The sequence below is a fragment of the Streptomyces sp. NRRL F-6676 genome, from assembly GCF_000725625.1.
In the GTDB taxonomy this organism is placed as follows: domain Bacteria; phylum Actinomycetota; class Actinomycetes; order Streptomycetales; family Streptomycetaceae; genus Streptomyces.
This window is the reverse complement of sequence record NZ_JOHS01000029.1, coordinates 57,672-141,967: the sequence shown is the minus strand read 5'-3', so window position 1 is coordinate 141,967 and position 84,296 is coordinate 57,672. Positions and strand designations below refer to the sequence as shown.

The window sequence follows — 84,296 nt, the reverse complement described above, 5'->3', positions numbered from 1 at the left end:
CCACCCCCACCCCCGCCCCCGACGTCCTGTCCGACCGGGCCCGCTCGCTGCTCGTCCCCGTCGCCGATCCCGGCCCCCGCACCGCCCCGCAGCCCAACGTCGCCCCGGTGCTGCCGGGCGTCCCCGTGGCCGACCGCCCCGAGGTGCGCGCTCCCGGGCACGCCCCCGGCGCGCAGGGCGGACCGCCCTGCCCCTGGTGCTCCACGCCCAACCACCCGGACCGCCACTACTGCGTCCGCTGCGCCATGCCCCTGGCCGGGGACGGCCACACGGCCCCGCTCCACCGCCCGTGGTGGCGCCGGATCACGGACTTCCGCAATCGCGAGGCGCCGTGGGCGGGCGATCGCCCGCGGCTGCGCCGCACCTTCGACCGGGTCCTGACCTGGGTGGTGGCCGCACTCGTACTGACCGGGCTGATCTTCGCCTGCTTCCAGATCCCCAAGGGCGTCCAGGCCACCCGCGACCACTTCGCCAAGCGCGCCCCGGTCTCGCCGGACGGCGTCCGCGCCTCCCGTTCGTACCCGGGCCACAAGCCGGAGCTCGTCTTCGACAAGCTCAGCAACACCTGGTGGGGCCCGGGTGTGGTGGAGTCCGGCCAGGGCCAGTGGGTGGAGGCGCGCTTCACGCAGCCCACGCGGCTGCTCGACCTGCTCATCACCTCGGGCGTCTCCACCCACGCCGACCAGCTCAACCAGTCCGCCCTGCCGCACCTCGTCGAGGCCCGGATCACCACGTCCGACGGGCGCACGACCACCCGGACGCTCAACCTCGACCAGGCGGCCGGCGCCCAGCGCCGCGCCTTCCGCGCCCGGGACGTCGTCGCCGTCCGCTTCACCATCGAGTCGTCGTACGCGTTCTCCAGCAAGAAGCAGGTGGCGCTGGCCGAGATCGAGTTCTTCGGCCCGTCGAACGCGAGCCGCTCCTGAGGAGGCCGGGGGCCGGGAACACCGGCCCCCGGCTCAGCCCGCCGGCTTGGTGACGTTCCCGGCGCCCGGGGTCGCCGGGATGACCGTGGCCGGGGGCGTGAAGTTCGGCGGCGGCGTCAGCGGCTGCACGGCCGTGCCCGGCTGGGCGGGCGGCGGGGTGAGCTGGTCCTGGGAGAGCTTCGGCGGCGTCGTCTCCTGGAAGAGCACCTGGTTGAAGTTGACCAGCCCCGTCGCCTCGAGAATCGTGATGTGGTCCAGGACGGTGATGTTGGCCTGGTTGGCGAGCTGACGGACCAGCGTGTTCTCGGTGTTGGCACGGATCTTGGCGATGGTCGAGAAGATCTGCCCGTGGGTGACCCGCAGGATGTTGGCGAGGTCGGAGTCGAACTGCTTGCCCTTGTCGGACTTGAGCGTCGCCACGAAGCCCTGCTGCTGCGGGCTGGCCTGGTTGGGCAGCGCGATGTTCAGCTGCTGGGCGACCCTGCGGTCGGCCTCGTCGAGGGTGGCGTGCCCGTTGACCAGATGCTGGCCGGCGGTCCGTACGGCCTCGGTGGTGCCCTTCTGAAGGGCGAGTTCACCGGCGGGCAGCTCCCACAGCCCGGCCGCGCGCACCTTCACCACGAAGTCCCGGTCGGCCTCGGTCAGCGGTCCGCTGGGGGGGTTGGCGATCACGCGGCTCGACTGGGAGGCCGTCGTCTGGAACCCCAGCATGGTGGGGTAGGCGATCGCCGCCATGGTGAGGGCGAGGGCGCCTCCGACGAAGAGGGTTCCCGCCGCGCTACGTGAAATGCCCATGGCACCTCTCCTGCTCGCGTCATCGCTCCACCGCGGGCGGAGCCGGACGCCCAGAGATACGGACGGGTCGCACGCAAGCGCCTAAAGGGAAGGCAAAATCCCCAGCACCGCCACGTGTCACGCGTCACAGCCCCCCTCACCGGCCCGGAGCGGCTACAGCGGGGGCTGGGCCGGGGCCGGGCCCAGGGTGGTGGTGCCGGGGGCGGTGCGGTGGCCGAGGCCGGTGCGGTACGCGTCCAGGGCGGCCTCGACGCGGTTGGTGCGGCGCAGCAGGTCGCCCAGCAGACGGCACAGGTCGGCCAGGTCGCCGGCGGCGCCCGCGCGTTCCAGCAGGCTCAGCGCCCGCACATAGTGTTCCTCGGCGGTGTCGGTGTCACGGGCGTCCTCCGCGATGATGCCGAGCAGCCGGTGCGCGGCGGCCGCGTGCACGGCGCCGCGCTCGGGGGAGAGGCCGCCGAGGACGCCGTGCAGCAGCTCCGACGCCTCCTCGGAGCGCTCCCGCCGGTGCAGGACGTCCGCCAGTTCCACCGCGACCTGGCTGCTGTAGAGCGCGGCCCGCTTCTCCGACAGCATCGCGAGCGCCTCCCGCAGCTCGCTCTCCGCCCGCTCCAGCCTGCCGTCCTGCGCGTACAGATATCCGCGCATCCAGTGGCAGTTGGCCAGCTCCGTGCGGATCTGGAGCTGGCGGTAGAGCTCGGCGGCCTTGGCGAGCGAGGTGTCGGCCTCGGCGATACGGCCCTCGGCGATCAGCGTGCGGGCCACCGAGCGGTGCATCCGGGCGAGCAGCGCCGGGTCCTCCACCTGCGGGGCGAGCGCGAGCGCGAACTCGGCGGCCTGGGCGGCCCGCGCGTGCGTGCCCATGTCCATGTACGGCCCGATCGCGCTCGCGTACAGCAGCAGCAGCGCGTCCGGATCGTGCAGCCCCGACCGGTTCAGCTCGTCGAGAGTCGTCTCCAGCAGATAGCAGGCGTACCGCAGTTCACCCGCCAGATAGTGGGCGACCGCCCGGCCGCGCACCGCCGGGACCCGGGCCGGCAGCGGCGCCCCCGCGTCCGCCAGACACCGCTCGGACCGCTCGAAGAACTCACGCGCCTCGGTGACGTCACCGGTGTCCATGGCGCACTCGCCGAGCCCGAGCAGCGCGGCGGCCTGCTCGGCGGGGAGCGCGTGCTCCTCCGCCTCGGCGAGCAGCGCGGCGTACCGCTCGGCCGCCACCGACGCCTCCCCGGTGGCCAGCGCCCGCTGCGCGTCGGTCAGCCGCAGCCGCAGATCGGTGGCCAGATGGGGCGGGCGCCCGGTGGCCAGCTCCTCGAAGGCCACGCCCAGCCGCTCCGCGATGTGCCGCAGCGCCGGGTCCGAGGCGCGCACCCGGCCGGCCTCCAGGGTGGAGATGTACGCGGGGGTGTACGCGGGCTCCGCGAGCTGCCGCTGGGTCAGCCCCCGGGCCGTGCGCAGCCGCTGCACCCGACGGCCGATCACCTCCGGCCGGTCACGGTCCTCCTGCTCTCCCGCCGCATGTTCCGCCACAGCCCCAACTCCCCCTGGATCCCTTGTGGTCAGGCTCCCACAGGCTCTACGTTAAGCGCCGTATTAAACACGCTTAACGCGGCACTGTCATGCGGCCGGCGCCGGCGCCGCCGCCCGGTCGCCGCCCGCCGTTCGCCCGTCGACCTTGCGAGGTTCCCCATGACCCGAGGCACGTCCGCGCGATACGTCAGAGGACTCGGCGCCGCGCTCATCGCCGTGACCGCCCTGCTCCTGGCCGCCAACGCGGGCCCGGCCCGCGCGGGCGACGACGGCACGACGACGGTGCGGCAGGTGGACGGCACGGGGGCGTCGGGAGTGTCGGGGGTCTCGGCCCCGGGCCGGTGACCGCCGCCGGGCGGTGATTCCGCCCGTATTCCTGGCCCTTCGGCCACCGGGTGCGCGATGATGCGCCGGTGGTGAACTCGGGGGAGGGGCGGGGGGTTTCGCGCCGGGGTCTGGTCGTGGGGTGGGTGGCGCTGGTCGCCGTCGGGGCGACGGCGCTGTTCATGAACGGGCTCCGGCCGTCGGCGTCGTGGGGCACGGTCGTCGCGTTGGTGGCGCTCAGCGGGGCGCTGGCGTCCGCGCCCGCCCTGTTGCAGGCCTTGTTCGTCAGGGGGAGGCCCACCCCGGGCCTCTTGCGCCGGCGCCTTCCGGACCAGTCGGCCGCCCTGCTGCTCGCCCAGGTCCGCGCCATCGAGTCCGACGCGCTGCGGCGGCTGGACGGGGTGCTCTCGCCACGGCTGACCGTCGTCGGCCCGTCCGCCCGGCCGGACGCCCCCTCCGGGACGGCGGTGTACTGGAGCCTGGCGGAGCTGCACAGGGACCGGCGCCGCAGGCGGACGGTCCTCATGGGGCCGCCCGGCTCGGGGAAGACCACGGCGGCCCACCGGTTCGTCCTGGACCGGGCCGAGAACCACCAGGACGGCGAGCCCGTGCCGGTCCTGGCCGACCTCTCCACCTGGGACCCGGCCGCCACCGGCGTGCAGGAGTGGTTCGTCTCCGCGCTCGCGGGGCGCTACCGCCTGGAGGAGAGCGACGTACGGCCCCTGGTGACCGGGGGGCGGGTCCTGCCCGTCCTCGACGGGTTCGACGCGATTCCCGAGCCGCAGCGCGAGACGGCCGCGACCCAGCTGCGGGGGTGGCTGTCCCGGTCCACGGGCCACGTCGTGACCTCCCGTGGGGAGGCGCCCGAAGTGATGCGGCAACGGACCATCGGGTCGGCGGTGGAGCTGGGTCCGCTCCCGGCCTCTGCGGTCGCGAGCCACCTCACCGCCGTGGGCGGGGACCGCTGGGCCCCCGTCGCCCGGGCCCTGGAGGCACACCCCGACGGCCCCCTGGCCCACGCCCTGTCCTCCCCCTGGCTGCTCTCCCTCGCGGTCAGCGGCTACGCGGACCCGAGCCCCCGCGACCCCGAGGAACTGACCGGCGACCGCTTCCCCGACGAGGACGCGATCCGGCAGCGCGTCCTCGACACCGCCGACCCGACCGCGACCATCGAGGGTCACAGCGGCAGCAACCGGCGGCAGCGCCTGGAACTCCTCACCGACGCGATGGGCGGCGAGGAGGACGGGCTGCTGCTGTGGTGGCGGATGGCGAAGAAGTACGGTTCGCGAAAGCTGTGGGCGGCGCTCGCGGTGGTGTTGGTGGGCGTTCCGCTGCTGTTGTCGTTCGTGGCCGAGCCCCGCGTCGGCGGACGGGTCGCCTGGACGCTGTTGCTTCTGGGCGCGCCCGCCTCGCTGTTCACCCCGCAGGTGCGCGGCACACCCGTACGGCTGGTGCGCCCCGGAATGCTCCATGTCGCGGCCACGGTGGTGGTGGTACTCGTGTGCGTCTGGAGCGCCCCGGTGACCGACCTGCCGGGTGCCCGGTTCCCGGTGCTGCCCTCGCCCTCCGGTCTCGTCCTCCTCCTCGCCTGCCTGTGCGCCGGATACGTCGTCACCGCCGCGCGCGCGGACACCGAACCCTCCGCGCACCGGACGGCGGGTGATCTCCGCGTCAACGGCCGGACTGCGTTCGCCAACGCCTGCGCGTCCACCGTTCTCCTCTGCCTTCCGGCCGCACTCACCACGGACCACGGCGGGTGGCAGGCGCTTCCGTGGCACGTCCGGATCGCCCTTCCCGCAGGCGTGTTCGCCGCCTTCCTCCTCGTGGGCAGCGCCTGGGGACGGTACCGGCTGACCCATCTCCGCTTCGTCCTCAGCGGGGACCTGCCGTTGGCCCTGGGCCGGTTCCTGACAACGGCGGAGACGCACGGTCTCCTGGTCCGCGCCGACGGCTACGGCCGGGGCTGCCACGCGTTCCGCAACGACCGGGTCCGCACCGCGCTGGCCACCGGAGGCGCGCACCGACTTCCCCACGTACGGGCCGTGCAGCTCGCGGCCACGGAGATCCGGGAGGAGACCGTCGCCCTGCCGGAGGCCGTCGCCTACCTGACCTACACGGCGGACGGCGACGCGGAGACGTACGAGCGCGAGGCGGAGCGGTTCGGATACCGCGTCGCCTCCGTCCTCGACAACGAACTGCGCGCGGTCGCGGACGCCGGCCGGTCCGCGTACGACCGCTACCGGCAGGCGCGGTGGCGGATGGCCATCTCACTGCGCGGCCCGCTGTGGGCGCTGCCGACCATCACCCGGTGGTACGGCACCGGTGTGGTGGCGACCGCGGCCGTGGCCCTCGCCGCCGGTGCCGGGGAGAGCCTGCTCAGCGACCCCAACGCGATCATGGGTCTCGTCGCGAGTGTCGCGTTGTTCGGCGTGGCTCAGGACAACGGGCGGTTGAGCCAGGGGCGCCTGCTGCCCCGCTGGAGACCGGACAATTCTTCCGGGGCCGCAGGCCCCCTCGCCCTGTCGCCCTGGGACCGCACGTTCTTCCTCATTCTCTTCAGCTTCGCGGTCTCGGGCGCGCTCTCCCCTCTGTTGGTGGCCCTCTTCCTGCCCCTCGTCCCCGACCACGCCCGCCCCTACCTCGCCTACACCGCCGGCACCCTCGCCCTCTTCCTCGCGCTCGCCTGGCTCTACGCCCGGCCGTACGTCGCCCGCACCCGCGCCGCCCACAGCGAGGACCCCGACGACTGGCCCGAGTCGTCGGAGCCCCGGTACCGGGACGCCGCGCGGCAGGCGCGGCAGGACTGGCTGACCGCCGTCGCGCGGGACGGGCTGATGCCGTTGCTGCGGGGGTCGCTGCGGGCCGGGGACGACACCGCCGCCGTGCCCGTGCTGCCCACCGTCGATCCCTCCCGGCTCACCGGGAGCCGCCGCTCCGACCAGTTCGTCGGCACCTCCGCCACCGCCGAGATCGACTACCACCTGCGCGAACTCGACAGCGCGAGCATCGGGATCAGCGGGCCGCGCGGTGCGGGCAAGTCGAGCCTGATGCAGCGGTTCTGCACACCGGGGCCCACCTCGGCCGCCGACGACCTGCTCGTCCTCGTCCCCGCGCCGACCTCGTACGACCCCCGCGAGTTCCTCGTCCACCTGTTCGCCGAGGTGTGCCGGGCGATCACCGGGGAGGCGCCCGGCGCCGACGGGCGGCCCGGCCCCGTCCCCGGCCGTCGCACCGCGCTGCTGCACCGGGCCGGCGCCGCCCTCACCACCCTCGCGGGTCTCGCCCTGGTCCTCGGCACGCTGTTCCGGCCGCAGCTGGCCTCCGCCGCCCACCGGGTCACCGGCCACCCGCACGCCCTGCTCGTCGCGGCCGGCGCGGTGCTCGTCGCGGTCGGGGTGGGCTGGTCGCTCACCCCGTTCACCGGGCCGGGCGGACCGCGCCGCCGTCGCGGTACTCCGCGCGGGGGCGCCGAAGCTTCGGCCGCCGCGCATCTGCGGCTGCTGCACTACCAGTTGACGTACCAGCACGGCCGTACCGCGCAGCTCGCCCTGCCCGGCGGGCTCCAGGTCTCCGACGCCGGGCAGACCCAGCACACCCGGCAGCTCCTCACCTACCCCGAACTGGTCGGGCGGTTCCGGGAGTTGCTCGACCAGGTGGCGCTGGAGCGGCGGGCGCTCGGCGGGCGGGTCGTCATCGGGATCGACGAGCTGGACAAGGTCGGCAGCGCGCAGGAGGCCGAACGCTTCCTCAACGACCTCAAGGCCGTCTTCGGCATCCGGGGTTGCCACTTCCTCGTCGCCGTATCCGAGGACGCGCTCACCGCCTTCGGCCGGCATCTGCTCGATGTGCGCACCGTCTTCGACAGCGCCTTCGACCGGGTCGTCGCCGTCCGCCCGCTCGACCTCGCGCAGGCCCGGGAACTGCTCGAACTGCGGGGCGTCTGGCTGCCCGACCCGTTCCTGTGGCTGTGCCAGATACTCTCCGGCGGGCTGCCCCGCGATCTGCTGCGCGCGGTGATGAGCCTGGCCACGCACCGCGCGCTCGACCGGCTCACCGGACTTCCCCGGCTGGCGGAGCGGATGATCGAGGACGATGCCCGGGCCGTGCTCTCCGCGCAGACCCGGCACGCGGCCGGCCTGGAGGACGCGACCGCCCCCGCCGTCGCCCGCTGGATCGCCGACGTGGCGCAGGGACCGGCGGAGGCGGACGACTGGGAGGCGGCGCTGGGCCGGGTGCCCGCCGTGCCGCCGGAGGAGTACGGGACGGCCCGTGTCGTCGCCCAGGTCCGCGCCTATCTCGCGCTCGGCGCGACCCTCCTGCGTACCTTCACCGGAACGGCCGTCACGGTGGCCCGCGGGCGGCCCGACGGCGCGGTGAACCACCTCACCGGCGCCCGCGCCGCCCTCGCCACCGAACCGGAGGCGTCCTGGGCCGCGGTGGTCCGCCACCGCGCCGGGAACCCGGCGCTGCCGGCGCTTCCCGAGCCGTAGCGGACACGGCAGCCGTAGCGGACACGGCAGCGGGCGGACGGCCCCCTCAGTCCCCCAACGCCCTGCGCAGGGCCGCGTCCAGCCGCCGGGCCAGGGTCGCGTCGCTCGGCGGGGAGTCGCCGAACAGGGGGCCGAGCTCCTTGGTGAACGTCTGGGTGAAGGCCCCGTACAGGGGGGTGCGGGGGCGTTGCACCGCGCTCTTCAGGGCGGGCAGGAGCGTGTCGCGGGCGTAGGCGGGGCGGCCGGCGCGGTCGCGGGGCATGCGGTCGGCGCCCTCCCCCGTCGGGGACGGGGTGGGCGTGGCGCCGGTGGCGTCGGCGAGGCGGCAGGTGACGTCGTCGTCGGTGTACGCCGACTCGCGCGTCGCCGCGAACCCCGCGTCCAGCAGGCAGCGTTCGCTCTCCTCGCTGGTGAGGAACGCGACCAGCTCCCGCGCCATCCGGGCCCGCGGCGAGGACGCCGTCACCGCCAGGTCCTGGCCGCCCAGCACCGCGTGCCCGGGCAGCCGCGTGACGCCCACCTGGTCGGCGTCGAACGACTGGTGCAGCGTGCGGTAGACATACGGCCAGTGGCGCAGGAACGCGGTGCGGCCCGCCGCGAAGTCGGCCAGCGAGGTGTCCTCGCGGGAGCGGACGGCGTTCCCGAGCGTGTACAGCTCGTCGGTGCGCTTGCCCAGTTCGACGATCCCGGCGGTCAGTTCGTCGACGGTGCCGTCGTACCGGCCCTCGCCGTCCGTGAGGGAGAAGTCCTTCGTGGCGCTGGCGAACGCCTCCAGCGCGTTCACCGTAAGGCCCTCGTAGGCGTCCAGCTGCGTCGTCCAGCCCTTCTCGTAGCCCTTGGGCGGCTTCTTGCCGACGGTCCGGACGAGGCCCTGCAACTGCTCCCAGGACAGATGCCGGTGATCCAGGTCGCGCCGCTGCACATTGGCCGCGCGCAGATAGTCGCGCCGGTAGTACAGCAGGCCGACGTCGCTGTTGAACGGCACCGCGTACACCTTCCCGGCCCAGCGGGCGGTGCCCGCCACCGAGGGGACGACGTCCTTCTCGATCATGTCCTCGGGCAGCGCCCGGATCAGCCGCGCGGCGGCGAACTCCGGCACCCACGTCACGTCCAGGTTGACCACGTCGTACTGGGCGCTGCCCGACTGCAACGCCCCGAGGAGCTGGCTGCGCTGGGCGTCGGCGGAGCCGGGGAGTTCGACGAGCCGGGCGCGGAAGCCGTCGTCCTGGTGGACGCGGTTCCAGGCCTCGATGAGCTGCTGCCGGACGCCGTCCCTGCCGGTCACGTCCCGGCCGCTGGCCACGACGATGTCGCCGGGCTCGTCGTGCGCGGTGTCGCTCGCGGTCCCGGGCCCGGGCCCGCCCCCGCCGGTGCAGCCGGCGAGGACGCCGAAAAGGAGCAGCGCCACAAGAGCGGCCACCTTACGTGTGCACGCTCCCCTCATCCGTCCTCCCCCGTCCCCGTCCGCGCGACCTCGTCCTTCAGGCCCGCGCCGACGTCCCCGCCGGCGTCCAGGCAGCGGCCGCCGCTCGCCTCGGAGATCCGGGCGTCGGGGCGCGCGGGGGCGCAGCCGCCGTTCGCCAGCGACACCATCGCCACCGGGACGCCGGCCGTGCGCGCCTTGTCCAGGAGCGTGTCGAGGCGGGCGCCGGTGAGCCGGTCGTCGTCCTCGTCGTCGGTGAGGTAGACGATCAGCTCGGGCCGGTCGTCGTCGGTGCCGCGGCCCGTCATGTCGTCGAGCGCGGCGCGCAGCGCGGCGTACGGGTCGGACTCCGCGTCGCGCACGGCGGCCTCGCGGTCCAGGGTGCGTTCCGCCGCGGCGCGCCGGTGCGGGCCGAAGGAGAGCAGCGTCCGGTACGGCTTCTCGGCGCCCGGTTCGGAGGCCACCCCCCACACCCCGTACTCGTCCTGGTCGCCGAGGCCGCCGAGGGACTGCTTCAGTATCCCGGGGCCGCCGCTCGGGCCCTGCCACTGCCCGCCCATGGAACCGGAGCTGTCCAGCAGGAACAGCACCCGGCCGGGGCCGTGCGCGCCGCGGTAGGAGGCGAGCGCGGACTCCATCGGCTCGCGGTCCGCCCCGCCGGGCAGCGCCCCGGGCTCGCGCAGCACGCCGTGCGCGGTCCGGCCGTCGTCGAGCAGCGCGTGGCCGCCGGCCGCGGCGCGGAACCCGGCGGCGCCGAACACGCGCTGCCCGCCGTCCGGTCGCTCCAGCCAGTGGTAGAAGTCCTCGACCGCCCCGGTGCGGCGCGGCTCGTCGCGGTCGGCGTCGTCCCAGTGGACGTGCACGAAGGCGGGCTCGACGCCGGGGACGTCCGAGGGGTACTCGGCCGTGCGCCCCACCCGTGTGGTGTGCGCGCAGCCGATGCCGCTGCGCAGCAGGAACTCGGGGACGAGCGCGGTGGTACGGCGGTCGACGGCGCCGCTCTCGGGCAGCGCGCACAGCAGGTCGGCGGCGGTGGACGAGGGCGGTCCCGCCTGGGCGACACGCTGCTCCCCGGCGGCCGCACCGTCCCCCGCCGGGCCGTACAGACCGATCGTGGAGAGCAGCGCCGCGTCGGTGAACTCCGGGTCGGGGCGGCGTACTTCGGCGTCCCGGTCGCGGTCGGTGAGGGCGGCCAGGAGGGCGGCGAGGGTACGGCCGGAACGCTCGCCCGCGGGGGCGGCCAGCCGGTCGGGCACGGCGAGGACGAGCGGGGAGTGGGCGAGCGTGCCGAGGGTGCGCAGGACGGCGGCGTACGAGTCGGTGTCCCGCTCGGCGGTGACGCGGGCGACGTCGGCGCGGGAGGCGGGGATCCACACGTCCGGCTGCGCGCCGATGTCGCGCTGCGGGTTGGTGTCCTCGTCGCGCGGGTCCCGCCAGTCCTCGGTCCGCTGCCGCAGCGCTGCGACGACATCGGCGGCGCCCGCGCTGTAGACGGTGATGCCGGTGCGACGGCAGCCGTCGGAGCCGGTGTTGGCGTCGGAGGTGAGGTAGGCGTCGGCCGCGTCCCGTACGGCCTGTTCGAGGTCGGGGTCGGTCAGCACGCGCAGTTCCAGGGGCGGTCCGCAGGAGGAGTCGCCGCCGGGGCCGAACAGGGCGTAGCCGCCGAGGGAGGTGGCGAGGACGGCGAGCGCGAGGGAGAGGACGGCGGCGATGCGGCGGGTGCGGTGGGGGTGGGGGCCGGGGCGGTCCGGGACCGGCTCCCGGGGGGCGCCGCCCGGAACCGGCTCGCGTAAGGGGCCTCCCGGGTCCTGCCGTGAGCCCCTGTCCAGGTCCCGCAGACCTCTGCCCAGGCCGGTCAGGGCGAGGGTCACCTGGCCGGTCCGCAGCAGGGCGGTGGCCAGTCGCCGCGGGAACGGCTCGCGGACGGGCGGCCGGGGAACGGGGAGGTGCGGCTCGGGGGCGGGGCCGGGGCCGGGGCCGGTGGTGTTCCGCTCCGGTGCGCCCGTGATCGGTACCGACGGGCCCCGTGCGGACCCCGCCACCAGCAGCACGTCCTCCTCACCCGCCGTCCTGCTCTGCGGGTCCCAGGGCTCCTCGCGGAGCGTGCGGTGGTGGGCGCTCAGATGGCTGTGGAGCGGCTCCCACAGGTCCTGGAAGGCCACCGGGTCGCCGCTGCCGAGCAGGTGGACCAGCTGCTCGGTGAACGGGGTCGGCGTCCTGTCCGGGCCCGCGTCGATGCGGTGGTTGGCCTGCACGCTCATCAGCAGCGAGATCCGCCGCTTGTCCGGCAGCGTCTCCCACACCCGGGCCGCGTTGCCGGCGAAGCAGCAGTCCAGGATCACGACCACGTGCCGCGCCCGGCTCGTCACGAGCTCCGTCAGCACACTGCTGAAGGCGTCCGCGCCCGGGAACACCGCGTGCTCACCCGCGACCACGCGGGCGTTGCGCAGTTGCAGGAACAGCTCGTTGCCCGCGCTCGGGATCGCCCCGTGCCCGGCGAAGTAGAACAGCAGCAGCCCCTCGGCGTCCCGCACCGCCGTGCGCAGGGCGTGCCCGAAGCGCTCCTGCGAGGGTGAGCGGGCGACGGTGATCTCCCCGTCCGCGAACACCCCGCCCCGGCGCAGCACGTCCCGCAGCCGCACCACGTTGTGCTCCACGGCCGGGAGATGGCCGGGCACGCCGTCGGGCTGCGGCTTCGTGTACTTGTACGCGGACACGCCGACCAGCAGCGCGCGGTTGGCGTGTCCGCGCGGGTCGAAGGGGTCCACGGGGCTACCCCTCGTCGGGGGTCACCGCGTCGACCCGGCCGTCGGGGGGATCGCCGCGTTCGACGTCGCGGCGGTTCTCCTGCCAGGCGCTGAACGCCCGTTCGACGGTGACCGTGACCCGGCGGACCAGTTCGCCGGAGGCGCCGCCGACGAAGGCGAGGAAGATCTCCATGCCGAGGCCCATGGGGCTGCCGCGCTCGACGGTCGCGCTGGTGTCCGAGCGCATCTGGATGACCAGCCTGCCCTCGCGTACCAGCGCCTCCAGTGGCTGTTCGCGTTCCAGCCAGCTCTTCAGTGCGTCGATGTCGCTGTCGTCGGCAGTGCCGGACAGCCGGACGCGGATCCCCCGGTCGGCCACGCCATCCCCCTCAGCCATGACTCACCATCATGGCACCGGGGGGTGACAGACGGGAGGGGCTTCACCCCTTCCGACCCCATTGGGGGGTGTCTCGGCTGCGGCGCCCCACCCGGCACGGGGCTCCGCCGGGTGGGCGCGAGCAACCACGACGCACCCGCAGGCTTCAGGTCATGTGCTGCACCGACGGGACGTCGTCCGCCCCGTCGAGCCGCTCCAGCTGCTCCAGCCGCTCCCGTACGTGCGCGAGCGCGCCCTCGCGGCGGCCCGGCACCCGCTCGCGCAACTCGGCGAGCCGCACCCCGAGTTCACGGGAGTGTTCCGCGTCCTCGATCCGCGCCCACTGATGGTGGGCGTGATCCACCGCGTTCTCGACCGCCGGCGCGTCCGGCGCCTGCCGGGCCCACAGCCGGGTCGTGGCCACCGCGAGCCAGGTACGGCAGCTCCGCACCGGGTCCCCGGCGAACATCGCGAGGTCCGCCCGTACCTCGGCCCAGTGCAACGCCTCCTCGGAGGCGGGCCCGTGCGCGCTCAGCGCCTCCTCCTCGTACCGCGCGGCCAGCGCCTCCGCCTCCTCGTGCCGTTCGGCCTGGACGGCCGCGGTGAGGGCGGCGTGCGGATCGGGCTCCGCCGATGCCGGTGCCGATGCCGATGCCGGTTCGGGCGCGGGGACCGGCACGGGCACGGGTACGGCCTCCGCACCCGGCGCCGGCCTCGGCTCGGGCACCGGAACCGCGGCCGCGCCCGGTGCCGGCACCGCCGCCCCGGCGCCCGCCCCCGCCCCCGCGTCCCACGTCAGGACGACGTCCCCGTACGCCCCCGTCTCCTCCGCCAGCCGCGCCAGCGCCTGCTGGTGGAGCTGGGGGAGCGGCGGCCGGTGGCCGCTGCGCAGCAGCGTGGCGACCGCCTTCATGTACGTCGGCGCCGCGACCGACCGGCGCGGCGGGGGCGGCGCCAGGCGCCCGTACAGGCTCACGCCCGGCCCGGCGGTGAGCGGTCGGGCCGCGAGGTGCTGCCAGGTCTCCGGGTCGGCGTGCAGGTCGACGACGAGCGACGTGGCGCCCGGCGGCCGCAGCCGCAGCTCCTCGGTGATCCACTGCCAGGGGAAGCCGGTGTAGCGCACGGTCGCCGGCGTGGAGCGGGCCAGCGCCACGTGCGGCAGATGCTGCCGCCGGTCGAGCTGGAGCTGGCCGGTGAGGAAGACGGTGAGCGGCGCGGGCGCGGCGGCGGCGGCCCGCAGCCGGGTCAGCACGGCCTGCGGTTCCAGCGGGTCGGCCAGCTCGACCACATTGGCGGTCTCCGTGCCGGACAGCACCGCCGGGGCGACCGCCGCGAGGACGGGGAGCACGGAGGCCGCGTCCACGAGGCGCCCCTTGCCCGCCGGTGAGGCCGCGAGGAGCAGCACGGTTCCGGGCATCGTTCCCTCCCCCATCGAATGCGTCCGAACGCACCTCGACGCACCCGGCACACCTGAACGCATCCGGATCCTTCCGCATGCGTCGGTCACGCAGGTGCGCGTACGTCCGTCCAGCACCGTAACCCGCCGGTGGTCCGAGCGGGGGCGTCGGGGGCGCGAACATCCGGTTCCGCGACCGCCGCCGGCCCACCCCGATCAGCCCATTCCCGCTCGCCGCGGACCCGCCGCTCCGCTTCGCTTGACCCGTGTCCCGCCGTTCCGCCCGCCGTCCGACCGCCGCCGTCCTCCTCGTCACCGCCTGCCTGCTCGCCCCCCTGGCCGTCCTCGCGGTCTGGGCCACCCACGGCATCGGGGACACCGCCCGCTACGCCGCCACCACCGCGCCGCTGGCCACCGACACCGAGGTGCGCGACGCCATCGCGGCGGCCGTCACGGACGACATCATGCGGGAGATCGACGTGGGCCCCCCGCTGCGCGCCCCCGTGCACGCCTACGTGCACGACGCCGTCCGCTCCTTCACCGGCACCGAGGCGTTCCGCTCCGCCTGGGGCACCGCCAACCTCGCCGCCCACGACGCCGTGCTGGACGCCCTGCGCGGCGACGGGGACCGGGACGTGCCCGTCACCCTCGACCTCGCGCCCGCGACCCGGCAGCTGAAGGAGCGACTGGTCGACGACCACGTGCCGTTCGCGGAGCGCATCCCCGTCGAACACACCCGTATCACCCTGCTCCCCGCCGACCGCCTGACCCTGTTCCGGAAGGGGTTCCACGTGCTCGAATTCGCCGGTTTCTGGCTGCCGCTGGCCACGCTGGTGTGCGCCGTCGCGGGCATCGTCGTCGCGGTGTCCCGGCGGCGCGCGGTGATCGCCGTCGGGCTCGGCACCGCGCTCGGCGCCGCGCTGCTGGCGCTCGCCGTCCTCGTCGGCCGGGTGCTGACCCTCTCCGGACTGCCGGACGACGTCTCACAGCCGGCCGCGGGCGCGGTCTACGACGCGCTCACCGACACCCTGCGCACGGTCTCCTGGGCCCTGGTCACCGCCGGTCTCGCCGTCGCCGCCGCGGCCTGGCTCACGGGCCGGTACGCGCGCCGTCGGCAGCCGCCCGCGACCCCCGCGCGGATCCCGGCGACCCCGCCGACCCGAGCCCGCGTCTGACCCGGCCCGCACCGGACCGGGCAGTGCGAGCCGCACCGCACTCCCGCCGCCGCGGGCCCCCGCCCCACCCGTCCGCGCCCGGGCGGACTTCCGTTGCCCCGGCCCCGATCCCGACCCTAGGGTCGCCCGCATGCCCCCCTTTCTCGCCTGCGAGGACACCGGGAACTCCACCGGTGCCCTCCCTCTCGTCCTGGTCCACGGCCACCCCTTCGACCGGAGCATGTGGGCGCCGCAGCTCGCCGCGTTCTCGGCCGGCCGCCGGGTGATCGCCCCCGATCTGCGCGGCTACGGCGCCTCCCCCGTGCCGGACGGCCCCGACGCCGTCACCCTCCTGTCCGTCTTCGCCGACGACATCGCCGCCCTCCTCGACGACCTCGGCGTCGACCGCTGCGTCCTCGGGGGCCTGTCGATGGGCGGCCAGATCGTCATGGAGTGCTGCGCCCGCTTCCCCGGCCGCATCGCCGGCCTGGTCCTCGCCGACACCTCCCCCGTCGCCGAGACCGACGCCGGCCGCGAGGCCCGTAACGCCATGGCCGACCGGCTGCTGCGCGAGGGCATGGGCGGGTACGCCGACGAGGTGCTGTACAAGATGGTCGCGCCGTACGCGGATCCCGAGGTCGCCGCGCACGTGCACCGCATGATGACGGCGACCGACCCGAGGGGCGCCGCGGCGGCCCTGCGCGGCCGGGCCCTGCGCCCCGACTACCGCGACCTGCTCGCCCGCCTCCCCATGCCGGCCCTCGTCGTGGTCGGCGCGGACGACGGGTTCACCCCGGTCCCGGACGCGGAGGCCATGCACGCCGCCCTGCCCTCCTCGACCCTGGAGGTGGTCGAGGGCGCCGCCCACCTCCCCAACCTGGAACGCCCGGACCTCTTCGACGCGGCCCTGGGACGGTTCCTGGCGACGCTGGACGCCTGACACCTCAGCCGACCGGCCGCACTTCCGCCAGAAGCTGCTCCGTCGCCTCCCACAACCGCCGCTCCCGTTCCCGGTCGTGGGCGACGGGGCGTACCTCCGTCACCTTGTCCTTCATCACGAAGGCACCGTCCCGCAGCCCGGCCCACCGGTCGTCGAGCACGACCGAGGCCAGCTTCGGTCCGGAGTTCTCCGGGGTCGACACCCCGGGCATCCTGCCCAGGCCGCGCCCCATCGCCTGGAAGGCGGCGGGCGCGCCCCGGCCCAGCGCGCTGCCGGGCATCCACCCCGGCTCGAACACCAGCACGTTCACGCCGGCCGCGGCACGGCGCTGGAGCTCGTGGGCGTAGTACAGGATCGCGAGCTTGGCGTCGGCGTAGGCGGTGCCGGACGCGGAGAAGCCGGGGTTCTTGTCGCCGGTCGCGGGACGGGCGAGTTCAAGGGGGTCGCGCCACTTCGCCTCGGGCACTCCCATCAGCTTGCGGTAGAGGTTCGCGCTGTAGACGTTCGAGCCGAGCAGGACGACCCGGGCCGGCGCGGCGAGCGAGCCGAGCAGATCGCCGATGAGCAGGGCGTGGGCCAGGTAGTTGACGGCGAACGTCAGCTCGTGACCGTCGGCGGTCGCGGTGCGGATGTCGGTCGACATGGTCCCGGCGTTGGCCACGAGCGCGCGCAGCGGCCGTACCGCCCCGGCGTCGAGCAGGGCGCGGGCGGCCGCCGCGGCGGCGCGTACGTCGGCGAGCCGGGCCAGGTCGCAGCCGATCTCGTGGACCCTCGCGCCGAGGGCGCGCGCCTCTTCGGCGATGCGGGTGAGGTCCGCGCCGGCGCGGCCCACCAGCAGCAGGTCGGGGCGGTCGGCCGCCGGGCGGCGGGCCATGGCGAGGACGGCGGACCGGCCCAGGCCCCGGGTCGGTCCGGTGAGCAGGACGGTTCCGGTGCCGATGCCGGATTCGGTGGTGGTCATGGGACCGACCCTCGGCCAACGGGCGGTGCTCAGCCAGCCGTCCCGTTGTCCTGGGTGTGCCAGGGCCAGGACAAGGGGGGACAACGGCGGGGCCCCTGGCGCACACTGGGACCATGGAGACGTGGGAGTTCGGCCGGACGGTACGCCGCTGGCGCGAACGCGTCACGCCGGAGAGCGCGGGTGTCCCGGTCGGCCGGCGCCGGCGGGCCCCCGGGCTGCGCCGCGAGGAGCTGTCCGCGCTCGCCGGGGTCTCGGCCGACTATCTGACCCGGCTCGAACAGGGCCGGGCGACCGCGCCCTCCGCCCAGGTGGTGGAGGCGCTCGCCCGGGCGCTGCGCCTGTCCGAACCGGAGCGGGACCTGCTGTACCGGCTGGCCGGGCACACCGTCCCCGGCCCCGAGGTCGTCCCCTCGCGGCTCGCGCCGAGCGTGCGCCGACTGCTCGACCGGCTGGCGCACACCCCGGTCGCCGTGCACGACGCGAGCTGGAACCTGCTCCTCGCCAACGGTCCGTACGACGCGCTGATGGGCGCCACGTCCGCCTGGCGCGGCCTCGAACGCAACGCCGTCTGGCGCAACCTCGCCGGGCCGGCCGGCCGGGTCGTGCACACCGCGCGGGAGCAGGCCGAACACGAGGCGCGGCTCGTCGCCGACCTGCGCCTGACCGCCCTGCGCTACCCGGGCGACCGGGCGCTGCGGCGGCTCGTCGGCGCGCTCGCCGAGGCCGCCCCGCGGTTCACCGAACTGTGGGACGCCGACGTCCCGCCGCCGCTGCCGAGCCCGTCCCGGCGCAAGCTCGTGGAGCATCCCGCGGCCGGCCGGATGACGCTCGACTGCGACACGCTCCTGGACGCCCTCGACGACCTGCGCATCACCGTCTACACCGCCGAACCCGGCACGCGGGACGCCGAACGCCTCGCGGTGGCGCTGGGCAGCGGCGCCCTGGTCGAGTAGGCCGACTTCTCGCACTCACGTACGAATACTGTCACCCGTTCGGCCCCGTACCGCGCGCATCCCTGCCCCTTCCGGGTGAAGCTGCCGGTGAAGGCACCCACCCGGTCGGCCGAGGCGACGCCGAGGACCGATCGGCCCAGGAGACGCCGACGAGACGAGGCCCCATGGTTCAGTACACCTCTTCCACCCCGCACCCGCGACGCTCCGCCTGGGCGACCGGCGGCACGGTCTTCGCCGGTGTGCTGATGATGGTCACCGGCATCCTCGGCGTGCTCAACGGCATCGCCGGGATCGCCACGAGCGACGTGTACACGCACGTCGGCGACTATGTGTACAAGTTCAGCCTGACCGGCTGGGGCTGGATCCACCTGGTCATCGGCGCGCTGCTGGCGCTGGCCGGCTGGGCCGTGCTCACCGGCGCCGAGTGGGGCCGCGCGGTCGGCATCGCTCTCGCGGCCCTCTACATGATCGAGTGGTTCCTCTTCCTGCCGTACGCCCCCGTCTGGGCCCTCATCTCCATCGCCCTGGGCGGCTTCGTGATCTGGTCCCTGGCCACCTCGGACCGGATCGGCGGCACCGGCACGGACGGGGACCGTACGACGACGTCGAAGACGCCCCGGTAGGACGGGACAGGACGGGGGCGCGGCCGGTCACCCCGCCGCGCCCCCGTCCCGGACGTCAGACGCCGACGTCCTCCCCGTCCGCGCGCCACACCGCGACGACCGCCGGGCGGACGATGCGGCCGGGGCCGTCGGGCCAGGTGCTGGCGGGCCGGTCCACCGTCGCCCCGTCGACCTCGCCGGGGTGCTGCACGGCCACCAGGACCCGGCGGTCCTGCACCAGCGGGCCGCAGGTCTCGGCGCCGGTCGGCACGGTCAGGAACTGCTTCAGCTCACCGCGCCGGTCACCCTGCACGGCGACGCCGAACAGTCCGTCGTGCGAGCCGAGCTGGTTGCCGTCGGTGGAGATCCACAGGTTGCCGTGCGGGTCGAAGGCGACGTTGTCCGGGCAGGAGATCGGGCTGACCCGGTCCTTGGGGAAGCCCGCGAAGTAGGTGGAGGGGTCCTCCGGGTCGCCCGCGACCAGGAACAGCGACCAGCCGAACGTGGTGGCGTCCGCGCGGTTGCGGCGCTCGGTGAGCTCCAGGACGTGCCCGTGCTTGTTGGCGTTGCGCGGGTTGGGCTCGTCGGCGGCGGCGTACCCGCTCTTGCCGCGGTTGGTGTTGTTGGTGAGCGCCACGTACACCTTGCCGGTGCGCGGGGAGGGCTCGATGTCCTCGGGGCGGTCCATCTTGGTGGCGCCCGCCTTGTCACCGGCGAGGCGCGTGAAGACGAAGACCTCCTCGGCCGTCATCCCCTCGACGTGCGAGACGGCGCCCTTCGCGGTGGCGGTGGCCAGCGGGATCCACTCGCCGCCGCCGTCGAACTCGCCGTCGGCGGGCAGCTTCCCGGTGCCGTCGATGTCGGCCGCGGGCGAGTCGCCGGTGAGGCGGGCGACGTAGAGGGTGCCCTCGTCGAGGAGGGTGAGGTTGTGCTCATGGGCGGCGCGGCTGTTGCCCTTGTGCATCCGCTTGCTGCCGACGAACTTGTAGAAGTAGTCGAACCGTTCGTCGTCGCCGGTGTAGACGACGGGCCGGCCGTCGTCGGTCATCCGCACGGTCGCCGCCTCGTGCTTGAAGCGGCCGAGCGCGGTGTGCTTGCGGGGCGTGGAGTCGGGGTCGTACGGGTCGAACTCGACGACGTAGCCGAAGCGGTGGACCTCGTTGGGCTCCTGGGCGATGTCGAACCGCTTGTCGAACCGTTCCCACTTGCGCTCGGTGGTGCCCGTGCCGATGCCGTAGCGGGTGTCGGTGGCGCGGGAGCCGTTCGCGAAGTACTGGTTGAAGTTCTCCTCGCCGTGCAGCGTGGTGCCCCACGGGGTGGTGCCGCCGGAGCAGTTGTTGAGGGTGCCGAGCACCTTGCGGCCGGTGCGGTCGACGGAGGTCTTCAGCAGGTCGGAGCCGGCGGCGGGGCCGGTGAGGCGGAACTCGGTGGTGGCGGTGACGCGCCGGTTGAGGTGGTGCCGGGGCACGGCGACGAGCCGTCCGGTCCGCCGGTCCCCCTCCACCACGACGGCGGAGAGACCGTGCGCGGCCCAGGCGACCTCGACCTGCTGCCGGGTCGGGTTCTCAGCGTCGTAGCCGCGGAACATCAGGATCTCGTCGGTGTACTCGTGGTTGGCGACGAGAAGCTGCCGGTTGTGCTCACCGGGGAGCGGGAGGAGAGCGAGGAAGTCGTTGTTGTAACCGAACTGCCCGGCCTGCGCCTTGGCGGTCTGGTTCTCCGGGTCGAAGGCGGGCGCCCCGCGCAGAATCGGTTCTCCCCAACGGATGACGACGTTCTGCCGGTAGTCGTCGGGGACGGTGACGGCGTCGGCGGTGTTCGGCGCGACGGCGTCGAAGCGCAGCCCGCGGGCGGCGCGGCGGCCGCCCTTCTTCGCGGCACCGTGGCCGCCGTGCGCGGCCGGGGCGGCGCTCGCCCCGGGGGCACCGGCGGTGACGCCGACCGCGCCCGTCGCCGCCACGACCGCGGTGACGGCGGCCCCGCGCAGCAGCGCGCGCCGGCGCACGGCACCGGCGATGACGTCGCCCACGTACTCGTTGTCGCTGGCGTTGGGCACCTCGTGGAAGCAGGCGTCACCGCAGCGGAACCGACAGGTCAGGGCGGACCGTCCGCCGGGATGCGAGCCGATGAGCGGCAGCAGCTTGGGCACTTTGCACTCCCCACACTTTCCCTTGGTGTCCGCGTGACGTTAGGGGCGGTGCGTGTGCGGGAGCGGGACGCTCGCCCGAACGGCCGGTGAACGCGTGGTGGCCGTACGGCGATGGAATGAACGGGCGGGCAGCCGTTCGGCGTTCCGGGGCAGCGTGCTGCGGCGGTGTTCGTACCCTGCCGAAGATCACCAGCCGTGACCGCTAACCTTACGTGTCCGTCCTGGCCAGGGATTGACGGGCTTCACCTCATGCGAAGGGTTGCGCTGATGGGACTTCTCACTCTTCTGCGGAATGCGTTCGGCCGCTCACGCAAGGGGCGCAAGGACGGGACGGAGAGCGTGGTGACGGCGGAGCCGGAGCGGCTCCCCGCGCAGGAGACGGCACCGGTGGCGGCCCCCGAGGAGCCGGCCCCGGCACCGAAGGTCCCGTCCCCGGCGACGGAACCGACGCCGGCGCCGAAGCCCGCGGCGCTCGTGCCGGACCCCCGCCAGGAGAGCGGCGAGAGCCACGACGAACACGACCTGGTGTCGGCGGCGTTCGACAACGTCACGGTCCCCAAACCGACGAGGCCGGCGGACGAGGCGGAGCCGACGGCTGCGGCAGAGCCGGAACCGGAACCGGAGCCGACGGTGTCGGCAGAGCCGGAACCGGAACCGACGGTGACGGCGGAGCCGGAACCGGTGGCGGCGGAGGAGCCGGCGGCGGCGGAGGCCCCGCAGGCTCCCGAGGAGCCGAAGACGGCCGAGGCCCCCGAGCCCGAACCGGAGCCCGCTCCCGCCCCCGAAGCCGTACAGGAGCCGGAGCCCGCTCCCGCCCCCGAACCCGTATCGGAGCCCGCCCCCGAACCCGCGGCCGCCGACGCACCGGAAGCCCCACAGGGGCCACCCGCACCCGACGACGAAAGCGCCACGGGTGGTGCGGGCGGGAAAACCAACGAGGCCGAAGGCGAAGCCGAGGCCGCAAAAAGGAACCCGGCGACGCCCGCGTCGCGCATCCGCACCACCGCCCCCGCCCTCAGCACCGCCTACAAGGCCGCCGGCACGGCCCTCCGCCGCCACGACCTCACCGGCACCCGCGCCAAGGTCCACCTCGTCCTGGACCGCTCGGCCTCCATGCGCCCGTACTACAAGGACGGCTCCGCCCAGGCCCTCGGCGAGCAGGCCCTCGCCCTCGCCGCCCACCTGGACCCCGAGGCCACCGTCCACGTCACGTTCTTCTCCACGGAACTGGACGGCACCGGCGAGCTGACCCTCGGCGCACACGAGAACACGATCGACGAGCTGCACGCGGGCCTCGGCCGCATGGGCCGTACGAGCTACCACGCCGCCGTCGAGGCGGTCCTCGCCCGGCACGCCGAGGAGCCCGCCGGCACCCCCGCGCTGGTGATCTTCCAGACGGACGGCGCCCCCGACGCGAAGACCCCGGCCACGCAGGCCCTCACGAACGCGGCGGCGAGCCACCCCGAGGTCTTCTTCTCCTTCGTCGCGTTCGGCGAGCACGAGAACAAGGCGTTCGACTACCTCCGCAAGCTGAAGACGGAGAACACCTCCTTCTTCCACGCGGGCCCCACCCCCCGCGAGCTCACCGACAAGGAGCTCTACGAGGGCGTACTGGCGACCTGGCGCCCGTAGGGGAGCCGCCGGAACGGCCGGGGCGGGCGGTCCGCGGGATTACCCCGCGCCGTCCGCCCCGAAACACATGTGAAGCCACCTTCTCCGGACCAGTAGGATTTCGACCATGGCGGCCACTGGATCCGAGAAGCAGGGGGCGAAGGCGTACTACGTCTCGACCCCCATCTACTACGTCAACGACGCTCCTCACCTGGGCCACGCCTACACGACCGTCGCAGGCGACGTGCTCACCCGCTGGCACCGTCAGCGCGGCGAGAAGGTGTGGTACCTCACCGGCACGGACGAGCACGGTCAGAAGATCATGCGCACGGCCGAGGCGAACGGGGTCACCCCGCAGGCCTGGGCCGACAAGCTCGTCACGGAGTCCTGGGAACCCCTGTGGGAGCACCTGGACATCGCGAACGACGACTTCATCCGCACCACGCAGAAGCGGCACACCGACCGCGTCCAGGAGTTCGTGCAGGACCTGTACGACAAGGGCGAGATCTACAAGGGCGGCTACGAGGGCCCGTACTGCGTGGGCTGCGAGGAGTACAAGCTCCCGGGCGAACTGCTCGACGGCGAGGGCGAGTTCGCGGGCCAGAAGCTGTGCCCGATCCACAAGAAGCCGGTGGAGATCCTCAGCGAGGAGAACTACTTCTTCCGCCTGAGCGAGTACACCGACAAGCTCCTCGCGTACTACGAGGCGAACCCGGGCTTCGTCCAGCCGGAGTCGGCGCGCAACGAGGTCGTGAACTTCGTCCGCCAGGGCCTCCAGGACCTCTCCATCTCCCGTTCGACGTTCGACTGGGGCATCCCGATCCCCTGGGACGAGAAGCACGTGATCTACGTGTGGGTCGACGCGCTGCTGAACTACGCGACGGCGGTCGGCTACAACGAGAACGAGCAGAAGTTCGAGGAGACGTTCCCGGCCGACGTGCATCTGGTCGGCAAGGACATCCTGCGCTTCCACGCGGTGATCTGGCCGGCGATGCTGATGGCGCAGGGGCTGCCGCTGCCGGGGAAGGTCGCGGCCAACGGCTGGCTGATGGTCGGCGGCGAGAAGATGTCGAAGTCGAACCTGACCGGCATCAAGCCGCAGGATCTGACCACGCACTTCGGCGTGGACGCCTACCGGTGGTACTTCCTGCGCGCGATCGCGTTCGGGCAGGACGGCAGCTTCTCGTGGGAGGACTTCTCCGCCCGCTACACCAGCGAGCTGGCGAACGACTACGGCAACCTGGCGTCCCGCGTGGCGGCGATGGTCGGCAAGTACTTCGGCGGCGAGCTGCCGGCGTCGGCGGCGGACGGCGAGGCGGAGGCGGCGGTCCGGGCCGGCCTGACGAAGGCGGTCGAGACGGCGGACCGCGCGATCGGCGAGGAACTGGACTTCCAGGGCGGCATCCTGGCGATCTTCGACTTCGTCAAGCAGGTCAACGGCTACCTCACGGAACAGGAGCCGTGGAAGGTCGCCAAGGACACCTCGCCGGAGGGCCAGGCCCGCCTGGCCACGATCCTCTACACCGCCGCGGAGTCCCTCCGCGCGGTGGCGGTCCTCCTGAACCCGATCATGCCGGACACGAGCCAGAAGCTCTGGGACTCCCTGGGCGCGGAACCGACCCTGGGCGCCCTCGCCGACCAGCACGTCCAGGAGTCCGCCGACTGGGGCCGCCTCCCGGCCGGCGCGACGATCACGAAGGGCGCGGTCCTCTTCCCCCGCCTGGAGGAAAAGCCGACGGCTTAAGAGAGCCGGGCGTTCACATCGCCCCCCTCGTTGAAGCAGAGCCGACGGAAAGGCCGGCCGAACTGTCAGGTTCGGCCGGCCTTTCCGTTCATCTGCCTCAGTCCTCGCTCTTCGAGCGGGAACGGTTCTTCACCCAGAGGCCGTACCCGGCCGCCGCCGCGATCACCAGGACGACGATTACCGTGACGAATGGAGCGACGCCGGCTTGCGAAAACATCGCATTCTCCTTGCCCAGGACTGACATTTCACGAATCGAGCACCACGCGAACCAGGTCGCCGAGGCAATCTACCCTATTTGAAGACCTTGAGGTAACCACCGACGTATCCGCGATAGTCACCCCAAACGCGCTGACGGCCGTCCCAACTGCTACCCGCACAGTCAGCCGTCCAGATTGTTTCGGTCTGAGCGTTGTCCGCGGGCTCCGCCGAAATCCACTCGTCAACCACCCCATGACTGAGTGAGCATCCGGGGATGTACTCATACGATTGGGCCGTGCCGGGCAAAACCTTGGTCGTGTCCTTGCCTCTTGTCTGGTAGTTCGTCGTCACTTTGGTCGCGGAAATCTTGATGCCGAGGACCTTGTCGGTGTTCGTGTGACTGGCCCACCGCGTCACCGTACTGGCCGCGGCCGACACCTGCCCCTCCGCAGCGGGAGTCTCGGTGACACCGTTCTCGCTCGTCACCTCGACCACCACATCGCCCTCGGCCAGCGCGATCCGCGCCTGCATCCCGGGCTCCGAGACCTGATCCGACACCTCGAATATCTGCTTGTAAATATCGGGATCGTTGATCAGCTTCACGAACCGCTCCTTTTCCTCACCGGAAAGAGCTTTGAACTGATCCAATGTCTGTGCAGCTTGCGCATCTCCCTGGTCGGAGCGCGCCGCCGTCGCCGCCTCGAACTCGGCGATCTGGACAGAAGCGACACTGTCCGCAGCCTGGGCCGAAGCTGGGGAATCAACCGCTCCCAGCCCTGCCAGCACGACGCCTACAGAAGCCGCTAATCCCCGTGCACCCGTGAAGCGCATGCGATACTTCCCCCTCATTCACGCCTGTCTCAGGACGCCATTGAGCGGCGGATACAGGACGCGATCGAGCGCCTCACCACTCTCCCCCGCCCCCGCACCGGCGCGCTCACCTTTGGCCTCGCGTTTCACTTATCGTGCACACAACAATCGCAATACGTCAAGGATGTTGATGTTCATTGAGGTTCTCCTGAGCATCGAAAAGGCGCCATATTGGCCACGCGAATTCGGCCAACTCATTCAGGTTCGATCGCCGGTCACGATCTCGACCCGGTCGCCCTCGGCACATACGTCGCCTTCTTCTGGCCGGGGAGAAGGCTGCGGGCGAAGCCGACGGTGTATCACGACACAGGGCGGACCGGTGCGATGCTGTGGCGGACGCCCGCCCCTGATTGGCGCAGGGGCGGGCGTCGTGGTGTTTCGGGGCCGGGTCAGTCAGCCGGCGCAGAGGGCGAAGGTGATCGTGTCGCCCTTCTTGACGGTCTCCGGTGCGTGCGGGGAGACGCCGATCACCGAGCCCGGCTTGCAGCCCTTGACGGCCTCCTTGGTGAACTCGGCCTTCGTCTGCATCTTGCTCATGTACGCCCTGACGTCCTGAGAGTTCCAGCCCTCGAAGTCGACCGGCACGGTGCCGCCCTTGGGGTGGTTGTACAGGACGGTGGTGGCATCGCTGCTGGTGGCCGTGCTGGTGGCCGCCGGGGTCGAGCTGTTGCCGCCGCCCGTGGCGGAGGTGGCCAGGGCCGTGCCCGTGCCCACCGCGATGAGGGCGGCGGCGACGGCGGCGACACCGAGGGTGCGCCGGCGCCGGGTACGGCGCAGGATGCGGGGCGCGTCGAACTCGGGGGCCTCGGCGGAGTCCGCGTACTGGTTCATGGCGTTCATCAGTTCCTCTTCGAAGGGTGTGCGGCCGCCGAAGGGCCGAGCGTCGTCGTACGAGGTCATCGGATTCCTTCCGTGTGCCGCTGTGGCGAAGGGGCGGAGAGCGTGGGGAACTGCTCCCTGAGCTTCTCGATCCCGCGCGCGAGCTGCGAGCGCACCGTGCTGGGCGATATGCCCAGGTCGTCCGCGATCTCGGCGTCGGAGAGGTCATGGAAGTACCGCAGCACCACGACCGTGCGCATCCGCATGGGCAGTAGCTGTAGTGCCCGCACCAACTGGTCCCGGTTGTCGACCCGTCCGAACTCGTCCCCCGGTGCGGCCTTGTCGCCGCTTCCCGGATCGGAGGTCGTGACGAGCCGGCGGAACCTGCGCCAGCGGTCATTGGCCAGGTTCACCATGATTCTCCGCACATAGAGGTCCGGAGCGTCCTTCTCCGCGATGACGCGCCATTTACGGCAGGCCCGCTCCAGAGTCTCCTGGACCAGATCCTCGGCCGCCTCACGGTCGCCCGTCAGGACGAGGGCACTCCGGAACAGCGCGGCCGACCTGGCGGCAACGAAAGCCTGGAAGTCCATCTCCACGCGCCCCTCCCTTCCTGTCACCCCTCCTCGACGGCCCGAAGGCACCATCTGCTGCACGGGGACACTGAGACGCGGGTCACAAGGGGCCGAACCCGTGACGGGCTACGGCTCGCGGCGCAGGTAACGGACAAGCCCACCAAGGGCGCCGGCCCCGACGACGAGCACGCGCCGGGGCTCGTCACTCTCGCGCAGGAGCAACGAGGCGTCGGCGTGGGCGACTTCCACGCATTCGTTGCCATCGCCCGGTCCCGAGAACGAGGACTTCTGCCACCTGGTGACAATGCCTCCACCAGTCACTTACGACTGCCCAGAGGGTCCGCCTGGAGATGGCGGAGCAGTCCGGTCAGCGCACGGGGCCCGACGGCAAGTATTCGCCGGGGCTCGTCGCTCTCACGCAGGAGCGTCTCGCCTTCCCCTTGGGCGAGTTCTACGCAGTTGGCTCCGTCGCTCCCGCTGGAGAAGGACGACTTCTGCCACTTGATCACTACTACAGCTCCTTCGCCAGGCGGTGTAGGTGGTCCCGGGACCGAGCGGGCTCCAGGGACACTGCCTCCACCTTACGGAAGAGTGTTCGCATGGACAGGAGCTGCGTCGCGTCATCGAAAAGGGCGGTCCCCTGGGGGGTGTCCCGCTGTGCCGTGTCCAGAGTCGGAACCCGACCGCCTACGTAGAGCAATTCGGCACTCGCCCCGGCGAAGCCGTCCACGTCGAATGGAATGACCCGTACGGCGACCTCGGGTGCTTCCGACCAATCCAGCACCGCGTCGAGTTGAGCCCGCGCCGTGCGGCGGTCGGCCACCCGTGTGCGTAGAACGGGCTCGTGGAGCACCGCCGTGTACGGCGTTGCTCCGAGGACGGCCTTGCGCCGCATCCGATGCTCCACTCTCACTTCGAGCTCGCTCTCGGAGAGTTCAGGTCGCCAGTAAGCGAACACAGCACGGGCGTACTCCTCGGTCTGAAGCAGTCCCGGAACGTGCGCGGTGGCGATCTCCCGCAGGGAGGTCGCGTGGTGCTGCAACTCCGCCAGGTCCGAGAACACCGGAGGCAGTACGGTCCGGTACTCCTCCCACCACCCACGTGTACGATCCGTCGCCATTTCCACAAGCCCGCCGACCAACTCCGCGTCCGCACACGCGTAGTGGTCCGCGAGCCTGCGCACCCGCTCCTCGCTGACACCGGCGATCCCGGCTTCCATCTGGCTCATCTGGGCGGAGGTCGAGCCAAGGAACTGCGCCACTTCCCGCGCGGTCATGCCTGCCGCCTCCCGCAGCCTGCGCAGTTCGGTTCCCAGACGCACCTGACGTGCGGTCGGCCGACTCCTCGGCGGCATTCGAGCCCCTCTTTCAACCTGCCGTACCGGTATCCCTCTTGTGGGGCCAGATTACGCAATCAGGTTGCTCAGGCAGAAATTAATGCCTTACCTTCAGTGACGCGACGCACACTCTGCGGCACGCCGGGACACCGGAAGCGCACCGCCCCGTCATGCCATGACGGCTGCGGCAGGCCACCCCCGCCGGCGCAGGCAATCACTCACCCCCTTCCCAACGGAGTTGCCCCATGCCCGAAAACGGGAACGCGAACGAGACCGCCGAACCCTGGGAGTACTCCCTCTCCATCCCCAACGACCTCCGTGCCGTCACGGTCAGCCGTCGCACCCTGCGGCTGATCCTCACGCTGCACGGGCTGATCAACCTCGTCGACACCGCGGAGCTGGTCGCAACGGAGTTGATCGGCAACGCCGTTCGGCACACGAAGGGCCCCGCGTCGCTTCGCGTGCGGTACGCCGGCGGCACCCTCCGCATCGGGGCCTGGGACACCGACCCCGAGCCCCCGGAACCCCCTGACGCCCCGGACCTGCCGCTCCTGGAGGACGGCCGCGGCCTGCTCCTCGTCCGCTCCTGCGCGGACCACTGGGGCTGGCACACCCTGTCCCGGTACGGCAACCGCGGCAAGTACGTCTGGGCCGAACTGACCACCGGCACCCCGATCGTCGCCTGAACTCCCACTCGCCCCCCGAACGGGTGAACGTCACCGTTCACCCGGGCGGCGCACCCCCAACCCACCTAGGTTGCACACATGGTCAGCTCATCCCAGCTCTTTCCCGAGCATCCGGACGCCCTCACCCCCGTCTTCACCGCGCTCGGCGTCCGGGCGCCCAGGAAGCCGACCGTCACGGCGCTCGTACCCGACGAGGCCGAGCTCCGCGAACTGGGCACCAGCGTCGACACGGTGCTGAAGGTCGAGTCCACCGACACGGACAGCCTCTTGCTCGCCCTCTCCTTCCAGAGCGAGCCGACCCCAGGCATCTCCGTGGGCTGGGCCCACTGGATTTCGTATCTGCACTTCAAGCACCGCCTGCCCCCGCTGCTGCTCGTGGTCTGCCGGAACCGGACGGTCGCGACCTGGGCAGCCGGCCCCTTCGAGCACCGGGTCGGGTCCTGGACGTCCGCGACCGTGAGTCCGCGGGTTATCGGACCGGACGACCTCCCCGGGGCGGGCACCGACGTGGAGATGGTGACGCGGCAGCCTCTTCTGGCTGCGCTCACCGCCCTCGTGCACAGTGAGAGCAAGGCAGGCGGCGCCATGCTGAACGCGCTGGCCAGAGGGCTCACGTCGTGCGGCGACACGGCCACCGCGCGGTACCTGTGCCAATTCGTGGAGGTCGGCTTGGCGGGCACGCCGACCCGGTGGCGGTGGCGAGGCTTGTTGGCCACGTCGGCCTCCGCGCCGTCGCAGACACCGAGCACGGTGTCCACCGCCCGTTGACGCGCCGCCCGCAGTTCTCCTCGGTGGCCCCGACCAATACGCGGTCGGAGCCACCGTCTTCTTGACCCCTCAAGCCGCTTCGTGAGCGGAGAGGGTGAGCCGGGCGTCGTCCCGGTCTATGGCGATGTTCAAGGAGGCGTCGAGTCCCTTGGCCAGCTTCGCCAGCAGGGGCAGGGTCGGTACGGTGTCCGAGCCCTCGATCCGGGAGATCTTCGCCTGGGTCAGGCCGCACCTGCGCGCCAGCTCGTCCTGCGAGAGCCCAAGGGCCTTGCGCCGGTCGTACACGACCTGGGCAAGGGCGATCGAGAGGCTGATCTCACGATCGAGCTCCTTGAGCTCCGGGGACCTGTCGTCCCGTTCCGTGAGCGCCTTGTCCCGGGCCAGCTTCCAGCGGCTGTGGTTCACACCCATTCCTCCTCGTCGACATCGCGCTCGAACACATCATGAGCCGGACCGTGCTCGGACTCACAGAGCTTCCTCGCCTGTTTCGCCCGGTCGACCTCCGCTTCCTCCCGCATCCTGGTCTTGCGGAACACGGTCAGCAGCACCACTGTGCGACGCGAAGTCAGCCAGTAGGTGATCCGAAAGGCCGTGCCGCCGATCGTCGGCCGCAGCTCACGTAACCCCTCGCCCAAGTGGCGGGCATGCGGTTCTCCCAGCACTGTCGGATCGTCAGCCAGCAACATCACCATGCGCTCGACCTTCCGGTAATGCCGTGCCGGCAAGGACTCCAGCCATGCACGCACCTCCGGCTCGATCTCGACGTCGTACAAATCATCCACTCCAGCCACGCTATATGTCGCCGACGACATATACAAACGCGTCGCTGTCAGATCAGCCCGCGAGGAATGTGGCCAGCGCCCCCGCCGTCTCCTCCGGCGCTTCGAGCTGCGGGTAGTGGCCCGTGCCCGGGGGCACCGTGAACGTGGCGTGGGGGCGGCGTTCGTGGAGGCGGGGGAGGACATGGGCGCCGCTCACCGGGTCGTCGGGGCCCCATACGAACAGGAGGGGGCCCTCGTACTGTTCGAGTGCCGTGACCCAGCGGTCGACGTGGACGCGGCGGTCGTCGATGTAGCGGAGCAGGCGCGGGGCCAGGCGCTGACCGTTCTCCTGGGCCACGGACGTCCACATGTCGTGCAGGACCTCGTCCGGCACGGGCCGGGACAGGATGCCGCGCAGACCGGCGGTGAATCTCCTTTCGTCGGTGAGGCGGGCCAGGAGCGGGCCGATGCGGCTGTGCAGCAGGCGTTGCAACAGGACCGGGCGGTGCAGGTCGGGGTAGAGGCCGCCGTTCAGCAGGGCGACGCGAGTGAGGCGGCCGGAGTCGCGCGCCAGCAGTTCCTGGGCGACCGCCGCGCCGTAGTCGTGGGCGACCAACATGGTCTCGCCGATCCCCAGTCGCTCCCAAAGGGTCTCGACCAGGTCGGCCTGCCCACGGACGGAGTACCGGTGGCGGTGTGGTTTCTCACTCTGCCCGAAGCCGAGCAGATCGAGTGTGGTGACCCGGCACCCGGCCGCCACCAGGTGCGGCACGGTCGCCGCCCAGTCGTGGGACGACGTGGGGAAGCCGTGGAGCAACGTCACCGGGCGCCCGGCACCGTCCTGCCGGACGAACAGGCGGTACCCGTTCACCTCCACCTGCCCGCCACCGGCGATCCAGTCGGCATATCTCATGCGTGGCTTCCTGACTCGGAGAAGGAGCAGCCGGCGGCCGGAGGTCCCGTGGCCGTCAGAGACACATCGTTCAGGAGCCGCGACGGTTCTTGATGGGTTCTTCATGGGTTCTTCATGGGTGGCGTTCTACCTTCGTCGCCGGTCGGCCGGGCCGTGACGGTGTGGAGGGGGTCGTGGGGATGGGTGCGCGGCGGTTCGGGGTGCGGGTCTGGGTCGCGGGGGTGGCGGTCGTGCTCGTCGCCGGGTGCGGTGGGGGCGGCGGGGATGACGGGGAGGTCGCCTCGGCCGGGGGCGGCAAGACCTCCGCCGGGGCCTCCAAGGACTCCTCCGGCGAGCTCGCCGACTACGTCGACGCCCAGCGCAAGTGGGTCGGCTGTCTGCGCAAGGCCGGGCTGGACGCGCCCGATCCCGACGCCCACGGCAAGGTCGACCTCGGTGACCAGTCCAAGTGGAAGCGCGACCCCAAGGCGCTCGATGCGCAGGAGAAGTGCGCCGACCTCAGCGTGCCCGTCCCGGACAGCGTCGAGAAGGCGCAGCAGCCCGAGCTGTCCAAGGACGAGATCCACAAGAACGAGAAGTACGCCACCTGCATGCAGGAGCACGGCGCCCCCGACTTCCCCGACACCGACGACAGCGGCCACTTCCGCGACGTCACCTGGGACTCGACCTCCGCCGGGGCCAAGCGCGCCACCCGCGAGTGCGCCTCGATCATCGGCGTCCCGGCCGACGCCCCCTCCGCCAAGGGCTGACGGGGCGGACGTCATGGAGCAGCTCACGAAGGACGGCGAAGGCGACGTCGATGCCGGGGGCGGTGCCTACGACGCTCCGCCCCGGCGGCGCAAGCCCCTGCTGATCGGCGCCGGTGTGCTCGTCGTCGCCGTCGTCAGTGTCGTCGGGGCGCTCGGGCTCGGCGGGGGCGGCGGTGCGGACGACGACGCCGCCGCGCCCGGGCGCAGCAGTCAGGTCGTCGCGGTCACCCGCGCCACCCTCACCGACCGCACCGAGATCGACGGACAGCTCGGCCACGGTCCCCAGGTGCCCTTCCCGGTCAAGGCCGAGGGCACGGTGACCTGGCTGCCGGCCACCGGCAGGACCGTACGGCGGGGGCAGCAGGTGCTGCGCGTGAACGACCGGCCGGTGGTGCTGCTGTACGGCAGTCTGCCGATGTACCGGGAGCTGGGGGTCCGGCAGCCGGCCGCCGGGACGGAGGACGCGCCCGCCTCTTCCGACGGCGCCAAGACCTCGCCCGCCTCTCCCGACGACGCCAAGGCCTCGCCCGCCGCTTCCCCCTCCGCCACCGCCCCGGCCGCCGACCCCGCCCCCCTGCACGGCATGGACGTCAAACAGTTCGAGTCGAACCTCAGTGCGCTCGGGTACTCCGGGTTCACCGTCGACGAGTCGTACACCACGCTCACCGCCAACGCCGTCAAACGCTGGCAGAAGGACCTGGGGCTGCCGCAGACCGGCCGCGTCGGCGCCGGTGACGTCGTCTACGCGCCCGGGCCCGTCCGTGTCTCCGGGACCAGCGCCCGCGTCGGGGACGCCGCCTCCGGCAACCCCGTCAGCTACACCAGCACCTCCCGCATGGTCACCGTCAGCGCCCCCGCCAACGACACCGACTGGGCCCGGCGCGGCAGCGAGGTCTCCGTCGAGCTGCCCGACGGGCACACGGTCACCGGCACCGTCGCCAGCCTCGGCTCGGTCGCCTCCTCGTCGTCCGGCGGGGCGGGGGACGACGGAGGGGCGACCGGCGGTGGCTCGGACGGGGGTTCGAGCGGCGGGGGCAGGGCCGCCACCGTCTCCGTCGTCATCACGTTCGACGACCAGGACGCCCTGGGCCGGTTGCAGAGCGGCCCGGTCACCGTCCGCCACACGGAGAAGCAACGCAAGAACGTGCTGACCGTCCCCGTCGCCGCGCTCACCGCGCTCGCCGAGGGCGGCTACGGGCTCGAACTCGCCGACGACGGGACGGAAAAGGGCACGAAGGAGGGCGGCCCCGGGGCCGGACGGTTCGTCGCCGTCAAGACCGGGCTGTTCGCCGGTGGGCGGGTCGAGGTCAGCGGGCCCGACGTGCACGAGGGCATGAAGGTGAGGATCCCCGAATGACGGCCCAGGGGTACCGGGGGTCCCCCGAGGCGGTCGTCGCGTTCGAGGGCGTCGCCAAGCGCTACCCGGGCGGTGTCACCGCCGTCACCGGTGTCGATCTGTCCGTGCGGTACGGCGAACTCGTGTGCCTCGTCGGCCCGTCCGGGTCGGGCAAGTCCACGATGCTGCATCTGATGGGCACCCTGGACCGGCCCTCCGCCGGCCGGATCGCGATCGACGGGTACGAGGTCGCCGGGCTGTCCGACCGCGAGCTGTCCGCGCTGCGGGCGCAGCGCATCGGGTTCGTCTTCCAGCAGTTCCACCTGGCCGTGGGGGTGCCCGTGCTCGACACCGTCGCCGACGGGCTGCTGTACGCCGGGGTCCCGGCGCGGGAGCGGCGGCGCCGGGCCGCGCGGGCGCTGGCCCGGGTCGGGCTCGACCACCGGCTCGGCCACCTTCCGCACCAGCTCTCCGGGGGTGAGCGGCAGCGCGCGGCGGTCGCCCGCGCGGTGATCGGCGAGCCGGCGCTGCTGCTCGCCGACGAGCCCACCGGCAACCTCGACTCGGCGTCCGGCGCCGCCGTCCTCGCCCTGCTGCGCGAGCTGCACACGGCGGGCACGACGGTCGTCGTCATCACCCACGACCGGGAGATGGCGCAGGAGTTCGACCGCCGGGTGGAGATGCGGGACGGGCGGATCGTCGCCGACAGCGCACACCCGGCTCCCGTGGGCACGGAGGCCGGGCGATGACGGCGCCGGAGAGAGGCGCGCTGCGCCCGGCCCGGCTGCGCCCCGCGGACTTCGTCCGGCTCGGCGGCACCGGCCTGCGCACCCGCCCGCTGCGCGTCTTCCTCTCCGCGCTCGGCATCGCCATCGGCGTCGCCGCGATGGTCGCCGTCGTCGGCATCTCCTCGTCCAGCCGGGCCGAGGTCGACCGCCGGCTCGACGCGCTCGGCACCAACATGCTGCGCGTCGCCCCCGGCCAGGCGCCGGACGGGACGACGACCCGGCTGCCGGCCGAGTCCGTGCCGATGATCCGGCGCATCGGGCCGGTCCAGCGGGTCGCGGCGACCGGCGTCCTCAAGGACGCGGCGGTGTATCGCAACCGGCACATCCCCGTCGGCCGCACCAGCAGCGTCCAGGTGGCCGCGGCCTGGTCCGGGCTGCTGCCCGCGGTCGGCGGCGAGCTGCGGACCGGGCGCTGGCTGACGGAGGCGACCGAGGAGTACCCGGCGGTCGTGCTCGGCGCGCAGGCGGCCCGCCGGCTCGACGTCTACACGCCCGGCACCCGGCTGTGGCTCGGCGGCCAGTGGTTCGCCCTGGTAGGCGTGCTCGACCCGGTGCCGCTCGCTCCGGAGATCGACGGCTCGGCCCTGGTCGGACGGCAGGCGGCGCGCACGTACCTGGGCTTCGACGGGCATCCGTCGACCGTGTACGTGCGGACCCGCGACGACCGGGTCGGCGCCGTGCGCGACGTCCTCGCAGCCACCGCCAACCCCGAGAAGCCGAGCGGGGTGCTGGTCTCCCGGCCCTCGGACGCGCTCGCCGCCCGTGAGGCCACGGAGTCGACGCTGACCGGGCTGCTGCTCGGCCTCGGCTCGGTGGCGCTGCTGGTGGGCGGGGTGGGGGTCGGCAACACCATGGTCATCTCGGTGCTGGAACGGCGGCCCGAGATCGGCCTGCGGCGCGCCCTGGGGGCGACCAGCGGGCAGATCCGGGGGCAGTTCGTGTCGGAGTCGCTGCTGCTGTCGGCGCTGGGCGGACTGGGCGGGACGGTCCTCGGCACGGCGATCACGGGGGTGTTCGCGTCGGTGCGGGGATGGCCGACGGAGGTGCCGGTGTGGGCGACGGGGGCGGGGCTCGGGGTGACGCTCCTGATCGGGGCGGTGGCGGGGCTGTACCCGGCGGTACGGGCGGGGCGCCTGGCCCCGACCCAGGCCCTGGCGGGGCCGTGACGCTGCGCTGACTCGGGGCGGGGGGCGCCTATTGGGTGGGGAGGTTCTGTGCGTGCGCGGGTGCGGGTGCGTCGTGGTTGTTCGCGCAGTTCCCCGCGCCCCTTAAGGGCGCGCCCGCAGCCCACAGTTACAAGGCACTGTCCGCCGCGGCCAGCGTCACCGTGAACGTCGTCCCCGTGCCCACCTCGCTCTCCACCTCCACCCTCCCCCCGTGGTCCCCCACGATCTGCCGGGCGATGGACAGGCCCAACCCGCTGCCCCCCGTCGCCCGCCCCCGTGCCGCGTCCGCACGCCAGAACCGGTCGAACAGATGGGGAAGCTGCTCCGCGGGGATGCCCTTGCCCGTGTCCGTCACCCGCAGCACCGCCGTCCCGTCCCGCCGCTCGGCGGAGAGCGTCACCGTGCCCCCGGCCGGGGTCGCCCGCAGGGCGTTGCCGACGAGGTTGCCGACGACCTGCCGCAGCCGGTCGGCGTCGGCGTGGACGTGCACCGGATACGGCACCCGCGTCCGCAGCGTCACCCCCGCGGCCTCCGCCTGCGCGGCGTGCGCGGTGCGGGCCGCCTCCAGGAGGTCGCCGAGGCCGACGTCGGCGCGGTGGTAGGTGAGCGCGCCCGCCTCGGCCAGCGCCAGGTCCTGGAGGTCGTCGACGATGCGCTGCTGGAGCAGCGCCTCCTCGTGCAGGGAGTCGAGCAGTTCGGGCGAGGCGTCGACGACGCCGTCGCGCAGCGCCTCCAGATAGCCGCGCAGATTGGCCAGCGGGGTGCGCAGTTCGTGGGCGATGTCGCCGGTGAGCCGCCGTTGGCGTTCCTCGGCGGATTGCAGGGACTCGGCCATGCGGTTGAAGGCCCGGCCGAGCTCGGCGATCTCGTCCCGCCCGGAGACGGGCACCCGGCGCGCGAGTTCGCCCTCGCCGAGCCCCCGGGCGGCCGAGGTCAGGGCGCGCACCGGGCGCAGTACGGCCCGGCTGAGCAGCAGCGCGCCGAGGACGGCGACGAGGGCGACGCCCGCGGCGACGGCCACGGTGGGCGCGGCGGCGAGCCCGGCGGGCGCCTCGCCGCGGAAGCCGAGGGCGACCTGGAGGCGGGGCGGGGCGAGCGTGGCCGTCCGCTCGGTGAAGACGCGGCGCAGACAGTCGGTGAACCGTTTGTCCGTGGACTCGTCGGCGCAGGGGGTCAGGGCCTCGTGGTCCTGGCCGGCGTGCGGGTCGGCGCCGGGGTCCGGGGCGGCGCAGCTGGCCGGGGGCCGGTCGGCGGTGATCCGGGGGAGGCCGAGGGCGTCGGGGCGGGCGGTGACGGTGGCGCCGGCCCGGGTGAGGCAGGCGGCGTAGGCGACGGCGGAGCGGTACTCGGCGAGCGCGGTCACCGTCCGTTTGACCGAGGCGCGCCGCACCGGTCCGGCGGGTATCCGCAGCCGGGGCCGGGGGTCGACGACGACCGGCGGCTGCCCGCCGGGCTCGCGCGGGGTGCGGCCGGTGAGGGCGTCGGAGTCGGCGAGGAGCACGTCGTTGTCGGTGACGACGCGGATGCGCTGCCCGGTGTCCTTGGCCAGCGTGCGCACGGTGGGGGAGACGCCGTCCCAGGTCCCGTGCGTGAATCCGTAACTCCGGAGCGCCTCGGTGATCCGGCTGACGTCCTGCCGGCCGGCCGCCACCGACTCCTTGACCTGGCTGGTGGCCTGGCGCAGCGTCAGCCAGGCGGTCGCCCCGGTGGCGGTGAGCGCGATCAGCGCCAGCAGCGCGAGCACGCGCAGCCGGAAGCTCACGGTGCCTCCCCGGCGGTACGGGGCCCGGGCCCCGCCGCCGGTTCCGGGGTCAGCCGGTAGCCGCGCCCGTACACCGTCTCGACGTGCCGGGCGCCCCCGCTCCCGCCGCCCTCGTCCAGCTTGCGGCGCAGGTTCCGCACATGGGCGTCGACCGTGCGCTCCAGTACCTGCTGGTCGAAGCCGAAGACGCGGTCGATGATCTGGGCGCGGGTGAAGACGCGGCCCGGCTCGGCCGCGAGGAGGGCCAGGATCGCGAACTCCTTGCCGGTGAGCGGCACCGGCGCGCCCGCCGCCGTCACCTCGAAGCGGGCGGTGTCGATCACCAGGTCGCCCACGGTGAGGACCGGTGGCCGCTCCCCCTCCGCGGGCCGCGCCCGGCGCAGCAGCGCCCGTACCCGGGCGGTGAGTTCGCGGGGGCTGTACGGCTTGGTCAGATAGTCGTCGGCGCCCAGGTCGAGGCCGAGGAGCAGATCCTCCTCGGTGCTGCGCGCGGTCAGCAGCAGGATCGGCACCCGGGACTCCGCGCGCAGGACGCGGCAGACATCGAGCCCGTCGACGTGCGGCATCATCACGTCGAGGACGAGCAGGTCGGGCCGGGAGGCGCGGGCGCGGTCGATCGCGGAGCGTCCGTCGGCCACGACCTGTACGTCGTGGCCCTCCCGCTCCAGGTAGATGCGGATCAGTTGCGCCTGTTTCACGTCGTCCTCGGCGACGAGTATGCGAGCGGGCAACGCGACTCCTTCGACGGCCATTCCACGGGGATTCCACAACGTACCAGAAGGGGAATTCCGGAATCCGTGAATCCAGGTAGGCGGGGAGGCTCATATTTCCGGACACGCAACGGCAAGAAACAGACATCCCGTGCCGGAATCATTTCTTCAGCACGTTCGGTGTCGAATCGTAACGGCTGCAACAAGGACAGAAGAAACAACAGAGGAAACGACAGAAGAAAAACGACGATGGGGGAACAATGAAGCGTCGATTCGCAGTCGTTCTGCCGACCCTCGTGGCCGTGGCCGCGAGCCTGCCGATCGCTCTGGCCACCACGCCGGCATCGGCCGCCGCGTCCTGCGGCAAGACGGTCTCCGACAAGGACGGCAGTGCCTGGAACAAGACGGCCGACGGGGCCAACGAGCGCAGCGGCTCCAGCACCGGTTGTGCGATCAACGGGATCGCCTACAACACGCAGCGGCTGGACTACCACTGCTTCACCATCGCGGGCGACTACACCTGGACGTACCTGCGCAACGACAGCACGGGTGTGTACGGCTGGGTCCGCGACGACCTGCTGAGCGACTACGGCAGCGGGGTGTACTGCGGCTTCTGACGCCGCGGCAGGGAAACGGAACGGGCATGAAGAAGGGGCGGTCCGGCCGGACCGCCCCTTCGCCGCGTGCGCCTCCGCGCGGTTTCCCGCGCGGAGGAAAAGCGGAATTGCGCGTTACCGCAGCACGCCGCGGAATTACTTGGGCTGCGGCTTGCGCACCGTCAGATGCAGTTCCCGCAGCCGGGCCTCCTCCAGCTCCGTCGGCGCGCCCATCATCAGGTCCTGGGCGTTGCCGTTGAGCGGGAAGGCGATGGTCTCGCGGATGTTCGGCTCGTCGGCGAGCAGCATGACGATGCGGTCCACGCCCGGGGCGATGCCACCGTGCGGCGGGGCGCCGAAGCGCAGCGCGCGCAGCATCCCCGCGAACTCGCGCTCCACCGTCTCGTGGTCGTAGCCGGCGATCTCGAACGCCTTGAGCATGATGTCCGGCTCGTGGTTCCGGATCGCGCCGGAGGACAGCTCGACGCCGTTGCAGACGATGTCGTACTGCCAGGCGAGGATGTCCAGCGGGTCCTGGTTCTCCAGGGCGTCCATGCCGCCCTGCGGCATCGAGAACGGGTTGTGCGAGAAGTCGATCTTCCCGGTCTCCTCGTCCTTCTCGTACATCGGGAAGTCGACGATCCAGCAGAACCGGAAGACGTTCTCCTCGAACTGCCCGGCGCGCTTGGCGGCCTCGACCCGCACCGCGCCCATGATCTTGGAGACCTCGTCGTACTCGCCCGCGCCGAAGAACACCGCGTGTCCGGCGGCCAGCGACAGCCGCTTGGTCAGCTCGGCGACGTTCTCCTCGGTGAGGAACTTGGCGATCGGGCCGGTCAGCGAGCCGTCCTCGGCGACGCGCACCCAGGCCAGGCCCTTCGCGCCCTGCTCGACCGCGTACTCGCCGAGCTGGTCGAAGAACCTGCGGGGCTGGGCGGCGACGTCCGGCACGGGCAGCGCGCGCACGTGCTTGCCGGCGAACGCCTTGAACTCCGAGCCCGCGAAGACGTCGGTGAGGTCGACCAGCTCCAGCTTGGCCCGCAGGTCCGGCTTGTCCGAGCCGTACTTCGCCATCGCCTCGCGGAACGGGATGCGCGGGAACGGCGAGGTGACGTGCCGGCCGCCGCCGAACTCCTCGAAGAGGTCCGTCATCAGCTTCTCGATGGGCTGGAAGACGTCCTCCTGCTCGACGAAGCTCATCTCCACGTCGAGCTGGTAGAACTCGCCCGGCGAACGGTCCGCGCGGGCGTCCTCGTCGCGGAAGCAGGGCGCGATCTGGAAGTAGCGGTCGAAGCCGGAGATCATCAGCAGCTGCTTGAACTGCTGCGGCGCCTGGGGCAGGGCGTAGAACTTGCCCGGGTTGAGGCGGGAGGGCACGACGAAGTCGCGGGCGCCCTCGGGGGAGGTGGCGGTGAGGATCGGCGTCGCCATCTCGTTGAAGTTCATCGCGGCCATCTTGTGCCGGATGGCGGAGATGACCGACGTGCGCAGCAGGATGTTGCGGTGCATGCGCTCGCGCCGCAGGTCGAGGAAGCGGTACTCCAGACGCCGCTCCTCGTTGACCCCGTCCTCGGTGTTGATCGTGAACGGCAGCGGGGCGGCGGCGCCGAGCAGCTCGACCTCGCCCACCTCGACCTCGACCTCGCCGGTCGGCAGGTCGGTGTTGACGTTCTCGGTGCCGCGCGAGACGACCTTGCCGTCGACCCGGACGGTGGACTCCTTGGACAGCTTGTCCAGGGTCTCGTAGGCGGGGGTGCCGGGGCGGGCCACCAGCTGGGTGATGCCGTAGTGATCGCGCAGATCGATGAAGAGGATGCCGCCCAGGTCGCGCCGATTGTGCAGCCAGCCACTCAGCCGGACGTCGGAGCCGACGTCAGAGGCGCGGAGCTCGCCGCAGGTGTGGGACCTGTACCGATGCATCGTCGTTCATCCAGCCTTCGCGGATCGGGGTCTGTGACGCGTCCCTGCCCCTCGGTCTTCGCCGTGGGCGCACGGTGCATGTTTCACGTGAAACACCCCCAGCGTACCGGGCACCCGAAGCCCGCTCTCCCCCATTCCCGCGCGGGAGCACGGGCCCGGCAGCGGTGGCAGCGTCCGATCACTCGTTCCTACAGTGGGACAATGCGCACTGGTGAGCCCCTGCCCGCCGTGGGGGAGGTCCTGGCCTCCCTCGCCACCGGGCTGTGGCGCTGGGACGAGGACGAGCGCCTCGTCATCCTGGACGCCGAGGCCGCGCGGCTGGTCGGGCTGCCCGCGGAGCCGACCATGCTCGGCGAGGCCGGGATGCGGGCGCGCTTCCACCCGGTGGACTGGAGCGAGGTGGACGCCGTCGTCCAGCTCGCCCTCAGCGAGGGCACCATCGCCGAGATGCGGCTGAGGGTCATGGACGAGCACGGCAGGGTCCTGCGCGTCGTCCGCAGCCGCTCCCGTCCCTCCCTGGACCCGGCCACCGGCGAGTACCGCCTGGTCGGCACCATGCAGGAGGTCACCGAACCCGGGCCGGGCGCCGTCGTGCGCACCTCCGTCACCGGCGACTGGCGCCGCTCGCGCGAGGCGTTCCTGCTGGACGCCGGGCGCGCGCTCGCCGAGGCCCGCTCCACCCAGGAGGTGCTGCGGGTGGCGGCGGGGCTGTCGATGCCCGGCTTCACCCCGGACGGGCAGGCCGTCTTCGGCGTGCAGGGCGACCACCTCACCGTCGTCGGCCACCACGGGCAGTCCCCGGGCGACGAGAGCCCCTTCGTCGACATGCCGCTCGCCACCGACTACCCGGCCACCGAGGTGGTGCGCACCGGCCGCGCCGTCTATCTCTCCTCGCCCGCCGAGTACAAGGCCCGCTACCCCGCCTCCTGGCCGCTCGCCGCCCACTTCAACCGCCAGTCCTGGGCGTTCCTGCCGCTCACCGTCGCGGGCAGGACGATGGGCACCTGGATGGCGGGGTTCACCTACCCCGTCACCTTCACCCCCGACGAGCGCTCGGTGCTCACCACGGTGGCCCGGATGCTCGCCCAGGCGCTGTCCCGCGCGGAGGTCGCCGAGTCGGAGCGGGAGCTGACGGAGGGGCTTCAGCGCTCGATGCTCCCCCGGCTCGGCCCGCAGATCCCCGGCATGAAGATCGCCGCCCGCTATGTGCCGACCGGCGGCGGGCTCCAGGTCGGCGGCGACTGGTACGACATGATCCCGCTGCCCGGCGGCGGGGGCCGGTTCGCGCTGGTCATGGGCGACGTCCAGGGCCACGACGTACGGGCGGCGGGGCTCATGGGCCAGCTCCGCATCGCACTGCGCGCCTACGCCTCCGAGGGCCACCGCCCCGACGCCGTCCTCACCCGCGCCTCGCGGTTCCTGCACGGCATGACGTACGGCGACGACGGCTCCGACCTGCGCTTCGCGACCTGTCTGTACGTCGAGGTGGACCCGGCGACCGGGATGCTGGAGATCGCCCGGGCCGGCCACCCGGACCCCGCGATCCGCATGGCCGACCGCACGGTACTGCTGCGGCCGACCTCGGGCGGGCTGCCGCTCGGCATCGACCCGGACGCCGACTACCCGACCACCCGGCTGGTCCTGGAGCCCGGCGAGACCATGCTGATCTGCACGGACGGCCTGATCGAGACCGGCGGACACGACCTGGACACGGGGTGGCGGCGCATCCGCCGCATCCTGGAGGAGCACGACGGCGACATGGAGGAGCTGGCCGACGCGCTGGTGCAGGGCGTGCACGGGCCCTCCTCCCACCACGCCACCGGCCCGCTGGCCGACCGGCGCGAGGACGACATCGCGGTCCTGCTGCTGTGCCGGCTGGGCCCGGGCTGCGGCTGCCACGACACGGGCGGCGCGGACGGCTCGCGGCCGACGGTGCGGCGGGCGGTGCTGGCCGTCGCCCAGACCGAGCCGGAGCGGATCGCCGGGGCCCGGCAGCAGCTGCGCGAGCTGCTGCACGACTGGGCCTCGGCGGACCAGGTCGACTCGGCGGTGCTGCTGCTCTCCGAGATGCTGACGAACGTGCTCGTGCACACGGACGCGGACGCGCTGCTGGTCGCCGAGGTCGCCGGCCGGGGCCGGGCCGACGGCCGCACAGTGCGCGTCGAGGTCACCGACGTGAGCGATGACCTGCCGCACAAGCGGGACCCGGGGGAGCTGGCGTCCTCCGGGCGGGGGCTGGTGCTGATGGAGTTCCTCGCGGACGGGTGGGGGGTCGATCCGCGGGGGGAGGGGAAGACGATCTGGTTCGAGTTGCGGGAGCGGCCGGATCCGGCGTAGCCGGACCGACCGCCGTACCTACTCCTGTCTCTCCCGTACCTCGTGTGCCGCGCCGAACGCCGCTGCCGTGAGCGGGACCGCCAGGAGCATGCCGAGGATGCCGGCCACCGACGCGCCGGCGGCGAGGGCCACCAGGACCACCGCCGGGTGCATCCGCACCGTACGGCTCTGGATCACCGGCTGGAGCACATGCCCCTCGATGAGCTGCACGGCGACGATCACCCCGAGCGCCCACACCGCCACCGCGAACCCCCGGTCGGCGAAGGCCACGAGCACCGCCACCGCGCCGGAGAGGAACGCCCCCAGATACGGGATGTACGCGCCCACGAACACCAGCGCGCCCAGGCCCACCGCGCCCGGCACCCGCAGTCCGAGGAGCCCGGCGGTGATGAGGGCCGCGTCGATCAGCGCGATGATCGTGGTCCCCCGCATGAACCCCTCCACCGCGACGAAGGCCCGCCGTGCCACCGCCTCCACGGTGTCGGCGCTGTCGTACGGGGAGAGCGCGCGCAGCCCCCGTACGGCGCGGTCGGCGTCGCGCAGGAAGAAGAAGACGAGCAGCAGCGCGAGGATGGCCGTGGCGATGGTCTCGCCGACGTAGCTGACCCCGGTGACGACGCTGGAGACCGCGCTGCCGCTGAACCTGCCGAGCAGCTTGCGCGCCTCGTCGGCGAGCGAGTCCACGGAGGCCCCGGACGACCCGAAGTGCCCGGCGACGTCCTGCGCGGCCTTGCGGACGGAGTCGATGATCTGGGCGCCGTTGTCGATCAGCGCGGAGACGACGATGTAGAGCGCGCCGCCCACCACGGCGACGACGGCGACGCAGGTCACGAAGGCGGACAGCGACCGGTGCACGCCCACCTTGACCAGCCGCCGGTGCAGCGGCGCGAGCAGTGCCGCGCCCAGCAGGGCGAGCAGCACGGGGACGACGGCCGGGCGGAACACCGCGCACAGCTCCACCACCACCCAGCCGACCCCGGCGACGAGCAGCGCCACGACGCACCAGGCGGCGAGCCGTCGCACGGAGTCCGGGAGCACCTGCACGCCCCCAGCCGATCACGCGGCCGACGGCCCTGCCCGCCCGGACACCCGCCCGGGTGACCGGGGGGAAACACGAGGGAGGGGGCGGTTCCGCCGGAACCGCCCCCTCCCTCACTCCCGCGTGCCCGCTACTCCCCGGCCGGGCCCTGCTCGGTCATCCCGTGGACCGCCGGGACCGTGCCCAGGCGGCCCTTCTGGAAGTCCTCGAACGCCTGCTGGAGCTCCTCGCGGGTGTTCATGACGAACGGCCCGTAGTGCGCCATCGGCTCCCGGATCGGACGGCCGCCGAGGAGCAGGACCTCCAGGTCGGGGGTGTTCGAGTCCTGCCGCTCGTCGGCGCGGACGGTCAGCGCGGAACCCGCGCCGAAGACCGCGGTCTGCCCGACGTGCACCGGACGCCGGTCGGTGCCGACGCTGCCGCGTCCGGCCAGGACGTACGCCAGTCCGTTGAACTCCTCCCGCCAGGGCAGGGTGACCTCGGCGCCCGGCGCGACCGTGGCGTGGACGAGGGTGATCGGGGTGTGGGTGGCGCCGGGGCCCTCGTGCCCGTCCAGCTCACCGGCGATGACGCGGAGCAGCGCGCCGCCGTCGGGGGTGGTGAGCAACCGCACCTGGCCGCCACGGATGTCCTGGTAGCGCGGGGCCATCATCTTGTCGGCGGCCGGGAGGTTGACCCACAGTTGGATGCCGTGGAAGAGACCGCCCGAGACGACCAGGGACTCCGGCGGCGCCTCGATGTGCAGGAGGCCGGAGCCGGCCGTCATCCACTGGGTGTCGCCGTTGGTGATGGTGCCGCCACCGCCGTGGCTGTCCTGGTGGTCGAAGGTGCCGTCGATGATGTAGGTGACGGTCTCGAAGCCGCGGTGGGGGTGCCAGGGCGTGCCCTTCGGCTCGCCCGGTGCGTAGTCCACCTCACCCATCTGGTCCATCATGATGAACGGGTCGAGATGGCGGTAGTTGATCCCGGCGAACGCGCGGCGGACCGGGAAGCCCTCCCCTTCGAAGCCGCTGGGCGCGGTCGTCACGGCGAGCACGGGGCGGGCCACCGCGTCGGCCGGTGCGCCCACCCGCGGAAGGGTGAGCGGGTTCTCGACGGTCACTGCTGGCATGGTCGGTACCTCCTTGTGCTCGAAGTCTAGTTGAACGTTGAACTTCCTGCCACCCGGAACGCGGAAAGCCCGGAGGGCATTCCCTCCGGGCTCCGTGTTCTCGGGGCGATCCGCCGGCCGCCCGCGCGGTGACGGCGTCGAGACCGCCCAGCCGCCCGCGCGGCAATGGTGTCCAGCCGTCCGCGCGGCAATGGCGTCCAGCCGTCTGGGCGGCAATGGCGTCTAGCCGTCTGCGCGGCAATGGCGTCTAGCCATACATCCGCCGCATCGCGAACTCGACCATCTGCTCGACCGACTTCGCGTCGAACACCATCCGGTGCTCGCCCTCCATGTCGAGGACGAAGCCGTACCCGGTCGGCAGCAGGTCGATCACCTCGGCGCCGGTGATCACGAAGTACTTGGACTCCTTGCCCGCGTACCGCCGCAGCTCCTTGAGCGAGGTGAACATCGGGATCACGGGCTGCTGGGTGTTGTGCAGCGCGAGGAAGCCGGGGTTGTCGCCGCGCGGGCAGTACACCTTGGACGTGGCGAAGATCTGCTGGAAGTCCTCGGCGGTCACCTGGCCGGTGGTGAACGCGCGGACCGCCTCGGCGAGCGAGGGCGGCGACGGCTCGGGGTACAGCGGCGGCGTCTGGCCGTAGCCGCCGGGCATCTGACCGCCGGACATCTGGCCCCCCGGCATCGGTCCCGGGATGTCCTGCGGCGAGGCGTACTGCTGCGCACCGGTGTTCTGGTAGCCGTACATGCCCCACAGCGTAATGGGCGCCCCCGCCCCGCGAACCGGGGAACGGACAGGAACGGGCGGAGAGGGGTCGGCCACACCACGGGTTCGGGGGTTGCTTCTTATTACCGACGGGTAGCATCATCGGAGCTACTTATTGGTACGTGAAGCAACCGCGAGGAGTCCGCACCTCGCCGATCCCGCAACGGAGCCGTCGCCATGGGCCACTACAAGCCGAATCTCCGCGACATCGAGTTCAACCTCTTCGAGGTGCTCGGCCGCGACAAGCTGTACGGGACCGGCCCGTTCGCGGAGATGGACGCCGACACCGCCCGCAGCATCCTCGAGGAGCTGACCCGCCTCGCGGAGAACGAGCTCGCCGAGTCCTTCGCCGACGCCGACCGCAACCCCCCGGTCTTCGACCCGGAGACCAACACCGCGCCCCTGCCCGAGTCGTTCAAGAAGAGCTACCGCGCCTTCATGGACTCCGAGTACTGGCGGCTCGGCCTGCCCGAGGAGATCGGCGGCACCACCGCCCCGCCGTCCCTGATCTGGGCCTACGCGGAGCTGATCCTCGGCGCCAACCCGGCGATCTGGATGTACTCCTCCGGTCCCGCCTTCGCCCGCATCCTCTTCGAGGAGGGCACCGAGCAGCAGAAGAAGCTCGCCAAGATCGCCGTCGACAAGCAGTGGGGCTCCACCATGGTCCTCACCGAGCCGGACGCCGGCTCGGACGTGGGCGCCGGCCGCACCCGGGCGGTCCAGCAGGAGGACGGCTCCTGGCACATCGAGGGCGTGAAGCGGTTCATCACCTCCGGTGAGCACGACATGGAGGAGAACATCCTCCACTACGTCCTCGCCCGCCCCGAGGGCGCCGGCCCCGGCACCAAGGGCCTCTCCCTCTTCCTCGTCCCGAAGTACCTGTTCGACTTCGAGACCGGCGAGCTGGGCGAGCGCAACGGCGTCTACGCCACCAACGTCGAGCACAAGATGGGCCTGAAGGCGTCCAACACCTGCGAGATGACCTTCGGCGACCGCCACCCCGCCAAGGGCTGGCTGATCGGCGACAAGCACGACGGCATCCGCCAGATGTTCCGCATCATCGAGTTCGCCCGCATGATGGTCGGCACGAAGGCGATCTCCACGCTCTCCACCGGCTACCTCAACGCGCTGGAGTACGCCAAGGAGCGCGTGCAGGGCCCGGACCTGGCCAACTTCATGGACAAGACCGCGCCCAAGGTCACCATCACCCACCACCCCGACGTCCGCCGCTCGCTCATGACGCAGAAGGCGTACGCGGAGGGCATGCGCGCGCTGGTCATGTACACCGCCTCCGTGCAGGACGCGATCGCCGTCAAGGAGGCCGAGGGCGAGGACGCCACCGCCGAGCACGCCCTGAACGACCTGCTCCTGCCGATCGTCAAGGGCTACGGCTCCGAGAAGGGCTACGAGCAGCTCGCCCAGTCGCTCCAGACCTTCGGCGGCTCCGGGTTCCTCCAGGAGTACCCGATCGAGCAGTACATCCGCGACGCCAAGATCGACACCCTGTACGAGGGCACCACCGCGATCCAGGGCCAGGACTTCTTCTTCCGGAAGATCGTCCGCAACCAGGGCGCGGCGCTGAACTCGCTCGCCGGGGACATCAAGAAGTTCCTGGAACTGGGCACCGGCGGCGAGGAGCTGGCGGGCGCCCGCGAGCACCTGGCCAAGGCCGCCGTCGAGCTGGAGTCGGTCGTCGGCCTGATGCTCACCGACCTCGCCGCCACCGAGCAGGACACCAGGAACATCTACAAGGTGGGCCTCAACACCACCCGCCTGCTGCTCGCCTCCGGCGACGTGATCGTCGGCCATCTGCTGCTCAAGGGGGCCGCGGTCGCCGTCGAGAAGCTGGAGACCGCCTCCGCCAGGGACCGGGCCTTCTACCAGGGCAAGATCGCGGCAGCGAAGTTCTTCGCCGCCAACGTGCTGCCCGGTGTGACCCTGGCCCGCAAGCTGGCCTCCGGCGTCGACCTGGACCTCATGGAGCTGGACGAGTCCGCTTTCTGACGGACCGTCCGCAGCAGGCGGCGACCGCGCTACGCGGGTAACTTCGCCCCGGTCCGTCCGGGGTCCGCACGGCCCGGCCTGTCCGACCTCCACACCGTCCTCACCAGGGCCCGCTCCCGATCCCCGGGAGCGGGCCCTTCGCCGTCGTTAAGGTGAACCCATGCGCACATCCCCCAGCTTCGACCGCGGCCACACCGACGACCTGATGTCCTTCGTGACGGCGAGCCCGTCGCCGTACCACGCGGTGGCGAGCGCCGCCGAGCGGCTGGAGAAGGCCGGATTCCGGCAGGTCGCCGAGACGGACGCCTGGGACGCGGAGACCCCGGCGGCGTCCCCCGCCGGCACCGGCGGCCGTTACGTGCTGCGCGGCGGCGCGCTGATCGCCTGGTACGTGCCCGAGGGTGCCACCCCCCACACCCCCTTCCGCATCCTCGGCGCCCACACCGACTCCCCCAACCTGCGGGTCAAGCCGCTCCCCGACAGCGGCGCGCACGGCTGGCGGCAGATCGCCGTCGAGATCTACGGCGGCCCGCTGATGAACTCCTGGCTCGACCGCGACCTGGGACTCGCCGGACGCGTCTTCCTGCGGGACGGCTCCACCCGCCTCGTCGACGTCGACCGGCCGCTGCTGCGCGTCCCCCAGCTCGCCATCCACCTGGACCGTTCCGTCAGCTCCGACGGCCTCCAGCTCGACAAGCAGCGCCACCTCCAGCCCGTGTGGGGGCTCGGCACCGACGTGCGCGACGGCGACCTGATCGCCTTCCTGGAGCACGAGCTGGAGCTCTCCGCCGGCGAGGTCACCGGCTGGGACCTGATGACGCATCCCGTGGAACCGCCCGCCTACCTCGGCCGCGACCGCGAACTGCTCGCCTCCCCCCGCCTGGACAACCTCCTCTCCGTGCACGCGGGCGTCGCCGCGCTGACCGCCGCCGCGGCCTCCCCGGAGAACCTCACCTCCATTCCCGTCCTCGCCGCCTTCGACCACGAGGAGACCGGCTCCCAGTCCGACACCGGCGCCGACGGACCGCTGCTCGGCTCCGTCCTGGAGCGCTCCGTGCTCGCCCGGGGCGGCTCCTACGAGGACCGGGCGCGCGCCCTGGCCGCGACGATCTGCCTCTCCTCCGACGTCGGCCACGCCGTCCACCCCAACTACGCCGAGCGGCACGACCCCACGCACCACCCCCGGGCCGGCGGCGGGCCGATCCTCAAGGTCAACGCCAACAACCGCTACGCCACCGACGGTTCGGGCCGGGCCGTGTTCGCGGCGGCCTGCGAGAAGGCCGGCGTCCCCTTCCAGTCCTTCGTCTCGAACAACTCCATGCCGTGCGGCACGACCATCGGCCCCATCACGGCCGCCCGCCACGGCATCCGGACCGTGGACATCGGCGTCGCCATCCTCTCCATGCACAGCGCCCGCGAACTGTGCGCCGCCGCCGACCCCTACCTGCTGGCAAGCGCCCTGACGGCGTTTCTGGAGGACTGAGCCGCCGCGCCCGGCCCAGGGCCCGGCCCGAGGCCCCGTCCCCACGCCCCGTCAGAACCCCTCCACCGGCTCCCGTTTCCGCCCCCTCGCGGCGGGCGGGAGCCGGGGTTCCGCATGCCGGTGCGCCCCGGGGGTACCCGAACGGGGCCGGAGATTCCGGCACGACAGGGAGGGCAATCTCATGGGCCTGGGCGGATGCATCATCCTCATCGCCGTGGGGGCCATACTCACGTTCGCGACCGACTGGCACATGAACGGTGTCAACCTCGACCTCGTCGGACTCATCTTCATGATCGTCGGACTGATCGGGGTCACCACGTTCAGCAGCATCGCCAGGCGCCGCCGCGTCATGGTGCCGCCCACGACGACGGTCGTCGAGGAGGAACGGCACCACCACCATCACACCGGCGACGGCTACAGCGACGGGTACGGGGTCTGACGGCCGCCGGGCCCCCCGTGCCCGCCGCACCCGCCGCGTGCGCCGCTCGCGGCGCTCAGCCGGTCCCGGCGGTGTCCATCCCCGCCAGCACCAGCGGCAGCCGGTCCGCGCCGCCCTCGGTGACGCGCACCGGAACGCCCCAGTCCTGCTGGTGGACGTGGCACGCCGGGTACTCGTTCGCGGAATCGTCGTCGCAGGACGCGGCCATCGCCGAGACGTGCAGCACGCCCTCGGGTATGGAGGGGTCCAGCTCCAGCGTGCGGGCCAGCTCCGTGCCCGCGCCCTCGCCCGCCCGCAGCAGCTCGGGCGGCGTCGAGGAGACCAGCAGCCTGGTCGACGGGCCGTAGCGCGTGTCCAGCTTCTGGCCGGCCGGCGCCTGGAAGATCACGTCGAGGCGCAGCGCGCCGGACGCCACCTCCGTCGCCGCCCGCTGGGTGCGGTGCGCCACCGCGTCCACCCGGACCGCCTCCTCGGGCAGCCGCAGCCGGGTCAGCCGGTGCCGGGCCGACTCCACGACCACGATGTCCTCGCCAACGACCACCGCGTCGCTGGGCTCGCGCAGATCCGTGGCGAGCGTGGTGACCTCGCCGGTCGCCGGGTCGTAGCGGCGCAGCGCGTGGTTGTAGGTGTCGCTGACCGCCACCGAGCCGTCCGGCAGCGCCGTCACCCCCAGCGGATGCTGGAGCAGGGCCTGGTCCGCCGCCCCGTCCCGGTGGCCGAAGTCGAACAGACCGGTGCCGACCGCCGTGTGGACCGCGCCCTCGGCATCGACCCAGCGCAGCGCGGAGGCCTCGGCGTCGGCGAGCCACAGCCGCTCCTCCGTCGCCGCGAGGCCGGAGGGCTGGGCGAACCACGCCTCGGCACCGGGCCCGTCCACCAGCCCCTCGTTGGTCGTGCCCGCCGCGACCCCGACCGTGCCCGCCTGTGGGTCGTACGTCCACAGCTGGTGCACACCCGCCATCGCGATCCACACCCGGCCGCCGAACACGGCCACGTCCCACGGCGAGGACAGGTCCACCTCGCGCGCCGGGCCCGAGGTGGGCGAGCCCTGCCACCACTGCCGGCCGGTGCCCGCGAGCGTCGTCACCTCGCCGGTGGCCACGTCCAGGCGGCGCAGCGCGTGGTTGACGGTGTCGGCGACGACCACCGCGCCGTCCGCCAGCAGCGCCAGGCCCTGCGGCTCGCTGAACGCCGCCGCGTCGGCCGGGCCGTCCGCGAAGCCGCGCACGCCGGCGCCGATGCGCCGCACCACGCCCTCGCCGTCCGCCGCCAGCTCCACCAGCTGGTGCCGGGTGGTGTCGCTGACCAGGAAATTCCCGGACGGCAGCAGCAGCGCCTTGCCGGGGAAGCGGAGCGTGGTGGGCTCCGGCTCCGGCGCCACGTACGGACCGTCGCCCCGGCGCAGGGTGCCCTTGGCCGCGTGCTCGGCCTCCAGCTCCTCCACCAGCTTCGCTATCGCGTGCGCGTGCCCCTCGCCGGCGTGCTGGGCGACGACGTACCCCTCGGGGTCGATCACCACCAGCGTGGGCCAGGCCCGCACCGCGTACTGCTTCCACGTGGCCAGCTCGGGGTCGTCGAGCACCGGGTGCTCCACCCCGTACCGCTCCACGGCGTCCACCACCGCCTGGTGCTCCGCCTCGTGCACGAACTTCGGCGAGTGCACCCCGATGATCACCACCGTGTCCCGGTGCTTCTCCTCCAGCTCCCGCAGCTCGTCCAGGACGTGCAGGCAGTTGATGCAGCAGAAGGTCCAGAAATCCAGAACGACGATGCGTCCCCGCAGGTCGGCGAGGGTGTACTGGGTGTCGCCCGTGTTCAGCCAGCCGCCCTTGCCGACCAGCTCGGGGGCCCGGACCCGGACGCGCCGGGATGTGCTCTCACTCATGCGTCAAGGGTGGCACGACCGCGCGGAAAGCCCCGGAGCCTGTGGATAACCCCGGATGACCCCGGGCGTACCCGGCCCGTCCGCCCACTGGCGGCGTTCCGGGGCGGGGCGCCGGGGAAGCCGTAGAGCATGAGATTCCTCGTACGCGACCGGCTTCTCGGCATCGGTGACGACTACTGGATCGAGGACGAGCACGGCGCCAAGGCGTTCCTCGTCGACGGCAAGGCGATGCGGCTGCGGGACACCTTCGAGCTGAAGGACACCCACGGCACCGTCCTCATCGACATCCACCAGAAGATGTTCGCGCTGCGCGACACGATGGTGATCGAACGGGCCGGCGAACCACTCGCCACCATCCGCCGCAAGCGGCTGTCGCTGCTGCGCAACCACTACCGCGTGGCGCTGGCCGACGGGAGCGAGCTGGACGTCAGCGGCAAGATCCTCGACCGGGAGTTCGCCGTCGAGTACGACGGGGAGCTGCTGGCGGTGATCTCGCGGCGGTGGCTGCACCTGCGGGAGACGTACGGCGTGGACGTCGTCCGCGAGGACGCGGATCCGGCGCTGCTGATCGCGGTGGCGGTGTGCGTGATCCATCTCGCGGAGAAGGAGCGGGAGGGGGAGGACTGAGGCCCTCCCGACTTCTCCGCGCGCGGGAGGGGGCTACCGGGCCGGCGGGGTCAGGCCCAGGACGCGGTCCTTCAGTGCCGGGAACTCATCCCGCGTCTTCGCCGCCTTCGCCGGGTCGAACTCCACCGTGAGGATCTCCTCGTCCGGTCCGGCCTCCGCCAGGACCTCGCCCCACGGATCCACCACGATCGAGTGACCCGCCTGCGGAACCCCGGCATGCGTCCCGGCCGTTCCACACGCGAGGACGAAGGACTGGTTCTCCACGGCGCGGGCCCGGGCGAGCAGCGTCCAGTGGGAGCGGCGGCGTTCCGGCCAGCCCGCCGGGATCACCAGCGTCTCGGCGCCGGCGTGCACGAGCCCGCGGAACAGCTCGGGGAACCGCAGGTCGTAGCAGGTGGCCACGCCGATCGTGGTCTCCGGCAGCGCCACGGTCACCAGTTCGTCGCCCGCTCCCATCAGCACGGCCTCGCCCTTGTCGAAGCCGAATCGGTGGATCTTGCGGTAGGCGGCGGCGAGCTCGCCGGAGGGGGAGAGGACGAGTGAGGTGTTGTACAGCCGCCCCTCGGGGCCGCGCTCGGGGACCGAGCCCGCGTGCAGCCAGACGCCCGCCTCGCGCGCCGCCCGGGCCATCGCCTCGTACGTCGGGCCGCGCAGCGGTTCCGCCTCGGCGGCGAACGCCTCGTAGGCGAAGGCCCCGGTGGTCCACAGCTCCGGCAGGACGACCAGATCGGCGCCCGTCTGTTCCCGTACGAGGGTGGCGACGCGGACACGGCGCGATTCGACCGATTCGCCCTCGTCTACACCGATCTGGATCAGAGAGGCGCGCACACTACCACCGTCCTGGCATTCGACCCGTCCGTCCGGGCCTACGATCGTCACACGAAAGCACTGCCGGGGTGCCCCACAGCAGCGTAACTTAACGTCCCTGGACACCCGCTGACAGACGTTGACACGACGCTGGGGGCCACCGCAGCAGCATTCCGTCCACCGACAACGCCGTCGGCGACCGCCGCCGCCACAACTGCCCGCGCACCGACCGCCCGAGGGGTCCCGTTCCGTGAGTCTGCATCCCACCCTCCAGCCCTACGCCGACGCCTGGACCCACTCGATCGACGCGATATCCGAGCTGGTGCAGCCGCTCGTGGAGGGCGAGTGGAACCGGCGGACCCCGTGCCCGGCCTGGTCGGTCCGCGATGTCGTCTCGCACGTCATCGGGATGGAGTGCGAGATGCTCGGCGACCCCCGGCCGATCCACACCCTGCCGCGCGACCTGTTCCACGTCACCAATGAGCAGCAGCGGTACATGGAGATGCAGGTCGACGTCCGCCGGCACCACACGGGCCCGGAGATGACCTCCGAGCTGGAGTACACGATCATCCGCCGCAACCGCCAGCTCCGGAACGAGACGCGGGAGCCCGGCACCCGGGTGCGCGGCCCCCTCGGCAGCGACCCGACGCTGGAGGAGGCCATGCGGAACCGGGCGTTCGACGTGTGGGTGCACGAGCAGGACCTGCGCGCCGCCCTCGGCCGCCCCGGCAACCTGGACTCCCCCGGCGCCCACGTCGCCCGGGACCTGCTGCTCGCCGCGCTGCCGAAGGTCGTCGCCAAGGACGCGGGGCTGCCGCCCGGCTCGGCGGTCGTCGTCGACGTGCACGGCCCGGTGGAGTTCCTGCGCACGGTCCGGGTGGACGAGGAGGGGCGCGGGTCGATAGACGGGGCGCCCTCGCTGGGCCCGGTGGTGAGCCTGACGCTGGACTGGGAGACGTACGTACGGCTGGCCTGCGGCCGGGTCACGGCGGACGCGGTCGCCGACCGCATCAAGGCGGAGGGCGACGCGGAACTGGCGGCGGCGATCCTTCGGGCGTTCGCGGTGACGCCGTAGGGGACGGGGCCGGTGACGCCGTAGGGGACGGCCAGCCCGGTGACGCCGTAGGGGACGGGCCCGCGCCCCGGCCGGGGCGCGGCACCCCTCACACTGCCGGAACGTGCACCGTCTCCACCCGGCTGGCCACCAGCCGCTCCCGTTCGCGGACCGCCACGCGGCCGCGCAGCCGCAGGATCTGGCTGATGCCGAGCGCCTGGAGGACGAAGACCGCGGAGAACGCCACCGTGTAGTCGTCGCCGGTCGCGTCCAGCAGCACGCCGATCGCGAACAGTGTCGTCATCGAGGCGACGAAACCGCCCATGTTGGTGATCCCGGAGGCCGTGCCCTGACGTTCGGCCGGGTTGGCGGGCCGGGCGAAGTCGAAGCCGATCATCGACGCCGGTCCGCACGCGCCCAGCACCACGCAGAGCACGAGCAGCAGCCACATCGGCGCCCGGTCGCCCGGGTACAGCAGCGTGGCCGCCCACAGCAGGGCCGTCGCGCCCACCGTGCCGAGCGCCAGCGGCAGCCGGGCCGCGTTCCGCCGGGCCACGAGCTGCCCGTACACCAGTCCGAAGCCCATGTTGGACAGCACCACCAGGGTCAGCAGCTCACCGGCCGTCGCGCGGGACAGACCCTGCGCCTCGACGAGGAACGGCAGCCCCCACAGCAGCAGGAACACCATCGCCGGGAACTGCGTGGTGAAGTGCACCCACATGCCGAGCCGGGTGCCGGGCTCCCGCCAGGAGGCGGCGATCTGCCGGCGCACATAGGCGGCGCCCTGGTGCGGGACGGGCTCCGGCTCGAAGCCCTCGGGGTGGTCCTTGAGGAAGAGGACCAGCAGGACGAGGACGACGACGCCGGCCAGCGCGCTGCCCGCGAAGGCCGCCGTCCAGCCGATCCCGTGCAGCAGCCGGGCGATGACGAGTGTGGAGACCAGGTTGCCCGCCATGCCGGCAAGCCCCGCCATCTGGGCGACCAGCGGCCCGCGCCGGGCCGGGAACCAGCGGGTGCCGAGCCGCAGCACGCTGATGAAAGTCAGCGCGTCGCCGCAGCCCAGCAGCGCCCGGGAGGCGAGCGCGGTGCCGTAGGACGGGGAGAACGCGAAGCCGAGCTGGCCCGCGGTGAACAGCACCACGCCGATCGTCAGCACCTTCTTGGTGCCGAGCCGGTCGACCAGCAGGCCGACGGGTATCTGCATGCCCGCGTAGACCAGCAGCTGAAGGATCGAGAAGGTGGACAGCGCGGAGGCGTTCACATGGAAGCGGTCCGCCGCGTCCAGGCCGGCGACGCCGAGGGAGGTACGGAAGATGACGGCGACGAAGTAGACGGAGACGCCGATCGACCAGACGGCCATCGCCCGCCGGCCGCCGGGCGGATCGCCGGGCAGGCGGAGCGAGCTGCCGGAGGCGGTGCTCATCGGACCTCACCCCGGGCCAGGTGGGAGAACCAGCTGACGTGGCCGTGCAGCAGGCCGACGACCCGGTCGGCGTCCCCGGCGCGCAGCGCGTCGAGGATCTGCCCGTGCTCGGTGAGCGTCTTGGTGACCCGGTCGGGGTGGGCGTGCATCACGGCGACGCCCATGCGCAGCTGCCGGTCGCGGAGCTGGTCGTAGAGGCGGGAGAGGATCTCGTTGCCGCCGCTGCGCACGATCTCGGCGTGGAAGCAGCGGTCGGTGACCGCGGCCTCGGCCAGTTCACCGGCGGCGACCTGCTCGCGCTGCCGGGCGAGCAGTTCCTCGAGCCGGGCGAGCAGCACGGGCGGCGCGGGCACGGCCTTGCGGGCCGCGTGCGCCTCGACGAGCTGCCGGGTCTCGACGACGTCCGCGATCTCCTGGGCGGAGACGGGCAGGACGAGGGCGCCCTTCTTCGGGTAGAGCCGCAGCAGGCCCTCGGCCTCCAACCGGAGCAGTGCCTCGCGCACGGGGGTGCGCGAGACCCCGACCTCCTCGGCCAGGCCTCCCTCGGTCAGCAGCGTCCCGCCCTCGTAGCGGCGCTCCAGGACACCCTTCTTGACGTGCGCGTACACGCGGTCGGCGGCCGGCGGCCGCTTGGCGGACGGTGCGGCGGGGTGCCGCGCGGGTGGCTTGTCGGGGACGGTGGCGGCGGACGGCGAAGGCATGCGCACAGCATAGATACAACACGTACGCATACCGCGCCGCGTCCAGAGTGTGGACGGGCGCCGGCCGCGCCTGCGCACCACCCGACCCCGGTGTGACACACATCCCGGCAACGGTGCATCCTTCTGTGCTACTTACTCGTCTGACGAAGTGGCGGCTTTTTCATCTCGCCGCCCTCCAGGGGCATTTCACCGCATCACGGTGCAGGCGCAGAGCATGCGGCGCACAGCGATGCAAGACGACGCAATCGGAGCGTTCACGTTGATTACCGCCATTAGGGGCGCTCGGCTCCGCAGGGTCACCGCCGCCGTGGTCACCACCGGCGCCGTGCTGGCCACCGGGGCCCTCACCGCGGCTCCCGCGCAGGCCGTCACCAAGCCTTCGATCACCGCCAAGGGCGGGTTCGTGATGAACAACGGCACCGGCAAGTCCCTGTACACCAAGAAGGCCGACACGAAGCTGTCGACCGGCTCCACCACCAAGATCATGACGGCGAAGGTGGTGCTGGCCCAGTCCAATCTGAACCTGAATTCCAAGGTCACGATCCAGAAGGCGTACAGCGACTACATCGTCCGCAACAACGCCTCCTCCGCCCATCTGATCGTCGGCGACAAGGTGACCGTCCGTCAGCTCCTGTACGGGCTGATGCTGCCCTCGGGCTGTGACGCGGCCTACGCGCTCGCCGACAAGTTCGGCTCCGGCTCGTCCCGTTCGGCGCGCGTGAAGTCGTTCATCTCCAAGATGAACAAGACCGCGAAGAGCCTCGGGCTGACCAACACCCACTTCGACTCGTTCGACGGCATCGGCAACGGCAGCAACTACTCCACGCCGCGCGACCTGACCAAGCTCGCGAGCAGCGCGCTCAAGAACTCCACCTTCCGCTCGGTGGTCAAGACCAAGTCCACCAAGCAGAAGGTGACCACCAAGAGCGGTGGCTACCGCTACATGAACTGGAGCAACACCAACCCGCTGCTCAGCGGCTACAGCGGCGCCATCGGCGTCAAGACGGGCTCGGGCCCGGAGGCCAAGTACTGCCTGGTCTTCGCCGCGACCCGGAACGGCAAGACGGTCATCGGCACGGTCCTGGCCTCCACCTCGGTCGCCAACCGCACCGCCGACGCGAAGAAGCTGCTGAACTACGGCTTCGCCGTCTGACAGCGGCACCCGGCCGGACCCGGAACCCCCGGGACGGCCCGGACACCGGGAAGGGGCCCGTCGGCATCGCCGGCGGGCCCCTTCCGCGGTCGTCGCCGCGTACGGCCGGTCATCCCCAGGTGATCAGCCGCTTCGGGCGTTCCAGGACCGCGGCCACGTCGGCCAGGACCTTGGAGCCCAGTTCGCCGTCGACCAGGCGGTGGTCGAAGCTCAGGGCCAGGGTGGTGACCTGGCGCGGCTTCACCTTGCCCTTGTGGACCCACGGCTGGAGCTTGATCGCGCCGACCGCCAGGATCGCGGACTCGCCGGGGTTGAGCAGCGGCGTACCGGTGTCGACGCCGAAGACGCCGACGTTGGTGATCGTCACCGTGCCGCCCTGCATGGCCGCCGGGGACGTCTTCCCCTCGCGGGCCGTGGCGACCAGTTCGCCGAGGGACGCGGCCAGTTCCGGCAGCGTCCGGGCGTGCGCGTCCTTGATGTTCGGCACGATCAGGCCCCGCGGGGTGGCGGCGGCGATGCCCAGGTTGACGTAGTGCTTGACCACGATCTCCTGGTTGGCCTCGTCCCAGGAGGCGTTGATCTCCGGGTGGCGCCGGATGGCGACCAGCAGGGCCTTGGCGATCAGCAGCAGCGGGTTGACCCGCAGCCCTTGCAGTCCGTACTCCTCGGGGGACCGCTTGAGCTCCTCGACCAGCTTCATCGTGCGCGTCACGTCCACCGTCACGAACTCCGTGACGTGCGGGGCCGTGAACGCGGAGCCGACCATCGCCGCGGCCGTCGCCTTGCGGACGCCCTTGACCGGGACGCGGGTCTCCCGCGCGGCGTCGTACGAGACGGCGGGGGGCGCGGCCTGGGGAACGGCCGCCCGCGCGGCCGGGGCCCGCGTCGGCGCCTCGGTGGGGGACGGGGCCGCCGCCTTGTGCACGTCGTCGCGGGTGATGATGCCGTCGGGGCCCGAGGGTGTCACCGCCGTCAGGTCCACGCCCAGGTCCTTGGCGAGCTTGCGCACCGGCGGCTTGGCCAGCGGGCGCGGTCCGCCGTGCCCGTTCAGCCCGGATTCCGGCCGCTCCGGTTCCGGTGCCGGTGCCGGTGCCGGTGCCGGTTCGGCCGCCGGTTCCGCCGCCGGGGCGGGGACGGCCGGCACCTCCTGTGCCGGGGCGGCCGGCTGCTGCCCGGACTGCGGCTTGCGGGGGCGGCGGCGGGTGGCGGACTCGGCGACGCCGTAGCCCACCAGGACCGGCGTGCGGCCCTTGCCCTCCGGTGCCTCGGCGGACGGCTCCCCGGCCGCCGCGGGCGCCTCCTGGACGGGTGCCTCGGCGGCGGCACCGGCCACCGCCACCGCGATGATCGGCGTGCCCACGTCGACGGTGGTGCCCTCGGCGAAGTGCAGCGCGCGCACCACTCCGTCGTAGGGGATCGGCAGTTCGACGGCGGCCTTGGCCGTCTCGACCTCGCACACCACCTGGCCGTCGCTGACCGTGTCGCCGGGCTGGACGTACCACTTGAGGATCTCGGCCTCGGTGAGCCCCTCGCCGACGTCCGGCATCTTGAACTCGCGTACGGACGCGTCAGTCATCGTCGTCACGACCCTCTCCTCAGTACGCCAGCGAGCGGTCGACGGCGTCGAGCACCCGGTCCAGGTCCGGGAGGTAGGACTCCTCCAGGCGGGCCGGCGGGTAGGGGGCGTGGTAGCCGCCGACCCTGAGCACCGGGGCCTCCAGGTGGTAGAAGCACCGCTCGGTGATGCGGGCGGCGATCTCCGCGCCCGAGCCGAGGAAGACCGGCGCCTCGTGGACCACGACCAGGCGGCGGGTCTTCTCGACCGAGGCCTGCACGGAGTCGAAGTCGAGCGGGGAGATCGACCGCAGGTCCAGGACCTCCAGGGACCTGCCCTCCTCCGCGGCGGCGTCGGCCACCTCCAGGCAGAGCTTGACCATCGGGCCGTACGCCACGAGCGTCAGGTCGGTGCCCTCGCGGGCGACCCGGGCCTTGTGCAGGGGGCCGGGGATCGCCTCGGTGTTGACCTCGCCCTTGTCCCAGTAGCGCCGCTTGGGCTCGAAGAAGATCACCGGGTCGTCGCTCTGGATGGCCTGCTGCATCATCCAGTAGGCGTCCGAGGCGTTCGAGGGGGAGACCACCTTCAGGCCCGCCACGTGCGCGAACAGCGCCTCGGGGGACTCCGAGTGGTGTTCGACCGCGCCGATGCCGCCGCCGTAGGGGATGCGGACGACGACCGGCAGCTTGACCTTGCCGAGCGAGCGGGCGTGCATCTTCGCGAGCTGCGTGACGATCTGGTCGTACGCGGGGAAGACGAAGCCGTCGAACTGGATCTCCACCACCGGGCGGTAGCCGCGCAGGGCGAGGCCGATCGCGGTGCCGACGATGCCGGACTCGGCGAGCGGGGTGTCGATGACCCGCTCCTCGCCGAAGTCCTTCTGAAGCCCGTCGGTGACGCGGAAGACGCCGCCGAGCTTGCCCACGTCCTCGCCCATGACGAGGACCTTCGGGTCGGCCTCCAGGGCCTTGCGCAGCGACTCGTTGATCGCCTTGGCGATCGCCATCTTCTCGGTCATCTCACTTGCCCCCTTCCGCGTCCGCGAACGACGCCTGGTAGGCGGCGAACTGGGCGCGCTCCTCGTCGACCAGCGCGTGTCCGTCCGCGTAGGCGTTCTCGAAGATGGCGAAGTGGTCCGGGTCCGGCATGGCACGGACCGCTTCGCGCACTCGCCTTCCCAACGCCTCGCTCTCCGCCTCGAGTTCCGCGAAGAATCCCTCGTCGGTGTGGTTTGCGGCGGCGAGGTGGGCGCGCAGCCGGGCGATCGGATCCTTCGCCTCCCAGGCGACCCGCTCGTCGTCGTGCCGGTAGCGGCTGGGGTCGTCGGAGGTGGTGTGGGCGCCCATCCGGTAGGTGAACGCCTCGACCAGCGTGGGGCCCTCGCCCCGGCGGGCCCGCTCCAGCGCCCACTTGGTGACCGCGAGGCAAGCCAGGACGTCGTTGCCGTCGACGCGGACGCCCGGGAAGCCGTAGCCCTGGGCGCGCTGGTAGAGCGGCACGCGGGTCTGCTTCTCGGTCGGCTCGGAGATCGCCCACTGGTTGTTCTGGCAGAAGAACACCACGGGGGCGTTGTAGACCGCGGAGAAGGTGAACGATTCGGCGACGTCGCCCTGGCTGGAGGCGCCGTCCCCGAAGTAGGCGATCACGGCCGCGTCGGCGCCGTCCTTGGCGATGCCCATGGCGTAGCCGGTGGCGTGCAGCGCCTGGGAGCCGATGACGATCGTGTAGAGGTGGAAGTTGTTGCTGTTCGGGTCCCAGCCGCCGTTGTTCACGCCGCGGAACATGCCGAGCAGATTGGTCGGGTCGACCCCGCGGCACCAGGCCACGCCGTGCTCGCGGTAGGTCGGGAAGACGTAGTCGTCCGGGCGGGTGGCGCGGCCGGAGCCGATCTGCGCGGCCTCCTGGCCGAGCAGCGAGGCCCACAGGCCCAGCTCGCCCTGGCGCTGGAGCGAGGTGGCCTCGGCGTCGAAGCGGCGGGTGAGGACCATGTCCCGGTACAGCCCGCGCAGGTCCTCGGGGGTGAGGTCGGCGACGTACGGGTCGTACTCGGCGTTCTTGATCCGCTTGCCCTCGGGCGTCAGCAGCTGGACGAGGTCGGCCTCGCCCGCGGCGGCCGGGGCGGCGCCCTTCGGGCCGGTCTTCGCGGCGGACTGCCTGGCGGCGCGCGGCTTCGCGGCGGCGCGCTTGGTGCCGGCGGTTCCGGCGGCGCCGGCGGTCTTCGCGGTGGTGCGGGTGGTGCGCTTGGTTCCGGTGGTGCCGGTCTGCTCGTCCGCCGAGCCGGCGCGCTCGCCGGTCCCGCCGGCCGAGCCGGCCCGCTCGGTGCCGGTGGCGCCGGCCTTGCCTCCGGCGCTGCGTCGCGCCTTGCGCGCGGCAGTGCTCTCCACGGTCACGTGTGCTCCTCCGTCGGTCCGGCCCCCGGGTTCGCCGGGTGCCTGGGGTCTCCCCGGCCCGTTCCGAGCCCGGGAGAGCGGCTCGCCCGCTCCTGGGGGGGCGCACGGGGTGGGTGCGGCCCGGTCGGGAACAGGCGTGACAGGTGCCCCGGCGAGCGCCCTGCGGGACAGCACGTTACCCAGTGCTCCACATTTCTGTGAAACCCCTTCTGACCTGCGATTTTGCTTGGGCTTCCAAGTAAATCGAGAAGTCGGGAACAGATGCTGGTCACAGCCTTGCAGGGGGCCGGAACAAGGGCACGTTATCCCGGTGAGCCGCGTCACGTGAAGGGTTCGCCGCCGGTGGAGGCGATGATCGCGGTCGCGGCGGATGTCCCCCGGAAACCCGGGAAAATCACCCGTTCCACCCCTTTCTACTCCGTTCCCACCCATCGCGCCCGTTCCGCCCGTACGGCATTCCGTGCGGGCGCGCACGGCAGACGCGAACGGGCCCCGGCCGCGGCGATCATGCCGCGGCCGGGGCCCGTGTCGTACGGGTCAGTTACCCGCGCCCTCGTCCGTGCCGGTGCCCTCGTCGTCACCCGCGCCCGCGTCCCCGCCGGAGGAGTCCGGAGGCGACTCGTTGCCCGCGGGCGACGACTGCTGTCCGGCGGGCGTGGACGCCCCACCGCCACCACCGCCGCCCCCGTCACCCTCCGGCGTCGACTCCGCGCCGTCCGGCGTGGACGCCGTGTTCGTAGGCTTCCGGGTGTAGTCGTTCGACGGCGGCTTGGCCGGCTCGTAGTTCGATCCCGAATCCGACCCGGTGTTCTCGTCCGAGGAGTCGTCGCTCTGCGTGGCGCTCGGCGTCTCGCTGTCGTCCTTCTCCTTGGTGGACTGCGACGTCGTCGGCGACTCCTTGGTGCCGCCACCGCCCCCGTCGCCCCCGGAGCTGTTGAGCGCCAGCGCCACCCCCGCCACGACGGCGATGACCGCGAGCACCGCGAGGATCCACAGCTTGCCGCGCCCGCTGCCCTTGTTGCCGCCGCCCTCGAAGCCGCCGTCGTCCCCGCCGCCGTACGGGGGCAGGATCGGCTGCGGGACGGCCGCGGTGCCCAGGTCGCCGGGGTGCGGCAGCACGGTCGTGCCGGCCAGGCCGGCCGCCGGGGTGTGCCGGCCGTCGGGGGCGCCCACCGGACCGGTGTTCCAGGTACCGGTGTGGCCGCCCTCGTCGTAGAGCATCTGCAACCCGTACTGGACGAGCCCGCGCATCTCCTCGGCGGTCTGGAACCGGTCGTCCGGCTCCTTGGCGAGCGAGCGCATCACCAGCCCGTCGAGCTCCGGCGGGCAGCCGTCGGAGGTCTGGGACGGCGGCACCGGCATGTCCTGGACGTGCTGGTAGACCACCGAGAGCGGGGTCTCGCCGACGAACGGGGGGCGCAGCGCGAGGAGTTCGTAGAGCAGACAGCCGGTCGCGTACAGGTCGGAGCGGTGGTCGACGGCCTTGCCGAGTGCCTGTTCGGGCGAGAGGTACTGGGGTGTTCCCATGACCATGCCGGTCTGCGTCATCGTCGTGGAGGCGCCGTGCAGCGCGCGGGCGATGCCGAAGTCCATGACCTTCACGGCGCCGTTGTGCGTGATGATGACGTTGGCCGGCTTGATGTCGCGGTGCACGATGCCGTGCTGGTGCGAGTAGGCCAGCGCCTCCAGGACGCCGGAGACGATGATCAGCGCCTGCTCGGGACCGGGGGCCTCGGCGTTGAGCAGCAGGTCCCGGATGGTGCGGCCCTCGACCAGCTCCATCACGATGTACGGGACGGACTGGCCGCCGACGACGTCCTCGCCGGAGTCGTACACGGCCACGATGGCATGGTGGTTGAGGCCGGCGACCGACTGCGCCTCGCGCGTGAAGCGGGCCTTGGAGACCGGGTCCTCGGCGAGGTCGGCGCGCAGCAGCTTGACCGCGACCGTCCGCCCGAGACGGACGTCCTCGGCCGCGAACACCTCGGCCATGCCGCCCCGGCCGAGCCTGTGGGTCAGCCGGTACCGGCCGTCGCCGACCAGTCCGCCGTTGCCCCAGTTCTCCGGTGTCTCCGACATGCCGCCGCCACTCGCCTCGGGGTCGGACGGGCCCTGGGCGCGCTGCGTCTGTGCCATCAGTCCTCGCCGTCGTGTCTTCCCGCGGTCTGCGCGGTGGTTGTCACGGTCTTCCGTCGGGTCACGCTACAGGCTCCGCGCGAAGCGGCGGTCCCCGTTGGATTTCGAGCGGACCGGCCATGAAACCCGGCGCGGGTCCCTCCGTGCAAATTCTGTGTACCGGGGGTAGGCCACCTGTAACGCTTGCGCGACGCTTCCTTCGCGTAGGGTCACGGATCGGGCACCGCGCTTGACGTGTCGGTGCCCTGGGGCAGACTTGGCCGGGAATGAGCCAGTCGATCAGTTATCAGCCGGTCGCCCGGTCGGGAGCGCACCGGTCGGAGGCGGGCGGGGAACGCGGGAGCAGGGGTTTTCCCTGTGCTCGCGACGCCGATGGGGGACGCAGAACATGAGCCAGGACGGCCAGAGCCGGTATGCGGGGCGATCGGTGGCCGGAGGCCGCTACCAGCTGCGCGACCTGCTCGGCGAGGGCGGCATGGCCTCGGTGCACCTCGCCTACGACTCGGTGCTCGACCGGCAGGTCGCGATCAAGACGCTGCACACCGAACTCGGCCGGGAACAGGCCTTCCGTGAGCGGTTCCGGCGCGAGGCGCAGGCCGTGGCGAAGCTCACGCACACCAACATCGTCTCCGTCTTCGACACCGGCGAGGACACCTCCCTCGGCGACGACTCCGGCGGCACGGGCACGCCGACGCCGTACATCGTCATGGAGTACATCGAGGGCCGCCCCCTGGGCTCGGTCCTGGAGTCGGACATCCAGCGGTACGGCGCGATGCCGGCCGACCAGGCCCTGAAGGTCACCGCGGACGTGCTGGCGGCCCTGGAGATCAGCCATGAGATGGGGCTGGTGCACCGGGACATCAAGCCGGGCAACGTGATGGTGACCAAGCGCGGCGTGGTGAAGGTGATGGACTTCGGCATCGCCCGCGCCATGCAGTCCGGCGTGACGTCGATGACGCAGACCGGCATGGTCGTCGGCACCCCGCAGTACCTCTCGCCCGAACAGGCGCTCGGCCGCGGGGTGGACGCGCGCAGCGACCTGTACTCGGTCGGCATCATGCTCTTCCAACTGGTCACCGGGCGGCTGCCGTTCGACGCGGACTCGCCGCTGGCGATCGCCTACGCGCATGTGCAGGAGGAGCCGCCGGTCCCGTCGTCGATCAACCGCTCGCTGCCGCCGGCGGTGGACGCGCTGGTCGCCCGCGCGCTGAAGAAGAACCCCAACGAACGCTTCCCCAGCGCCGAGGCGATGCGGGACGAGTGCCTGCGGGTGGCGGCGGCGGTCACGTCGTCCGCGCCCAGCATCGTGCCGGGTACGCAGACGCAGTCCGGGGCGGGCGTGGGCGCCGCGGTGTTCCCGCCGGTCGACGGGGCGGCGCCGACCGGTCCGACGGGGCCGGTGCAGACGCCGTACCAGCCGACGCCGCAGCCGAACCCGTACGGGGGCCCTTCGCCGACGCCGGGACCGCAGTCCCCGGCGTACGGCTATCCGCAGCAGGGCGGTTACGGGGCACCGCCGCAGCAGCACACGGGCGGGTACGCACCGCAGCAGGGCGCCTCGACGCCGCCGCCGTACGCCGTCTCGCCGCAGGGGCCGGTGTCCGGGGCCGGGGGTCCGGGCGGTTCCGGCGGCTCCGGTCAGAAGAGCAACCGGGGCGTGATCATCGGCTCGGTGACCGTGGCGGTCGTCGCCGTCCTCGGCCTGGTGATCGCGCTGGTCGTGAACAACGGCGGCGGGGACGACAAGGCCGACCGCGCCCGTGCCTCGGCCTCCGCGGAGGCGTCGCGCGAGGCCGGGCACAAGGGCCCGGACACGACGAAGACGATCGAGAAGACGAAGTGCACGGAGCCGAGCACCTCGTACGACGACGCGGACAAGATCGTCATCCCGAACTTCCAGTTCAAGAACCTGACGTCGGTGAAGGAATGCCTCCAGGCCGCCGGCTGGCAGTACGAGATCATCGACACGGACGAGAACACCTACGGCGAGGACACGGTCATGGACCAGTACCCCGCCGCCGACACGGACGCCGACCCCAAGAACATGCCCAAGCTGAAACTGACGGTCTCGACGGGCAACCCGGCGTAGGGGGGGCTGAGCGCCCAAAGGGGCGCGGGCTGTGTTCAACTCGACGGGCAACCCGGCGTAGGGGCGCAATCTGCGGCTCCGCCGCGCGGGCGCGAGCAACGGACAACCCCACCCACCCGAGCTCTCCCGGGGTCGAAGGGGCAGCGCCTCTGGAGGACGGGAAAGGTAGGGGCGGCGGGGGCGAAAACCGTCTTTCCGCCCCCACCGGCCGCAGGTCACACTTCCACCGGCCGCAGGTCACACTTCGACCGGCCGCAGGTCAGAGATAAGGCCCCCCGGACCGGCCCCCCTGCCGGGGATCCTCCTCCCCCTCACCCCCCACCCCCGGCGGCAACGCCCGCCGCATCTGCTCCAACTGCGCCCTCGCGGCCATCTGCTGCGCGAACAACGTCGTCTGAATGCCGTGGAACAGCCCCTCCAGCCAGCCCACCAACTGCGCCTGCGCGATGCGCAACTCCGCGTCGCTGGGCGTCACCTGGTCCGTGAACGGCAATGACAGCCGCTCCAGCTCCTCCACCAGCTCGGGAGCGAGCCCGTCCTCCAGCTCCTTCACCGAACTCGCGTGAATCTCCCGCAGCCGCTGCCGGCTGGCCTCGTCCAGAGGAGCCGCCCGCACCTCCTCGAGCAGCTGCTTGATCATGCTCCCGATCCGCATGACCTTGGCGGGCTGCTCGACCATCTCCGTCACCGGGATCTCGCGGGAGTCGTCGTCCCCGGTGCCGCCGAGCGCCATGCCGTCCTGGCCGACGACCAGGATCTGAGGGTTCTCCGGCGACCGTTCGTTCCTCGGCATCTCCATACGGCCATTGTCTCGCACGGACCCATGACCCCACGGTGCCGCCCCCGGCGTACGCGGACCCGTCCCCGTACGCCGGGGAGCCCCGCCCCGGCCGCGCCCGCCGCCCCGCCGGGCCCGGTGCCCGAACGGGCGGCACCGGAGTGCCGTATCGCGTGCCCCGTGTGACGCTGAGGGCGTCGATCTTGGCACCCGACGAGCACGGGAGGGGGTCCTGCGGGTGACTCAGTGGTCCCGCAGCCGACGCGCACCCCGCGCACCCCGCGCGCGACGCACGCCGCCCCGCGCCCTCCGCGCCCTTCGCACCCTCCGCACCGCGGCCCTGCCGCTGGGCCTCACGACGGCCGCCCTCCTCGCCGCACAGCCCGCGTACGCCGTCGCGCCCGCGTCCCACCCACGGGCGGCCGCGCACACCGCCGCCCCACGGGAGCCGGAGAGGCCGGACGCCACCCCCCACCACCCGCACCCCGGCCACCGGGCCCCGGCCCGCCCCCACGCACCGGAACCGGACCACACCGCGCCACCGGACCCCCCGCACCCCGGAAAACCCGGCCGGCCGGACGGCCGCGACCACCCCGCCCACCCCGGCACACCACCCAGGCCCGGGGACAAGGACAAGGACAAGAACGAGGACGAGGACGAGAACGACGAGGGTCCCGGCACCGGGGGCGGAACCCGCACCCCCCGGCCCTCCGCACCCGCCCCCCGCCCCACCGGCTCCAAGAGCACGGCGACCGCCTCCCCGTCCGAGGAGTCCCCCGGCACGGAACCTCCCGGCGACGCCGCGGACAAGGAGCACCCGCACTCCCCCCACCGCCCCCACCACTCGGGCCCCGCCCCGACCACCGGCACCAACCCCGGCGGCCGGGACGGCGACCAGTCCGGCACGGGCACCGGCACGGGCACCGCCACCGGCGACCCGAGCCGCACCCCCCGGGCCTCCGACGAGGCCGCCGCCGAGCAGCCGCTCGCCGCGCCCCGCCGGTCCGCCGCCGCGCGCATGACGCGGATCCTGCCGCTCGGCGGCGGACTGATCCTCATCGGCCTGGGTCTGGCCCTCGCCCTGCTCGCCCTTCGCGTCCGCCGCGTCCCGTAAGGGGTTCCGCTACGGCGCCACCAGCAGCACCTTGCCGATGTGCCCGCTCTCCTCCAGCACCCGGTGCGCCTCGGCCGCCTCGCTCATCGGCAGCTCCCGGTCGACGACCGGCCGTACATGGCCGTCCGCGAGCAGCGGCCACACGTGCTCCCGTACGGCCGCCACGATCGCCGCCTTCTCGCCCAGCGGCCGGGCGCGCAACGAGGTCGCGCTGACCGCGGCGCGCTTGCCCAGCAGGGTGCCGATGTTCAGCTCGCCCTTCGTGCCGCCCTGCATGCCGATGATCGCGAGCCGCCCGTTGACCGCGAGGGCGTCCACGTTGCGCTCCAGGTACTTGGCGCCCATGTTGTCGAGGATGACGTCGGCGCCCGCCCCGTCGGTGGCCCGGCGGACCCCCTCCACGAAGTCCTGCTCGCGGTAGTTGATCAGTACGTCGGCGCCCAGGTCGGCGCAGAAGTCGAGCTTCTCCTTGGTGCCCGCGGTCACCGCGACCTTCGCGCCGGCCGACTTCGCGAGCTGGATCGCCATGGTGCCGATGCCGCTGGAGCCGCCGTGCACGAGCAGCGTCTCGCCGGGGCGCAGCTGGGCCACCATGAACACGTTGGACCAGACGGTGCAGGTCACCTCGGGCAGCGCGGCCGCCTGCCGCAGCTCCAGGCCCGCGGGCACGGGCAGCAGCTGGCCGGCCGGGACGGCCACCTTCTCGGCGTAGCCGCCGCCCGCGAGCAGCGCGCACACCTCGTCGCCGACGGCCCAGCCGGACACGCCCGGGCCGAGCGCGGCGATCCGCCCCGCGCACTCCAGGCCCGGGTACACGGGGGCACCGGGCGGCGGCGCGTAGAAGCCCATCCGCTGCATCAGGTCGGCGCGGTTGACGGCGCTGGCCACCACCTCGACCAGCACTTCGCCCTCACCGGGCTCGGGATCGGGGACCTCGGCCCACACCAGCGCCTCGGGTCCACCGGGATTGGGAATCGTGATCGCGTACATGGGGCCGACGCTACTCCCCGGGCCCCCGCCCCGCCCCCGCCGAGGCGGCGGACTCCGCTGCCCCGCTCCCGCCGAGGCGCCGGACTCCACGGCCCGGGCCCCGCCGAGGCGGCGGGCGCTATTCCTGCGGCAGCCGGCGCAGATCCGGGGTGAGCCGGGTGCCGGACGACGACCGGACGATCGTGATCAGCCGGTCGGTCACCTGGAGCCCGCCGATGGACGGGTCGTCGTAGCCGAGCACCCGGTGCCCGCGGACGACGCTCACCACCAGGTCGTCCGTCTCCCGCACCCCGCGCCCCACCTCGGCCTTTATGACGGGCCGTTCGACGATGTCCAGGCCGCTGCCCTGCTGGATGAGGTCCTCCATGACCACGCCGGCGGTGGGGCTGAGCACCGAGAGCCCGAGCAGCCGGCCGGCCGCGCTGGCGCTGGTGATGACGGCGTCCGCGCCGGACTGCCGCAGCAGCGGCGCGTTCTCCTCCTCCCGCACCGCGGCCACGATCTTGGAGCCCCGGTTCATCTGGCGGGCGGTGAGCGTCACAAGGACGGCCGTGTCGTCGCGCTGGGTGGCGATGATGATCTGCCGGGCGCGGTGGGCCTCGGCCCGGCGCAGCACATCGCTGCGGGTGGCGTCGCCGATCACGCCCGCGTAGCCGTCGGCGGTGGCCGCCTCGATGGCCTTGGCGCTGGGGTCCACCACGACGACCTGGTCCTTGCCCAGGCCGGTGGCGCACACGGTCTGGATCGCCGAGCGCCCCTTGGTGCCGAAGCCGATCACGACGGTGTGGTCCCTCAAGGCCGCCCTCCAGCGGTTCTGCCGGAACTCTTCCCGGGTGCGCTCGGTGAGCACCTCGAGAGTGGTGCCGACCAGGATGATCAGGAACAGCACGCGCAACGGCGTGATGACGAGGATGTTGGTCAGCCGGGCCCCGTCGCCGGCCGGGGTGATGTCCCCGTAGCCGGTGGTGGAGAGGGTGACGGTGGCGTAGTAGAAGGAGTCGAGCAGATCGACGCCGTCCCCGACGTTGTCGTGGTAGCCGTCCCGGTCGAACCAGACGGTCAGGGCGGTGACGACGAGGACGAGCAGCGCCAGCAGCAGCCGCTTGCCGACCTGGCGGATCGGGCGGTCCACGACCCGCCGCGGCAGTCGCACCTGTGCGGTGGCGAGATGCTCGTCCGGCTGGCGGGCGATGGCGTCCCGGCCCGGAAGTTTCACGTGAAACACTCCCCGTTTCGCTGCACGTGAGGTGCGGTCCTCGATCGGCCCGCGTGGGGCCTCAAGCGAGACATACCCCGATCCCCGCCAGGGCCCAGGGTAGATCCAGCAGTTCGAGCTCCGCGCCCGGCCCCGTCCCACCGGGCGGTACGACCGCCAGGGCGTCGGCGGCGGCGATGCCGCGCAGCATCGCCGGGCCGTTGAAGTGCAGCGGCACCGCGTACTCGCCGCGGACGGTGACGGGCACGAGCCGGGTGTCGCGTGGGTGCCCCTGGACGGCTTCCCGTACGGGCAGCGTGTACGGCTCGGGGGCCGGGCGCCCCGCGAGCACACGCAGCAGCGGTTCGGCGAGCGTGCACAGGCCCGAGACCGCCGCGAGGGGGTTGCCGGGCAGGCCGACGAGGTACTGACTCTCGCCGGTACGGGCCAGCAGCATGGGGTGGCCGGGACGCACCTGGACGCCGTCGACGAGGAGTTCGGCGTCGATCCGGGCCAGGGTGGGGTGGACGTGGTCGACCGGTCCGGAGGCGGTGCCGCCGGTGGTGACGATCAGATCGGCGACGGAGCGGGTGACCGCCTTGCGCAGCGCCTTCTCGTCGTCGCCGATCCGCCGCACGGCCACGATCTCGGCGCCGAGCGCGCGCAGCCAGGGCGGGAGCATGGGGCCGAGGGCGTCGCGGATCAGCCCGTCCTTCGGCAGTCCCTCGGTGAGCAGTTCGTCGCCGAGGACGAGGACCTCGGCGCGCGGCGGCGGCAGCACGGCGAGGGTGTCGTACCCGGCGGCCGCGGCGAGGCCGAGCACGGCGGGGGTGACCACGGTGCCGGCCGGCAGCAGATGGTCGCCGCTGCGGCACTCCTGGCCGCGCGGCCGGATGTCCTGCCCGTGGGCCGGGTCGCGGGAGGCGTGCAGCCGTCCCTTGTCGTCGGTGCGGCCGTGCTCGCTGCGCAGGATGGCGGTGGTGTCCGGCGGGACGCGGGCGCCGGTCGCGATGCGGACCGCCTCGCCGGCCGGGGCGGGGGAGGCGGGCGGGGGGAGGTGGGTGTCCCGGAGGTCCGCGGGGGAGGCGGGCCGGTCGGGCGCGCCGCGGACGAGGGCGAGGGCCTCCTCGATGTCGGGGTCCTGCGGCAGGACGGGGCGCGTGCGGGCTCCGCCGGGGCGGGGTCCACCGTCACCGCGGGCCATGGCCAGGGCCTCCTCGACGTAGCGTTCGCCGCCGTCCTCGGTCTCCCGGGCGCCGCGCCCGGTCATCCGGCGTCCGGTCCGGTGCCGTCGCGGTCGCCGACCGGGCCGCTGCCGCCGGTCGCGGCGCCGGGGGCGCCGGTGGCGGTCGGGGCGGTGTCGGCGGCGGTCGGCCCCGCGTCACCGGCGGCGGGCGCGGTGCCGGTGGCGGCGGGGACGGCGGGGGCGCTGTCCTTGGCCCCGTTGGCTTCGTCGGTCCCGTTGGCTCCGTCGGTCCCGTCGGCTCCGTGGGTCCCGTTCGCTTCGTTGTTCCCGTTGGCTTCGTCGGCCCAGCGCAGGGCGAGGGCCGCGGCCTTGCGGGCGGCCTCGGCGACCGCCTCCGGGCCGCCGCCGGCGCGGCCGGCCGCGTAGCCCGCGAGGAACGTGGTCAGCGGGGCCGCCGGGCGGGCCACGCCGTGCGCGGCGTCGCGGGCGAGGTCGAGCAGGACGCCGGTGTCGACGTCGAGATCGATGCCCAGCTCGTCCTTGACTGCGGAGATCCATTCATCCAACACGTGCCCATGCTCCCTGATCCGTGCTCTGGCGGCGGCGATGTCGTCCCAGGTGTCGCAGTCGAAGGACGCGACGGGGTGGTCGGTGCGGGTGAGACGCAGCGCGCCGGTCAGCCGGCGCAGCGGCAGCCCGCCGAGTCCACCGCGCTCGGCGTGCCCGGCGTGCTCGCCGTGCCCGGCGTGCCCGGCGTGCCCGGCATGCCCGGCATGCTCGCCGTGCTCGGCGTGCCCGGCGTGCCCGGCGTGCTCGCCGTTGTCGGCGTTCTCGGCTGCGAGCCGGGCGAGTTCGCGGCGCAGCGCGTCGGCGCGGTACGCGGCCACGAGCGGCTGGTCGCGGCCGTCGGCGTCGCGGAGCAGCGCGCCCTCGGCGCCGCTCTCCCCGAGGGCGGCCGTCAGCCGCCGTACCGTCGCCGCCTCGAGGAACGGCAGGTCGGCGGAGAGGACGACGACGACGGGGGCCGTGGTGTGCCGCAGCCCCGCGTCGAGCGCGGCGACGGGGCCGCCGCCGGGCGGCTCCTCGCGCGCCCAGCGCACCGGGCGGGCGGTCGGGCGGGGGTCGGCGACCACCACGGTGACGGCCGCGCCGGCGCAGGCGGACAGCACCCGGTCGAGCAGCGCCCGGCCGCCGACGCGGACGCCGGGCTTGTCGGCGCCGCCGAGCCGCCGGGCGGCGCCCCCGGCGAGCACGACGGCGTCGAAGCCACCGGCAGCGGCGGCTGCGGGCTGGTACGCGGTCACCCCACGAGTATGGGCTCCCGCGGCACCCGTGCCGTCACCAGGGCGGCCGTGGCGGCGGCCTCTTCCGCGTTCACAGCGTGCGCAGGAGCACCGTCGGCTGCTCCACGCAGTCCGCGACGTAGCGCAGGAAGCCGCCGGCCGTGCCGCCGTCGCACACCCGGTGGTCGAAGGTGAACGAGAGCTGGACGACCTGCCGGACCGCCAACTCGCCGCCGTGCACCCATGGTTTGGGGACGATGCGGCCGACGCCGAGCATGGCGGCCTCGGGGTGGTTGAGGATCGGCGTGGAGCCGTCGACGCCGAACACGCCGTAGTTGTTCAACGTGAAGGTGCCGCCGGTGAGTTCCGCGGGGGTGAGGGTGCCGGTGCGCGCGGCCTCGGTGAGCCGGGCGAACTCGGCGGTGAGCGACTCCGCGTCGCGTGCGTGGGCGTCCCGGACGACGGGGACGACGAGGCCGCGCGGGGTCTGCGCGGCGAACCCGAGGTGCACCTCGTCGAGCCGTACGACCTCCCTGGCCTCCGTGTCCACGGTCGAGTTGAGGTCGGGGTACCGGGCCAGCGCGGCCGTGCAGATCCGTGCGAGCACGGCGAGGAGGGAGATCTTCGGGCCGCCGGCGGCGTTCATCGCGGTGCGGGCGTTCAGCAGTTCGGTGGCGTCGGCGTCCACCCAGCAGGTGGCGTCGGGGATCTCCCGACGGCTCCGGGCCAGCTTGTCCGCGACGGCGCCGCGGACACCGCGCAGCGGGACCCGGGTCCCGTGCACGACACCCTCGTCCGGCACGCCGGGCGTGGGCGCGGCCGTGCGTGCGCGGGCCGCCTCCGCGCGGAGCGCGTCCTCGACGTCCACGCGGAGGATCAGCCCGTCGGGCCCGGACCCCGCCAACCGCCGCAGATCCACCCCGTTCTCCCGCGCGAGCCGCCGCACCAGCGGCGAGACGACGGGCACGGGCCCGTCCCCCCGGACGTCGACGAACGTGTCGGCCCGGGCCTCCCCGCCGGGCGCGGGTGCACGGCCGGCCTCCGTCCTGCCGCGGGCGGCGCCTCGCGTGTCGGACCCGCTCGCGGCCGAGGCTCCGGCCGCCGCGCCGGGGACCGGCGCACGACGGGCACCCGCCGTGCCGTCGACACCCCTCTGCGCCCCGGACCCGGCTGCCGGGCCGGGCCCGGCCGGCGGCGCCGAAGCCCCCGGACCGGAATCCGCGGCCGCCCCGCGCCCCGGCGCGCCCTGCGCCGGGCGCACCCGGCGGCGGCGTGCCGGTGCCGCACTCGTGCCGTAGCCGACCAGGACGTTGCCCGAGGAGTCGGGGTCGGTGGTGGCGTCGGGGTCGGTAGTGGCGTCGGTGGTGGCGTCGGCGGCGCCGACCGCGACCGTGAGCAGGGGGGCGCCGACCGGCAGTTCCGTGCCCTCCTCGCCGTAGCGGGCGGTGACCACGCCGGCGTACGGGCAGGGGACGTCGACCATCGCCTTGGCCGTCTCGACCTCGACGACGGGCTGGTCGATGGCGACCACGTCGCCGACCTCGACCAGCCAGCGGACGATCTCCGCCTCCGTCAGCCCCTCGCCGAGGTCCGGCAGCCGGAACTCCAGCACCTGTGCCATCAGCTCTCCGCCTCCCACTGCAACCGCCCGACCGCGTCCAGGATCCGGTCGACGCCGGGCAGATGGTGCCGCTCCAGCATCGGCGGCGGGTACGGGACGTCGAACCCGGCGACGCGCAGCACCGGCGCCTGAAGGTGGTGGAAACAGCGCTCGGTCACCCGGGCCGCGATCTCCCCGCCGGGCCCGCCGAACCCGGTCGACTCGTGCACCACGACCGCGCGCCCGGTGCGCCGCACCGACGCGCAGACCGTCTCGTCGTCGAACGGCACCAGCGAGCGCAGGTCGACGACCTCCAGCTCCCAGCCCTCCTCCCGGGCCGCCTCGGCCGCCTCCAGGCAGACGGGCAGCGACGGACCGTACGTCAGGAGCGTGGCGCTGCTGCCCCGGCGCCGCACCACCGCGCGTCCGACGGGTTCAACGGCCGGCGGGTCCTCCGGGTTCCAGGTGTCCTTGGACCAGTACAGCCGCTTCGGTTCGAGGAAGACGACGGGGTCGTCGGAGGCGATCGCCGCGCGCAGCATGCCGTAGGCGTCGGCGACCGTGGCGGGGGTGTACACGTGCAGCCCCGGGGTCGCCATGTAGTACGCCTCGGAGGAGTCGCTGTGGTGTTCGACCCCGCCGATGCCGCCGCCGTAGGGGATGCGAATGGTGAGCGGCATCGGCATCGCGCCGCGCGTGCGGTTGCGCATCTTGGCGACGTGGCTGACGAGCTGTTCGAACGACGGGTAGGCGAACGCGTCGAACTGCATCTCCACGACCGGCCGCAGCCCGTACATCGCCATGCCGACGGCGGCGCCGAGGATGCCGGCCTCGGCCAGCGGCGTGTCCGTGCAGCGGTCCTCGCCGAACTCCGCGGCCAGCCCGTCGGTGACCCGGAAGACACCGCCGAGCGTGCCGACGTCCTCGCCCATCACGTGCACGGCCGGATCGGCGGCCATCGCGTCGCGCAGCGCGCGCGTGAGCGCCTGCGCCATGGTGGCGGGCCTGACGGCGACGGTGGTCATCGGCCGTCCCCTTCCCGCACACCGGAGCCGGCCTCGGCACCGGCACCGGCCGCCTCCGCCTCGGCACCGGAACCCGCCGCCTCCGCCTCGGCCTCCAGCTCCGCCCGCAACTGCTCCGCCTGCTCCCGCAGTTGCGGGGTGGGCCGGGTGTAGGCGTGGGCGAAGAGGTCCATGGGGTGCGGGGCGGGGTCCTCGTGCATACGGGCGCGCAGATCGGCCGCCATGGCCTCGGCGGCGTCCCGCGCGGCCGCCCTGACGTCCTCGTCGAGCAGCCCGCGGTGCGTCAGCTCGTCCTCCAGGAGCACGATCGGGTCGTGCGCACGCCAGGTCTCGACCTCCGCCTCGGAGCGGTACCGCCCGGCGTCGTCGGCGTTGGTGTGCGCGTCGACGCGGTAGGTGACCGCCTCCACCAGCGTGGGGCCGCCTCCCTCGCGCGCGCGGCGCACGGCGTCGGCGAGGACCTCGTGCACGGCCGCCACGTCGTTGCCGTCGACCAGGCGGCCCGGCATCCCGTACCCGACGGCCTTGTGGGCCAGGGACGGGGCGGCGGTCTGCTTGGCGAGTGGCACGGAGATCGCGAAGCCGTTGTTCTGGACCAGGAAGACGACGGGCGCCTGCCAGACGGCGGCGAAGTTGAGCGCCTCGTGGAAGTCGCCCTCGCTGGTGCCGCCGTCACCGACCAGGGCGAGCGCCACCACGTCGTCGCCCTTGAGGCGGGCGGCGTGGGCGAGGCCGACCGCGTGCGGCAGCTGGGTCGCCAGCGGGGTGCTGAGCGGGGCGACCCGGTGCGCGCGGGGGTCGTAGCCGCTGTGCCAGTCGCCCCGCAGCAGCGTCAGGGCCTCGACGGGATCGACGCCGCGGGAGACGACGGCGAGCGTGTCGCGGTAACTGGGGAAGAGCCAGTCGCGCTCCTGGAGGACGGCCGCGGCGGCCACCTCGCAGGCCTCCTGGCCGGTGCTGGAGGGGTAGACGGCGAGCCGCCCCTGCTTGGTCAGCGCCGTCGCCTGTGTGTTGTAGCGGCGGCCGGCGACCAGCTGCCGGTACAGACGGAGCAGCAGATCGGCGTCGGTCCCCCCGGCCGCCTCGGTGCCCAGCACCCGGTACGGCCGCGCGTCGGGCAGCAGCGGCGCGGGATCCGTACGGGGCTGCCAGGCGGGCGGCGGGGTCGGCCGGTAGGCACCCCGCTGCTCCATGACCGTCATGACGGCACCTCCTCGTGGGAGCGGCTTCGCGGCGCGCCACGGTGGTGACGCACCTCACCTACCGATTGTTCGGTCGTCGGCACATTTTGGCTACAGGGGCCTCCAGGCTGTGGACAAACGGTTCTCCACAGCCTGAGATGGACGCAGGACGTCCATCGCGGAGAGGCGGGGGTGCATGTCATCTGAACAAATGGCCGACGGAGCCGACCCCCGGACCGACCCGTCGGCGCCGGCCACGACGGCCGGACCCGGTCTGCCCGCCCGTCCGCTGGACGCGATCGACCGCGACATCCTCCAGATGCTCCAGGCCGACGGCCGTGCCTCGATACGGTCGGTGGCCGAACGCGTGCACGTCTCGCGCGCCAACGCCTACGCGCGCATCAACCGGCTCCTCGACGACGGCGTGATCCGCGGCTTCGGGGCGCGCGTCGACCACGAGCGCGCCGGGCACGGGACGTCCGCGTACATCACGCTGCGGATCGTGCAGAACTCCTGGCGGACGGTCCGCGAGCAGCTGCGACTGCTGCCGGGCGCCTCGCACATCGCCCTGGTCGGCGGCGACTTCGACGTCCTGCTCCTCGTCCACACCTCCGACAACCGGGCGCTGCGCGACCTGGTGCTGACCCGGTTGCAGGCGATCCCGGAGGTGCTGGGCACGCGCACGCTGCTGGTCTTCGAGGAGGAGGACCTGGAACCGCAGAGCTGACCGGGCTACTGCCCCGGCCGCTGCGTGACCCGCGCCTCAGCCCGCCCGCAGCCCCGCGAAGGCCATGCGGACCACCGCGTCCACGACCTCCCGCTCGGCGCTGCCGCGCCCGTCGGGCCGGTACCACTCGACGATCGAGTTGATCATCCCGAAGAGCAGCCGCGTCGCCAGCCGCACCTCCACGTCGCCGCGCACGTCCCCGTCGGCCGCCGCCGCCTTCAGCAGCTCGGCCACCCGGTGGTCGAACTCGCGCCGGCGCTCCAGCGCCCACCGCTCGGTGCCGGTGTTGCCGCGCACCCGCAGCAGCAGCGTCACGTAGGGCAGCTCGGTGGTGAGCATCTCCACCGTGCGGCGCACCACGTACTCCAGGCGCTCCACCGCGCGCCCCTCGCGCGCGGGGGGCTCGTCGAGGATGCCGAAGAGGCCGTCCAGCGCCCGGCTCACGGCCCGGCGCAGCAGCTCCTCCTTGCCGCTGACGTGGTGGTATATCGACGACTTGGAGATGCCGGCCGCCTTGGAGAGGTGCTCCATGGAGGTGCCGTCGTAGCCGCGCTCGTTGAAGACCCGCACCGCCACCGAGAGCAGGCTCTCCGGGGTGTAGGTGTCGCGCCGGGCGGTGGTCATGAGGTGCCCTCCCGCTTCTCGGAGGCGTACGCGTGGCGGTAGAGCGCGAGGGACGGCGCGTAACGGCCCGAGGGGTCGCGCAGATGCAGGTCGTCGAGGAGGGCGTACGCCCAGTTGCGGCCGAGCCGGCGGCTCCACTCGAAGGGACCGAGCGGGTAGTTGACGCCCAGGCGCATCGCGGTGTCGATGTCCTCCTCGGTGGCCACGCCCTTGGCGACGGCGTCGTGCGCGAGGTCGATGATCCGGGCCACCGTACGGGCGACGATCATCCCGGGGGCGTCCCCGATGACGCTGACGTCCTTGCCGAGCGCCTGGAACAGCCCGACGGCGCCGGAGAGCGTGGCCGGGGCGGTGTCCTGGGAGGCGGACAGGGCGATGCGGGTGGCTTTGCGGTAGTCCAGGGCGAGGTCGAAGTAGACGACGTCCCGGAACTCCACCGAGGTCTGCCCGTCGGCCAGGGCGAGCTGGCCGCCGCCGGGCAGCACCAGGCGGGTGCCGTGGTCCTCTTCCTCCTCGCGCACCGGGATGCCCGCCTCGCGGATCAGCGCGAGCAGCTCGGCGGCGGGGCCCAGGTCGCCCTCGACGACGACGTGGGCGGGCGGCTCCGCCTTCTCGGCGGTGTGCGGTTCGGGGCGCTCGGCAGCGCCGGTCCCGTCGGAGTAGTCGTACCAGCCGTGGCCGCTCTTGCGGCCGAGCCGGCCGGACTCCACCAGCCGCCGCTGAGCGAGGGACGGCGTGAAGCGAACGTCCTGGAAGAAGGACCGCCACACGGAGTGCGTCACCGACTCGTTGACGTCCTGGCCGATGAGGTCGGTCAGTTCGAACGCGCCCATCCGGAAGCCGCCGCACTCGCGCAGCACCGCGTCGATCGTGGCCGGGTCGGCGGCCTGGGACTCCAGTACGGCGAACGCCTCGGCGTAGAAGGGCCGCGCGATCCGGTTGACGATGAACCCGGGGGTGTCGGCGCACGCCACCGGCGTCTTCCCCCAGGCGCGTGCCGTCCCGTACGCGCGCGTGGCCGACGTGACGTCGGTGGCGAACCCGGAGACGACCTCGACCAGGGGCAGCAGCGGGGCGGGGTTGAAGAAGTGCAGCCCGACGAGGCGGCCGGGGTTGCGCAGGGCGCCGCCGACGGCCGTGACGGAGAGGGAGGAGGTGTTGGTGGCGAGCAGGCAGTCGTCGTCGACGACGTCCTCCAGGGCGCGGAACAGCTCCTGCTTGGTCTCCAGGCGCTCCACGACCGCCTCGACGACGAGGGAGCAGTCGGCGAGTTCGGCCAGGTCCGCGGCGGGCCGCAGCCGGGCCACGGCCGCGTCCCGGTCGGCGGCCGTCATCCGTTCCTTCGCCACGAGCCGGTCCAGCCGGGCGGCGAGCGCGGCGGCCGCCTCCTCGGCACGGCCCGGGACCGCGTCGTACAGCCGTACGACATGGCCCGCGACCAGCGCCACCTGGGCGATGCCCTGGCCCATCGTGCCGGTGCCGACGACGGCCACGGGGCTGCTGAGGTCGAGTCCTGTCATGTGCGCGATCCTCCCGCACGGAGTTGTCCACAGATGCGGCGGACCCCCTTGTCCCGACCGATCGTTCGGTTACTCTAGCCGTGTCCGCCCGTCCCCGCCCATGGCCCCGTCCCCGCCCATGGCCCCGTCCCCGCCCATGGCCCCGTCCACGTTCCCGCCCAGGTGAGGAGTTGGTTCCGCATGACCGCCGAACCCGTCGCGCACCGGCTGATCACGCAGCACCGGCCCACGCTCGACAAGGCGCTGGAGGCGATCCGCACGCGCGCGTACTGGTCGCCGCACCCCGAGCACCCCAAGGCCTACGGGGAGAACGGCAGCCTGGACGCGGCCGCGGGCAGGGCCGCCTTCGACGCCCTGCTCGGCACCCGGCTCGACCTCGGCCAGCCCGGCACCGACGACTGGGTGGGCGGCGAGGTCTCCCCGTACGGCATCGAGTTGGGCGTGACGTACCCGCACCCGGACGTGGACGTGCTGCTGCCCGCGATGCGGGCCGGCCAGCGCGCCTGGCGGGACGCGGGCGCGGAGGTGCGCGCGGTGGTCTGCCTGGAGATCCTCAAGCGGGTCAGCGACCGCACGCACGAGTTCGCGCACGCGGTGATGCACACCTCCGGGCAGGCGTATCTGATGGCGCTCCAGGCGGGCGGCCCGCACGCCCAGGACCGCGGCCTGGAGGCGGTCGCCTACGCCTACGCGGAGCAGACCCGCACCCCGGACACCGCGTCGTGGAGCAAGCCCCAGGGCAAGCGGGACCCGCTGGTGCTCACCAAGACGTTCCGGGCCGTGCCGCGCGGCATCGCCCTGGTCATCGGCTGCAACACCTTCCCGACGTGGAACGGCTACCCGGGCCTGTTCGCCTCCCTGGCCACCGGCAACGCGGTCCTGGTCAAGCCGCACCCGCGCGCGGTGCTGCCGCTGGCGCTGACCGTACGGATCGCCCGCGAGGTGCTCGCGGAGGCCGGCTTCGCCCCCGACCTGGTCGCGCTCGCCGCCGAACGCCCCGGCGAGGGCCTGGCCAAGACGCTCGCCACCCGCCCCGAGGTCAGGATCATCGACTACACGGGCTCGACGTCCTTCGGCGACTGGCTGGAGACCCACGCCCACCAGGCGCAGGTCTACACGGAGAAGGCCGGCGTCAACACGGTCGTCGTCGACTCCACCGACGACTACCAGGGGATGCTCGCCAACCTGGCGTTCTCGCTCTCCCTGTACAGCGGCCAGATGTGCACCACCCCGCAGAACCTGCTGATCCCCCGCGAGGGCATCACCACGGACGCGGGCCCGAAGACGTACGACGAGGTCACCGCGGACGTGGCCAGGGCGGTGGAGGGCCTGCTGGGCGACGACGCGCGGGCGAACGCGCTGCTCGGCGCGCTCGTCAACCCGGACGTCAAGGCCCGGCTGGAGGCCGCGCCCGGCCTCGGCGAGGTCGCGCTCGCCTCGCGCGAGGTGGCCCACCCCGACTTCCCGGACGCGGTGGTCCGCACGCCGGTCCTGGTGAAGCTGGACGGCGCCAAGCCGGACGCGGAGGCCGCGTACCTCAGCGAGTGCTTCGGCCCGGTCTCCTTCGCCGTCGCCGTCGACTCCACGGCCGACGCGCTCGACCTGCTGCGGCGCACGATCCGCGACAGGGGCGCGATGACGGTCGGCGCGTACACGACCTCCCCGGAGGTCGAACAGGCCGTCGAGGACGTCTGCCTGGAGGAGTGCGCCCAGCTCTCCCTCAACCTGACGGGCGGCGTCTACGTCAACCAGACGGCCGCGTTCTCCGACTTCCACGGGTCGGGCGGCAACCCCGCGGCGAGCGCGGCGCTGTGCGACGCGGCATTCGTGGCCAACCGCTTCCGGGTGGTGGAGGTACGGCGCCCTTCCACGGGCCTGGGCGCTTGAGAGCTCGGGTGGGTGGGGTTCGTCGGCGAGTGCGGGTCCGATGTGGCTGATCGCGCAGTTCCCCGCGCCCCTAAAGGCCTGGGGGCGCCCCCCGCTTTTAAGGGGCGCGGGGAACTGCGCGAAACGGGGCGAAGCCCCGTAGGGGGGTCCGGGGGCGTAGCCCCCGGGGGTGGGACGGGTAGGGGCGGCGGGGGCGAGAGGGCCCGCCTCACGCCCGCCGGCGGAAGACCGGTTTCACCGGGCGGCCGCCGAGCCACGGCGTGGGGTCGCCCGCGTCCAGTGCCTTGCGGTAGACCGCGCAGGCCTGGGAGACGACCTCCACCGTGTGGTCGATGTCGGCATCGTTGAGCGCCGCGCTCACCACGAAGGACGGCGCCAGGACGCCGCCCATCAGCAGCCGCCGCAGGAACAGCGTCCGGTACGGCTGCGAGGGCCGCCCGCTCCCGTCGAGCGTCGCGAAGACGAGGTTGCTGGCCCGGCCCCGCACGAGAACGTGGTCGCCGACCCCCATGCCGGCCGCCGCCTCCCGCACCCCTGCGGCCAGCCGCTCCCCCAGCGCGTGCAACCGCGCGGTGACACCCTCCTCGGCGTACGTCACCTGCACAGCCATCGCCGCCGCCAGGGAGTGCGTCTCCGCACCGTGCGTCGTGGAGAGCAGGAACACCCGCTCACCGGAGTGCCGCAGCCCGCCCCGCTCCATCAGTTCCCGGCGCCCGGCCAGCGCCGAGACGGCGAAGCCGTTGCCCAGCGCCTTGCCGAACGTGGAGAGGTCGGGCGTGACACCGTACAGCCCCTGGGCGCCCGCCTCCGACCAGCGGAACCCGGTGATCATCTCGTCGAAGACCAGGACGCAGCCGTGCCGGTCGGCCAGTGCGCGCAGCCCCTCCAGATAACCGGGTGGTGGCTCGGTCGCCGCGGCAGGTTCCAGGATCAGGCAGGCGATCTCGCCCTCGTACCGGGTGAGCAGCTCCTCCGTGGCGGTCAGGTCGCCGTACGGGAAGGACACGGTCAGCTCGGTGGTCGCGGCCGGGATCCCGGCGGACATCGGCGTCGTGCCGATGAACCAGTCGTCGACGGAGAAGAAGGGGTGGTCGGCGCAGACCGCCACCCGCGCGCGCCCGGTGGCGGCGCGGGCGAGGCGCACCGCGGCCGTGGTGGCGTCGGAGCCGTTCTTCGCGAACTTCACCATCTCGGCCGTCGGCACCGTCGCCAGGAAGCGTTCCGCGGCCGCCAGTTCGACCACCGAAGGGCGGACGAAGTTGCCGCCCCGGTCCAGTTCGCGCCGCACCGCCTCGGTGACGCGCGGATGGGCGTGGCCGAGGCTGACCGAGCGCAGCCCGGAGCCGTACTCGACGTACCGGTTGCCGTCGACGTCCCACACGTGGGCGCCGTGGCCGTGGCTGATGACCGGGGCCAGGCCCTCGGGGTACTGGTCGTCGCCCTTGGCGTAGGTGTGCGCGCCGCCGGGGACCATCGCGTGCAGTCGCGCGTTGGCCTGCCGGGAGCGGGGCAGTTCGAACTCTTCGGTGGTCACTGCGGCCTCACTTCTCCAGCTGCTTCAGTACCTCGGCCAGGCCCGGCGCCTCCCGGTCCCGCGCGGACACCGACGTGACCGGCAGCGGCCAGGGGATGGCGAGTCCGGGGTCGTCGAAGCGGATCGTCACGTCCTCGGCCGGGTCGTGCGGGCGGTCGATGCGGTACGACGTGTCGGCGGTGTCGGTCAGCGCCTGGAAGCCGTGCGCGCAGCCCGCCGGGATGTACACGGTCCGCTGCGTCTCGCCGGACAGGTCGAGGAACGCCCGGCCCAGGTACGTCGGCGAGTCCGGGCGCAGATCGACGACGACGTCGAAGACCCTCCCGTACGAGCAGCGCACCAGCTTGGCCTCGCCGGCGCCCGCGCGCAGATGCATCCCGCGCACCACGCCCCCGGCCGAGCGGGACAGGCTGTCCTGGACGAAGGCGTCCGGGTCCAGGCCGACCGAGCGGACCACGTCGGCGTCGAAGGTGCGGCAGAAGAAGCCGCGTTCGTCGGCGTACGGGGTCGGCTCGAACAGGAACGCCCCGGCGATCGCCGGGACTTCGGTCGCCTTCACAAGGCCTCCTGCGGGGTGCCGGGGGTGCCGGGGATTCCCGGGTGGGCGGTGTTTCCCGGGGCTGCCGGGAACAGGGCGGCCGTCAGCCGGCCGAACTCGCGGGCGAGTTGACGGGCGACCGTCTCGTTCCGCTCGGCCAGTACCCGCCGCAGTTCCGGCGCCCGCTTCTCCAGCTCGCGGAACTGTTCGAGCAGCCGGCCGGCGTCGACCTCGCGGGCCGGGTGGCAGTAGGCGCCCAGGCCCATCCGGTCCATGAGCGCGTCGCTCTTCGCCGCATAGCCGAGGGCGAGCGTCGGCGTACCGGTCCGCAGCGCGCAGACCAGGTTGTGGTAGCGGGTCGCCACCACGGCCTCGGCCGCCGCCGTCTCCGCCATCAGCTCGGCGAGCGAGGCCGCGGGGGAGGCGGTGACCAGCGGCGAGTCCACCGCGTCGAGGATCGCGGCGACCACGGACGCGTCGCACGTGTCGCCGGTGAGCAGCCGCACCGGCCTGCCCTCCTCGGCCAGCGCCCGGACGAACCGGGTCGTGCCGTCGAGGTAGCGCCGGTGGATCTCCCCGGCCCGGTCGCGGTCGTCGTCGCTGCCGTGGAAGTCCATGACGCCGACGCAGACCCGGCCCCGAGCCTCCGGCGGCCCCGGGCGCGCCTTGGGAGCCGGCAGGGCGAAGGCGAGGTCCGGGCAGACCTCGTCGGCCGCCGTGTCCACGCCCATCGCCCGCATCGCCTGGCGGGACTGCTCGTCGCGGTACGAGCGGTACGCGGCCAGCCGCGCCGACCGGCGCACCAGGGCCCGGGTCGCCCGGCTGCCGATCGGGGCGGCGCCCACACCGGCCAGCGCGACCCGCGCGCCCAGCAGCCGGCCGCTCGCGCAGAGCAGGAACAGCGCGTACGGGAACCCCCACGGCCGCAGCGGCAGCGTGGCCTCCAGCACGCCCATGCCCGGCACGATCACCACGTCGTGCCGGCGCACCCAGGCGGCCGTGCGGAAGGCGTCGACGACCTTCCCGAGCCCCTTCCCGGCGATCGCGCCCGCGCGGGAGGCGGTCCGGTACTCGCCGCGGTACCAGTGCAGCCGCGTCGCCGGGATGCCGTACCGGGCCGTGACGGTTTCGGGCCCGCCGCACAGCGCGTCCACCGCCGCCTCCGGGTGCGCGGCGCGCAGATACCCGAGGACGGCCTCCAGCGACCCGTCGTTGCCGAGGTTGCCGGAGCCCAGCAGCCCGAACACCCCGACGCGGACGGCCCTCACGGCTGCCTCTCCGTGCGGCGCACCCGGCCCTCGCGCCCCGCGACCAGCGAGTCGACGGAGACCGCGAGCCGGTCCGGCACCTCCGGGGCCCGGTCCTCGACCCGCTCGCCCGCCCCCGGCCGCGCCCGGCTCGCCAGCCACGCCGCCAGATGGCGGTAGCAGGCGCGCCGGTCGGCCGGGGACAGCGGCGCCCGCCGCACCGCCGAGACGAACCCCCACACGTACTCGGCGAGCAGCCGGGGCGTCGGGTGCAGCGGGCCCGCCCGGCGCGGGTCCAGGTTGACGCACCGGGACCGCTTGGAGGGGTTGGCCCGCTCGGCGCGCGTCGGATGGTCGCGGCGGAAGTACAGCAGCTCGGGCACCTGGTGGAACGGCCCGTGCAGGGTGATCTCGGCGACGAACGTACGGTCCGCGTGGTGGTAGCTGTCGTGCGGCTTCACCCGGCGCAGCACGTCGGCCCGCATCACGCCGTAGAAGTCGTCGCCGCCGGGCTCGAACAGCAGGCTGCGGAAGCGTTCCGGCGCGTGCGGGGAGTCGGTGGCGAGCGTGTACGCGTACGGCACCTTCACCTGGCCGTCGCCGTCGATGACCGCCTGACCGGAGTGGGCGAGGATCACCTCGGGGTGCTCGTCCAGCGCCTCGACGCAGGCCCGCAGCAGGTCACGGGCGTACAGGTCGTCGTGCGAGGCCCACTTGAACAGCTCGCCCCGGCACTCGGTGAAGACGTGAGTGTGGTTCGGGGCGGCGCCGATGTTGCGGGGCAGCCGGAGGTACCGGAT

General features: G+C 73.0%; 72 protein-coding genes (1 of these 72 only partly in view). 27 read left to right on the top strand and 45 right to left on the bottom strand.

What is annotated here, in order from left to right; translation table 11 throughout:
* A partial coding sequence (locus tag IO29_RS19345; RefSeq protein WP_037840564.1) for an NADase-type glycan-binding domain-containing protein occupies window positions 1-926 on the top strand: 926 nt, incomplete at its 5' end.
* Between the two features lie 33 nt (window positions 927-959).
* On the opposite strand, the gene IO29_RS19340 is transcribed toward IO29_RS19345, so the two are convergent.
* Complete coding sequence (locus IO29_RS19340) at window positions 960-1,721, bottom strand: DUF4142 domain-containing protein (protein ID WP_030376832.1); 762 nt, start codon at window positions 1,719-1,721, stop codon at window positions 960-962.
* Window positions 1,722-1,874: 153 nt separating this feature from the next.
* Window positions 1,875-3,248, bottom strand: coding sequence for a helix-turn-helix domain-containing protein (locus tag IO29_RS19335; RefSeq protein WP_030376833.1), 1,374 nt, complete (start codon window positions 3,246-3,248; stop codon window positions 1,875-1,877).
* Between the two features lie 159 nt (window positions 3,249-3,407).
* On the opposite strand from IO29_RS19335, the gene IO29_RS19330 reads away from it, so the two are divergent.
* Entirely contained in the window at window positions 3,408-3,593 is a 186-nt protein-coding gene (locus tag IO29_RS19330) for a hypothetical protein (RefSeq protein WP_030376834.1), read from the top strand.
* Window positions 3,594-3,661: 68 nt separating this feature from the next.
* Window positions 3,662-8,062, top strand: coding sequence for an NACHT domain-containing protein (locus tag IO29_RS19325; protein WP_158709292.1), 4,401 nt, complete (start codon window positions 3,662-3,664; stop codon window positions 8,060-8,062).
* 46 nt (window positions 8,063-8,108) lie between these two features.
* Here the strand turns inward: IO29_RS19325 and IO29_RS19320 are convergent, their stop codons facing one another.
* The 4 genes from IO29_RS19320 to IO29_RS19305 form a co-directional block, all read right to left on the bottom strand.
* Window positions 8,109-9,506, bottom strand: coding sequence for an extracellular solute-binding protein (locus tag IO29_RS19320; protein ID WP_030376836.1), 1,398 nt, complete (start codon window positions 9,504-9,506; stop codon window positions 8,109-8,111).
* Entirely contained in the window at window positions 9,503-12,253 is a 2,751-nt protein-coding gene (locus IO29_RS19315; RefSeq protein ID WP_030376837.1) for a substrate-binding domain-containing protein, read from the bottom strand. The genes IO29_RS19320 and IO29_RS19315 overlap by 4 nt, the downstream gene beginning before the upstream one ends.
* Before the next feature lie 4 nt (window positions 12,254-12,257).
* Complete coding sequence (locus IO29_RS19310) at window positions 12,258-12,629, bottom strand: hypothetical protein (protein WP_030376838.1); 372 nt, start codon at window positions 12,627-12,629, stop codon at window positions 12,258-12,260.
* A 145-nt stretch (window positions 12,630-12,774) separates the two neighbouring features.
* Window positions 12,775-14,025 carry a hypothetical protein gene (locus IO29_RS19305; protein WP_051707384.1) on the bottom strand — a complete coding sequence of 417 codons (1,251 nt, stop codon included), beginning with the start codon at window positions 14,023-14,025 and terminating at the stop codon, window positions 12,775-12,777.
* Between the two features lie 245 nt (window positions 14,026-14,270).
* On the opposite strand from IO29_RS19305, the gene IO29_RS19300 reads away from it, so the two are divergent.
* Together IO29_RS19300 and IO29_RS19295 are read left to right on the top strand one after the other, a co-directional pair.
* On the top strand, window positions 14,271-15,179 hold the full coding sequence (locus IO29_RS19300; RefSeq protein ID WP_030376840.1) for a hypothetical protein: 909 nt from the start codon (window positions 14,271-14,273) through the stop codon (window positions 15,177-15,179).
* 130 nt (window positions 15,180-15,309) lie between these two features.
* On the top strand, window positions 15,310-16,098 hold the full coding sequence (locus IO29_RS19295; protein WP_030376841.1) for an alpha/beta fold hydrolase: 789 nt from the start codon (window positions 15,310-15,312) through the stop codon (window positions 16,096-16,098).
* Between the two features lie 4 nt (window positions 16,099-16,102).
* Here IO29_RS19295 and IO29_RS19290 read toward each other — a convergent pair whose 3' ends face one another.
* A complete protein-coding gene (locus tag IO29_RS19290; protein WP_030376842.1) occupies window positions 16,103-17,059 on the bottom strand; it encodes an SDR family NAD(P)-dependent oxidoreductase in 957 nt (318 codons plus the stop codon).
* A 113-nt stretch (window positions 17,060-17,172) separates the two neighbouring features.
* Between IO29_RS19290 and IO29_RS19285 the strand changes: the two genes are divergently transcribed.
* Window positions 17,173-18,012 (top strand): helix-turn-helix transcriptional regulator, encoded by an 840-nt coding sequence (locus IO29_RS19285; RefSeq protein ID WP_030376843.1) that lies wholly within the window; start codon window positions 17,173-17,175, stop codon window positions 18,010-18,012.
* 164 nt (window positions 18,013-18,176) lie between these two features.
* The gene (locus IO29_RS19280) at window positions 18,177-18,635 is read left to right on the top strand and encodes a DUF7144 family membrane protein (protein WP_030376844.1); all 459 of its coding nucleotides are present in this window, start codon (window positions 18,177-18,179) and stop codon (window positions 18,633-18,635) included.
* A 55-nt stretch (window positions 18,636-18,690) separates the two neighbouring features.
* Here the strand turns inward: IO29_RS19280 and IO29_RS19275 are convergent, their stop codons facing one another.
* Window positions 18,691-20,763 carry a PhoX family protein gene (locus IO29_RS19275; RefSeq protein ID WP_030376845.1) on the bottom strand — a complete coding sequence of 691 codons (2,073 nt, stop codon included), beginning with the start codon at window positions 20,761-20,763 and terminating at the stop codon, window positions 18,691-18,693.
* A gap of 267 nt (window positions 20,764-21,030) precedes the next feature.
* Between IO29_RS19275 and IO29_RS19270 the strand changes: the two genes are divergently transcribed.
* Complete coding sequence (locus tag IO29_RS19270) at window positions 21,031-22,395, top strand: VWA domain-containing protein (protein WP_030376846.1); 1,365 nt, start codon at window positions 21,031-21,033, stop codon at window positions 22,393-22,395.
* A 106-nt stretch (window positions 22,396-22,501) separates the two neighbouring features.
* Window positions 22,502-24,118, top strand: a complete 1,617-nt coding sequence (gene metG / locus IO29_RS19265) for a methionine--tRNA ligase (protein ID WP_030376847.1) — start codon at window positions 22,502-22,504, stop codon at window positions 24,116-24,118.
* A gap of 291 nt (window positions 24,119-24,409) precedes the next feature.
* Here the strand turns inward: metG and IO29_RS19260 are convergent, their stop codons facing one another.
* The 6 genes from IO29_RS19260 to IO29_RS19235 form a co-directional block, all read right to left on the bottom strand.
* Complete coding sequence (locus IO29_RS19260) at window positions 24,410-25,147, bottom strand: hypothetical protein (RefSeq protein WP_158709293.1); 738 nt, start codon at window positions 25,145-25,147, stop codon at window positions 24,410-24,412.
* Window positions 25,148-25,579: 432 nt separating this feature from the next.
* Window positions 25,580-26,086 carry a PASTA domain-containing protein gene (locus IO29_RS19255; protein ID WP_030376849.1) on the bottom strand — a complete coding sequence of 169 codons (507 nt, stop codon included), beginning with the start codon at window positions 26,084-26,086 and terminating at the stop codon, window positions 25,580-25,582.
* On the bottom strand, window positions 26,083-26,598 hold the full coding sequence (locus IO29_RS19250) for a SigE family RNA polymerase sigma factor (RefSeq protein WP_234307340.1): 516 nt from the start codon (window positions 26,596-26,598) through the stop codon (window positions 26,083-26,085). The genes IO29_RS19255 and IO29_RS19250 overlap by 4 nt, the downstream gene beginning before the upstream one ends.
* A 108-nt stretch (window positions 26,599-26,706) precedes the next feature.
* Entirely contained in the window at window positions 26,707-26,901 is a 195-nt protein-coding gene (locus tag IO29_RS40060) for a DUF397 domain-containing protein (protein ID WP_030376851.1), read from the bottom strand.
* Complete coding sequence (locus IO29_RS19240; RefSeq protein ID WP_030376852.1) at window positions 26,898-27,089, bottom strand: DUF397 domain-containing protein; 192 nt, start codon at window positions 27,087-27,089, stop codon at window positions 26,898-26,900. Before IO29_RS19240 ends, IO29_RS40060 begins: the two co-directional genes overlap by 4 nt.
* A 2-nt stretch (window positions 27,090-27,091) precedes the next feature.
* Complete coding sequence (locus IO29_RS19235; RefSeq protein ID WP_030376853.1) at window positions 27,092-27,934, bottom strand: helix-turn-helix domain-containing protein; 843 nt, start codon at window positions 27,932-27,934, stop codon at window positions 27,092-27,094.
* A 227-nt stretch (window positions 27,935-28,161) separates the two neighbouring features.
* Between IO29_RS19235 and IO29_RS19230 the strand changes: the two genes are divergently transcribed.
* Window positions 28,162-28,602 carry an ATP-binding protein gene (locus tag IO29_RS19230; protein WP_030376854.1) on the top strand — a complete coding sequence of 147 codons (441 nt, stop codon included), beginning with the start codon at window positions 28,162-28,164 and terminating at the stop codon, window positions 28,600-28,602.
* A 78-nt stretch (window positions 28,603-28,680) separates the two neighbouring features.
* Window positions 28,681-29,370: a hypothetical protein gene (locus tag IO29_RS19225; protein ID WP_051707385.1), complete on the top strand. Its 690-nt coding sequence runs from the start codon at window positions 28,681-28,683 to the stop codon at window positions 29,368-29,370.
* A 69-nt stretch (window positions 29,371-29,439) separates the two neighbouring features.
* On the opposite strand, the gene IO29_RS19220 is transcribed toward IO29_RS19225, so the two are convergent.
* Genes IO29_RS19220 through IO29_RS19210 form a run of 3 tightly spaced genes read right to left on the bottom strand, consistent with a single transcriptional unit; the run spans window position 29,440 to window position 31,044 of the window.
* Window positions 29,440-29,781 carry a helix-turn-helix domain-containing protein gene (locus tag IO29_RS19220; protein WP_324608208.1) on the bottom strand — a complete coding sequence of 114 codons (342 nt, stop codon included), beginning with the start codon at window positions 29,779-29,781 and terminating at the stop codon, window positions 29,440-29,442.
* Window positions 29,772-30,152 carry a type II toxin-antitoxin system RelE/ParE family toxin gene (locus IO29_RS19215; RefSeq protein WP_030376857.1) on the bottom strand — a complete coding sequence of 127 codons (381 nt, stop codon included), beginning with the start codon at window positions 30,150-30,152 and terminating at the stop codon, window positions 29,772-29,774. Before IO29_RS19215 ends, IO29_RS19220 begins: the two co-directional genes overlap by 10 nt.
* A gap of 52 nt (window positions 30,153-30,204) precedes the next feature.
* The gene (locus tag IO29_RS19210; protein WP_030376858.1) at window positions 30,205-31,044 is read right to left on the bottom strand and encodes an alpha/beta fold hydrolase; all 840 of its coding nucleotides are present in this window, start codon (window positions 31,042-31,044) and stop codon (window positions 30,205-30,207) included.
* Window positions 31,045-31,223: 179 nt separating this feature from the next.
* Between IO29_RS19210 and IO29_RS19205 the strand changes: the two genes are divergently transcribed.
* Genes IO29_RS19205 through IO29_RS19190 form a run of 4 tightly spaced genes read left to right on the top strand, consistent with a single transcriptional unit; the run spans window position 31,224 to window position 35,083 of the window.
* The gene (locus IO29_RS19205) at window positions 31,224-31,793 is read left to right on the top strand and encodes a hypothetical protein (RefSeq protein WP_030376859.1); all 570 of its coding nucleotides are present in this window, start codon (window positions 31,224-31,226) and stop codon (window positions 31,791-31,793) included.
* A gap of 13 nt (window positions 31,794-31,806) precedes the next feature.
* Window positions 31,807-33,150, top strand: coding sequence for a peptidoglycan-binding protein (locus IO29_RS19200; RefSeq protein WP_030376860.1), 1,344 nt, complete (start codon window positions 31,807-31,809; stop codon window positions 33,148-33,150).
* A complete protein-coding gene (locus IO29_RS19195) occupies window positions 33,147-33,878 on the top strand; it encodes an ABC transporter ATP-binding protein (RefSeq protein ID WP_030376861.1) in 732 nt (243 codons plus the stop codon). The genes IO29_RS19200 and IO29_RS19195 overlap by 4 nt, the downstream gene beginning before the upstream one ends.
* Window positions 33,875-35,083, top strand: coding sequence for an ABC transporter permease (locus IO29_RS19190; protein ID WP_030376862.1), 1,209 nt, complete (start codon window positions 33,875-33,877; stop codon window positions 35,081-35,083). Before IO29_RS19195 ends, IO29_RS19190 begins: the two co-directional genes overlap by 4 nt.
* Window positions 35,084-35,210: 127 nt before the next feature.
* Here the strand turns inward: IO29_RS19190 and IO29_RS19185 are convergent, their stop codons facing one another.
* Both IO29_RS19185 and IO29_RS19180 read right to left on the bottom strand, forming a co-directional pair.
* Complete coding sequence (locus IO29_RS19185) at window positions 35,211-36,845, bottom strand: sensor histidine kinase (protein WP_030376863.1); 1,635 nt, start codon at window positions 36,843-36,845, stop codon at window positions 35,211-35,213.
* Window positions 36,842-37,576 carry a response regulator transcription factor gene (locus IO29_RS19180; RefSeq protein WP_106969726.1) on the bottom strand — a complete coding sequence of 245 codons (735 nt, stop codon included), beginning with the start codon at window positions 37,574-37,576 and terminating at the stop codon, window positions 36,842-36,844. The genes IO29_RS19185 and IO29_RS19180 overlap by 4 nt, the downstream gene beginning before the upstream one ends.
* A 281-nt stretch (window positions 37,577-37,857) precedes the next feature.
* On the opposite strand from IO29_RS19180, the gene IO29_RS19175 reads away from it, so the two are divergent.
* Window positions 37,858-38,172 carry an SH3 domain-containing protein gene (locus IO29_RS19175; protein ID WP_234307331.1) on the top strand — a complete coding sequence of 105 codons (315 nt, stop codon included), beginning with the start codon at window positions 37,858-37,860 and terminating at the stop codon, window positions 38,170-38,172.
* 135 nt (window positions 38,173-38,307) lie between these two features.
* Here IO29_RS19175 and aspS read toward each other — a convergent pair whose 3' ends face one another.
* Window positions 38,308-40,071 (bottom strand): aspartate--tRNA ligase, encoded by a 1,764-nt coding sequence (gene aspS / locus IO29_RS19170; RefSeq protein ID WP_030376866.1) that lies wholly within the window; start codon window positions 40,069-40,071, stop codon window positions 38,308-38,310.
* A gap of 201 nt (window positions 40,072-40,272) precedes the next feature.
* On the opposite strand from aspS, the gene IO29_RS19165 reads away from it, so the two are divergent.
* Window positions 40,273-42,408, top strand: a complete 2,136-nt coding sequence (locus IO29_RS19165; protein WP_030376867.1) for a SpoIIE family protein phosphatase — start codon at window positions 40,273-40,275, stop codon at window positions 42,406-42,408.
* 18 nt (window positions 42,409-42,426) lie between these two features.
* On the opposite strand, the gene IO29_RS19160 is transcribed toward IO29_RS19165, so the two are convergent.
* The 3 genes from IO29_RS19160 to IO29_RS19150 form a co-directional block, all read right to left on the bottom strand.
* Window positions 42,427-43,452 (bottom strand): AI-2E family transporter, encoded by a 1,026-nt coding sequence (locus IO29_RS19160; RefSeq protein WP_030376868.1) that lies wholly within the window; start codon window positions 43,450-43,452, stop codon window positions 42,427-42,429.
* A 125-nt stretch (window positions 43,453-43,577) separates the two neighbouring features.
* A complete protein-coding gene (locus IO29_RS19155; protein ID WP_030376869.1) occupies window positions 43,578-44,558 on the bottom strand; it encodes a pirin family protein in 981 nt (326 codons plus the stop codon).
* Window positions 44,559-44,805: 247 nt separating this feature from the next.
* On the bottom strand, window positions 44,806-45,303 hold the full coding sequence (locus tag IO29_RS19150) for an SseB family protein (RefSeq protein WP_030376870.1): 498 nt from the start codon (window positions 45,301-45,303) through the stop codon (window positions 44,806-44,808).
* 195 nt (window positions 45,304-45,498) lie between these two features.
* Between IO29_RS19150 and IO29_RS19145 the strand changes: the two genes are divergently transcribed.
* The 3 genes from IO29_RS19145 to IO29_RS19135 all read left to right on the top strand — a co-directional run bounded on the left by IO29_RS19145 (window position 45,499) and on the right by IO29_RS19135 (window position 49,247).
* Window positions 45,499-47,325, top strand: a complete 1,827-nt coding sequence (locus tag IO29_RS19145) for an acyl-CoA dehydrogenase (RefSeq protein WP_030376871.1) — start codon at window positions 45,499-45,501, stop codon at window positions 47,323-47,325.
* A 160-nt stretch (window positions 47,326-47,485) separates the two neighbouring features.
* Complete coding sequence (locus IO29_RS19140; RefSeq protein WP_030376872.1) at window positions 47,486-48,808, top strand: M18 family aminopeptidase; 1,323 nt, start codon at window positions 47,486-47,488, stop codon at window positions 48,806-48,808.
* Window positions 48,809-48,989: 181 nt separating this feature from the next.
* Window positions 48,990-49,247, top strand: coding sequence for a DUF6458 family protein (locus tag IO29_RS19135; RefSeq protein WP_030376873.1), 258 nt, complete (start codon window positions 48,990-48,992; stop codon window positions 49,245-49,247).
* Window positions 49,248-49,302: 55 nt separating this feature from the next.
* On the opposite strand, the gene IO29_RS19130 is transcribed toward IO29_RS19135, so the two are convergent.
* Window positions 49,303-51,132, bottom strand: coding sequence for a thioredoxin-like domain-containing protein (locus tag IO29_RS19130; RefSeq protein ID WP_030376874.1), 1,830 nt, complete (start codon window positions 51,130-51,132; stop codon window positions 49,303-49,305).
* Between the two features lie 129 nt (window positions 51,133-51,261).
* On the opposite strand from IO29_RS19130, the gene IO29_RS19125 reads away from it, so the two are divergent.
* Window positions 51,262-51,759 carry an LURP-one-related/scramblase family protein gene (locus tag IO29_RS19125; RefSeq protein WP_030376875.1) on the top strand — a complete coding sequence of 166 codons (498 nt, stop codon included), beginning with the start codon at window positions 51,262-51,264 and terminating at the stop codon, window positions 51,757-51,759.
* 33 nt (window positions 51,760-51,792) lie between these two features.
* On the opposite strand, the gene IO29_RS19120 is transcribed toward IO29_RS19125, so the two are convergent.
* Window positions 51,793-52,587, bottom strand: a complete 795-nt coding sequence (locus IO29_RS19120; protein WP_030376876.1) for a carbon-nitrogen family hydrolase — start codon at window positions 52,585-52,587, stop codon at window positions 51,793-51,795.
* A 229-nt stretch (window positions 52,588-52,816) separates the two neighbouring features.
* Here IO29_RS19120 and IO29_RS19115 point away from each other — a divergent pair, with 229 nt between their 5' ends.
* Window positions 52,817-53,641, top strand: a complete 825-nt coding sequence (locus tag IO29_RS19115) for a maleylpyruvate isomerase family mycothiol-dependent enzyme (RefSeq protein WP_030376877.1) — start codon at window positions 52,817-52,819, stop codon at window positions 53,639-53,641.
* An 88-nt stretch (window positions 53,642-53,729) separates the two neighbouring features.
* Here IO29_RS19115 and IO29_RS19110 read toward each other — a convergent pair whose 3' ends face one another.
* Together IO29_RS19110 and IO29_RS19105 are read right to left on the bottom strand one after the other, a co-directional pair.
* Window positions 53,730-55,043, bottom strand: coding sequence for an MFS transporter (locus tag IO29_RS19110; RefSeq protein WP_030376878.1), 1,314 nt, complete (start codon window positions 55,041-55,043; stop codon window positions 53,730-53,732).
* Window positions 55,040-55,744: a GntR family transcriptional regulator gene (locus IO29_RS19105; RefSeq protein ID WP_051707386.1), complete on the bottom strand. Its 705-nt coding sequence runs from the start codon at window positions 55,742-55,744 to the stop codon at window positions 55,040-55,042. The genes IO29_RS19110 and IO29_RS19105 overlap by 4 nt, the downstream gene beginning before the upstream one ends.
* Before the next feature lie 229 nt (window positions 55,745-55,973).
* Here IO29_RS19105 and IO29_RS19100 point away from each other — a divergent pair, with 229 nt between their 5' ends.
* Window positions 55,974-56,897: a D-alanyl-D-alanine carboxypeptidase family protein gene (locus tag IO29_RS19100; protein WP_234307332.1), complete on the top strand. Its 924-nt coding sequence runs from the start codon at window positions 55,974-55,976 to the stop codon at window positions 56,895-56,897.
* A 109-nt stretch (window positions 56,898-57,006) separates the two neighbouring features.
* On the opposite strand, the gene IO29_RS19095 is transcribed toward IO29_RS19100, so the two are convergent.
* From IO29_RS19095 to IO29_RS19080, 4 genes are all read right to left on the bottom strand, one after another.
* Window positions 57,007-58,482, bottom strand: coding sequence for a dihydrolipoamide acetyltransferase family protein (locus tag IO29_RS19095; RefSeq protein WP_030376881.1), 1,476 nt, complete (start codon window positions 58,480-58,482; stop codon window positions 57,007-57,009).
* 10 nt (window positions 58,483-58,492) lie between these two features.
* On the bottom strand, window positions 58,493-59,470 hold the full coding sequence (locus IO29_RS19090) for an alpha-ketoacid dehydrogenase subunit beta (RefSeq protein ID WP_030376882.1): 978 nt from the start codon (window positions 59,468-59,470) through the stop codon (window positions 58,493-58,495).
* Window position 59,471: 1 nt separating this feature from the next.
* On the bottom strand, window positions 59,472-60,842 hold the full coding sequence (pdhA, locus tag IO29_RS19085) for a pyruvate dehydrogenase (acetyl-transferring) E1 component subunit alpha (protein WP_030376883.1): 1,371 nt from the start codon (window positions 60,840-60,842) through the stop codon (window positions 59,472-59,474).
* Window positions 60,843-61,379: 537 nt separating this feature from the next.
* Window positions 61,380-62,978, bottom strand: a complete 1,599-nt coding sequence (locus IO29_RS19080; RefSeq protein ID WP_030376884.1) for a protein kinase domain-containing protein — start codon at window positions 62,976-62,978, stop codon at window positions 61,380-61,382.
* 388 nt (window positions 62,979-63,366) lie between these two features.
* On the opposite strand from IO29_RS19080, the gene IO29_RS19075 reads away from it, so the two are divergent.
* Window positions 63,367-65,067, top strand: coding sequence for a Stk1 family PASTA domain-containing Ser/Thr kinase (locus IO29_RS19075; protein ID WP_030376885.1), 1,701 nt, complete (start codon window positions 63,367-63,369; stop codon window positions 65,065-65,067).
* A gap of 259 nt (window positions 65,068-65,326) precedes the next feature.
* Here IO29_RS19075 and IO29_RS19070 read toward each other — a convergent pair whose 3' ends face one another.
* The gene (locus IO29_RS19070) at window positions 65,327-65,866 is read right to left on the bottom strand and encodes a bacterial proteasome activator family protein (protein WP_030376886.1); all 540 of its coding nucleotides are present in this window, start codon (window positions 65,864-65,866) and stop codon (window positions 65,327-65,329) included.
* A 217-nt stretch (window positions 65,867-66,083) separates the two neighbouring features.
* Here IO29_RS19070 and IO29_RS19065 point away from each other — a divergent pair, with 217 nt between their 5' ends.
* Window positions 66,084-66,959: a hypothetical protein gene (locus IO29_RS19065; protein WP_030376887.1), complete on the top strand. Its 876-nt coding sequence runs from the start codon at window positions 66,084-66,086 to the stop codon at window positions 66,957-66,959.
* A gap of 9 nt (window positions 66,960-66,968) precedes the next feature.
* Here IO29_RS19065 and IO29_RS19060 read toward each other — a convergent pair whose 3' ends face one another.
* The 7 genes from IO29_RS19060 to pdhA (IO29_RS19030) all read right to left on the bottom strand — a co-directional run bounded on the left by IO29_RS19060 (window position 66,969) and on the right by pdhA (IO29_RS19030) (window position 75,440).
* The gene (locus IO29_RS19060; RefSeq protein WP_030376888.1) at window positions 66,969-67,949 is read right to left on the bottom strand and encodes an NAD(P)H-quinone oxidoreductase; all 981 of its coding nucleotides are present in this window, start codon (window positions 67,947-67,949) and stop codon (window positions 66,969-66,971) included.
* Window positions 67,950-68,067: 118 nt separating this feature from the next.
* Entirely contained in the window at window positions 68,068-69,174 is a 1,107-nt protein-coding gene (locus IO29_RS19055; protein WP_078617998.1) for a potassium channel family protein, read from the bottom strand.
* 52 nt (window positions 69,175-69,226) lie between these two features.
* Window positions 69,227-70,414, bottom strand: coding sequence for a molybdopterin molybdotransferase MoeA (locus IO29_RS19050; protein WP_037840562.1), 1,188 nt, complete (start codon window positions 70,412-70,414; stop codon window positions 69,227-69,229).
* Window positions 70,411-71,634 carry an NTP transferase domain-containing protein gene (locus IO29_RS36715; protein ID WP_078617999.1) on the bottom strand — a complete coding sequence of 408 codons (1,224 nt, stop codon included), beginning with the start codon at window positions 71,632-71,634 and terminating at the stop codon, window positions 70,411-70,413. Before IO29_RS36715 ends, IO29_RS19050 begins: the two co-directional genes overlap by 4 nt.
* Before the next feature lie 70 nt (window positions 71,635-71,704).
* Window positions 71,705-73,234, bottom strand: a complete 1,530-nt coding sequence (locus IO29_RS19040) for a dihydrolipoamide acetyltransferase family protein (RefSeq protein WP_030376891.1) — start codon at window positions 73,232-73,234, stop codon at window positions 71,705-71,707.
* Window positions 73,234-74,238: an alpha-ketoacid dehydrogenase subunit beta gene (locus IO29_RS19035; RefSeq protein ID WP_030376892.1), complete on the bottom strand. Its 1,005-nt coding sequence runs from the start codon at window positions 74,236-74,238 to the stop codon at window positions 73,234-73,236. Before IO29_RS19035 ends, IO29_RS19040 begins: the two co-directional genes overlap by 1 nt.
* Complete coding sequence (pdhA, locus tag IO29_RS19030; protein ID WP_078618000.1) at window positions 74,235-75,440, bottom strand: pyruvate dehydrogenase (acetyl-transferring) E1 component subunit alpha; 1,206 nt, start codon at window positions 75,438-75,440, stop codon at window positions 74,235-74,237. The genes IO29_RS19035 and pdhA (IO29_RS19030) overlap by 4 nt, the downstream gene beginning before the upstream one ends.
* A gap of 175 nt (window positions 75,441-75,615) precedes the next feature.
* Here pdhA (IO29_RS19030) and IO29_RS19025 point away from each other — a divergent pair, with 175 nt between their 5' ends.
* Window positions 75,616-76,146, top strand: a complete 531-nt coding sequence (locus IO29_RS19025) for an Lrp/AsnC family transcriptional regulator (protein ID WP_199806825.1) — start codon at window positions 75,616-75,618, stop codon at window positions 76,144-76,146.
* 36 nt (window positions 76,147-76,182) lie between these two features.
* Here IO29_RS19025 and IO29_RS19020 read toward each other — a convergent pair whose 3' ends face one another.
* Window positions 76,183-76,770 (bottom strand): TetR/AcrR family transcriptional regulator, encoded by a 588-nt coding sequence (locus tag IO29_RS19020; protein ID WP_030376895.1) that lies wholly within the window; start codon window positions 76,768-76,770, stop codon window positions 76,183-76,185.
* A complete protein-coding gene (locus IO29_RS19015) occupies window positions 76,767-78,290 on the bottom strand; it encodes a 3-hydroxyacyl-CoA dehydrogenase (RefSeq protein ID WP_030376896.1) in 1,524 nt (507 codons plus the stop codon). The genes IO29_RS19020 and IO29_RS19015 overlap by 4 nt, the downstream gene beginning before the upstream one ends.
* Before the next feature lie 180 nt (window positions 78,291-78,470).
* Here IO29_RS19015 and paaN point away from each other — a divergent pair, with 180 nt between their 5' ends.
* Window positions 78,471-80,177, top strand: coding sequence for a phenylacetic acid degradation protein PaaN (paaN, locus tag IO29_RS19010; protein ID WP_030376897.1), 1,707 nt, complete (start codon window positions 78,471-78,473; stop codon window positions 80,175-80,177).
* A 208-nt stretch (window positions 80,178-80,385) separates the two neighbouring features.
* On the opposite strand, the gene IO29_RS19005 is transcribed toward paaN, so the two are convergent.
* The 4 genes in view from IO29_RS19005 to IO29_RS18990 are tightly spaced (at most 7 nt apart) and all read right to left on the bottom strand, a layout consistent with a single transcriptional unit that may run on beyond the window.
* Window positions 80,386-81,711: a glutamate-1-semialdehyde 2,1-aminomutase gene (locus IO29_RS19005; RefSeq protein ID WP_030381127.1), complete on the bottom strand. Its 1,326-nt coding sequence runs from the start codon at window positions 81,709-81,711 to the stop codon at window positions 80,386-80,388.
* A gap of 7 nt (window positions 81,712-81,718) precedes the next feature.
* Entirely contained in the window at window positions 81,719-82,270 is a 552-nt protein-coding gene (locus IO29_RS19000; protein WP_030381126.1) for a dTDP-4-dehydrorhamnose 3,5-epimerase family protein, read from the bottom strand.
* Entirely contained in the window at window positions 82,267-83,517 is a 1,251-nt protein-coding gene (locus IO29_RS18995; protein WP_033225584.1) for a polysaccharide pyruvyl transferase family protein, read from the bottom strand. The genes IO29_RS19000 and IO29_RS18995 overlap by 4 nt, the downstream gene beginning before the upstream one ends.
* On the bottom strand, window positions 83,514-84,296 hold the 3' portion of the coding sequence (locus IO29_RS18990) for a glycosyltransferase family 2 protein (RefSeq protein ID WP_030381124.1). 183 nt of this gene lie beyond the right edge of the window; 783 of the gene's 966 nt are visible here — the last part of the coding sequence; its start codon lies off the right edge, out of view — the gene reads right to left on this strand; it ends in the stop codon at window positions 83,514-83,516. The genes IO29_RS18995 and IO29_RS18990 overlap by 4 nt, the downstream gene beginning before the upstream one ends.

Bases quoted from the DNA above. Each gene is read 5' to 3' on its own strand.
- IO29_RS19130 (WP_030376874.1), bottom strand. From the start codon at position 51,132: ATGAGTGAGAGCACATCCCGGCGCGTCCGGGTCCGGGCCCCCGAGCTG.
- paaN (WP_030376897.1), top strand. From the start codon at position 78,471: ATGACCGCCGAACCCGTCGCGCACCGGCTGATCACGCAGCACCGGCCC.
- IO29_RS19220 (WP_324608208.1), bottom strand. From the start codon at position 29,781: ATGGGTGTGAACCACAGCCGCTGGAAGCTGGCCCGGGACAAGGCGCTC.
- IO29_RS19310 (WP_030376838.1), bottom strand. From the start codon at position 12,629: ATGGCTGAGGGGGATGGCGTGGCCGACCGGGGGATCCGCGTCCGGCTG.
- IO29_RS19260 (WP_158709293.1), bottom strand. From the start codon at position 25,147: ATGCGCTTCACGGGTGCACGGGGATTAGCGGCTTCTGTAGGCGTCGTG.
- IO29_RS19285 (WP_030376843.1), top strand. From the start codon at position 17,173: ATGGAGACGTGGGAGTTCGGCCGGACGGTACGCCGCTGGCGCGAACGC.
- IO29_RS19140 (WP_030376872.1), top strand. From the start codon at position 47,486: ATGCGCACATCCCCCAGCTTCGACCGCGGCCACACCGACGACCTGATG.
- IO29_RS19090 (WP_030376882.1), bottom strand. From the start codon at position 59,470: ATGACCGAGAAGATGGCGATCGCCAAGGCGATCAACGAGTCGCTGCGC.
- IO29_RS19235 (WP_030376853.1), bottom strand. From the start codon at position 27,934: ATGCCGCCGAGGAGTCGGCCGACCGCACGTCAGGTGCGTCTGGGAACC.
- IO29_RS19015 (WP_030376896.1), bottom strand. From the start codon at position 78,290: ATGACAGGACTCGACCTCAGCAGCCCCGTGGCCGTCGTCGGCACCGGC.
- IO29_RS19020 (WP_030376895.1), bottom strand. From the start codon at position 76,770: ATGACCACCGCCCGGCGCGACACCTACACCCCGGAGAGCCTGCTCTCG.
- IO29_RS19105 (WP_051707386.1), bottom strand. From the start codon at position 55,744: ATGCCTTCGCCGTCCGCCGCCACCGTCCCCGACAAGCCACCCGCGCGG.
- IO29_RS19125 (WP_030376875.1), top strand. From the start codon at position 51,262: ATGAGATTCCTCGTACGCGACCGGCTTCTCGGCATCGGTGACGACTAC.
- IO29_RS19225 (WP_051707385.1), top strand. From the start codon at position 28,681: ATGGTCAGCTCATCCCAGCTCTTTCCCGAGCATCCGGACGCCCTCACC.
- IO29_RS19280 (WP_030376844.1), top strand. From the start codon at position 18,177: ATGGTTCAGTACACCTCTTCCACCCCGCACCCGCGACGCTCCGCCTGG.
- IO29_RS19145 (WP_030376871.1), top strand. From the start codon at position 45,499: ATGGGCCACTACAAGCCGAATCTCCGCGACATCGAGTTCAACCTCTTC.
- IO29_RS19040 (WP_030376891.1), bottom strand. From the start codon at position 73,234: ATGGCACAGGTGCTGGAGTTCCGGCTGCCGGACCTCGGCGAGGGGCTG.
- IO29_RS19195 (WP_030376861.1), top strand. From the start codon at position 33,147: ATGACGGCCCAGGGGTACCGGGGGTCCCCCGAGGCGGTCGTCGCGTTC.
- IO29_RS19230 (WP_030376854.1), top strand. From the start codon at position 28,162: ATGCCCGAAAACGGGAACGCGAACGAGACCGCCGAACCCTGGGAGTAC.
- IO29_RS19295 (WP_030376841.1), top strand. From the start codon at position 15,310: ATGCCCCCCTTTCTCGCCTGCGAGGACACCGGGAACTCCACCGGTGCC.
- IO29_RS19080 (WP_030376884.1), bottom strand. From the start codon at position 62,978: ATGGCACAGACGCAGCGCGCCCAGGGCCCGTCCGACCCCGAGGCGAGT.
- IO29_RS19270 (WP_030376846.1), top strand. From the start codon at position 21,031: ATGGGACTTCTCACTCTTCTGCGGAATGCGTTCGGCCGCTCACGCAAG.
- metG (WP_030376847.1), top strand. From the start codon at position 22,502: ATGGCGGCCACTGGATCCGAGAAGCAGGGGGCGAAGGCGTACTACGTC.
- IO29_RS19050 (WP_037840562.1), bottom strand. From the start codon at position 70,414: ATGACCGGGCGCGGCGCCCGGGAGACCGAGGACGGCGGCGAACGCTAC.
- IO29_RS19025 (WP_199806825.1), top strand. From the start codon at position 75,616: ATGTCATCTGAACAAATGGCCGACGGAGCCGACCCCCGGACCGACCCG.
- IO29_RS19155 (WP_030376869.1), bottom strand. From the start codon at position 44,558: ATGCCAGCAGTGACCGTCGAGAACCCGCTCACCCTTCCGCGGGTGGGC.
- IO29_RS19100 (WP_234307332.1), top strand. From the start codon at position 55,974: ATGCAAGACGACGCAATCGGAGCGTTCACGTTGATTACCGCCATTAGG.
- aspS (WP_030376866.1), bottom strand. From the start codon at position 40,071: ATGCATCGGTACAGGTCCCACACCTGCGGCGAGCTCCGCGCCTCTGAC.
- IO29_RS19165 (WP_030376867.1), top strand. From the start codon at position 40,273: ATGCGCACTGGTGAGCCCCTGCCCGCCGTGGGGGAGGTCCTGGCCTCC.
- IO29_RS19205 (WP_030376859.1), top strand. From the start codon at position 31,224: ATGGGTGCGCGGCGGTTCGGGGTGCGGGTCTGGGTCGCGGGGGTGGCG.
- pdhA (WP_078618000.1), bottom strand. From the start codon at position 75,440: ATGACGGTCATGGAGCAGCGGGGTGCCTACCGGCCGACCCCGCCGCCC.
- IO29_RS19150 (WP_030376870.1), bottom strand. From the start codon at position 45,303: ATGTACGGCTACCAGAACACCGGTGCGCAGCAGTACGCCTCGCCGCAG.
- IO29_RS19035 (WP_030376892.1), bottom strand. From the start codon at position 74,238: ATGACCACCGTCGCCGTCAGGCCCGCCACCATGGCGCAGGCGCTCACG.
- IO29_RS19290 (WP_030376842.1), bottom strand. From the start codon at position 17,059: ATGACCACCACCGAATCCGGCATCGGCACCGGAACCGTCCTGCTCACC.
- IO29_RS19070 (WP_030376886.1), bottom strand. From the start codon at position 65,866: ATGGAGATGCCGAGGAACGAACGGTCGCCGGAGAACCCTCAGATCCTG.
- IO29_RS19330 (WP_030376834.1), top strand. From the start codon at position 3,408: ATGACCCGAGGCACGTCCGCGCGATACGTCAGAGGACTCGGCGCCGCG.
- IO29_RS19200 (WP_030376860.1), top strand. From the start codon at position 31,807: ATGGAGCAGCTCACGAAGGACGGCGAAGGCGACGTCGATGCCGGGGGC.
- IO29_RS19250 (WP_234307340.1), bottom strand. From the start codon at position 26,598: ATGGACTTCCAGGCTTTCGTTGCCGCCAGGTCGGCCGCGCTGTTCCGG.
- IO29_RS19110 (WP_030376878.1), bottom strand. From the start codon at position 55,043: ATGAGCACCGCCTCCGGCAGCTCGCTCCGCCTGCCCGGCGATCCGCCC.
- IO29_RS19255 (WP_030376849.1), bottom strand. From the start codon at position 26,086: ATGACCTCGTACGACGACGCTCGGCCCTTCGGCGGCCGCACACCCTTC.
- IO29_RS19135 (WP_030376873.1), top strand. From the start codon at position 48,990: ATGGGCCTGGGCGGATGCATCATCCTCATCGCCGTGGGGGCCATACTC.
- IO29_RS19190 (WP_030376862.1), top strand. From the start codon at position 33,875: ATGACGGCGCCGGAGAGAGGCGCGCTGCGCCCGGCCCGGCTGCGCCCC.
- IO29_RS19320 (WP_030376836.1), bottom strand. From the start codon at position 9,506: ATGAGGGGAGCGTGCACACGTAAGGTGGCCGCTCTTGTGGCGCTGCTC.
- IO29_RS19075 (WP_030376885.1), top strand. From the start codon at position 63,367: ATGAGCCAGGACGGCCAGAGCCGGTATGCGGGGCGATCGGTGGCCGGA.
- IO29_RS19340 (WP_030376832.1), bottom strand. From the start codon at position 1,721: ATGGGCATTTCACGTAGCGCGGCGGGAACCCTCTTCGTCGGAGGCGCC.
- IO29_RS19210 (WP_030376858.1), bottom strand. From the start codon at position 31,044: ATGAGATATGCCGACTGGATCGCCGGTGGCGGGCAGGTGGAGGTGAAC.
- IO29_RS19060 (WP_030376888.1), bottom strand. From the start codon at position 67,949: ATGTACGCGATCACGATTCCCAATCCCGGTGGACCCGAGGCGCTGGTG.
- IO29_RS19305 (WP_051707384.1), bottom strand. From the start codon at position 14,025: ATGCCCGGAACCGTGCTGCTCCTCGCGGCCTCACCGGCGGGCAAGGGG.